Below are 81,465 nucleotides of genomic sequence, written 5' to 3' on the forward strand. Positions count from 1 at the left end.
CAGCTGAAGTACAGCAGCGGCGGGACGGACCTGACGCGTCTGGCCAATGAGCTGGGCGCATCGACTTCGAGCCAGCCGCCGAATGGCGAGCCGTTCGAAGACGACGACGAGGAAGACGACCCGTACGCCCAGTACGCGGATCTCTACAACACGGACGACGAGGACGAGGACGACGAGTCCGGTCCTGCTGCGTCGCCGCGTCGCGCTTGACCTTCTGAACCACCGAAACCCGGTCCGGGGAATCCCCGGCCGGGTTTCCGTGCTGTCCGCACCCGGACGGCAGGACCGTGGACACGCGAACGGGGCGCCCCCTCAGGAGCGCCCCGTTCGTGTTGTCCTCCGCCGCCGTCAGCCGGCGTAGTCGCCGACCAGCTCGGCGCCGGTCGTGTGCGCCCCGCGCTCGGTGATCTCGCCCGCGACCCAGGCCTCGACCCCGCGGTCCGCCAGCGTCGTCAGGGCGGCGTCCACCGACTCGGCCGGCACGACGGCCATCATGCCGACGCCCATGTTCAGCGTCTTCTCCAGCTCCAGGCGCTCCACCTGACCGGCCTTGCCGACCAGGTCGAAGATCGCGCCCGGGGTCCACGTGGAGCGGTCCACGGTGGCGTGCAGGCCGTCCGGGATCACCCGGGCCAGGTTGGCGGCGAGGCCACCGCCCGTGATGTGGCTGTACGCGTGGACGTCCGTGGTCCGGGTGAGGGCCAGGCAGTCGAGCGAGTAGATCTTCGTGGGCTCCAGGAGCTCCTCGCCGAGCGTCCGGCCGAGCTCCTCGACGTGCTGGTCGAGGGTCATGCCGGCGCGGTCGAAGACCACGTGCCGGACGAGCGAGTACCCGTTGGAGTGAAGACCCGACGATGCCATCGCGATGACCGCGTCACCCGTACGGATCCGGTCCGCGCCGAGCAGCCGGTCGTACTCGACGACACCGGTGCCGGCACCGGCCACGTCGAAGTCGTCCGGGCCCAGGAGGCCCGGGTGCTCCGCCGTCTCGCCGCCGACGAGGGCGCAGCCGGCCAGGACGCAGCCCTCGGCGATGCCCTTGACGATGGCGGCGACCCGCTCGGGGTGGACCTTGCCGACGCAGATGTAGTCGGTCATGAAGAGCGGCTCGGCGCCGCAGACGACGATGTCGTCCATGACCATGGCGACCAGGTCGTGGCCGATGGTGTCGTACACGCCCATCTGGCGGGCGATGTCGACCTTCGTGCCGACGCCGTCGGTCGCCGAGGCGAGCAGCGGACGCTCGTACCGCTTGAGGGCGGAGGCGTCGAAGAGGCCGGCGAAACCGCCGAGGCCGCCGAGGACCTCGGGGCGCTGCGTCTTCTTCACCCACTCCTTCATGAGCTCGACGGCGCGGTCGCCCGCTTCGATGTCGACGCCCGCGGACGCGTAGCTGGCACCGGTGGTCTGAGACATGGGTTCAGAGCTTTCGTGTCGTTACTGCGGGTGTGCAGCGAGGTCTTACGGGCGACGCAGCGCGTCGGCGGCCGCGGTGGCGGCGGGGCCGGCGGCCAGCTCGGTCTCCAGGAGCTGCTTGCCGAGGAGCTCCGGGTCCGGCAGCTCCATCGGGTACTCGCCGTCGAAGCAGGCACGGCAGAGGTTCGGCTTCTGGATGGTGGTCGCCTCGATCATCCCCTCCAGGGAGATGTACGAGAGCGAGTCCGCCCCGAGCGACGTGCCGATCTCCTCGATCGACATGCCGTTGGCGATCAGCTCCGCGCGGGTCGCGAAGTCGATGCCGAAGAAGCAGGGCCACTTGACCGGCGGCGAGGAGATCCGGATGTGGATCTCGGCCGCGCCGGCCTCGCGGAGCATCCGGACCAGCGCGCGCTGGGTGTTGCCGCGGACGATCGAGTCGTCCACGACCACCAGGCGCTTGCCCTTGATGACTTCCTTGAGGGGGTTCAGCTTCAGCCGGATGCCGAGCTGGCGGATGGTCTGGGAGGGCTGGATGAAGGTGCGCCCGACGTAGGCGTTCTTCACCAGGCCGGCGCCGAAGGGGATGCCCGAGGCCTCGGCGTAGCCGATGGCGGCCGGGGTGCCGGACTCCGGCGTCGCTATCACCAGGTCGGCCTCGACGGGCGCCTCCTTGGCGAGGCGGCGGCCCATCTCCACGCGGGAGAGGTACACGTTCCGGCCGGCGATGTCCGTGTCGGGACGGGCCAGGTACACGTACTCGAAGACACAGCCCTTGGGCTTCGCTTCCGCGAATCGCGAGGTGCGGATGCCGTTCTCGTCGATCGCGATCATCTCGCCCGGCTCGACCTCGCGGACGTAGCTGGCGCCGCAGATGTCGAGGGCGGCGGACTCCGAGGCGACGACCCAGCCGCGCTCGAGGCGGCCGAGGACCAGCGGGCGGATGCCCTGCGGGTCACGGGCGGCGTAGAGCGTGTGCTCGTCCATGAAGACGAGGGAGAAGGCGCCCCGGACGTCGGGGAGGACCTTCGCGGCGGCCTGCTCGATGGTGAGCGGCTCGCCGTCCTCGTCGACCTGGGCCGCGAGGAGCGCGGTGAGCAGGTCGGTGTCGTTGGTCGCGGCCACCCGGGTGGAGCGGCCTTCCTTCTTGGGAAGGTCGGCGACCATCTCGGCGAGCTGGGCCGTGTTCACCAGGTTGCCGTTGTGGCCGAGCGCGATGGAGCCGTGGGCGGTTGCCCGGAACGTCGGCTGCGCGTTCTCCCACACGGAAGCCCCGGTGGTCGAGTAGCGGGCGTGACCGACCGCGATATGACCCTGGAGGGAACCGAGAGAAGTCTCGTCGAAGACCTGGGAGACAAGTCCCATGTCCTTGAAGACGAGGATCTGGGAGCCGTTGCTAACCGCGATTCCCGCGGATTCCTGACCCCGATGCTGGAGGGCGTAGAGCCCGAAGTACGTGAGCTTTGCGACCTCTTCACCCGGAGCCCAGACACCGAAGACGCCACAAGCGTCCTGGGGGCCTTTCTCACCGGGGAGCAAGTCGTGATTGAGTCGACCGTCTCCGCGTGGCACGTTTCCGAGTGTAGACGGGCTCGACCACTGGTCCGAATTGAGGAAAACCGGGACCACCGTCACTCGTGCGATCACACCAAATGATCGTTTCCGCCTTGGAGGGGCCTACGAGTCAGGCGCGCGAAGGGATTCCGGCCCCGTGACCCCCACGAGCGGACGCTCGTACCAGGCCCGGGGCCCCCTCGCGATGTGACGGAGTTCGCAGTCGGCGTCCGCTCAGCGGGTGGCCGCCGTCGCCGTGAGGCCCTCGCCCGAGCCATCGGTGAGCGTCAGCGTTCGGTGGTTCAGCCGAAACGTCAGCGGACCGTCGAGGAGCTCGTACAGCTTCGTCTCCAGCGCCATCTGCGGGCTCGTGCAGATCATCCGGGTGGTCGCCGCCGGGCCCTCGACCGTGAGCGTCCTGGCCTTCTCGTCGACGCGGGCGGTCGCCGAGAAGTTGTTGCAGCCGAGATTTCCGCTGACCCGGCCGTCCGCTCCGACGACGAAGCGCGCCTTGGCCCCGCTGCCGTCGGGCAGCGAGGACGCCGTGTCCCCGGTGATCAGACCGTCGACCTTCCAGGTGGTGCCGCGCAGCGCGGCGGCCGGCTCGGCGGTCAGCTCCAGGCCGTCGCCGCCGTCGCTTCCGCCGGACCGGGCGAGGCTGAGCCCGTCCCCCTCGATCCGCCCCTTCAGTGGCCCCGAGAACACCTTGAGCAGCGCGTCCTCGAAGCGCTGCCGGTCGGCGGGACAGCCGATCGCCGTGGTCTCCCGCTGGGTGACCGTCACCGTGTCGCCCCGCACCACGACGTCGGCACCGAAGGTGTTGCAGCCGGTGTTCCCCAGCACCCGGCCGCCCTTCTCCTCGAAGTCGACCCGCGCCCCGTCGGGCGCGGCCGACCTGCGGCCGTCGACGGTGACGGCGTCGACCGTCCAGTGCGTGCCGGCGACCGGCAGGTCAGGCGAGACGGTGGCCGCACCACCGGAACCGGCGCCTCCCTCCGTACCGCAGGCCGTGAGCAGAAGGAGGGGGACCAGGACGACGAGTGCGCGTGGCTTCGGCATGCCGTTGGGACGGAACGGCGGCCCGTACGGTTCCGGGGCTAACCCATCAGCGGCAGCAGGTCCTCCAGATCCGCACGCTCGCCGCTCGCGCTGACCCGGGCCCCGTCCAGCTCCGCCGCCCACTCCGCACGGCCCGTCGCCAGCCTGATCCAGGTCAGCGGGTCCGTCTCCACCACATTGGGCGGGGTGCCCCGGGTGTGCCGGGGGCCCTCCACGCACTGCACCACCGCGTACGGCGGGATCCGGACCTCCACCGAACCCCCGGGGGCCTTCACCGCGAGGGCGTCCGCGAGGAGCCGGGTGCAGGCCGCCAGGGCCTGCCGGTCGTACGGCACGCCGGCGCCGGTCGCCGCGTTCAGATCGTCGGTGTGCACGACCAGTTCGACGGTCCGGGTCACCAGGAAGTCGCCCAGGGACATCGCCCCGAACCGCGTCGTCACGAGCCGCTCGTCGGAGGCCTCCGCGAGCCGCTCCTCGAAGACCGCGAGCGTCCGGTCGAACAGCGCCGGCAGGTCGTCCGTGGCGATCGCCCGGGTGTCCTCGTCGATGTCGGCCGCGCCTTTCGCGGTCGCGAGCGGCCAGTCGGCGAGAGCGAGTTCACGCCGTACGGGCTCCGCCTCCGTCAGCCGCTGCGAGAGCGAGCCGAGCACCATCGTCAGATGCGCGAGCAGCTCCCGCACGGTCCAGTCGCCGAGCCGCGTCGGCCGGTCGAGCGCCTCGGACGGCAGCGCGACGACCGCGTCCCGTACCTGCCCGAACTGGGCGAGCACGGCGGCCCTGGTCTTGGCGGAGTCGTAACGGCGAGGGCGCTTCTTGGCGGGTGGCATGGCCCGAGGCTAGCGCCGAGACTGGAAAGAGGAGGTCCCCTTTTCGCGAGAGGCTGTGACGGGACCATGACCCACCACGAGCACCCCGACGCCGCCTTGGTGCGGCAGGGCTACGAAGCCTTCAAGACGGGCGACATGGAGACCCTGGCCTCCATGATGACCAGCGACTGTACGCACCACGCGCCGGGCCGCACCCGCTTCGGCGGCCACTTCAAGGGCCGGGACAACATCCTCGCGATGTACCGGGACCTGGGCGAGTACACCGGCGGCACCATGCGCGTCGAGATGGGCAAGATCTGCGTCGACGGACGCGGTCACGCCATCGCGAACCACACGTGGTTCGCCGAACACGGCGACCGGGGCATCGAGATGCCCGGCGCCCTCTTCTTCACCCTCGTCGGCGGCAAGGTCTCCGACATCGACGAATGCGTCGAGGACATCGCCGAGCTCGACGCCTTCTACTCCCTGGGCGACGCCGCCGCATGACGGAAGAGCCCCCGCCCGGGAAGGGCGGGGGCTCACACCGTACGCGTACCGACGATCAGGCCAGCAGGGCCGGGATCGTGGCCTCGTGGGCCTCGCGCAGCTCCGCGAGGGAGAGCGCGAACTCGCCCTGCACGTCCACGGAATCGCCGTCGACGACACCGATCCGGGTCGCCGGCAGACCCCGCGCACCGCACATGTCGGTGAAGCGGAGCTCCTCGCTGCGCGGGACGGCGACGACCGCACGGCCCGCCGACTCGCTGAAGAGGAACGTGAAGGCGTCCAGGCCCTCGGGGACGACCAGCCGCGCGCCGTTCCCGCCGCGCAGGCAGGACTCGACGACCGCCTGCACGAGACCGCCGTCGGACAGGTCGTGCGCCGCGTCGATCATGCCGTCGCGGGAGGCCGAGATCAGGATCTCGCCGAGCAGCTTCTCCCGGTCGAGGTCCACCGCCGGCGGCATGCCGCCGAGGTGCTGGTGGATGACCTCGGACCACGCCGAGCCGCCGAACTCCTCACGCGTGTCGCCGAGCAGGTAGAGGAGCTGGCCCTCTTCCGCGAAGGCGATCGGCGTACGGCGGTTCACGTCGTCGATCACACCGAGCACGGCCACGACCGGCGTCGGGTGGATCGCCGTCTCGCCCGTCTGGTTGTACAGCGAGACGTTGCCGCCGGTGACCGGGGTGCCCAGCTGGAAGCAGCCGTCCGCGAGACCACGGGTGGCCTCGGCGAACTGCCACATCACGGCCGGGTCCTCGGGCGAGCCGAAGTTCAGGCAGTCCGAGATGGCGAGCGGCTTGGCACCGGAGGCGGCGACGTTGCGGTACGCCTCCGCCAGCGCGAGCTGCGCGCCCGTGTACGGGTCGAGCTTCGCGTACCGGCCGTTGCCGTCGGTCGCCATGGCCACGCCGAGGTTGGTCTCCTCGTCGATGCGGACCATGCCGGCGTCCTCGGGCTGCGCCAGGACCGTGTTGCCCTGCACGAACCGGTCGTACTGGTCCGTGATCCAGGACTTCGAGGCCTGGTTCGGCGAGGAGACGAGCTTGAGGACCTGGTCCTTGAGCTCGGCGCCGTCCTGCGGGCGGGGCAGCTTGCCCGCGTCGTCCGCCTGGAGGGCGTCCTGCCACTCCGGGCGCGCGAACGGCCGGTGGTAGGTCGGGCCCTCGTGGGCGACGGAGCGCGGCGGCACGTCGACGATCTGCTCGCCGTGCCAGAAGATCTCCAGCCGCTCGCCCTCGGTGACCTCACCGATGACGACCGCGATGACGTCCCACTTCTCGCAGATCTCCAGGAAGCGGTCGACGTGCTGCGGCTCGACGATCGCGCACATGCGCTCCTGCGACTCGCTCATGAGGATTTCCTCGGGCGAGAGCGTGGCGTCGCGCAGGTGGACCTTCTCCAGGTCGACCCGCATGCCGCCGGAGCCCGCGGAGGCCAGCTCGGACGTGGCGCAGGAGAGCCCGGCGCCGCCGAGGTCCTGGATGCCCGCGACGAGCTTCTCCTTGAAGATCTCCAGGGTGCACTCGATGAGGAGCTTCTCCTGGAACGGGTCGCCGACCTGGACGGCGGGGCGCTTGGTGGGCTTCGAGTCGTCGAAGGTCTCGGACGCGAGGACCGAGACGCCGCCGATGCCGTCGCCGCCCGTGCGGGCGCCGTACAGGATGACCTTGTTGCCGGGGCCTGAGGCCTTGGCGAGGTGGATGTCCTCGTGCTTCATCACGCCGATGCAGCCGGCGTTGACGAGCGGGTTGCCCTGGTAGCAGGAGTCGAAGACGACCTCGCCACCGATGTTGGGCAGGCCGAGGCAGTTGCCGTAGCCGCCGATGCCGGCGACGACACCGGGCAGCACGCGCTTGGTGTCGGGGTGGTCGGCCGCGCCGAAGCGCAGCGGGTCGACGACCGCGACCGGACGGGCACCCATGGCGAGGATGTCGCGGACGATGCCGCCGACGCCGGTGGCCGCGCCCTGGTAGGGCTCGATGTACGAGGGGTGGTTGTGCGACTCGACCTTGAAGGTGACCGCGTACCCCTGGCCGACGTCGACGACGCCCGCGTTCTCACCGATGCCGACGAGCATGGCGTCGTTGGCGGGGGTCTTCTCGCCGAACTGCTTCAGGTGGACCTTGCTGCTCTTGTAGGAGCAGTGCTCGGACCACATGACGGAGTACATGGCGAGCTCGGCGCCGGTGGGACGGCGGCCGAGGATCTCGCGGATGCGCGCGTACTCGTCCTCCTTGAGGCCGAGCTCCTTCCAGGGCTGCTCGCTGTCCGGCGTCTCGCTCGCGTGCTTGACGGTGTCGAGGCTCATCAGGCGTTGACCAGCTTCTTGAGGATCGAGGTGAAGAAACCGAGACCGTCCGTCTTGCCGGTGCCGATCAGCGGCTCGACGGCGTGCTCGGGGTGCGGCATGAGGCCGACCACGTTGCCCGCGGCGTTGGTGATGCCCGCGATGTCGCGCAGCGAGCCGTTGGGGTTGACGTCCAGGTAGCGGAAGGCAACCCGCCCCTCGGCCTCCAGCTCGTCGAGCGTGCGCTCGTCGGCGACGTACCGGCCGTCCATGTTCTTGAGCGGGACCTCGATCTCCTGGCCCGCGGAGTAGTCCGAGGTCCAGGCGGTCTCCGCGTTCTCCACCCGCAGCTTCTGGTCGCGGCAGATGAAGTGGAGGTGGTTGTTGCGCAGCATCGCGCCCGGCAGCAGATGGGCCTCGGTGAGGATCTGGAAGCCGTTGCAGATGCCGAGGACGGGCATGCCCGCCTTGGCCTGCTCGATGATCGTCTCCATCACCGGCGAGAAGCGGGAGATGGCTCCGGCCCGCAGGTAGTCGCCGTAGGAGAAGCCACCGGCCAGGACCACGGCGTCGACCTGCTTGAGGTCCTTGTCGCGGTGCCACAGCGAGACGGGCTCGGCCCCCGCGAGGCGGGCGGCGCGCAGCGCGTCCTGGTCGTCGAGCGTTCCGGGGAACGTGACGACGCCGATGCGTGCGGTCACGACTCCACCTTCACGATGAAGTCTTCGATCACGGTGTTGGCAAGGAAGGTTTCGGCCATCTCATGGATGCGGGCGAGGGCGGCCTCGTCGACCGGTCCCTCCACCTCCAGCTCGAAGCGCTTCCCCTGGCGGACGTCGGCGATTCCGTCGTATCCCAGGCGGGGCAGTGCACGCTGCACCGCCTGCCCCTGAGGGTCGAGGATCTCCGGCTTGAGCATGACGTCGACTACGACGCGTGCCACTGGCACTCCCGGTGGTGTGTTGCGTGGGCGGTTCCCTCAGCGTACCTGCCTCCAAATTCTACGCGGGTAGAGATCTGAAGGATCCTACAAAAGCACGGTTCGGAGCGGCGTGGGTCACACGAAGGGCCGTCCACACACCGCGCGGAAGCTCCCCCGAAAATTCCGGTGAAATATTGCGGGCCGCAATGCGCCGGGACACGCTGAAACAATTGCCAGGGCTTCACAATGCGATGCCCGCCGCTGTACAAAGGAATCCAGAAGAAAGCAGCATTGTCCCGGCACAGCCGTACGGTCGGCATCGCAGCACGTCAGAGGCGCCACAAGCGCACTCTCGACCTCGGCGGCCGCAGGAAAGGACCGATATCCGTGGCTCAGCGTGTGGTGGTCACTCTCTCCGACGACATCGACGGCGGAGAAGCGGCTGAAACGGTCGCGTTCGGCCTCGACGGGAAGATGTACGAGATCGACCTGAATGCTGCCAATGCAAAGAAACTCCGCAAGACCCTCGCCCCCTACCTCGCCGCCGGCCGCAAGCTTCCGGCCCGGGTAGCGGCAGGCCGGAGCCCCTCGGCGGAGACGTACACCCACACCGCCCTCGCGCCCGATCCGGCGGCGGTCCGCGCCTGGGCCCAGTCCAACAAGATGGACGTCCCCGCCCGCGGCCGCATCCCGAAGCGCGTCTACGAGGCCTTCCGCGCGGCGAGTTGAGCGGCTTCCCGAGCGGGACCCGGACCCGGGGCCTCCACCCCGCCCCGGACCCGGCCCGACCTCGGGCGGAACCGATTTGCATGGCACCCCCCATGATCCGGTAGAGTCTGGATCACGCCGAGGGGCAAGGCCGCAAAGCCAAACCTCACGCAGCGTGCGGGTGTAGTTCAGTAGCAGAACATCCCCCTTCCAGGGGGAAGGCGCAGTGTGCAATTCCTGTCACCCGCTCTGCACCGCTTGTCCGGACCACGGTTGTGGATCAGGTAGAGTGGTGCTCGCACCGCCCGGTGAAAGCCGAGCGGCAGCAATGCGGACGTGGCTCAGTTGGTAGAGCATCACCTTGCCAAGGTGAGGGTCGCGAGTTCGAATCTCGTCGTCCGCTCAGGAAGAACGAAGGCCCCGGTTCTCAGGAACCGGGGCCTTCGTCGTATGCCTTCCCCCTTCACACCGCCCGCCGACCGGTGTGAACGGGCCCACACCGGAAGGTGGCACGAGCGCCCCCGGGGATGGGTATATAGTTAGCAGCGCGCTACGGCGCATGCGGACGTGGCTCAGTTGGTAGAGCATCACCTTGCCAAGGTGAGGGTCGCGAGTTCGAATCTCGTCGTCCGCTCCATGAAGAAGCCCCCCGGTCGATCCGACCGGGGGGCTTTCTCGTTGCTACGACCAGCTGTTCCCGGTCAGCAGCTCGAACGCCTCGACGTACTTGGCGCGCGTCGCGTCCACGATCTCCTGCGGGAGCGGCGGCGGAGGCTGCTCGCTCTTGCGGTCCCAGCCCGAGGCCGGCGAGGTCAGCCAGTTCCGCACGAACTGCTTGTCGTACGAGGGCTGGGCGCGGCCCGGCTGCCACTGGTCGGCCGGCCAGAAGCGGGACGAGTCCGGGGTGAGGACCTCGTCGGCCAGGACGAGCGTGTCGCCCTCGAAGCCGAACTCGAACTTGGTGTCCGCGAGGATGATGCCCCGCTCGCGGGCGATGTCACGGGCCCGGCCGTACACGGCGAGGGTCTGCTGACGCAGCAGCGCGGCCGTCTCGGCGCCGACCTGGCGGGCGACCTCCTCGTACGACACGTTCTCGTCGTGGTCGCCGACCGCGGCCTTCGTCGCCGGGGTGAAGATCGGCGCGGGCAGCTCCGAACCGTCGCTCAGGCCCTCGGGCAGCGCGAGACCGCAGACCGTGCGGGACTCGTCGTACTCCACGAGGCCCGAGCCGGTCAGATAGCCGCGGGCGACGCACTCGACCGGGACCATGTTCAGCGACTTGCAGATCAGGGTGCGGCCCGCCCAGTCGGCGGGGGCGCCGGCCGGCAGCTCGGTGGAGAGCACGTGGTTGGGGACCAGGTCGGTGAGCCGGTCGAACCACCACAGGGACAGCTGGGTGAGGACCCGGCCCTTGTCGGGGATCTCGGTGGGCAGCACCCAGTCATAGGCCGACATGCGGTCGCTCGCCACCATGACGAGGTCGCCCGCCTCGTTCCGGTACAGGTCGCGGACCTTGCCCGTGTGGAGATGGGTGAGGCCCGGGACCTGGACGGGCTCGGGCTTTTCTACGAATCCGGACACGGTTCCTCCGCGTAGGTTGATCCAGGAGCGAGTCCGATTCTCTCGCACACGCGGACGGACGCGACCGTCGGGCCCGGCGACCCCCTGATCAGTCCCTCTTACAGATCCGGTCGAGGAGGTTCGCGGTGGCGCGCTGGACCCGCGAGTCGACATGGCCCGGCCGGTCCAGCGCCGGCGACCAGGCGAAGGTGCCGGACGCGAAGACCCAGGCGCCCGAAGGAGCCCGGTAGAGACTCGTCTCCTGGTGACGCAGGGCGCCCTCACCGTCCCGGTAGGGCGAGTGCGCCAGCAGGATGCGGCCCTGGTGCTCGGGGAGCGGGGTGCGCGGGAAGTACCGGTCGGCCTCCCCCGCGACCAGACCCGGGAGTTCGTCGCCGTCGCCGGCGCCGGTGGCCTCCCAGAGCCAGTGATCGGCGTTCCGTACGACCAGCGGGTGCGGTTCGGGCACCCGCCCCGCGTACTGGATGCCGAGGAGCTGCTGCTCCGGCCGGTCGACCTCCCGCCAGAGCGCGGGACGGCCGGGGCCGCGCCGCTTCCGGCAGGTCAGCAGCCGGTCCGGCACCCCGGACGGCGAAGGGCCGAGCTCCACCTGCCAGTACATGGTGTTGGCGGACAGGAACACCAGCGACGTGCCCTGGTCCCGGGCGAGTTCGGCGGTCCTGCGCATCGGCGCCGACCAGTACTCGTCGTGGCCGGGGAAGACCAGGCCCCGGTAGCGGCTCGGGTCCACCCGGCCCGCGTGCAGATCGCGCGTCTCCGCGTACGCCAGGTCGTAGCCGTACCGCTCGGCCCAGCGGATGAAGTCGTACGCGTGCCCCACGTGCAGCGGCAGGCCCGCCCCCGCGTACGGCCGGTCGAAGGAGACCGTGACGGCCGCCTCCTCCTCGCCGAGCAGCCGCCCGTCCTCGTCCCACGCGTGGTAGAGGCTCGCGCCCGTGTGACCGTCCTCCGGATAGAGGTTGTACGCCTGCCAGGTCACGTCCGGGAGGACGAGCAGCAGATCGGCCGGATGGTTGTCCCGGACCGTGAAGGGGATGTGCGAGCGGTAGCCGTCGGCGGTGGTCAGCACGGCCACGTACGCGCCGATCGACCAGTACGTCGGGACCTGCAACCGCCAGGACTGCCACCAGTGGTGACACGAGACCGTGCGGTCCGCGGTCAGCGGGGCCGGCTGGACGATCCCGGACAGCCGCGGACTCGTGGTGATCTTCGCCGCGCCGTCGCCGCCGTAGTGCCCGATCCGGTACACGTCCACCGAGAACTGCTGCGGCGGGTCCACCGTGACATGGAAGTCGATCGACTCCCCCGGCGCCACGGCCCCGTCCGACGCGAAGCCCTTGATCTGCCGGCGCACGTCGTCGGCCGTACGGGGGCCGCCGCTGCCGCCCCTGGCCAGGATCTCGTCCGCGTACCAGGGGACCATCTGACCGGTGTCGTCGAAGTAGTTGTCCGAGCCGCGCAGCCACGGCAGCGGGCCCTGGCCGAAGGGATCGCTCACGGCATGCGCGAGCGCACCCGACTCCCACCGTCTGATCTGCTCCGCCCCCATGCTGCGCCCCTCCCTCGACTCCCCCGGTCGGCTGGCCTGCTCATCGGCTTGTCGGCTGGTCAGTGCCGCTGGTTCTTGCCTTTGTCAGTGACGGTCTCCAGCACATCACATAACGCACGCACTCCGTCACCGTTCGTCGTGAATTGACGAGAGTGGAAGGCCGCCCTCCGGCCGTCGCCCGGTCGTCGTCGGGCCGTGGTCCGGTCGTCGTCGGGCCGTGGTCCGGCCGTCGTCCGGCTGCCGCGTGCGGCGGCCGCCCGGTCGTCGTCCGGCTGCCGCGTGTGGCGCGGACGGCCTCAGACCAGGCGTACGGGCTTCTCCGGGCGCACGCCGGTGCGGGCCAGCCAGACGGTCAGCGGCTCCGGGTCGCCGTCCTCGACGAGCGCGAGGACGCGGGGCCCGAGGTCCGCCGCACGCTCGCCGCCGACGAGCAGCGCGGGCCCGTCGAGCCAGTCGAGGCCGGGCGCCGCCTCCGCGGTGTCCACCGCCGCACAGCAGACCATCGCCGTGACGTGGTCCGCGAGCAGGTCACGGCCGGTACGCGGCGGCTGGAGCGGGAACAGCGGCAGAGGCCCGTCCGGACCGCTCACCGCCACCGCCTTACCGCCCTTCTCCGCGCGGCGCGCACTCTCGGCCGCCGCGGCCACCCGCGCCTCCCGCGCCGCCTCCTCCCGCACCAACAGCGCGCTGAGCGCCCCGGCGAGCGCCTCGGCGGCCGGGTTCACGGGCTCGTCGTCGTCATCGAAGTCGTCGACTTCGGCCGCCTGCGGCGTCGCGGGCTCGTGGTCGTGGTCGTGCACGGGCTCGTGGCGTACGGCCTCGGGGGTCGGGCGTACGGCTTCGGGGGTCGACGCCGAGGGGCTTGTGGGGCTTGTGGGGCTTGTGGGGCGGGTGGTGGTCAGGTGGGTGATGACGCGGGTGAGGGTGGGCGCGGTGGTGTGGGTGGCGGGGTCGGTGGTGGGGTCGGCGACACCGAGGCCGTCGAGGACTTGGTGGAGGCGGGCGGCGTCGGTGCGCCACTTCCGGTCGACGACCTCCTCCGGGTACTGGCTCCACTCCACCGGGGACCAGTCGGGGCCGGCCTCGGCCGGGCCGCCGTGGAAGAGGCGGGCGGCGAGCAGGGAGGTGGCCTCGTCGACCGCGCCCGGCTCCTCCAGGAGGTCGCAGGCGGGCCGCTCGCCGAGCCGGGAGGAGAAGCCCTCCGCGAGCCGGTCGCGACGGGAGAGTTCGGTCAGCGCGGAGACCACGCCCGCGTCGAGCTTCGCGGGCCAGCGGCCCATCCGCCAGGCGGGCAGCGCGACCCGGGTCAGGAGACGGTCCCAGCCCGCGTACGCCAGGCCGACCTGCTCCTGGGCCACGATCCGTACGCCGTAGTCGACGGCCTGGGCACGCTCCGAACCGGCCGCGGCGACCCCGCGCTCCATCTCGGCGGCGTGCCCGCGGCAGGCCCGCAGCAGGACGCGGGCGATCCGCCCGACGCCATGGGCGCCGAGCCGGCGCAGCGGGTCGAGGCCCGGCTCATCCGGTACGGCGACGGCGGCGTCGAGCCCTCGGACGAAGCGGCGCGCGGCGGCTATGTCGGGGTGCGCGGCCGGGCCCGTACCGGCGACGACCGGGGCGAGGACCGCGCGCAGTTCGGCGACGCGCATCCACCACAGGAACGGCGAACCTATGACGAGGACAGGGGCGCCGTCGCCGCCCGGGGCCGTCCGCAGCGCGCGATGGGCCCGGTGGGTGCGGTCCTCCAGCCAGCTGTCGCAGTCCGGCGTCAGGGCTATCCCGGCGGGAGCCGGGACGTCGAGCCGGTCGGCCAGGTCCCGGACGAGCCGGTACAGATCGGGGGCGGCGGTCTCGGCGAGCTCCACCGTCGGCGTCGCGGCCGGGCGGGCCCGGGCGACGACGAGGGCGACGGCCGTGGCGACGAGGAGGACGAGGACCGCGAGGACGGTCACGACCCAGCGGGCCGTGTCCCAGGCCGGGCCGGTGAAGTGGCCGGTGACCCCGCCCGCGTACAGCACGACGGCCACCGCGGCGGGGAGCACCGCGAGGCCCAGGGCCCTGCCTCGGACACGGAGAACGGCGAGGGCCCGGGAGTGCGCGGCGCGCGCACCCCACTCCTCGCCGACAACGGAACCGGTACCGGACACGCCGGACATCACCCCCTCCTGCCCTCGTCGGGACTGCCTGTGGCGGTGTTGCTCACTCCCCCACTGTGGCACCCGCCACTGACATCGCAATGCCGGTGGGCCAAGTGCCGGAACGCCTGCGCCGCACCCTAGTTGGGGCCTTGGCGACCGTCATCCGTATGGCCCATTCGTCACTCGATGGAATGGCTTTGGGTAAAGGTGATGGCGCTCAAGTGGCCGTGTGGTTCACAGGTTCTCCACCACACGGCCACAAGAGGAATCGGACAGGACCGGCCAGGCTCGGCCAGGATCCGCCGGAATCAGGCCTCGGCGGCCTTCCGCGCGATGTCCGTACGGTGCTGCGAACCGTCAAGGCGGATACGGCCGACCGCCGCGTACGCCCGCTCGCGCGCCTGCGCCAGGTCCGCGCCGGTCGCCGTGACCGAGAGGACACGGCCGCCCGCGCTGACGACCTTCCCACCGTCCGCCTTCGTCCCCGCGTGGAGCACGTACGCGTGCGGGGCGTCCAGCTCCGCCACCTCGGCGAGACCCTCGATCGGGTCGCCGGTGCGCGGGGTGTCCGGGTAGTTGTGGGAGGCGATGACCACGGTGACGGCCGCGTCGTCGGACCAGCTCAGCGGGGCCTGGTCGGCCAGCGTGCCGTTGGCCGAGTTCAGCAGGACACCGGCGAGCGGGGTCTTCAGACGGGCCAGGACCACCTGGGTCTCGGGGTCGCCGAAGCGGGCGTTGAACTCGATGACCCGGACACCGCGGCTGGTGATCGCCAGACCCGCGTACAGCAGACCCGAGAACGGCGTGCCACGGCGGCGCAGCTCGTCGACCGTCGGCTGGAGGACGGTCGCGAGGACCTCGTCGACCAGCTTCGGGTCGGCCCAGGGCAGCGGCGAGTAGGCGCCCATGCCACCGGTGTTCGGACCCTCGTCGCCGTCGAGCGCGCGCTTGAAGTCCTGCGCCGGCTGCAGCGGGAGGACGGTCGTGCCGTCGGTGATCGCGAAGAGGGAGACCTCGGGGCCGTCCAGGTACTCCTCGATGACCACCCGGTCGCAGGCGAGCGCGTGGGCCCGCGCCTGCTCGACGTCCTCGGTGACGACGACGCCCTTGCCGGCGGCCAGACCGTCGTCCTTCACCACGTACGGAGCGCCGAAGGCGTCGAGCGCCTCGTCGATCTCCTCCGGGGTCGTACAGACGTAGCTGCGGGCGGTGGGCACGCCCGCGCCGGCCATGACGTCCTTCGCGAAGGCCTTGGAGCCTTCGAGGAGCGCCGCCTCCTGGGAGGGGCCGAAGACGGGGATGCCGGCCGCGCGGACGGCGTCGGCGACACCCGCGACCAGCGGGGCCTCCGGGCCGACCACGACGAGTTCGGCGCCGAGCTCGGTGGCGAGGCGCGCGACGGCGTCGCCGTCCAGTTGGTCGACGGGGTGCAGCTCGGCGACCTCCGCGATTCCGGCGTTGCCGGGCGCGCAGTGCAGAGCGGTGACGTCGGGATCGAGGGAGAGAGAGCGGCACAGGGCGTGTTCGCGGGCGCCGCCGCCGATGACGAGGACCTTCACGCCAGCCAGGGTAGCCCGCTGGCCGGGATGCCCCTTGTGCGGGCCACCGAGCGAGACGCCCCTACTCGTTCGTGTATTCCTCCACAACAGTGGCTCCCAGCTCCCGCACGATCAGGTCGTGCCCCGACAGCGCCGAGTCCACCAGGTCCGGATCGTCCTCCTCCGGCACGTCGTCCTCGGGCGCCACCGGCTGCGGCGCCGGCGGGCTGTACGCGGGCGCGGGTGCCTGCGCCGGCGCCGCTGCCGCCGCCTGCGGGAACGCGGCCGGTGCCTGCTGCGCCTGCACCGGAGCGGCCGGCGGCGCCTGCTGGAACGCCGGCGCGGGCGCGGCGGGACGACCGCCGCCGAAGCCCCCGTTCGCTCCCCCGCCGCCGAAGCCACCGGTGCCGCCCGAGCCGCCGAAGCCGGTCGCGGCCGGCGGGGGCGTCGCCCCGCCCGACGGATCGATGATCGCCTCGATCTTCCAGTTCACATGGAACTGCTCGGCGAGCGCCTGCTTCAGGACGTCCTCACTGCCACTGCTCGCGAAGTTGTCGCGCGCCCCGGCGTTCAGGAATCCGAGCTGCAACGTCGTCCCGTCGAAGCCCGCCACCTGCGCGTTCTGACTCAGCAGAATCCAGGTGAACCGCCGCCGGTTCTTCACCGCGTCCAGAATCTGCGGCCACAGATTCCGCACCTGCGCCGCGTCCCCACCGCCTCCCCCGGCCGCCGGAGCCATCGGAGCCGCCGGCGCGGGCTGCGCCTGTACGGGAGCGGGCGCGGGTGCGGGCGCCTGCGCGGCCTGCCCGCCCGGCCATGCACCGGCCTGCGGCGCAGCCGCCGGGGCGCCCTGCGCCGCCGCGCCGGGCCACGCGCCGGGCGCACCACTGCCGGGCGCCGCCGCCCCCGGCCACGCACCCGGACGGGGCGCGGCCGGACCGGCCTGATCCGGAGCTGGCTGCGCCTGTACGGGCGCAGCGGCTTGTACAGGCGCAGGTGCTTGTACGGGCGCGGGTGCGTGTACAGGTGCAGGTGCTTGTACGGGTGCCGGCGGGGGCGGCGGCGGGGCCATCGGCGTATGGGCGTCGGGCCCGGGCACGTACCCCATGGCCGCCTGCGGCGGTCCGGGCGTGAAGACGGGCGCGGGCGCCGCGGCGGCCCCACGCTCCAGCCGGTCGAGCCTGGCGAGCAGCGAACGCTCGTCGTCGAAGGCGGCGGGCAGCAGCACGCGCGCGCAGATCAGTTCGAGCTGCAGCCGGGGCGAGGTCGCCCCCCGCATCTCCGTGAGACCCGAGTTCACCAGGTCGGCCGCCCGGCTCAGCTCGGCGGCACCGAACACCGACGCCTGGGCCTGCATCCGCTCGATCACATCGGCCGGAGCGTCGATGAGCCCCTTCTCCGCCGCGTCCGGCACCGCCGCCAGGATCACCAGGTCCCGCAGCCGCTCCAACAGGTCGGCCACGAACCTCCGCGGATCGTTGCCGCCCTCGATGACCCGGTCCACCACCTCGAAGGCCGCGGCCCCGTCCCCCGAAGCGAACGAGTCCACCACCGAGTCCAGCAGCGACCCGTCCGTATATCCCAGCAGCGACGTCGCCATGGCATACGTCACACCGTCGTCCGCCGCTCCCGCGAGCAGCTGGTCCATCACCGACATCGAGTCACGCACGGACCCCGCGCCCGCCCGCACCACCAGCGGCAGCACCCCGTCCGCGACCGGAATGCCCTCCCGCCCGCACACCTCTCCCAGGTACTCCCGCAGCGTCCCCGGCGGCACCAGCCGGAACGGATAGTGGTGCGTCCTCGACCTGATCGTCCCGATGACCTTCTCGGGCTCCGTCGTCGCGAAGATGAACTTCAAGTGCTCCGGCGGCTCCTCCACCACCTTCAGCAGCGCGTTGAACCCCGCCGACGTGACCATGTGCGCCTCGTCGATGATGTAGATCTTGTACCTGCTCGACGCCGGCCCGAAGAACGCCTTCTCCCGCAGGTCACGCGCGTCGTCCACACCACCGTGCGACGCCGCGTCGATCTCGATCACATCGATCGACCCCGGCCCGTTCCTCGCCAGATCCCTGCACGACTGACACTCCCCACACGGCGTCGGCGTCGGCCCCTGCTCACAGTTCAGACACCGCGCCAAGATCCGCGCACTCGTCGTCTTCCCACACCCACGCGGCCCACTGAACAGGTACGCGTGATTGACCCTGTTGTTCCGCAGCGCCTGCTGCAACGGGTCAGTGACATGCTCCTGCCCGATGACCTCAGCAAAGGACTCCGGGCGATAGCGGCGGTACAACGCGAGAGACGACACATCTACGAGGTTATAGGCGCCCACCGACAACCCGGGAAAACCCCACCACTGAGCGGGGGCGGCCGGGCCTCGGGATGGCCGGTCCGGGCCGGGCCCTGACCTCGGACCCCCCGGCCCCATCGGCTCTCACGGCTCCGGAAACGTAAGCGCCCCCCACGCACCTGCCAGAGCCGACCTACCCTTGCTGCCTTCCGGCCCTGGGGGAGTTCAGTCAGATAGCACCGCGTGAGGGGCTCCGCCCAGCCTACCCGATCCGGGGAGCGCTCCGTGCCCCTGCGGTCGGGGGGGTCTGGGGCGGGTGCCGGGCGGAGCCTCTGCGGGATTTCGGGCGGGGCCTCGGCGGGATTTCGGGCCGGTCGCCGGCGAACCCTCGGCGGGTTCCCGGGCTGGACCTCGACGGGTCCTCGGCGGGACCTCGGGCGGGTCTTCGGCTGGACCTCGGTGGATTCCCGGGCAGGTCTTCGGCTGGGCCTCGGCGGGTTCCCGGGCGGGTCTTCGGTGGGACCTCGGGTGGACTTCAGGCGCGTCCCTCCGGGGATCTTGTCCGCCGTCCCGCCGCTCGGTCCCGCTCCTCCGTACGGGCTCGGAGTCCGCTCCAGGGGTGCTCGAACGGATCACGTTCGCGAGCACCCCTCAACGTCTTGTATTGTTTGCGGCGGAGGATTCGCCTAGAGGCCTAGGGCGCACGCTTGGAAAGCGTGTTGGGGGCAACCCCTCACGAGTTCGAATCTCGTATCCTCCGCCAGTGCCTCACCGGGCACGTTGTCGAAGGGCCCCACCGTTCGCGGTGGGGCCCTTCGACGTTGTGCAGGGCGGGGTGTTCCGGGGAGGCGGGCGACACGCCCGGGGTTTATGCCCGAGATGCGCGCTTTGCGCGTATCGCATCTACTGGGGCCATCCGATCCCAAGCGCCACAGGGCGCGCTTCTGGAGGCTGGCCATGGCCACGTTGACCGTGTGGAAGTTCGATGCGCCCGAGGGTGCCGCAGCCGTCGAGGACACCTTGCTGCAGCTGCAGAAGCAAGAGCTCATCAAGGTGCTCGACGCCGCCACGGTCAGCTGGCCCGCCGACGCGAGCAAGCCCAAGACGAAGCAGCTCAACAACCTCACCGGCGCCGGCGCCCTCTCCGGCACCTTCTGGGGCATGCTCTTCGGGCTCCTCTTCTTCATGCCCCTCCTCGGCGCGGCGGTCGGTGCGGCAGCCGGCGCGCTGGGCGGCAAGATGGCCGACGTCGGCATCGACGACGACTTCATCGACTCGGTGAAGTCCAAGGTCACGCCCGGCAGTTCCGCGCTCTTCCTCCTCTCCACCGACGCCGTCGTCGACCGCGTCCGCGCCGCGTTCCCCACGGGTCACGCCGAGCTCATCCAGTCCAACCTGGACACCGACAAGGAAGCCAAGCTCCGCGAGGTCTTCTCCTCCTGACCCCCGCCCCACCCCATTCCCCCACTCCCCTGCTCCCGGACCGCGACGCGCCTGCCCCGTCGCGGTCCGGGCTTTTCCATGCCCAGGCCGCCCCACCCGCCCTGTCACGCGACAAACCCCCGTTCACCGGTTCGGGGGGTCATCAGAGGGAGGGACGTTACTGCGGGCATCCGTATGTAGTCATGCCGATACTTTCTGTGATGACCAGTCGGCGCTCGACCAAACAGGGGTTATCGATGCGGAAGTTGGCTTCAGTGGTGGTGGCTGCGGGGTTGTTCTTTGGGGGGATGGGGGTGGCGGCGGCCGACTCATGGCACTCCTGGACGATGCAGACGACCGGCGCCAAGTTCGTCGGCAGGTACAAGTGGCAGCCCAAGGACCAGCCCCCGAGCGGGCTCCACGTACAGGGGCGGTTGGCCGATGAGTCCGCCGGCGACGGCCATAACGTCTACCTCGAGGTGCAGATCGCCGCATACCCGGAGCGCCGCATCAAGGGCGTTCAGAGGGGGACCGTCAAGATCGACGAGGTTCTCAAGGACCCAGCGCTCTTGGTGACCCGCGACGTGGACGTGCAGCTGTGCCGAGACCGAGGGGCTCTGCGTCCGGACAACTGCGCGAAGCTGCAGAAGTTCTCACGCAACTAGTCGCCGGCCTGGGGAGCCGTCCCTGCGGCTCCCCCTTCCAGAGAGCCCCAACACGATGGACACCATCCTCCGCGCCGAGGGCGTGGATCTCTTCTACGGCGAGTCTCAGGCCGTACGCGGCGTTGACTTCACACTCCAGCGGGGAGAAGTTGCCGCCATCATGGGCAGCAGTGGCTCGGGGAAGTCATCTCTGCTGTACTGCCTCGCCGGAATCTTGCCTCCCACCGATGGCCGGGTGGTCTTCGATGGTATCGATCTGGGATCCCTCCCTGATGGAGAGCTGAGCGCGTTGCGCCGCAGCCGACTTGGCTTCGTCTTCCAATATGGAGAACTCCTTCCGGAACTGACTGTCGAGGAAAATGCTGCGCTTCCGCTACGTCTGGCCGGAATCAGCAAGGAACACGCGCATGCGGTCGCCGGACAAGTACTGGGCCGACTTGGACTGGGCGACCTGCTACGCCGTCGGACCTCAAAGCTGTCAGGTGGTCAAAGCCAACGGGTAGCTGTCGCTCGAGCACTGGTACACCAGCCGGATGTGGTGTTCGCAGACGAACCGACCGGGGCACTCGACAGCGCTAACGCGGAGACCGTGTTGAGCGAGTTCCTCGACCTCGCTCGCCGTCAAGAGACCGCAGTAGTCATCGTCACGCACGCCAACGACGTGGCAGCGAAGGCAGACAAGCAGTACACGATGACGGACGGCGTCCTGACCCACCGGGTGACGGTGTGAACGCCTTACTCCTCGGCATGCGCCTGCTCTTGGGAAGCGAGCGCAGAGGACGCATCCGTTTTCTCCTAATGGCCCTCGGCTCAGCACTCGGCGTGGCCTGCCTGATCGCCGTTCTCTCCATTCCCTCAATCCTCGCGGCCCACGATGCCCGAACCGCGGCCCGCGAGCCCCGCCCCGGGGACTCCACCAGCACGTTCCAGCACGTGGAACGCAACGACCCGTACGGAGCGCAACCACTCCGTCGGCTCTTCGTCGCACGCACGAAGCCAGGTCACGGACCCGTCCCACCAGGCATCTCACGACTTCCGGAAGCCGGCGAGGCAGTCATCTCACCGAAACTGCGGGAAGTCTTGGCAGCACATCCAGCTGCATCCGGACTGGTACCTGGACGTGTGACAGGCATCATCGGGGCGGATGGGCTGGGGGGCCAGGACGACTTGTACGCCTACATCGGCACCACCGCTGATGCCCTACCCGACGCAGTACCACTCGACAGCTTCGGGAGTAAGTACTCCAAGCAGGAGATCATCGAGCCATCGACGATCGACATTCTCCGCTTCACCCTCGGGTGCATCGTTCTCCTCCCTCTCGTCATCTTCCTCTCCGTCTGTGCACGTCTCTCCAGCGAATCCCGTGCGCGTCGGCTTGCCGCTCTGCGGCTTGTCGGGCTCAGCGCGAAGGACACCCTGCGGGTCAATGCCGCCGAAAGTGTGACAGCCGCATTCGCTGGGGCCTTGCTCGGAATCGTCGGGTACCTCGGGGTCAATGAAGTGGTGGCGCGGGTCGGGCTGCCCGGGATTCGCTGGTACCCGGCAGATGGTTGGCCCGAATGGTCCACGCTTGCAACATGCCTGGTCGGGTGTCCAACTCTTGCGTGGGTGGTGGGGCAATTCAGTGCCCGCCGGGCGGCATTCTCACCGATCAACGTGAGACGGACCGGTGAACGGAAGCGTCCGCGAAGGTTCGGAGCGCTGCTTCTTCTGCCTGGACTCGGTGTTATCGGCGGATACTGCGCGCTAAGCCTCGCGGGGCGTGACCCGTCGGGTGGCTCTACTAGCACCGTGCTGATTCCCAGCGCCGTTCTGCTGACTGGTGCCGGACTCGTCCTCGGGTTGGCACCGATCACTGCATCGTTGGCGACACGACTGGCAAGAGCTGCACGGTCACTCCCGCTGACACTCGCCATGCGCCGGACGGAGGTGGATCCGGGGGCGTCGCTCCATGTGATCACTGGGCTGGTCTTGCTGGTGTTCGGGGCCTCCCTCGCTCAAGGGGTTCTCATCGAACTGGACCAGGTCAGCCGGAGAACGTCGCCCCTTCAGGAGTACTCAATCAAGCTGAACGACCTGCGGCCTGGTCAACGGATGGATCTGGCTCAGGTCCCCGGGGTGACGCAACAGGTCCTCTCGTACACCTCATGGGATCCGTTGGACGGGAGCGACGTCCCGCACGCAGATTTGGTGGTTGCAACCTGCACACAGCTCGCCGCAGCCACCCAGCGGGCTACGGGCTGCGTGGACGGCAAAGTCATGCAGCTGCGCGATGACCGTCGGCCGCTCCGATACGACCCGAGGCCCGGAGAGCGCTATCCCTTCGCGTTGCAGAACGGACGGAAGGTCATGCTCACCGTGCCGCAAGGCCGGATTGATGTCCGTGCCTGGGACCTGTCGGTCTTCGATTCGGGCACGTTGCTCGTGCCTCCTTCGCTTCTGCCTAGTGGGATGGCGGATGAGGAGGGGACGTTGACGTTGGTGAGTGGGTCGGATGAGGGGACGGTGCGGAGGGTGTTGGACGGGGTTGGGGGGGTGGCGCCTACGGCGGGGGTGGAGGCGGTGGGGGTGGTGGTGGATGCGGTGGCGCAGTTGAGGGTGATTCGGAGTTTGTTGGTGGTGGGGATGGGGTTGGGGCTGGTTATTGGGGTGGCGGCGTTTGTGGTGTCGGTGGCGGACAGGGGGATGGAGAGGCGGGGGGAGGTGGCGGCGTTGGTGTTGTTGGGGGCGAGGGCGGGGACGTTGAGGTTGGTGCAGGTGGTGCAGGTGGTGGTGCCGTTGGGGGTGGGGCTGGGGGCGGCGGTGGTGGCCGGGTGGTTGGCGGAGTCGAGTTATCTGATCACCGGGGGTGGGGCGGTGCATTGGGACTGGGAGGGGTTGCCGGTGTTGGTGGCGGGGGCGTTGGGGGTGATGGTCGCGGCCGGGGTGGCGTCGGTGCCGATGGTGCGACGGCATGTGGACCCTGAGCAGATTCGGCGGGATTGAGGGATGGGGAGCGATTAGTTTTTGGGGTGGTGGGGGTCTTAGTGGTCGGGTGACCTACTGAGGAGTGAGGAGATCGTCGTGGCCGAGAACGTCGTCAAGGGGCCTGCCAGCTACTTTCCGTCCATCGAGAAGAAGTACGGGCGGCCTGTTGGGGAGTGGCAGGAGTTGATTCGGGCGTCGCCGCTGGGGAAGCACATGGAGCTGGTGGCGTGGCTGAAGTCGGAGTACGGGTTGGGGCATGGGCATGCGAACGCGCTCGTGGCCTACACGTTGGCCGAGGGGAAGTAGGGGCGGCTTCCTTGCCGGTCATGCCGCGAGGGTGTGGGTGGTGCGGCGGGTGACCTGGGAGTTGAGGGCGAGGGTGGCGGCCGCGGTGGTGGTGCCGGCGATGAGGGCTGTCCACCAGAGGGTGGCGGGGCTGAGGGTCGTGTAGGTGGCGACGCCGAGGGTGAGGGCAGCGAAGCGGGCGGCGCCCCAGGTCCAGCTGAAGGCGCCCTGGTAGCGGCCGCGGGCGTGGGAGGGGGCCAGGTTGGCGATGACGGCGGCCGCGATGCCCGCGACGATCACTTCGCCGAGGGACCAGACGACGACCGAGAGCGTGTAGCCGGCGATGCCGTCGGCGAGGCCGGTGAGGGCGACGCCCAGGGCGATGAGGCCGCTGCCCGCGCTCTGGACGGCGAGTTGCGGGAGGCGGGCGAGCCAGGACGTCGCGAACGGCTGGAGTGCGACGACCAGGACGGCGTTGACCGCCGCCATCGCTCCGTAGACCGCCGGGGAGAGGCCGCTGTCGTGGATCGCGAGGGGGAGGGCGACCTCGGTGAGGGAGTAGACGAACAGCTGGATGCCGAAGAGGGGGAGGAGGAGGCGGGCGAGGGGGTCTCGGAGGACTACTCCGTAGCCGATGCCGTCCCCGCCTCTGCCGGTCTCCGAAGGTTCGGTCTCGGACGTGGCCTGTTTGGGCGTGCGGGGCGGTTCCGGGAGGCGGAGGGTGACGACGAGGGCGTACAGGAGCATGGAGCCGGCGTCGATGGCGAAGAGGAGCCAGTAGCCGTGGGCGGCGAGGTAGCCGCCGAGGAGGCCGGCGATGGCGGTGCCGATGTTGACGCCCCAGCCGAAGAGGGCGTAGGCGCGGCGGCGGTGGTCGCCGGTGACGGCGTCGGCGAGGAGGGCGTAGGCGGCGGGGGGCACGGTGCTGCCGGCGGCGCTGATCAGGAGGGCGGCGGCGGCCATGGTCCAGACGCCGGGGGCGATGAAGAGCGCGCCTTGTGCGACGGAGGCGCCGATGAGGCCGATGAGCATGGTGGGGCGGCGGCCGATGCGGTCGGCGAGGATGCCGCCGATGGCGGGGCCGAGGAGGTTGCCCGCGCCGAGGGCGCCGAGGACGTACGAGGTGTCGGCGCCGGTCACTCCGCGCGAGGCGAGGAAGAAGACGAGGAACGGGGTGACGAGGTAGCCGAGGCGGTTGATGACCGTGCCGGCGAAGATCGTCCAGACGAGGGGCGGGAGGCCGCGGAAGGAGGAGGGTGAGGAGGGCATGGGGGGAGGTTGCTCCTCGGGCTCTGGGGGTCTCCAATGATTAAGCTGTCGCCGAATCCAATCGGGGTGGATGAGGGATGAGGGGATGCGAGCTGTGGAATCCGGGCTGAGTTTTTCCGCCGCCGATCTTGCTCAGACGCGGTTCGCCGTCTCGCCCATGTGGGAGGTGGTGACGAGTTACCGGGTGCTCATGCGCCAGCCGGATGGCGGGCCGCACCGGCGGTGGGTCGAGCAGGTGCGGCCGAGGGTCGTGCGGGCCGGGCTCGATCGCGGGTGGCTCGCGGCGCTGGTGCCCGCGCACGGGTATCTGGCCGACTTTCTGAATCCGACGCCCGCGGGGCCGTTTCCCACGCTGGAGGAGGAGCTCGACGCGCTGCGGAGGACGCCCGGTGAGCGGGTGCGGGGCGATCTGGAGATGCTCGGGGCGAAGGGGGACGGGCCGGGTGGGGGGCCGAATCCGCGGTGGGAGGTGCTGCGGGAGGCGCCGGAGGTGGGGTTGCGGAAGGTCGTCGAGGAGGTGGAGGCGTACTGGGAGGTGGCGCTCGCGCCTTACTGGGCGCGGATCCAGAAGGTGCTTGAGGCGGATGTCTTTCATCGGGCGCGGCAGGTGGCCGAGCATGGTTCGGCGCGGGTGCTGAGCGAGCTGCACGAGACGGTGCGGTGGGACGACGGGACGTTGCGGCTGGTGCGCCGTCACTGCGGGCTCACGCGGGACCAGGCGGGCTCCGGGCTGTTGCTCGTGCCGTCGGTGTTCGCCTGGCCGCGGGTGCTCACGCGGTCGGCGCATCCCGACCCGCCCCAGCTGGCGTATCCGGCAAGGGGGTTCGGGGCCGTGTGGGAAGCCCGTACCACCACGGCCACGGACGCCGTCGCCGCGGTGCTCGGGCGGTCGCGGACCCTGCTGCTGACCGAGCTCGACACGCCGGCGTCCACGACCCAGCTCGCCGCGCAGTGCGGGCTGTCCGCCGCCGGGGTCTCGCAGCACCTCATCGCGCTGCGGAACGCGGGTCTCGTCACCGCTCACCGCAGTGGGCGGTCGGTGCTGTACGCCCGTACCGCGGTCGCGGATCAGTTGCTCAACCCGTAGGCGAGGATGAGGGGATGAGGGGATGAGGGGATGAAGTCGATGAGCTGGGCTGAGCGGGTTGTCGTGCGGGACGGGGTGCGGCTGGTCTGTCGCGACTGGGGAGGGGACGGGGTCGACGTACTCCTGCTTCACGGGCTGGCCGGGCAGAGCGGGGAGTGGGACGCGACCGCGCGGCTGCTGAGGGACGCCGGTTTCCGGGTCGTCGCGCTCGACCAGCGGGGGCACGGTGCCAGCGAGCGGCGGCCGGAGGACGCGTCGCGGAGCGCGTACGTCTCCGATGTCGTCGCCATCGTCGAGGAACTCGGCCTTGAAAAGCCCGTGTTGATCGGTCAGTCGCTCGGTGGGCACACGGCGTTTCTCGCCGGGGCGGCGCACCCCGCGCTGCCGCGGGCGCTCGTGCTCGTCGAGGCGGGGCCCGGAGGCTCGGATCCGGGCACGCAGGAAATGATCGGGGGCTGGCTGCGGGGATGGCCGGTGCCGTTTCCCTCGCGGCGGGAGGCCGTCGCGTACCTGGGGGGCGGGAAGGACGCCGTCGGCGAGGGCTGGGCGGACGGGCTGGAGGAGCGGGACGGCGGACTGTGGCCGCGCTTCGACCCCGAGTTCATGGTGCGCTCCCTCGACGACAACGCCGCCCGCGCCTTCTGGGGCGAGTGGGAGACCGTCGCCTGCCCCACGCTCGCCGTGCTCGGCGAGGGCGCGCAGGGCGGGATCATCGGCGGCGATGAGTACGCGGAGATGGTGCGGCTGCGGCCGGGGCTTTACGGGGCGAGCGTGCCCGGCACCGGACATGACGTGCATCTGGAGCGGCCGGAGGTGCTGCACCGGCTGATCGTCGACTTCCTTGGGGCCGGGGCGGCGTAGGTCGCGGGTCCGGGGGTTGGGGGCCGGGGGGTTGGGGGTCCGGAGGTCGGGGGTCCGGAGGTCGCGGGTCCGGAGGTTGGGGGCTGTGGGCCCTTGCCTTGGAGTGCACTCCAGTTCCTAGAGTGCGCGCATGCGCTATCGGGTACTCGGTGGGACCGGGATCGAAGTCAGTACGTATTGCCTCGGCACGATGATGTTCGGGGCGGTGGGGAATCCGGACCATCAGGAGTCCGTACGGATCATTCACGCGGCTCTGGATCAGGGCATCAACTTCGTGGACACGGCGGACATGTACTCGGCCGGGGAGTCCGAGGAGATCGTCGGGAAGGCGCTGCTTGACCGCAAGCGGCGGGAGGAGACGGTCCTCGCGACGAAGGTGTACTTCCCGATGGGCGGGGAGGGGCCGAACAAGGGTGGGTCGTCACGGCGTTGGATCACGCTCGCCGTGGAGAACAGCCTGAAGCGGCTGGGGACGGACTGGATCGACCTCTACCAGGTCCATCGGCCCGACCACCGTACGGACATCGAGGAGACCCTCGACGTCCTCGGTGACCTCGTGACGCAGGGGAAGATCCGGGCGTTCGGCTGCTCGACGTTCCCGGCCGAGGAGATCGTCGAGGCGCACGCCGTCGCCGAGCGGCGCGGGCTGCGCAGGTTCCGCTCCGAGCAGCCGCCGTACTCGCTGCTCGCGCGAGGCGTGGAGACGTCCGTGCTGCCGGTGGCACAGCGGTACGGGATGGGGGTGCTGACCTGGAGTCCGCTCGCGTCCGGCTTCCTGACCGGGAAGTACCGGAAGGGTGCGCCGATCGACCTGAGCAGCGGGCGGCCGGCGCTGACCCCGCACCGGTTCGACCCCTCGCTGCCCGTCAACGCCGCGAAGCTCGACGCCGTCGAGGAGTTCGTGGCGCTCGCGGACGAGATCGGGTGCAGCCTGCCCGAGCTCGCCATCGCCTTCGCGGCCGCGCACCCGGCGGTGACCTCCGTGATCATCGGGCCGCGGACGATGGAGCAGCTGGAGGGGCTGCTGAAGGGCGCGCCGGTCGTCCTCACCGACGAGGTGCTCGACCGGATCGACGCGATCGTGCCGCCCGGGACGAACCTCTACCAGCCCGACGGGGCCTGGCGCTCCCCCGTACTGACCGAACCCGCTCTGCGGCGACGGCCGTTGGGCGAGCGCGCGGCCGGTTGATTTGCGGATACGGGGGGTGCGGCGGTGCGGCCGCGCGGCGGCGGTAGCCGTTCGGCGGGCGCGCCGCCTGCTGATCCGCGGATGCGGTGGTGCGGTAGCGGCCGGACGGCGAGCGCGCGCCGCCGGTCGATCCGCGGATACGGCGGCGCGGCGACGGCCGTTCGGCGGGCGCGCCGCCGTCGGTTCGTCCGTAGTTCAGGGTGCGGCGAACTGTTCCGTGCCCACCACGCGGAGGAGGGCCAGGCGGTCGCCGGAGTCCGTGCCGGGGGGTGGGGTGTGGAGGACGAGGCGCTGGTCGCCGTCGGGGGCGAGGAGGACTTGGCAGTCGAGGTCGACGGGGCCGATGACGGGGTGGACGACGCGCATGCGGCTGTGGCGGCGGACGGCGACCTCGTGGCGGGCCCAGAGTTCGGTGAACTCCGGGCTCGCGTCGCGGAGCCGCTCGACGAGGCGGGTGGAGGCGGGGTCGCCGGAGCGGCGGCCGACGGCGGCGCGCAGGTCGGCGACGTGGAGGCGGCTGTAGTACGCGTGCTCGTCGGCGGGATAGGCGGCGCGGGCGCGGTCGTCGGCGAACCAGTTCCAGACGACGTTCCGGCCGTGTTCCGACACGGTGCACACGCCGCCGAGCAGGGCGCGGGCCATCGCGTTCTGCGCGAGGACGTCGCCGAGGTCGCTCAGGACCTGCGCGGGGGTCGAATCCAGCTGGTCGAGCAGGTGCAGCAGGCCCGGTGAGACGTGGTCGCCGGCGGTGGGGCCGGCGGGCGGGCGGTGGCCGGCGAGCAGGTGGAGGTGGTCGCGCTCGTCGGTGTCGAGGCGGAGGGCGCGGGCGAGCGCGGCGAGCATCTGCGGCGACGGCTGCGGGCCCCGTGCCTGCTCAAGGCGTATGTAGTAGTCCGCCGACATCCCGGCGAGCTGCGCGACCTCTTCGCGGCGGAGCCCGGGGGTGCGGCGCCGGGGGCCGGTCGGCAGGCCCGCGTCCTGCGGGCGTACCCGGTCGCGGGAGCGGCGCAGGAAGTCGGCCAGTTCGCGGCGGTCGATCGTCGTCATGTGGATCATCCTGCCGGAGGGGTGGGGGCGGTTCCAGGGATCGCGGGTCCCCCTGAGATCGCTCCGGCGCTCAACCTGGGATCGGCGATCCCAGGGTCGGGAGGGCTCTCCCGGGGGCGGCCGGTGGTCGGCAGAGTCATCGGTGTCAGGCGGCAGGCACTCGCCGCCTCGACAGAGACAGAGACAGAGACACAGACCGACTCCGCTCCACTCCACTCCACTCCACTCCACTCCACTCCACTCCACAGGGGGAAACCATCATGGCCACCGTCACCGTCGGCACCGCGCAGGTCCACTACGACGTCGAAGGCTCGGGGGACGGCCCCGCGCTGCTGCTCGTGCACGGGACCGGGTCCGGTGGTGCGGCGATCAACTGGGGGCAGACCGCGCCGCGGTTCACGCCGGACCGCCGGGTGGTGACGGTGGATCTGTCGGGGGCGGACCGGACGGTGGATGACGGGGGCGCGCTGACGGTGGAGGTGCTGGCCGGGCAGGTGATCGCGGTGATCGAGGAGGCGGGGCTCGGGGCGGTGGATCTGCTGGGGTTCTCGATGGGGGCGCCGGTGTCGGCGGCGGTGGCGGCGCTGCGGCCGGATCTGGTCGGGCGGCTGGTGCTGGTGGCGGGGTGGGCGTACACCGGGGGCGACGAGTACATGCGGAACCTGTTCACGCTGTGGCAGCGGCTCGGGGAGTTCGATCCGGCGGGGTTCGGGCGGAGCGTGACGATGACGGGGTTCAGCCGGGGTTTCCTGAACGCGATCGGCCGTGAGGGCGTCGAGGCGCTGATCCCGAACATGCCGCCGACGGCGGGCACGCTGCGGCACGTGGCGCTGGACCTGGAGGTCGACATCCGGGCCCTGCTGCCTCGGATCACGGCGGAGACGCTGGTGGTGGGCGCGACGCAGGACGCCACGATCCCGGTGGAGAACAGCCGGGAGCTGCACGCGGCGATCGCGGACAGCTCGTACGCGGAGATCGACGCGGGTCACGTCATGTTCTTCGAGAAGGAGGACGAGTTCGTGAAGACGGTGACGGAGTTCCTGGGTTCTGCCGCCGCCTGAACCCATGCTGGGGCGCATGAGCGAGACGAGAGTGATCGGGGCGGCGGAGCGCAGGGCGCGGCTCGGGGTGCGGCACCGGCTGGCGGCGGGTGCGCGGGCGGGGTCGGCGGCGGAGGTGGGGGACGCGCTGGTGGCGCTGCACGGGACGGATCCGGCGAGCGTGTTCCTCGCGGTGGGGGCGCGGCTGGCCGACGGGGTCGGGCCGGTCGCCGAGGTGGAGCGGGCGCTGTACGAGGATCGGACGCTGGTACGGATGCACGGGATGCGGCACACGGTCTTCGCCTTCCCCGCCTCGCTCGTGGCCGACGTGCAGGCCTCGACGACCCGGCCGGCCGCCGTCCGCGAACGCGCCATGCTGCTCGCTCACTTGGCCGCGGGAAGCGACTTCGACGGGGCCTGGCTGGCGGAGACCGAGCGTCTGGTGCTGGCGGAGCTGGCGGTACGGGGTGAGGCGACGGGCGCCGAACTCGGGGACGCCGTACCGAGGTTGAGGTCGACGTACGTGTACGGGCCCGGGACCCGGCAGGAGGGGCCGCAGTCCGTGGCGAGCCGGGTGCTGCGGGTCCTCGGCATGGAGGGTCGGATCGTACGGGGCCGGCCGCAGGGCACCTGGACGTCGAGCCGCTTCCGCTGGGAGCCGGCCGATCCGCATCCGGAGCGCGAACCAGCCGAGGCGCGGGCCGAGTTGCTCGGCCGGTGGCTGGCGGCCTGTGGGCCCGCGACCGAGGCGGACCTGAAATGGTGGACGGGCTGGAAGGTGACGGACGTCCGCGGGGCGCTCGCCGCGCTCGGGGCACTGTCGGTGGCCCTGGAGGAGGGCGGTACGGGTTTCGTCCTGCCGGACGACCTGGACCCCGTACCGGAGCCGGAACCCTGGGCGGCGCTGCTGCCCGCGCTCGACCCGACAGCGATGGGCTGGCAGGCGCGCGACTGGTACGTCGACCCCGGTCACCGGCCCGCCCTCTACGACCGCAGCGGCAACATCGGCCCCACCGTCTGGTGGAACGGCCGCGTCGTCGGCGGCTGGGCCCAGCTCCCCGACGGCCGGATCGTCCACCGCCTGCTGTCCGATCCGGGCGCGGAGGGGCGGCGCGCGATCGACGCGGAGGCGGCGCGGCTGGCCGCCTGGGTCGGGGACGTACGCGTGACCCCCCGGTTCCGCACGCCCCTCGAACGGGAACTCAGCGCGCCGTGACGCGCCTGTCGGGTGTCAGTGGCGGTCGAGGAGGCCCGTGACGCCGAGGTCGTAGAGACCGTCGAGGACGAGGTCGACGCCGACGGCGGCGAGGAGCAGGCCCAGGAGGCGGCCGAGGAGCTCGATCGTGGCGTGGTGGGTGCGGCGCAACAGGTGGGTGAGGAGCAGCACGCAGACGACGTCGAGGGCGATGACGGCCACGTACGCGCCGACGACCGTCGACCGCCAGCTGAACGAGTCCCGGGCCGCCGCCTCGATCAGTACGGCGGTCATGGCCAGCGGGCTCACCACGTACGGCATCAGCAGCTCGCGCACGCCGCTGACCACGTCCGGGGCGTCCTGGTGGGGGCCGTCGGAGCCGAGGTGGAGACCGAGGACGAGCCCGACGGCGTACACGAAGAAGATGACGCCGCCGGCGAGCTGGAGCGCGGGCGTGCTGATGTGGAAGACGTCGAGCAGCCACGGCGCCGTGATCCCGGTGACGAGGCCCACCAGGACGGCCGCGCCCGAGGAGATCAGGGCGATGTTCCGCAGCTGGCGGACCGGGTGGACCTGGGCGAGGCCCGCGAAGGCGAGGAGGACCTTGGGCGGGCCGACCACCGAGAAGAAGGCGATGAAGGCCGCGGAGAAGGTGAATGCGTTCACACCGGAATCATGGGGCGGCCGGGTGATTTCTCCGGTTTTTCCGGAAGATGCCCGCGCGGTGTCGAGAACCGGCCTCCGGCTCCGACTCTCCTGCGAGAGCACGTACACCGCAGCGAGGAACGAGGAGGACGTCATGAAGTACCTGGTCATGGTCCAGGGGTCGCAGGCCGACTACGAGGGCATGGTGGGCCGCGGCTCCCCCGGCAGCCCCGCCTGGAACAAGGAACAGCTCCAGGCCATGTTCGACCACATGAACAAGATCAACGAAGAGCTCGCCGCCACCGGCGAGATGCTCGACGCCCAGGGCCTCGCCGCCCCCTCCACCACCCGCTTCGTCACCGTCGACGCCGACGGCGACCCCGTCATCACCGACGGCCCCTACGCCGAGACCAAGGAAGTCCTCGCCGGCTACTGGGTCCTCGACTGCCCCACCCTCGACCGCGTCACCGAAATCGCCGCCCAAGTAGCCCGCTGCCCCGTTCCCCCCGGCTCCCCCGACCACCCCGTCGTCATCCGCCCCATCGACGACGGCGGCCCTAGCCAGGACTGATGCCGTACGGCACCACTCGTATGGCACCACTGGTACGGCACCACTCGTACGGCATCCCGCGTACGGCGCCCCGTCTACGGCATCCCGCTTACGGCATCCCGCGGAGGCCGGTTCAGTGCGGCCCGTGAGCCCCGCCTGTCAGGTGGGGTTTGCCGTGGGGGATGAGGAGGGGGGCGGTGAGGGTGGTGGTGGCGGCGGTGAGGGTGAGGAGGGTGAAGGCGGCGGGGGTGCCGGTGGGGGTGGGGGTGGTGGGGCCGAGGGCGAGGGTGGAGACGAGGGCCACGCCGAGGGTGCCGCCGAGTTCGTGGGAGGTGTTGACGAGGCCGGAGGCGAGGCCGGCCTCGTGGGGGGAGATCAGGCCGAGGGCCGTGGTGGTGGCGGCGACGAAGACGGCGCCAAGGCCGAAGGAGGCTGTCGCGAGGGCCGGCATGAGGGTGGTCCAGGGGTTCGGGGCGGGCGGCGTTCCGTAGGTCAGGAAGGCCAGGGGGAGGCAGCCGAGGGCGGCCAGGGCCATGCCCGCGGTGGCGCAGGCGCGTGGGCCGGCCGTGGGGATGAGGCGGGAGGCGAGGTGGGCGCCGAGCGCCGTCGTCAGGGCCACGGGGAGGAAGAGCAGACCCGTGCGGAAGGCGTCCAGGCCGTGGACGTGCTGGAGCTGGAGCGAGCCCAGGAAGAAGAACGAGATCAGGAGCGCCGTCGCGACCAGCATGAGCAGCGAGCCGGCCACGACCGGGCGGCGGGTCAGCATTCGGACGTCCATCAGCGGGGTGCGGGTCCTGCGCTCCACCGCGGCGAAGGCCCCGTAGAGCGCCGGCGCGGCGAGGAGCGGCAGCAGGGCGTGGGCGGAGGTCCAGCCCGAGTCGCCGGCCTGGACGAGGCCGTAGACGAGGGTGCCGGTGGCGGCGGTGACGAGGAGGGCGCCCGGGATGTCGAGGGGGCGGGGGGAAGGGGCAGGGGTCGGGTGGGGGGAAGGGGTGGGGCCGGGGGCAGGGGTGGGGTGGTTGGGGGGTGGGGGGAGGAGTTTGGGGAGGGTGGTGAGGAGGGCGAGGCCCAGGGGGGTGTTGAGGTAGAAGATCCAGGGCCAGCCGGGGCCGGAGGTGAGGGCGCCGCCGAGGAGGACGCCGGTGGCGGAGCCGGTGGCGCCGATGGCGGCCCAGATGCCGAGGGCGCGGGCGCGTTCGGGGCCGTGGAAGGTGGTGGTGACGAGGGCGAGGGCGGCCGGGGAGAGGAGGGCGGCGCCGATGCCCTGGACGACGCGGCCGGTGAGGAGGACGGCGGCGCTGGGGGCGAGGCCGCAGGCCAGGGAGGCGGCGGTGAAGAGGGCGAGGCCGGTGAGGAGGACCCGGCGGGCGCCGAAGGCGTCGGCCAGGCGGCCGCCGAGGAGCATGAGGCCGCCGAAGGTGAGCGTGTACGCGGTGACGACCCAGGTCAGGGCGGTGCGCCCGAGGTGGAGGTCGGTGGCGAGCGCGGGCAGGGCGACGTTCACGACGGTGACGTCGAGGACCAGCATGAACTGGGCCGCGCAGATCAGCGCGAGGGCCGTCCAGCGGCGGGGGTGCGTCAGGGCAGGGGAGGGTGCGGCGGTGTGGTGGGCTGGCATAACTGAACTGTACGGCACAGTACAGTTGAACTCAACAGTACAGTTACGTTGGTAGGGTGGGGCCATGGACGCCCAGCCCCCCAAGCCCGCCCCCACCGGCGCCCGCGCCGCCCGCAAGCGGCAGGCCGTCGTACGGGCCGCCCGCGACCTCTTCCTCCGCGAGGGCTTCGGCGTCGGCATGGACGCCATCGCCGCCGAGGCGGGCGTCTCCAAGGTGACCGTCTACAACCACTTCGGCAGCAAGGAAGCCCTCTTCACCGCCGTCGTCGCCGGCGCCCTCGACGAGCCGCTGCACGGCGACGCCGAAGGCCCCGACCTCTCGCTGCTCGCCGACGCGGACGACCTGCGAGCCGCCCTCACCGACGCCGGCCGCGCCTGGGCCAGGGCCGTACGCGCCGACGGCGAGGGCCGCGCCCTGCGCACCCTCGTCGCCACCGAGCTGCACCGCTTCCCCGAGCTCGGCCGCGCCTGGCGCGCACACGGTCCGGCCGGCCACCACCCGGCCGTCGCCGACGCGCTGCGGGCCCTCGCGGACCGCGGCCGCCTGGAGATCCCGGACCTGGAGGTCGCCGTCCTCCAGCTCTACTCGCTGCTCGTCTTTCCGCAGATGGTCTTCGAGCAGTACGGCACCGAGCTCGACGAGGAACTCGGCGACCGGCTGGTCGTCGACGGCGTCGAGATGTTCCTGAAGCGGTACGCCCCCTGAGGCCGGCCGCGCTTTTCGCGGCAGGTGTCATCCTTGGTTTTCGACGGGACCCCGTGCTGGGGAGTAAATTACCCCCTGGGGTATCTGTGGAGGAGACGCTGTGGAACTCGATCTCGCGGGCGCCGAGCTGAAGGCCGTGCTGAACCGGCTGCGCCGGGCTCAGGGGCAGATCGCCGGCGTGATCCGGATGATCGAGGAGGGCCGGGACTGCGAGGAGGTCGTGACCCAGCTCGCGGCGGCCTCGCGCGCCCTCGACCGGGCCGGGTTCGCGATCATCGCGACCGGCCTGCAGCAGTGCCTGACCGACATCGAGGACGGCCGGAAGGACGGCGAGGACCCGCACGCGATGCGGGCGCGGCTGGAGAAGCTGTTCCTGTCGCTGGCCTGAGCCGGACGGAAGCCGAGCCGAGCGAGACGGCGTGGAAGCGCCCCCGGGGGATCCCCGGGGGCGCTTTCGTGTCACGTGGTGGCGTCAGTCGTCCGCTACCAGCCGTCAGTCGTCGGCCAGGCCCTTGAGGCGCTTGGCGATGCGGGTGAGGCGGGTCCCCTGGTAGCGGGCGGCCTGGAGGACCTCTTCGCCGGGGGCGCCGTTGGCGCCGGGGTGGGCGGTGCCGTAGGGGTTGCCGCCGGCCGCGTAGACGGCGGGGTCGGTGTAGCCGGGGGAGACGATGACCGAGCCCCAGTGGTGGAAGGTGTTGTAGAGGGCGAGCAGGGTCGACTCGTTGCCGCCGTGGACGTTGTGCGCGCTGGTGAAGGCGGTCGCGGGCTTGTCGGCCATGACGCCGCGCTGCCAGAGGCCGCCCGAGGTGTCGACGTACTGCTTCAGCTGTGCGGCGACGTTGCCGAAGCGGGTCGGGGAGCCGAAGGCGTACGCGTCCGCCCACTCCAGGTCGTCGAGGGTGGCGACCTCCACGTCACCGGTGGCGTCGACGTGGGCGCGCCAGGCCGGGTTGGAGTCGATGGCGGCGTCCGGGGCGAGCTCGGGGACGCGGCGCAGGCGCACCTCGGCGCCGGCCTTCTCGGCGCCCTCGGCGACGGCCTGGGCGAGCTGGTGGACGCTACCCGTGGCCGAGTAGTAGATGACGGCGACCTTGACGGATATGGCGGACTCTCCTCGATCGACCTAAGTGGATTACTTTCCGCTTCGATGTTCCGAGATTAAACGGATCGCTATCCGCTTCGCAAGGGGAACCGGTATGCTCGACAACGAGAGACGACCTAGGGGGAACACGGGCGAGCGGGAAGAAAGATCGGGAGTCGGCAGATGAGCACGGAGAATCCGCGGGCCGGAGCGGGGACAGGGGCCCCCGGTAGCGCTGCGGCCGGAATCACCCGCCCCGGACTCCTGCCCAGCCTGCCCACCCTCGACTCCCCCGCCCCCGAGCGCGCCGACGCCGCGCGCAACCGGCGCAAGATCCTGGACGCGGCGGCCCGGATCATCGCCGAGCAGGGCCCGGACGCCGTCACGATGAACCAGGTCGCGCACGCCAGCGGGATCGGCGTCGGGACGGTGTACCGACGGTTCGGGGACGTCTCACAGCTGCTGTGGGCGCTGCTCGACGACCGGGAGCGCCGGTTCCAGGAGGCGTACATGAGCGGGCCGCCGCCGCTGGGGCCCGGCGCTCCGGCGGGAGAGCGGCTCGACGCGTTCCTCGACGCGCTCGTGGACCGGGTGGCCGAGCAGCGGGGCCTGCTCCTGGCGGCGCACTCGGCCGCGCCCCGGGCCCGGTACCACAGCGGCGCCTACCGGGTGATGCACACGCATGTGGCGCTGCTCATCGGGCAGGCGAAGCCCGGTTCCGACAGCACGCTCCTCGCGCACCTGCTGCTGGCCTCGTTCTCGCCGGACGTCATGCACCACCTGACGGTCGAGCAGGAACTGTCGGCCGACCGCCTGAAGGCGGGAGTGCGGGCGCTGCTCGCCCTGCGGGACTGATCCCCGCGCGGGCGCCGCTCGCCCCGCGGGACCGATCCCGGAGGCGGCCGCTTCCGCGGGACTGATCCGGAGGAGGCCGCTCAGGACTCCCCCAGGGCCGCCAGTCCGTCCAGGACGCGGGCCAGCGCGAAGGCGTAGGCGTGGTCGGCGTCGTACAGGCCGTCGTAGGCGAGGGCGGAGGCCTCGCCGACGCGGGCGGCGAGGGGGTAGCGCTCCTCGTCGAAGACGCGGCTGAGGAGGGGCTCGTGGGCGGCCCACCATTCGCCGTCGGACATGGCGCTCTCGCGCTCGACGGCCCGGGCGTCCAGTTCCGCGCGGGCGCCGGACTGGACGGCGCCGAGGACGAAGGTGAGGGCGGAGTCGCGGGAGACGTCGTCGAGGCCGAGGCCTTCGAAGGCGCCGAGCTCGTACTCGTACTTGGCCATCACGCCGGGGCCCAGCGGGGCGCGGACGATCCGGAGGTCGACGAGCCAGGGGTGGCGCAGGTGGAGGGCCCGGTTCGCGTCGGCGACGGAGGTGACGCGGGCGCGCCAGGGGTCGGCGGGGGCGAAGGGCGGGCGGTCCATGCGCAGGAAGACGGTGTCCAGCATGAGGTCGAGCAGCTCGGCCTTGCCGGGGACGTAGGTGTAGAGGGTCATGGGGGTGACGCCGAGGCGCTGGGCGACGGCGCGCATGGTGAGGGCGTTCAGGCCGCCGCCGTCGGCGAGGCCGAGGGCGGCGTCGACGACGGCGTCGACGGTGAGGCCCTGGCGGGGGCCGCGCCGGGCCGTGGGGGCCGGGGCGGGGGCGGTGTCGCGCCAGAGCAGCTCCAGGGTGCGGGCCGGGTCGCCGGCTCCGCTGCTGTTCTTCCCGTCGGTGGTCGCCATGGCAGTCATTCTCGCAGGTCAGGAGCGATATTCCGTAACTTTGTACGCCGTATAGAGTACCCTGTCCGTTCGAGCTGGGGACGACCACCGGAGGGCGCACACATGAACCACCCCGTCGGAACGAACGAAGCAGCGGCGGCGGACGGCCACCACGTCATCCAGGTGCGCGGAGCACGCGAGAACAACCTCAAGAACGTCGACGTCGACCTGCCCAAGCGCCGCCTCACCGTCTTCACCGGCGTCTCCGGCTCCGGGAAGTCCTCGCTCGTCTTCGGCACCATCGCCGCCGAGTCGCAGCGCCTGATCAACGAGACGTACAGCGCCTTCCTCCAGTCCTTCATGCCGTCCCTGGCCCGGCCGGACGTGGACGGGCTGCACAACCTCAGCGCGGCGATCGTCGTCGACCAGGAGCGGATGGGCGCCAACTCCCGCTCCACCGTGGGCACGGCCACCGACGCGTACACGATGCTGCGGATCGTCTTCAGCCGGCTCGGCACCCCGCACGTCGGCACCTCCGGCGCGTTCAGCTTCAACCTGCCCGAGGGCATGTGCCCGCGCTGCGAGGGCGCCGGCGAGGTCTCGGACATCGACGTCGACGAGCTCGTGGACCGCGCGAAGAGCCTCGCCGAGGGCGCGATCACCGTCCCGAACTTCGCCGTGGACTCCTGGTACTGGCGGATCATGGCCGAATCCGGCTTCTACCCCGCCGACAAGAAACTCGCGGACTTCACCGAGGAGGAGTGGGAGGCCTTCCTCCACAAGCCGGTGTGCAAGGTGAAGGTCGGCAGCAACACCTTCACCTACGAGGGTCTGGTGCCGAAGGTCCAGCGGCTGTTCCTCGCCAAGGACCGCGACGCGCTCCAGGCCCACATCCGGGCCTTCGTCGACCGGGCGGTCGTCTTCCGCACCTGCCCCGAGTGCGAGGGCGCCCGGCTCACCCGGGCCGCGCTGTCCTCCCGTATCGACGGGGTGAACATCGCCGAGTGCTCGGCCATGCAGATCAGCGACCTCGCCGGGTTCGTCCGCCGCATCGAGGACCCCTCCGTCGCGCCGCTCCTGGCCGGCCTGCGCGAGCTGCTCGACTCGCTCGTGGAGATCGGCCTCGGCTATCTGAGCCTCGACCGGGCCTCCGGCACGCTCTCCGGCGGCGAGGCCCAGCGCGTGAAGATGGTCCGCCACCTCGGCTCGCCGCTGACCGACATCACGTACGTCTTCGACGAGCCGACGACCGGACTGCACCCACACGACATCCGGCGCATGAACGACCTCCTGCTCCGGCTGCGCGACAAGGGCAACACCGTCCTCGTCGTCGAGCACAAGCCCGAGGTCATCGAGATCGCCGACCACGTCGTGGACCTCGGGCCGCGGGCCGGCAGCGCGGGCGGCGAGATCTGCTACAGCGGGAACGTGCCGGGTCTGCGCACCTCGGGCACCCTCACCGGCGACCACCTCTCGCACCGGGCCAAGCTCCGCGAGGAGGTACGGCCCCGGACCGGCGCCCTCGCGATCACCGGCGCCACCCAGCACAACCTGCGGGACGTCAGCGTCGAGATCCCGACCGGGGTCCTGACCGTCGTCACCGGCGTGGCCGGCTCCGGCAAGTCCTCCCTCATCCACGGCAACCTGCCGGGCCGCGAGGGCGTCGTCGTCGCCGACCAGTCCCCGATCCGCGGCTCGCGCCGCTCGAACCCGGCGACGTACACCGGTCTCCTCGGCCCGATCCGTACGGCCTTCGCCAAGGCCAACGGCGTCAAGGCGGCGCTCTTCAGCGCCAACTCGGAGGGCGCCTGCGAGAACTGCAACGGCCTCGGGCTCATCTACACCGACCTGGCCATCGCCGCCGGGGTGGCCTCGGTCTGCGAGAAGTGCGAGGGCAAGCGGTTCACGCCCGAGGTCCTCACCTACGAGCTCGACGGGAAGAACATCCACGAGGTGCTCTCGCTGTCGATCGAGGAGGCGTACGACTTCTTCACGGCGAAGGGCCAGGCCCGCACCATCCTCGGCCGCCTCAAGGACGTCGGCCTCGGCTACCTGCGGCTCGGCCAGCCCCTCAACACCCTCTCCGGCGGCGAGCGCCAGCGGCTCAAGCTCGCCATCCACATGGCGGAGAAGGGCGCCGTCTACGTCCTCGACGAGCCCACCACCGGCCTCCACCTCGCCGATGTCGACCAGCTCCTCGCCCTCCTCGACCGGCTCGTCGACGCCGGCAACACCGTCGTCGTCATCGAGCACCACCAGGCCGTCATGGCCCACGCCGACTGGCTCGTCGACCTCGGGCCCGGCGCCGGACACGACGGCGGCCGGATCGTCTTCGAGGGCACCCCGGCCCAGCTGGTCGAGAAGGGCGACACCCTGACCGCACGCCATCTGCGCGAGTACGTCGGCGGCTGATCGCTCCGTGGACGCCGGTGGACCGGAGCCGGACGGCGGCCGCAAGATCACGCCATGACCACGTACCTGATCCTGCACGGCTACCAGAACCACCGTCCGCCCGGCCACTGGCAGCACTGGCTCGCCGGGCAGCTCCGGGAGCGCGGCCACGAGGTCCGCTACCCGCAGCTGCCCGACGCCGACGCGCCCGACCTCGCCGCCTGGCTCGACGCCCTCGACGAGCACGGCGAACGCCCGGCCGACGGCGAGTTCGTCGTCCTCGCGCACAGCCTCGCGGTCCTGCTCTGGCTCCGGGCGGGCGAGCGGCGGCCCGCCGCCGACCGGGTGCTCCTGGTCGCCCCGCCGTCCCCGGGGGTCACGGCCTCGATACCGGCCATCGCCGCCTTCGCCGACGGCCTCGACCTGACCGAGCAGGGCCTCACGGCCCGTCTCGTGTACGGCGACGGCGACCCGTACTGCCCCGAGGGCGCGGACGTCCCCTACGGCACGCCCCTCGGCCTCGACATGGACCACGTCCCGGCCGGCGGCCACCTCAACCCCGACACCGGATACGGGGACTGGGCCTCGGTCCTGGAGTGGTGCGAGGACCCGGCGGTCCGGGTGAAGGGGCGCTAGCCGGGGTCGGCGGGTGGCCAGCCGGGTTCGCGGGTGGCGGGTCGTCCGTCGGGTGGCGGGGCGTCCGCGGGTGGCGGGGCGTCCGTCGGTCGCGGGTGGCGGGGCGTTCGCGAAGGGGTGAACAAACCGGGCGGGCGGCGCGCGCCGGCGTGATGATCGGGGCATGAGTCCCGAGCCGAAGACGCCCGACATCCACCTCGCCCAGCAGCCGGACGCCGACGCGCTGCTCAGCCGGTCCCCGCTCGCCGCGCTCGTCGGCATGCTGCTCGACCAGCAGGTGCCGATGGAGTGGGCGTTCTCGGGGCCGTACACGATCGCCACCCGGCTCGGCGCGGACGATCTGGACGCGCACGACATCGCGGAGCGGGACCCGGAGGAGTTCGCGGCGCTGCTCTCGGAGAAGCCGGCCGTGCACCGCTACCCGGGGTCGATGGCGGGCCGGGTGCAGCAGCTGTGCCGCTTCCTGGTGGAGGAGTACGACGGCGACGCGGCGGCCGTCTGGGAGGGCGTGGCGACCGGGAAGGAGCTGCTCGCCCGGCTCCAGGCGCTGCCCGGGTTCGGGAAGCAGAAGGCGCAGATCTTCCTGGCGCTGCTCGGCAAGCAGTACGGGGTGCGGCCGAAGGGCTGGCGGGAGGCGGCGGGGGCGTACGGCGAGCAGGGCTGTCACCGCTCGGCGGCGGACATCACGGGGCCGGAGTCGCTGGCGAAGGTGCGGGCGCACAAGCAGGAGATGAAGGCGGCGGCGAAGGCTGCGAAAGCCGCCAAGTAGCCCAAACCGGCTGGGAATTGCTAATTCCAGATGTCAATCCTGTTCAAGGTGACAGGAATTACGCAGGACCTGTTCACAGAATGCCCCCGATATCGCTAACTTCCCCTCAACCTCGTCCGTAACGGGAAGGACTTCTGTGAACGCATCCCAGCGCCGTGCCGCGGCCATCCTGGCCGCCGCCGCACTCGCCACTCCGCTGGTCCTCGCCTCCCCGGCCACCGCGGGACAGGACCCGACGGCCGCACCCGCCCGCGATGCCGCCAAGCTGGCGAAGAAGCTGGTCCGCGAAACCACCGGGCAGGACGCCTACAAGCACCTGCAGAAGTTCCAGGCGATAGCCGACTCGGCCGGCGGTCACCGCGCCGCCGGCTCGCTCGGCCACGACGCCTCGGCCGCGTACGTCTACACGCAGCTGAAGAAGGCCGGATACGACGTCCGGTACCAGAAGTTCGAGTTCGAGTACACGGAGACGCTCGCCGAGAAGGCCTCCGTCGTCTCGCCCGCGCCCCGGACGCTCGACATCAAGGCGATGACGTACACCAAGTCCACCCCGGTCGGCGGCCTCACCGCGCAGCTCGCCGCCGTGCCCGTCGACGCGACCACCGGCTGCGAGCCGGAGGACTTCGCGGGCAGCACCTTCACCGGAAAGATCGCGCTGATCAAGCGCGGCGGCTGCACCTTCGCGATCAAGCAGCAGAACGCCGCCGCGGCCGGAGCCGTCGCCGCCGTCATCTACAACAACACCGACGGAGCCCTCTCCGGCACCCTCGGCGACGCGGCCGCCGGCAAGATCCCCACCGGCGGGATCCCGCAGGCCCAGGGCAACGCGCTCGCCGCCGACCTGGCCAACGGCCCGGTCTCGCTCTCGGTGGAGATCCGCCAGCTCCAGGAGAAGCGTTCCACCAACAACGTCCTCGCGGAGACCCGCGGCGGCAACGCCGCCAACACCGTGATGCTCGGCTCCCACCTGGACTCCGTCACCGCCGGCCCCGGCATCAACGACAACGGCTCCGGCTCCGCCGGTCTCCTCCAGACCGCCCTGGAACTCGCCAAGTCGAAGGACAAGGTCCGCAACAAGGTCCGCTTCGCCTGGTGGTCCGCGGAGGAGAACGGCCTCCTCGGCTCCGAGCACTACGTCAACAACCTCACCGCGCTCGACAAGAGCGAGATCAAGCTCTACCTCAACTTCGACATGATCGCCTCGCCCAACTACGGCCTGTTCGTCTACGACGGCGACGACTCCGACGGCGTCGGCGCGGGCGCGGGCCCCGAGGGCTCCGCCCAGCTGGAGCGGGACATCACCGACTTCATGGACAAGCGCGGGCTCCCGCACGAGGGCACCGACTTCACCGGCCGCTCCGACTACGGCCCGTTCATCGAGGTCGGCATCCCCTCCGGCGGCACCTTCACCGGCGCCGAGGGCCTCAAGACCGCCGCCCAGGCCGCCAAGTTCGGCGGCGAGGCCGGTGTCGCCTACGACGTGAACTACCACGCCAAGGGCGACAACCTGAGCAACATCAACATGACCGCCTTCGACGCCAACATCAAGGTCATCGCCAACGCCGTGGGCACCTACGCCCACGACATCTCCTCGCTGCGCAAGCCGGTCGAGTCCGTCCCGACCACCGGCGGCGCGGGCAGCGGCGGCGGCCTGCACGACGACCACCACGAGGTCACCGAGTAGGTCACCGGGTAACCGCCGCGGTCACCGCTTGCGGCGGGCCGTCCCGAAGATCGACCGGCTGATCTCCCGGCCCAGCTGGGTGCCGATCGACCGGGCGAGGGACTTGAAGATCCCACTGCCCACCACCTGTTCGGCCAGCGAGGGCTCCTCCTTCTCACGGGGAGCCCTCGCCCCGTCCCTGGCGGCCTCCTTCGCGGCCTTCTCCGCCTCCTTCGCGGCCGCCGCGTCGAGCGCCGCCGCCTCCGCCGCCTGCTGCTCGGCCGTCAGCCGCTCGTACGCCGACTCGCGGTCCACCGCCTCCGCGTACCGCCCGTAGAGCAGCGAGGCCTTCACCGCCGCGTCGAGGACCGCCGCGTCGACCGGACCCATCAGCGACTCCGGCGCCCGCAGCCGCGTCGCCGCCACCGGCGTCGGCGCCCCCTTCTCGCTCAGTACGGTGACCACCGCCTCGCCCGTACCGAGGCCGGTGAGCACCTCCTCCAGGTCGTACGGCGAGTTCGGGAAGGTCCGCACGGTCGCCTTCAGCGCCTTGGCGTCGTCCGGGGTGAAGGCCCGCAGCGCGTGCTGCACCCGGTTGCCGAGCTGCGCGAGCACGTCGGCGGGTACGTCCTTCGGGGTCTGCGTCACGAAGAAGACGCCGACGCCCTTCGAGCGGATCAGCCGCACGGTCTGCGTGATCGACTCGAGGAACGCCTTCGAGGCCCCCTTGAACAGCAGATGCGCCTCGTCGAAGAAGAACACCAGCTTCGGCTTCTCCAGGTCGCCGACCTCCGGCAGGTCGTTGAAGAGGTCCGCGAGCATCCACATCAGGAACGTCGAGAACAGCTGCGGCTTGTCCTGTACGGCCGGCAGCTCCAGGACCGACACGACCCCGCGCCCGTCCGGCGCCGCCCGCAGGAACTCGCTCGTGTCGAACTCCGGCTCCCCGAAGAAACCCCCCGCCCCCTGCTGCTCGAAGGCCGTGATCGCGCGCAGGATCACCCCGGCCGTCACCGTGGAGAGCCCGCCGATCCCCTTCAGCTCGGCCTTCCCCGTGTCCGAGACCAGGAAGGCGACCACCGCCCGCAGGTCCTTGAGGTCGACCAGCTCCAGACCCTTGGAGTCGGCGTAGTGGAAGATCAGGCCGAGCGACTGCTCCTGCGTCTGGTTGAGCTGGAGCACCTTCGAGAGCAGGACCGGGCCGAAGCTGGTGACCGTGGCCCGCACCGGGATGCCGGGGCCGAGGCCGCCGAGGCCGTAGAACTCGCAGGGGAAGCCGGTGGCCCGCCACTCCTGGCCGACCTCGGCCGCCCGCCGCTCGACCTTCTCGCCCGGTTCGCCGGGGGCGGAGATGCCGGAGACGTCGCCCTTGATGTCGGCGAGGAACACCGGCACCCCGTGCGCGGACAGCTGCTCGGCGATCAGCTGGAGCGTCTTCGTCTTGCCGGTGCCGGTGGCCCCGGCGACCAGACCGTGCCGGTTGAGCACCGGAAGGGGGATGCGGATCGGCGCATCCGGGTGACACGCGCCGTCCCAGAGCAGCGCCCCCAGATCGAGTGCCGCCCCCTCGAAGGCGTACCCGGCGGCGATCTCGGCGGCGGGCCCGGCCACGGCGGCCGGGGCCTGTGTCGTCGGGGCGGGCTCGGCCGTCTCGGTCGACGGCGGCTGCTCGCTCACGCTCATGACGGCACCCCAATTTCGGTTTTGTCACGGTTTGCACCAGCATCCCACTGGTGGCGCGTGGCTGCGCCGGAAGCCGCTCGCCCGGTAGGCTTTCCGTGTGATCTTCAAGCGCATCGGTAACGGAAAGCCGTATCCCGACCACGGCCGGGAAAGCACCCGGCAGTGGGCGGACGTCGCCCCGCGCCCGGTCCGCCTCGACCAGCTGGTCACCACCAAGGGCCAGCTGGACCTGGAGACGCTGCTCGCCGAGGACTCCACGTTCTACGGCGACCTCTTCGCGCACGTCGTGAAGTGGCGCGGCGACCTCTATCTGGAAGACGGGCTGCACCGCGCCGTCCGCGCGGCGCTCCAGCAGCGTCAGGTGCTGCACGCCCGCGTCCTCGAGATGGACTGAGACGGAGCCGTCAGGCCCCTCGGCGCTGACCCTTTCGGGGTCAGTTCGCCCCCATCCGGACGCGATCACATGATCATCAAGTAGGCATCGCCGACGGGCGGCACTACGCTGCGTTCATGAGCATGCTCACTCCCCCAGGAATGGGCGGAAAGTACCGCATCACGGGGGACGTCTACCCGCGCATGCGCCGCCCTCACCGCCGGCGCAGGATCGTCCTCGCGTCCGCCGCCGCAGTGGTCGTGCTCGGCGCGGCCGGCTGGGGCACGCTCCAGCTCGTCGACGTCTTCTCCGGCGACGAGGGCAAGAAGACGACCGCCGGCAAGCAGGCCGACTGCAAGCCCGTCGTCAAGGCGACCACCCCGCCCGCCGCCGCCCTCCCCAAGCCCGGGCAGATCACGGTCAACGTCTACAACGCGACCCCGCGCAGCGGCCTCGCCAAGACGACCGCCGACGAGCTCAAGAAGCGCGGCTTCAAGATCGGCAAGGTGGGGAACGCGCCCACCGCCTACGACAAGAAGGTCCCCGGCGCCGGCCTGCTCCTCGGCGCCCCCGCGGCCACCAAGGGCGCCTTCCCGGTCCTCGGCACCCAGCTCAAGGGCGCCACGACCAAGACGGACACCCGCGGCACCGCCGATGTGGACCTCATCATCGGCACCGCCTTCAAGACGCTCTCCCCGAAAACGACGGCGGACGCGGCCCTGGTCGCCCTGACCAAGCCCGCGCCCGCAGCCGCAGGGAAGTGCTGAGAAACCGGTACTACTCCGCGGAGCCGGCTGAGCCTTATTCGGCGGAGCCGGCTGAGCCTTATTCCGCGGAGCCGGCTGAGCCTTATTCGGCGGAGCCGTACATGCGGTCGCCCGCGTCGCCCAGGCCCGGGACGATGTAGCCGTTCTCGTTGAGGCGCTCGTCGACCGAGGCCGTCACGACGGTGACCGGCGTGCCGGCGAGCTCGCGCTCCATGACCTCGACGCCCTCCGGGGCGGCGAGGAGGACGACCGCGGTGACGTCGTCGGCGCCGCGCTTGATGAGCTCCTGGATCGCCGCGACGAGCGTGCCGCCGGTGGCGAGCATCGGGTCGAGGACGTACACCTGGCGGCCCGAGAGGTCCTCCGGCATCCGCGTGGCGTAGGTCGACGCCTCCAGCGTCTCCTCGTTGCGGATCATGCCCAGGAAGCCGACCTCGGCGGTCGGGAGGAGCCGGACCATGCCGTCGAGCATGCCGAGCCCGGCGCGCAGGATCGGGACGACCAGCGGACGCGGGTACGACAGCTTCACGCCGGTCGTGGCGGTGACCGGGGTCTCGATGTCGACCTGCTCGGTCCGGACGTCCCTGGTGGCCTCGTAGGCGAGCAGGGTGACCAGCTCGTCGGCGAGACGGCGGAAGGTCGCGGAGTCCGTGCGCTTGTCGCGCAGGGTGGTGAGCTTGTGGGCGACCAGGGGGTGGTCGACGACGTGGAGACGCATGGCTCAACAGTAGCCCGCCGCGCACTGGCGTCGACCCACGCCACTGGGGGAAGGTGGGGGGCACAGGGACCCAGCGATGGGGTGGTGTGGCCGATGCCCGACCTGGAAGAACCGGCCGAGGAAGCCGCCGAGGGGGCGGCCCGCACGCCGGCACCGGAGACCGACGCGGAGCGCCGCAGGCGCCGCGCCCAGTTCCTCCGCGAGCTGAACGAGGCCAAGGCGCTGCGCGAGCGCGTGCAGCCGCGGCGCGCCCGGGCCGCCCGGATGCGCCAGGCCATGCGCATGCGGACCTTCCGCTGGTGAGCGACACGGGGACCGCCCGCCGTGCGCCCCCTTTGTGCGCCGGGGTCGCACGCCCACCCGATGGCGGTGTCGTTCAGACTGATGCACGACGCAAGGACCGAAGACCTCTCCTGCGCGCCCTGTTTCTGTCACGATGCCGATTGGGCGGGGCACCAGGAGCGCGCCGCCGGAACGTCACACCTCTGATCAGTGGGAGAGAGTCAGGTGTACTTCGCCGCACTGCTCGCGCGCACCGAAGACGGGTGGGAAGCGAGCGACACGGAGCTCGACGACGTGGAGACCCTGTCGGATCTGGCCGATCTGGCCCGCGAGGCCTCGGACGACGACACGGTGATCGTCTACATCGAGCAGGAGGACGCGTGGTTCGGGATCGTACGGATCGAGGGTGAGGAAGACCCTCGGATCTACGTCTCGGACGGCGCCGCCGCCGCCCGTTCCTCGTACGGGGAGATCCTCACCCGGGAACTCCTCGGCGACGACCTCGACGCCGAGCTCGACGAGCTGGAGTCCCTGGACCTGGACGGCACGGAGGACGGGGAGCCGCTCACCGACGAGGCCGACGGGGACGACGAGGGGGGCGACGCGGCCGGAGCCGTACCGTCCGCTCCCGTCGGGGACTCGCTGGTCCTCGCGGACCTCGGGCTCTCGGAGCGCGAACTCCGCGCCCTCGACAGCGACGCCCTCTCGGTGATCGCCGACGCGCTCGGCGCCTCCGAGGTGCTGGAGGCCGTGCGCTAGTGGCCCGGGCAGTACCAGCTCCGAACCCCGGCACCGGTCCCGTACGGGACGTCCCCGGTGCCGCTCACACAGGGGAGACCCCCGGGCCCGACCGCGCCCCGGGGGCCGTTCCCGATCCCGTACGGGATCCCTGGCAGGGTGCCATGCGGCTCGCGCTCGCCGAGGCCGCGGCGGCCGAGCCGGCCGGTGACGTGCCGGTCGGCGCGGTCGTGCTCGGCCCGGACGGCGAGGTCCTCGCGCGGGCGCACAACGAGCGGGAGGCGGCCGGTGACCCCACCGCGCACGCCGAGGTGCTCGCGCTGCGCCGGGCGGCCGCCGCGACCGGCGAGTGGCGGCTGACGGGGTGCACGCTCGTCGTGACCCTGGAGCCGTGCGTGATGTGCGCGGGCGCGCTCGTCCAGTCGCGGGTCGAGCGGGTGGTGTTCGGCGCGGCCGACGAGAAGGCGGGCGCGGCGGGATCGCTCTGGGACCTCGTGCGGGACCGCCGGCTCAACCACCGTCCCGAGGTGATCGAGGGCGTCCTCGGCGACGTCTGCGCCCAGCAGTTGACGGCCTTCTTCCGGGGCCGCTGACCCCCGCTCCGACCTGGGCCTCGATACGGATTTCATGCCGGGGCGAGTTTCGGCTAAGCTCTCTCTCGGTAGCGTGTCCGAGCGGCCGAAGGAGCTCGCCTCGAAAGCGAGTGTGGGGAAACTCACCGAGGGTTCAAATCCCTCCGCTACCGCTTCGATCGAAGGGCCTGGTGCATCAGCACCGGGCCCTTCGGCGTATCCCCGTCCGGCTCGGGCGTGGAGCCCGTACGGGAAAGGCCCCGGTCCGCGCTCGGGGCGCGGCCGGGGCCTTCTCCGTATGGACGGTGAGGACGGGGGGAACGGCATCGGGGGGACAAGCCGTTCCCCCCGATGAGAACCGGACCTGCAAGTCCTGCGCCGCAGTCAGGGGGGAAGCTCGCGGCGCGGACCCCGCAGTGCGGGCCGGTTCCAGGAGCCCTTCGGATTCCTGCCAGATCCTCCGGGCTCGACATCCATACTGCTCGCCCGTCACCCTTCCGGGGGGCGGCGAAAGGCCCCGATCGCCGGGCCCTTGGTCCATAAAGGCTCGGTTAGAGTGGCGCGGTCGTGCGGCGGGGATCAGGGGAGGGCTGGGCAATGGTGCAAGCGAAGAAGGTCGCGCTGTACGCGGTCGTGGTCTTTGTGCTGTACACGATCGTCACGTCCCCGGCTCGGGCCGCCGATCTCGTACAGGTAGGGTTCGAGGGCATTTCCAGCGCCGCCCAGGGTGTCGGCGAGTTCATGACCGAACTCATCAACTAGGAGCCCTTCGTGATCCGCCATCTGGTCCTCTTCAAGCTCAACGAGGGTGTCTCGCGCGACGAGCCGCGCGTCGTCGCCGGTGTCGAGGCGTTCCGCGCGCTCGGCGGGCAGATCGACGAGCTCACCTTCTGGGAGTGCGACTGGAACATCACCGACCGCCCGATCGCGTACGACTTCGCGATCAACTCGGCCGTCGAGGACACCGACGCGCTCCAGCGCTACCTGGACCACCCCGCGCACCAGGCGGGCGTCGCGCAGTGGCGCGAGTTCGCCACCTGGGTGATCGCGGACTACGCCTTCTAGTCGCGCTCCGACGGTCCTCCGTCGCCGAGGCCCCCCGCCCTCGTGGTGGGGGGCCTCGCGGGTTTCTGGCCTCCCCTTTTTCCACCATCATGCCCTCAACACGTGGCTATGCGGTGCTTGCACACAGTGGACATGTCTTGTGATGCTATGACCGCTTTTGACGGATGAGTTGACCGTAGTTGACCCAGTCGACCAGCAAGACCAGCCAAAGGGGTGGCGTGAACGTGCCGGCCAGTACAGCGCCTCAGGTCCCGCCCCAGCACGAGGCAGGCGGCGCGGACACCCCGCGCCCCCGACCCCAGAGCACCCGTGGCGCCGACACCCGCGCGCTCACCCAGGTGCTCTTCGGGCAGCTCAAGAACCTGGAACCGGGCACCGCCGAGCACCACCGGGTGCGCGGCGCCCTGATCGAGGCCAACCTCCCGCTCGTGCGGTACGCGGCGGCCCGCTTCCGCTCCCGCAACGAGCCGATGGAGGACGTCGTCCAGGTCGGCACCATCGGCCTCATCAACGCCATCGACCGCTTCGACCCCGACCGGGGCGTGCAGTTCCCGACGTTCGCCATGCCGACCGTCGTCGGCGAGATCAAGCGGTACTTCCGCGACAACGTCCGGACCGTGCACGTGCCCCGCCGGCTCCACGAGCTGTGGGTCCAGGTGAACGGCGCCACCGAGGACCTGACGACCGCTCACGGCCGCTCCCCCACGACCGCCGAGATCGCCGAACGGCTGCGCATCGGCGAGGACGAGGTGCTCGCCTGCATCGAGGCCGGGCGCTCGTACCACGCCACCTCCCTGGAGGCCGCGCAGGAGGGCGACGGGCTGCCCGGGCTGCTCGACCGGCTCGGCTACGAGGACCCCGCCCTGGCCGGCGTCGAGCACCGGGACCTCGTCCGGCACCTGCTCGTCCAGCTGCCCGAAAGGGAGCAGCGGATCCTGATGCTGCGCTACTACAGCAACTTGACCCAGTCTCAGATCAGCCAGGAACTCGGCGTCTCCCAGATGCACGTGTCAAGGCTCCTCGCCCGGAGCTTCGCCCGGCTGAGATCCGCAAACAGAATCGAGGCGTAACCGAAACGGGTAGACCGGTTCGGAGCAGTTCTGCGCTGCCCCAAATGCCTTACACCCCTTGTTTCCTGCGGATATACACCCTCGCCTTGTCGACAAGTCACTACAGCGTGTTGCCGACATGTGACATTCTGCTGGAACCGAGTTTGCCGCAGCCCCGCCGCCGGTATTCAGGTGGAAGCTGCGTTCCTCAGATGGTCGCGGCCACCGCGACCGTCCGCGACCTCAAGGGGGTGGCATGTCCACAGAACTGGGCAGCTCGAAGGTGCTCACGCTCACGCCCGTTCCCGTGCCCACGCAGACGACGGCGCCGACCGCGGCCGAAAGCACGGAGATCACTCCGCCGCCGCCCGTGGTCGTCCCGTCGGGAGCCCTCGACACCCGCACCCTCTCCCGCTCCCTGTTCCTGAGGCTGCGCGCGCTCGACACCGAGGGCGCCGCCGCCGACAGCCCGGAGCGGACCTACGTCCGCGACACCCTCATCGAGCTCAACCTCCCCCTCGTCCGGTACGCGGCCGCCCGCTTCCGCTCCCGCAACGAGCCGATGGAGGACATCGTCCAGGTCGGCACCATCGGCCTCATCAAGGCGATCGACCGCTTCGACTGCGAACGGGGCGTGGAGTTCCCGACGTTCGCCATGCCGACCGTCGTCGGCGAGATCAAGCGCTTCTTCCGCGACACCTCCTGGTCGGTACGGGTCCCCCGCCGCCTCCAGGAGCTCCGCCTCGCCCTCACCAAGGCCAGCGACGAGCTCGCCCAGAAGCTCGACCGCTCCCCCACCGTCCCCGAACTCGCCGCCGTCCTCGGGGTGTCGGAGGAGGACGTCGTCGACGGCCTCGCGGTGGGCAACGCGTACACCGCCTCCTCGCTCGACTCCCCCTCCCCCGAGGACGACGGCGGCGAAGGCTCCCTCGCCGACCGCCTCGGCTACGAGGACACCGCCCTCGAAGGCGTCGAGTACCGCGAGTCGCTCAAGCCGCTCCTCGCCAAACTCCCGCCCCGCGAGCGGCAGATCATCATGCTGCGCTTCTTCGCCAACATGACCCAGTCGCAGATCGGCGAGGAAGTCGGCATCTCCCAGATGCACGTCTCCCGGCTGCTCACCCGCACCCTCGCCCAGCTCCGCGAAGGCCTCATCGCCGACTGACCGCCATCCGACTTCCCAGACCCCTGGCGTATATGACGATCCGTCAGGAACACTGGGTGCCATGAGGACTGGCACGTCTGGCACGTCTGGCACGTCGGGACCCGCACTCCTCGCGGTGGCGCTCTGCCTCGGCGGAGCGCTGACCGCCTGCGCCGGCACGGACGGCGAGGGGTACGCCGCCGTCGGCGCCGGCCCCTCCCCGAAGGGCGCCGTCGCCCCCTCCGGCGCGGTCACCCTCGTCCCCCTCGACGGCCCCAGGCCGCCCGGACTCACCTCCAGCACGTCGTCGCCGTCGCCCGCGGCCCCGGGGGCGCCTGGGGTGCCCCGGGTACCCGGGGCACCCGGGTCGCCCTCAGTGGGCGGGAGCGGGGCCTCTCAGAGTGCTCCAGGGGCTCCGGGGACTCCCGGGTCGTCCGGGTCCCCCGGGCCTTCTCGTACGGATACGGATACGGATACGGGTACGGGTACGGGTACGGCTCCGACGACCGCACCCGGGCCCGGCGCCCCGACCCGTACGCCCTCGGAGACGCCCGGACCCGCCACGCCCGGCGGCGGCGCGTCCACGCCGGGACCCGCGCCCGGCCCCGCGCTGCTCAGCGTCTCGGCGCCCAGCCTCGCGGACGGGGACCGGCGCTGGTGCGAGCGGGTCACCGTGACGTTCCGGAACACCGGTGGTTCCGCGGCCACTTCGGGGACGGTCACCTTCGCCACCCATGTCATCGGGGCGCTCGGCGTCGACTGGGCGACCCTCACGTCGAGCCGGCCGCTGCCCGCGCCGATCGCGGCCGGGACGGCGAGGACCGAGACGTACACGGTGTGCGTGGACTCCTGGCGCGTCCCGCTCGGCATGCACATCGACACCCGGGACGTCACCGCCGTGTGGCGCTGAGGCCTGGCGGATCAGGGGGTAGGCGGGTCAGGGGAAGCGGACGTCCGTCAGCTTCTCCGAGAGCTCCCAGAGCCGGCGGCCGGTGGCCGGGTCGGCGGCCACGGCGGAGAGCGGGACGCGGGTGGGGGTGCCGCGCAGTTCGGCGGGGCCGTCGGGGCCGATGAAGTCGCCGGCCTCCGCGGCGGGGGCGGTGGCCGCGTAGAGCTGGGGAAGAGCGCCGCGCTCCGGGCGCTGGGCCAGCAGGGGGTTGCCGATGCGACCGAAGACCAGGCGGGCGAGACCGCCGGTGTCCTTGGTCTGGAGGTTCGTGGCCGTGTAGCCGGGGTGGGCGAGGACGGAGCGGACCGGGCTCGCGGTGGCGGTCAGGCGGCGGTGGAGCTCCCGGCCGAAGACGGCGTTGGCGAACTTGGAGCGGTTGTAGAAGGCCATGGGGCCGTAGCCGCGCTCGCCGGTCAGGTCGTCCCGCTCGTCGAAGCGGGGACTGGCCTGGCGGTGGTTGATCGAGCTGACCGTGACCACGCGGGGGTCGGTCCCGGCGGCGAGCAGGTCGAGCAGCAGGCCGGTGAGCGCGAAGTGGCCGAGGTGGTTGACGGCGAACTGGAGCTCGTGGCCCTGGGGGCTGAGCGTGCGGGGCGGGGCCATCACGCCCGCGTTGTTGACGAGCACGTCGAGGCGGGCGTGCTCGTCGCGCGTCCGGTCGGCGAAGGCCCGTACCGAGTCGAGGTCGGCGAGGTCGAGCCGCCGCACGTCGAGCAGGCCGGGATCGACGCGGGCCTCCCCCGCACCACCCGCCGTGAGGGCGGCCACGGCCTCGTGGCCCTTCCGCTCGTCCCGTACGGCGAGGACGACGCGGGCGCCCCGGCGGGCGAGGGCGTGGGTGGTGGCGAGGCCGAGGCCGCTGTTGGCTCCGGTGACGACGAAGACCCGCCCGGTCTGGTCCGGGATCAGGTCGGCGGTCCAGCGCTGCTTCTTGGTCATGCGTCACACGCTGCCGCTTGTGTCACCGAGTGTCAAGCACGACCATGGGTGTCATGAAGGGCACCGCGTTACCATCGGGCCGTGACCACCCGCCCCGATCTCAGCCTCGCCCAGCGCAAGCGACAGCTCGTCGCGACCGAGCTCACCGAGGCCGCGCTCCAGCTGTTCGCCCTCAAGGGCTTCGACGCGGCGACCGTCGACGAGATCGCGACCACGGCCGGGGTCTCCAAGCGGACCTTCTTCCGCTACTTCGCGTCCAAGGAGGACGTCGTCGTCCAGTTCCTGGCCGGCATGGGCGCCGACATGCGCGCGGGGCTCGCCGCCCGTCCCGCCGGGGAGCTCCCGTCCGAGGCGCTGCTTCACGCCGTCTCCGTGCCCCTGGCCGCCTGCGGCGACCACGCCGAGCGGGTCCTGCCGGTCGTCCGGCTGATCCTCCGGACCCCCTCGCTGCTCGCCCGCTTCCTGGAGCACCAGGCGCAGTGGCGCGAGGAACTGGCGGAGGAGCTCGGCGCCCGCCTCGGCCGCGACCCCGAGGCCGACCTCTATCCCCGGCTCGCCGCGGGGATGGCCCTCACCGCCTTCGACGCCGTACTGCGCCGCTGGAGCGCCGGGGAGAGCCCCGAGCCCACCGCCGACCCCGACGCCTTGACCGCGCAGGCCTTCGCGCTGCTGGCACCGGCGCTGGACGGACCCGCAGCCTCGGAGGCGTAACGACCCTCGGAGGCGTAACCCGCGCAGAAGAAAAGGTGGGCCGGTCCGCTTCCGCGGGGTCCGGCCCACCTGGTGGTGTGCGGTGGGTGCGAGGGTCAGCCCAGGGCCAGCCAGGCGACGGCGGCCAGGATGACGACGGCCGCGACGATGCCCACGATGAGGCCGACCTTCGGGCCGCCCGAGGCGGCGACGGCCTGCGGCTGGCGCTGCTGCGGGGTGCCCTCGTCGACGAAGGCGCGGAACATCTGCGTGCTGCCGGCGGGGTCGTAGCCCTCGGAGCCCTGCTGGGGCTGGCCCTGGCCGTACGGTGCTTGGGGGTTGTGTGCCATGGGCCAGGACCCTAGCGAAAGGGGGCCGGTGGCCCCAACCCTCCGGCTCGCCCTCCGCCTTTGCCGATTCTTTAGCGCCGTTTGACCGATTTAGTTTGCCTGAAGCAACCATCCATCTCTATGGTTGCCCTAAGCAACAACATGGACGGGGGTGCGCGATGCCGACACGGAACAGGTACGAGGAACTCGCCCGCTCGGTGAGCGCGATCGGTGCCGTGAAGCGCGGCCTCGCCCGCGCCCTCCCCGTCGAATGCCAGGGAGGCTCGGCCGCCGTACTGGCCCTGGTCAAGCACCACGGGGACATGCGGACGAGCCGGCTCGCCGAACTGATGGCCGTCGACATGTCCGTCTGCAGCCGCCATGTGGCACACACCGTGGAACACGGCTGGATCGAGCGACTGCCCGACCCGGACGACAAACGGTCCCGCATCCTGCGGCTCACGGAGCCGGGCCACGCGATGCTCGGCGAACTCGACCGCCGGGTCACCGACGCCTTCTCCCGTCACCTCGCGGAGTGGTCCGACGACGACGTCGAACTCCTCACCCACCTGCTCGCCCGACTCCGCGACTCCTTCGGGGACTGCCGGGCCCACCACGCTTGAGAAAAAGGAAGTTCATGGCTACGACCACGCCTGACACCGGTGTGCGGGACGGCCTCACCGGCAGCGGTGGCGGCGAGACCGCCCCGATGACCCACCGGCAGATCATGGAGGCGCTGTCCGGGCTGATGCTCGGCATGTTCGTCGCCATCCTGTCCTCGACGATCGTCTCCAACGCCCTCCCCCAGATCATCACCGACCTGGAGGGCGGCCAGTCCGCGTACACCTGGGTGGTCACGGCCGCGCTCCTCTCCATGACGGCGACCACGCCGCTCTGGGGCAAGCTGGCCGACCTCTTCTCCAAGAAGCTGCTCGTCCAGATAGCCCTGGTCGTCTACGTCACCGGCTCCGTCGTCGCCGGCCTCTCCCAGAGCACCGGCATGCTCATCGCCTGCCGGGTCGTCCAGGGCATCGGCGTCGGCGGTCTGACCGCCCTCTCCCAGATCATCCTGGCCGCGATGATCGCCCCGCGTGAGCGCGGCCGGTACAGCGGCTACCTCGGCGCGACCTTCGCCGTCGCCACCGTCGGCGGCCCGCTGCTCGGCGGCGTCATCACCGACACCGACTGGCTCGGCTGGCGCTGGTGCTTCTACGTCGGCGTGCCCTTCGCGATCATCGCGCTGATCGTCCTGCAGAAGACCCTCCACCTCCCCACCGTGAAGCGTCAGGTCAAGGTCGACTGGGCCGGCGCCTTCTTCATCAGCGCCGCCGTCTCGCTGCTCCTGATCTGGGTCACCTTCGCCGGTGACAAGTACGACTGGATGTCGTGGCAGACGGCCGTCATGGTCCTCGGCGCGCTCGCCCTCGGCGGGATCTTCCTCCTCGTCGAGTCCAAGGCGAGCGAGCCGATCATCCCGCTCCGCCTGTTCCGCAACCGCACGATCACCCTCGCCTCGCTCGCCTCGCTCTTCGTGGGTGTCGCGATGTTCGCCGGCACGGTCTTCTTCAGCCAGTACTTCCAGCTGGCCCGGAACGAGTCGCCGACGATGTCCGGCGTCCTCACCATCCCGATGATCGCGGGCCTGTTCGTCTCCTCCACCGTCTCCGGCCTCATCATCACCAAGACCGGCCGCTGGAAGGCCTGGCTGGTCAGCGGCGGCGCGCTGGCGGCCGGCGGGCTCGGCCTGCTCGGCACCCTCCGGTACGACACCGAGTACTGGCACATCGCACTCTTCATGGCGGTCCTGGGTCTCGGCCTCGGCATGATGATGCAGAACCTGGTGCTCTGCACCCAGAACCAGGTGGCCCCCGCCGACCTCGGCGCCGCCTCCTCCGTCGTCACCTTCTTCCGCTCCCTCGGCGGCGCGATCGGCGTCTCGGCGCTGGGCGCGGTCATGGCCCACCGGGTCACCGACTACGTCAGGGAAGGCCTGGCCGAACTCGGCCCGAAGGCCGCGGGCGCCATGGGCCAGGGCGGTACGGGCGGCGGCATCCCGGACATGGACGCGCTCCCCGCCCCGATCCGCACGGTCATGGAGAGCGCGTACGGCCACGGCGTCGGCGACGTCTTCCTCTACTCGGCGCCGTTCGCGCTGCTCGCCTTCGTGGTGACGCTGTTCATCAAGGAAGTCGCGCTGAAGAGCAGCACGGTGACGGCCGAGGACAAGTAAGGGCCGAGGACAAGTAGAAGAGCTCCCGGACGCGCTTCGAGCGGAGGCGCGACCGGGTCGAGTACGGAGCGGCGGGCAGGGGACGGCCCGCCGCTCCGTCATTTCTCCGTCTGCCGGGTGACCATGACCTCGATGCCGGCGATCAGCACGTCCAGGGCGTAGTCGAAGTCGCGGTCCCACACGACGCTGAGGCTGTCGTGCGAGGTCCGCTCGTCGAGGATCTCCTTCAGGCCCTCGACCCTCTCCGTGTACACCGGGTCGTCCCGGAAGGCGCTCACCGAGTCCGCGTAGAACTCGTCCTGCGACATGCCCGCCTCCGCCGCGCGCCGGCCGAACTGGGACTCGATCGTCCCGTAGCCGTACACGAACTGGAAGACCGCCGACATCGCGCTCGGCCTGCGGTCGAGGGCGAGGCCGGTCTCCGCGACCGTTTCGTGGATCTTCTGGCCGACGGCGATCGAGTTCGGCCCGATGTTGAGGTACTGGCCCGCGCTCGGCGACATCCACGCGTGGCGGACCAGCATCCGCCGGTAGTCCAGGGCGAGCAGGCGCATCCGGTCCCGCCAGTCCCCCGCCGCGTCGACCGCGGCGAGGTCGATCTCGCCGTAGACGCTGTCCATGGCGTACTCGAGGATGTCGTCCTTGGTGTCCACGTACCAGTAGAGCGACATGGCCGTGACGCCCAGCTCGGTCGCCAGCTTGCGCATGGACAGCTTGGCCAGGCCCTCTTCGTCGAGCATCCGGATGGCGGCGGCGACGATCCGGTCGCGGTCGAGGCCGGCGGGGCCGCCGCCGCTGCGGGCGGCCCTCTCCTCCAGCCACACGCTGGAACGCGCCGGGTTCTTGGCCCGATCGGCTGCCTTGACCATCGCGTTCCTCCGTCTGTCAGCGGTCCGTCACCATGCTAGGCAGCGCCCGGCCCTTCGGCGCCCGCGGCCTTCTCCGCGCGCTCGGCCCGCTGGAGGAGCGCCGCGGCGACCAGGCCGCCGGCGAAGACGGCGGCCGCGCCCACCAGCTGGCTGGTCTGGAGGCCGGAGGCGAACGCGTCGGAGATCGCCTGGCGTTCGGCCTCGCCGCCCGCCGCGGCGAGCGCGGCCGGGAGCGAGGTCGCGGTGACGGCGACCAGCGCGGCGAACCGTGCGTTGAGTACGGCTCCGAGGACGGCGACGCCCAGGCCGTTGCCGAACTCGGCGAGGGTGCCGTTGATCCCGGCGCCCACACCGGCCTTCTCCGGCGGGATCGAACTCATGATCGCGTTGGCCATCGCCGGGGACGACACGGCGATGCCGCCGCCCATCAGGACCAGGCCGAGGAGCATCCCCGCGTAACTGCCGTCCGTGCCGCCGCCGAGCAGCGAGATCGACGTGAGGCCCGCGGCCACCAGGGTCATGCCGAGGACGACGGTGGGCGGGGTGCCGAGCTTCGTCACGATCCGCGGGCCGACGCCCGTCAGGTTGAGGCCGACGATCGTCAGCGCCAGCGGCGCCATCCGCAGCCCCGCCTCCAGGGGTTCGTACCCGAGCACGAACTGCAGGTGCTGGGTGAGCAGGAAGAGCGAGCCGCCCATGCCGAAGACGACCAGGATCGAGCCGCCGATCGCCCCGACGAACTTCTGGTTCCGGAAGAAGTGCATGTCGAGCATCGGATACGGGGTGTGCAGCTCCCAGCGGGCGAAGGCGGCGAGACCGGCGACGCCGATGGCGGCCGGCACCAGGACTTCGGCGGAGAGCCAGCCGTGCTCTGGGCCGCTGATGATCGCGTACACCACGGCCGTCATGCCGATCGTCGACAGCAGCGCGCCGAGCAGGTCCGGGCGCTCCCCCTGCGGGTTCTTGGACTCGGGGACCAGCTTGAGGACCGCGACCAGGGCCACGACCGCGACCGGGATGTTGATCAGGAAGATCATTCCCCACCAGAAGTGGTTCAGGATCACCCCGCCGATCAGCGGCCCGCCGGCGAAGCCGAGCGAGGCGACCGTGGACCAGAGCGCGATGGCCTTGACCCGCTCGGAGTCGTCGAAGATCTGCATCACCACGGCGAGCGTGGTCGTCATCAGGAGCGCGCCGCCGACGCCCATGCCCGCGCGTGCGGCGATCAGCTGCGCGGTGGAGCCGGCGAGTCCGGCGGCCAGCGAGCCGAGGCCGAAGAGCGCGAGGCCGATGGCGAGCATCTTCTTGCGGCCGTAGCGGTCGGCCGCGTTGCCCGCGCTGAGCAGCAGGCCCGACTGGACGAGCGAGTACGCGTTGATCATCCACTGGATGTCGGTGGTCGTCGCGTGGAGTTCGGAGGTCAGCGACGGGATGGCGACGCTGAGCACGGTGTTGTCGAGCAGCACGGTGAGCTGGGCGAGGCAGATGACGCCGAGGATCAGCCAGCGCTGGGGGTGGGCGGTGGTGGGTGCCGGGGCGGTCGTCGCCGTCACGGGGCAGCTCCTTGTACGGTGTACGGGAACGGGTCTCGTACACCGTACAAGGGCTCTCTTGCGCTGTATAGCGATTACTTATGTGCAGTCAGGTCATAGAAGGCTGCGCTGCCGATCGTGGTTTTCGGGAAGTTCTCCGAGACCCAGGTGGAGATCTCCGAGTTGCCGCCGCCCATGCGGGCGCCGCCGCCCTCGCCGCTGCCGATGAAGTAGTGGATCTTGCCCTCGGCGACGTACCGCTTGAACTGCGCGAGCGTCGGGGACGGGTCGCTGCCGTTGAAGCCGCCGATCGCCATGACCGGCTTCTCCGTGGCGAGCTGATAGCTGGCCGCGTTCTGCGCGCCGACGGTGGCGGCGACCCAGGTGTAGGAGCCGGCGTCCTTGAGGAGGGCCTCCTTGGCCTCCGTACCGACGGTGGCGCCGTTGAGGAGACCGCCCATGCCGCCGCCCATGCCGCCTCGCTCGCCGTTGCCGGGCAGCTGGCCGCCGTTGGGCAGCTGGCCGCCTTGGCCTCCCTGGCCTCCGGGGAACTGGCCGCCCGGCAGCTGGCCGTTCGGGGTCTGGCCGCCCGGCGGGGTCTGGCCGCCCGGTGGGGTCTGACCGCCCGGCGGGGTCTGACCGTTCGGTGGGGTCTGGCCGCCGACGGCGAACATCCGGCCGCCGGCGCCGCCCGGGCCGCGGCCGCCCATGGCGCCGCCGGAGGGGCCGGCGGTGACGATCGAGCCCTGGTGGCCGGTGTCGAGGGTGGCGAGGGTGTACGCGAAGGGGCCCGCGAGGCCGGCGGCGAGGCCGAGGGCCGCAAGGGCGAGGCCGAGGCGGCGGTCGACGCGGCCCGCGAAGAGCAGGCCGACGGCCGCGAGCGCGCCCGCGACCAGGACCGTCCAGCGCAGCCACGGCAGCCAGTCGGGCGTACGGCCGAGCAGGGTCCATGCCCACCAGGAGGTCACCGCGACGGTCACGGCGAGGGTCGCGGAGGCGGGCGGGCGGGTGCGTTCCTCCCAGAGGACGGCCGCGCCCATGCCGATCAGCGCCGCGAGGTACGGGGCCAGGGCCACCGTGTAGTACTCGTGGAAGATGCCGGCCATGAAGCTGAAGACGGTGAGGGTGATCAGGAGCGAGCCGCCCCACACCAGGAACGCCGAGCGTGCGGTGTCCGTCCGGGGCGCCCGCGAGGTGACGACGAGACCCGCGACGAGCAGGATCAGCGCGGCCGGCAGCAGCCAGGAGATCTGACCGCCCACCGCGTCGTTGAACATCCGCCCGATGCCGGTCTCGCCCCAGCCACCGCCACCGCCGCCACCGCCGCCGGGGCGGCCGGGCAGCTCCACGCCGGCCGGCAGGTTCTCGGCCGTGCCGCCGAAGCCGCCCCGGGCCCCGCCGCCTACGCTGCCGACCTCGTCGCCGTTGAGGCGGCCCAGGCCGTTGTAGCCGAAGGTCAGTTCAAGGAAGCTGTTGTTCTGGGAGCCTCCGACGTACGGACGCGAGGACGCCGGCCACAGCTCGACCAGGGCCACCCACCAGCCCGCCGAGACGAGCATCGCGAGCCCGCCCAGGGCCAGCCGGCCGAAGCGCCGCCCGAGGCCGCCGGGCGCGCACACCACGTACACGAGCGCGAGCGCCGGCAGGATCAGGAAGGCCTGGAGGGTCTTCGCGAGGAACGCGAAGCCGAGCGCGACGCCCGCCCACACCAGCCACTTCGCCGCGCCCTCGTCGAGCTCCAGGGTGCGCAGCACGCAGTACACGGCGACCGTCATGAGGAGCGCGAGCAGCGCGTCCGGGTTGTTGAAGCGGAACATCAGCGCGGCGACCGGGGTCAGCGCGAGGACCGCGCCCGCGATCAGGCCCGCGCCCGCGCCGAACCTGCGCCGTACGGCCGCGTAGAGCACGGCGACCGTGCCGACGCCCATCAGGACCTCGGGCACCAGGATCTGCCAGGAGCCGAGGCCGAAGAGCCGGACGGAGAGCGCCATCGGCCAGAGCGCGGCCGGAGGCTTGTCGACCGTGATGGCGTTGGACGCGTCGAGGGAGCCGAAGAAGAAGGCCTTCCAGCTCTCGCCGCCCGCCTGGACGGCGGCCGAGTAGAAGGAGTTGGCGTATCCGGAGGCGCTCAGGTTCCAGAGGTAGAGCGCGGCGGTCACGACGAGCAGTCCGAGGAAGGCGGGCCGGACCCAGCGGGCGTCCTCGGCCCGCCCGCGCCAGAACCGGGCGAGCCGGCCGGCGCGCGGGGCCGCGTGGACGGCGGGGGACAGGGTGGTCATCGTTCGTTCCTTGAGGTGGTCCGCTCCGGGAAGACCCAGAGGCGGAAGAGGAGGAAGCGCAGGACGGTCGCGGCGAGGTTGGCGACGATCAGGACGGCGAGCTCGGTGGAGTGCGCCGGATCGCCGGTCGCCGCGCCGAGCGCCGCGAGCGACCCGCTGGTCAGGGCGAGGCCGATGGCGAAGACCACGAGCCCCTGCGCCTGGTGGCGTACCGCCCGGTCCCGGCCCCGTACGCCGAAGGTGAGGCGCCGGTTGGCCGCCGTGTTGGCGACGGCCGAGACGAGGAGGGCGGCGGCGTTGGCGAGCTGCGGGCCGAGGCCGAGCCGGAAGGCCGAGTACAGCGCCAGATAGAAGAGCGTGGACAGCACGCCGACCACGCAGAAGCCGACCAGCTGGCGGGCGAGTCCGCCCGGCACACCGCTGAGGTCCCGGTCCCTGGGGTCGTCGCCGAACGGCCTGGCAAGGCGGTCGAGCGGCAGCGAACCGGTCGCGAGCGCCCGCCCGACCCGCAGGACGCCCTTCAGGTCGTCGGTCGCCGTCCGCACGATGTGCACGGTGGAGTCGGGGTCGTCGACCCAGTCGACCGGCACCTCGTGGATGCGCAGCCCGGCCCGCTCGGCGAGGACCAGCATCTCGGTGTCGAAGAACCAGCCGGTGTCCTCCACCATCGGCAGGAGCCGCTCGGCGACCTCCCTCCGTATCGCCTTGAAGCCGCACTGCGCGTCGGAGAACCGGGCGGCGAGCGAGCCGCGCAGGATCAGGTTGTACGCCCGCGAGATGAACTCGCGCTTCGGCCCGCGCACCACCCGCGAGGAGCGGGCGAGCCGGGAGCCGATCGCCAGGTCCGAGTGGCCGGAGATGAGCGGCGCGACCAGCGGGAGCAGCGCGTTCAGGTCGGTGGACAGGTCGACGTCCATGTACGCGAGGACGGGCGCGTCCGAGTCCGACCACACCGTCCGCAGCGCCCGCCCGCGCCCCTTCTGCTCCAGGCGCACGGACCGCACCTCGGGCACCTCGGCGGCGAGGGCGGCGGCGACCTCGGGCGTCGAGTCCGTGGAGGCGTTGTCGGCGACCGTGATGCGGAAGCCGTACGGGAAGGTCCTGAGAAGGTGCGCGTGGAGCCGGCGGACGCACGGCTCCAGGTCCTTCTCCTCGTTGTAGACGGGGATCACCACGTCCAGGACGGGCCTTCCGGCGACGCTCACCGGCAGGTGTTCCCGGGCGGGAAGGGCGCCGGGAGTCCCGGACGCGGGGTCCGCGATCGTTGGGGTTCGCATGCCACGACACTCGCCGCGGCCGCTGTCACGGCTGTGTGATGAGCCTGTGCCCCACCTGTGGGTCCTCGGCGACCGGCAGCCCGACCGTGAACACGGTCCGCCCCGGGACGCTCCGGACGCCCGCCTCGCCGCCGTGCGCGAGGACGACCGCGCGCACGATCGCGAGCCCGAGGCCGGTCGATCCGGCGTGCCGGGAACGGGAGGCGTCACCCCGCGCGAAGCGCTCGAAGACCACCGGCAGGAGCTCCGGCGGGATGCCGGGGCCGTCGTCCTCGACGTCGACGAGCACCTGCGCGCCCTCCGTCCGCACGCGTGCGGTCACCTTCGTGCCGGGCGGGGTGTGGGTGCGGGCGTTGGCGAGGAGATTGACCAGGACCTGCTGGAGCCGGGCGCCGTCGGCCCGTACGGCCGCGAGCTCCGCGGGCAGCTCCAGGCGCCAGTGGTGCTCGGGACCGGCCGCGCGGGCATCGCTCACCGCGTCCACGACCAGCGGGACCAGATCCGTCGTCTCGTACGAGAGGGGGCGGCCGGCGTCGAGCCGGGCGAGCAGCAGCAGGTCCTCCACCAGGCCCGTCATCCGGGTCGCCTCGGACTCGATCCTGCCGAGCGCGTGGCGGGTGTCGGGCCCGCACTCCTCCCGGCCTCGCCGGGTCAGCTCCGCGTACCCCCGGATCGAGGCGAGCGGGGTGCGCAGTTCGTGGCTGGCGTCGGCGACGAACTGCCGGACGCGGGTCTCGCTCTGCTGCCGGGCGTCGAGCGCCGAATGGACGTGGTCGAGCATCCGGTTGAGGGCCGCGCCGACCTGGCCGACCTCGGTCCGCGGATCGGCCTCCGCCTCCGGGACCCGGTGGTCGAGCGCCACCTCGCCGCTGTGCAGCGGCAGCCGGGCGACCTGCCGGGCGGTGATGGCCACCCTCCGCAGCGGGCGCAGGGCCACCCGCACGAGCACGGTCCCGGCCAGCGAGGCCGCGACGAGCCCGGCGCCGGTGACGCTCAGCTCGACCAGCACGAGGGTGGACAGGGCGTCCTCGACCTCGGTGAGCGGGATGCCGGTGAGGAACGCGCCGTGGGACCCCGCCGCGTACTCGACCCGGTAGGAACCGAGGCCGGGCAGGTCGACGGTGTGCGGCTCGCCGTCCCGGGGGACGGTCGCGAGCACGGCCCGCTGGGCGGCGTCGAGCTCCTTCGTCGGGAACCTCGGCCCGTCCGTTCCGCTGCTTCCCGGGATCTCCGTCGAGTACCCGGCCGTCGAGACGCCGTCGTCGGTGAGGACGGCGCCGAGCGTCCCTATCGGGGCCCCGGGGCCGGCCAGGAAGGCGAGCGGCGCCCGGTCCCGTACCGGATCGGGCGCGGACATGACGACCGGCGGTCCGGCCGCCCGGCCCGCCAGACCCCGCACCTGCTCGTCGGCCTGGTCGTACAGGTACGAGCGGAACGCGATCGTCGTCACCGTCCCGATCACCGCCGCGACGACCGCGATCAGCGCGACCGCCGACACGACGAGCCGGGTCCGCAGCGACCACGGCCGCCCGCGTCGTACGCGCACGGGGTTACTCCCCCGGCTTGATGAGGTACCCCGCCCCGCGCCGGGTGTGGATCATCGGGGCCCGGCCCGCGTCGAGCTTCCGGCGGAGGTAGGAGATGTAGAGCTCCACGACATTGGCCTGGCCGCCGAAGTCGTACGACCACACCCGGTCCAGGATCTGCGCCTTGCTGAGGACCCGGCGCGGATTGCGCATGAGGTAGCGCAGCAGCTCGAACTCGGTGGCGGTGAGATGGATCGAATCCCCGCCCCGGGTCACCTCGTGACTGTCCTCGTCGAGCGTCAGGTCCCCGACGGTCAGCAGCGACTCGCTGCGCGCCTGCGCCGCTCCCGACCTGCGGATCAGTCCGCGCAGCCGGGCCACGACCTCCTCCAGGCTGAACGGCTTGGTGACGTAGTCGTCGCCGCCCGCCGTGAGCCCCGCGATCCGGTCCTCCACGGCGTCCTTCGCCGTCAGGAACAGCACCGGTACGTCGGGCAGCTCGCGCCTGATCCGGCCGAGCAGGCTCAGCCCGTCGACGTCCGGCAGCATGATGTCGAGGATCACCGCGTCGGGCCGGAACTCGCGCACGGCCCGCAGGGCGACGGCCCCGTCCCCCGCGCTGCGGACCTGCCAGCCCTCGTAACGCAGGGCCATCGAGAGCAGCTCGGCGAGCGAGGCCTCGTCGTCGACGACGAGGACGCGCACGGCCGAGCCGTCCGCACGGAGCATGTCGGCGCGGGTGCCAGGGCGGGCGCTGGTGCTTCGCATGGTCACGGTCATGGCCACCACGCTCTCCGGCGCCGCTGAGATCCCTCTTTCCCTTTCCTGTGAATTCCCTGAGAAAGAGGTGGGGACCGTCAGGTGGCGCCGAGCGGGTGTTTCACGTGAAACATCGCGGCCCCGTTCTCGTACAGCACCCTCCGGAGCCAGTCGTCACCGAGCCCGAGCCGTTCGAGGGCATGGAGCTGGTGGACGTACGGATACGGGATGTTCGGGAAGTCCGAGCCGAGCAGGATCCGGTCGCCGAGGTCCAGGAGCCGCTTGCGCTCGCCCTCGGGAAAGGGCGCGAGCCGCTCGCTGAAGTCCGTGAAGGCCATCGTGGTGTCGAGGTGGACGCCCTCGTACCGCTCCGCCAGATCGAGGAAGTCTCCGTACTCCGGCATCCCCATGTGCGCGACGATCACCCGCAGCCTCGGGTGCCGCGCGAGCAGCCGTCCCATCGGGCCCGGCCCCGTGAAGGCCCCCGGGGTCGGTCCCGAGCCGCAGTGCACGACGACGGGGGTGCCGCTGGAGGCCAGCGCGTCCCACGAACTGTCCAGCTCGACGACCGTGGGATCGAAGCCGCCCACCTGGAGGTGCACCTTGAAGACCCGGGCGCCCGCGTCGAGCGCCCGGTGCACGTACCCGCCGACGCCCGGCTCGGGAAACAGCGTCGCCGTGTGCAGACAGTCGGGCGTCCTGGCCGCGAAGTCGGCGGCCCAGGCGTTCAGCCAGGCCGCCATGCCCGGCTTGTGCGGGTAGAGCATCGACGTGAACGCCACCGCCCCGAACCCGCGCAGGATCGCCAGCCGGCGCTCCTCCTCCTCGCGATAGGTGATGGGCCACTCCACACCGGTCAGCGGCCCCACGGCGTCGAAGTACGCCCACACCTTGTCCAGCACGTTCTGCGGCATGAAGTGCGTGTGCACATCGACGAGACCGGGGATGCCGAGCCGCTCGACGAGCGCGCGGATCTCGTGGCGCTCGTCGTCGGCCGGGGTCTCGGGCTGCTCGCCGTCAGCCGGGGCCTCGGGCTGCTCGCCATCAGCCGGGGCGTCGGGCCGCCGGCCGGTTTCGTCACTCGCGCTCAAAGCCGTAGCTCCGCTCGACCTTGCCGATGTGGACGCTGTAGCTGTCGTACCAGTGCTCACGGCCGTGCGCCTTGGCCGCCTGGTGTCCGCTGTCGAGCCGCCAGGCGTCCAGCGCCTCCAGGTCACGGAAGTAGGCCACGGTGATGCCGATGCCACCGGGGGTCCTGGCGGACTCGTACCCGAGGAAACCCGGGATCGCCTCGACGCGCTCCCGCATACGGACGGCCGTCTCCGCGTACCCCTCCGGGGAGTCAGGACGGATCGAGGTGAACACAGCGGTGTAGTAAGGCGGTTCCAGGCCCGCCACCAGCTTCGGAGTCATGTGATCACCCTCGCCGGGGGCGACCGGGGATGTCCACGGGCCCAGGCCAAAGGGATCCAAGACTTTACGAACAGCCCCCGGGCTCCCGCGCCCCTCAGAACAACTCGCCTCCCGCACCCCTCAGAACAGCTCCCCCTGCGCACTCGGATCCGCCACCGCCGCCACGGGCGCCACCGGCACCGAGAAGGCCGCCCCCTCCCCGGCCCCCTGCAGCACCCAGCCCCCCATCACCCGGGTGTCGAGCGCGAGGCAGCGCCCGGCGGGGTCCAGAAGGTGCAGGTCGGGCCCGGCGGCGGCGAGCAGCCGGCCGGTGACGACCCCGCCGTCGACGAGTTCGGTGACCGTGCCGTCCAGCGGCGGCAGCCCGTCGAGGTGGAACGCGCCGGCGTGGTCCCGCGGCTCGAACCCCAGCGGCTCGAGCGTCTCCGTCCAGCCGCCGACCGCCCCGGCGAGCCGGTGCAGTTCCCCGACCTCGCGGGCGCGTTCACCCGCCGGCGGGAGGGCGTGCCGCACACCGCGCTTCCGCTCGTACGCGATCCGGTCCGGCACACCCAGCGCCTGCCTCAGCACCTCCTCGGTGCGCCGCGCGGCCATCAGCGGGCCGCGCCCGAGCCAGCTGAACGTGACGGCCCCCTGTTCCAGGAGCCGGGCCTCACCCCTGGCCTCCGCCGTGATGCCGACCTTCGTCATCCCGGGCCCGAACCAGGCCAGGTAGACGCGGTACGGCTGCGGGTCGTCGGCGATCGTGTCCGCGGCCACCGAATGGGCCCGGTCCAGCCGCGCGCACTCCGGGCACCGCCCCCCGGTGGCCCTCCCGGGCACCGTGGCCTCCAGCGGGCAGGGGTTGCCCCGGGCGCCCGCACACCGCCGGACGCCGACGGCCCGGAACGCGAGCTCCTGCCCGTACCCCAGCGCGCTGACCTTCCCGCCCCGCCACCGCAACCCGGGTGCCCCACCGGCCCAGCCGAGCCCCCGACACCGCCACTCCACGCCCGCGCCTCCTCGCACTCCCCCGCCGTCCGGCCTCCAGTCTCCGCCACGCCCCCCCTGCCACCGGAACACTCCTGAGCACTCTGAGCACTCCTGAGCACTCCTGTGCACCGGCTCAGGGCAGGACGTAGATCCGGGCCCCGTCCGGGTCGGGCCCCCCGACCTCCCGCAGGCGGCCCCGCTCGATCAGGAACCGCACACACTCCCGCACCCGCTCCCCGGACAGCCCGGTGCTCCGCGTCACGTCCTGGGCCCTGCACCGGACCCCGCCCCGCACGAGCGCCGGCGCCAGCCAGCTCGCGACGGTCCACACGTCCCCCGTGACTGCCCACGACTCGACGAGCTCCTGCGCGGTGAGCCCGCCACCGGACCCCACGGCCTCCACCCCCCGCCCACCACCGGAACCCACGGCCTCCACCCCCCGCTCGCCGGCCGCGTCCGCGCCGCGCTGGCGCGGTACCGCGAGCCGCTGCAGGGACTCGGCGACCCTGGTGAGGCCGCACCGGGCCTCCCGCAGCAACTCCGCGTACTCGGCGTACTCGACACAGGCGGCCGACCGCTCGTCGAACCTGCCCTCCAGCCGTACGAGGACGTCGACGAGGTCCGGCGGGAGCAGGAACCCGGCGTCCACCGGGGCGGGTTCGAGCCGGTAGCCCCCGTCGCGCTGCACCGCGGCGACCACCTCGGCCGTCCAGGCCCGGAACGGCCCGGCCTCGGGTCTGCGGCAGCCGCCGACGAGCTGGACGAGCCCCTGGAGGCTCACCATCCGCGCGGAGGCGCGGATGCCGGACCGGGCGAGTATCCCGGGGTCGGCGGCCAGTTCACGCGCGGAAGCCAGGCACCCCGCCGGCAGCGCCGCCCCCCGCAGCGCCTCCCGCGACCCGCCGTACCCCAGCCGCTTCGCCACGTCCGCGACGGGGAACCAGTACGAGCCGTCCGGCGCGGTCAGCCGCCGCAGCCGGGTCCCGGCGGCCACCCGCACGAAGTCATCGATGTCGATCGCGTCCACCGATCATCACCTCCGCCTCGCAAGCTAGGCCGAAGGCATATTCAACTGACATGCAAATCAGACAGGTTCACCCAAAAGGGTTTCCCTTGCCGGACGGGACCCGCCGACTAAAATCCGGAGCATGCCTCTGACCACGAACGACGTCGACCGGTTCGAGGCCTTCAGGCCCCGCCTCGAAGCCATCGCCTACCGCCTCCTCGGCTCCTCCGGCGAAGCCGAGGACGCCGTACAGGACACCTACCTCCGCTGGCAGGCCGCCGACACCGACCGCGTCGAGGTCCCCGAGGCCTGGCTGACGAAGGTCCTCACCAACCTGTGCCTCAACCAGCTCACCTCGGCCCGCGCCCGCCGCGAGACCTACGTCGGCGAATGGCTGCCCGAGCCGCTGCTCCCCGGCGACCCGATGCTCGGCCCCGCCGACACCGCCGAACAGCGCGAATCGGTGTCGTACGCCGTGCTCACCCTGATGGAGCGCCTCTCCCCCAACGAGCGCGCGGTGTACGTGCTGCGCGAGGCCTTCGACTACCCGCACCGGGAGATCGCCGAGATCCTCGATATCACCGAGACCTCCTGCCAACAGATCTTCCACCGCGCCAAGAAGCACGTCGCCGCCGGCAAGGCCCGCACCGAGATCAGCGACGCCGACGCCCGCCGGATCGTCGAGGAGTTCCTCGCCGCCGCCACCACCGGCCACACCGAACCCCTCGTACGGCTCCTCACCGCCGACGCCATCGCGATCGGCGACGGCGGCGGCAAGGTCCCCGCCCGCACGAAGGCGTTCGAGGGCGCGATCGCCGTCGCCACCTTCATGCGGGGCTTCTTCAAGCCCGGCATCGCCAAGCGCAACGTCATCGGCGGCTCCCCCGACGTCTACGCGACGGTCGCCAACGGCGCCCCCGCCCTCGTCGCCGTCCTCGACGGCCGGGTCGTCGGCATCATGTGCCTTGAGGTCACCGCCGACGGCATCACCGCCTTCCGCAACCAGGTCAACCCCGACAAGCTCGACCGCGCGACGCGGCTCTGGGCGGCCTCCGAGCACGGCGCTCCCCTCCTGGAAGCCGCCTTCTGACGCCCCTCGCGCACCTCTGACGTCGATGTGACCTGCTTCACACTCCTCACCTGTCAGGAATCGACGGGCTGCCCGGTTCAAGTACCGAAACCGCGAGCGAGACAGGAGCAGGCACATGCAGCAGCACCGCATCATCGTCCTCGGAGCCGGATACACCGGAGCCGTCGCAGCCGGACGCCTCGCCAAGCAGCTGCACCGCGAGGACGTCGCCATCACCCTGGTCAACCCGGAGGCCGACTTCGTCGAGCGCGTCCGGCTGCACCAGCTGGCCGTCGGCCAGGAGCTCCCCCACCGGCCGTTCAGCGAGATGTTCGCGGACACCGGCGTCGAACTGAAGCTCGCGACCGTCACCTCCGTCGACGTCGAGCGCAAGACGGTCGCCGTCACCGCCGCGGCCGGCGCCGAGGAGCTGGAGTACGACACCCTCGTCTACGCCCTCGGCAGCGGCTGGAACACCCAGGGCGTCCCCGGCACCACCGAGCACGCCCACGAGGTCTCCAGCCGCCCCGGCGCGCTCCGGCTGCGCGAGCGCCTGGCCGCCCTGCGGGCCGGACAGTCCGTGGTCGTCGTCGGCGGCGGGCTCACCGGCCTCGAGGCCGCGACCGAGATCGCCGAGGCCCGCCCCGACCTCGACGTCGCCCTCGCCGCCCGCGGCGAACTCGGCGACTGGCTCTCGCCGAAGGGCCGCGCGCACGTCCGCAAGGTCTTCGCCGACCTCGGCATCACCGCCCACGAGCACAGCTCCGTCACCGGCGTCGAGGCCGACCGGGTCACCACCACCGACGGCCACGTCCCCGCCGCGGTCACCATCTGGACCACCGGCTTCGCCGTCCACCCGATCGCCGCCGCCACCACCCTCGACGTCACCGAGACCGGCCAGATCATCGTCGACTCGGCCATGCGCTCGGTCTCCCACCCCGACGTGTACGCCGTCGGCGACGCCGCCCAGGCCATCGGCCCCGGCGACAAGCCGCTCCGCATGTCCTGCGCCTCGGGCGTCCCCATGGCCTGGCAGGCCGCCGACACCATCGCCGCCCTCCTCACCGGCGGCAAGCTCCCCAAGACCGCGCCCAAGTACTTCAACCAGTGCATCTCCCTGGGCCGCAGCCAGGGCCTCATCCAGTACGTCACCCCCGACGACCGCGCCCGCGACGCCGCCCTCACCGGCCGCCTCGCCGCCCGCTACAAGGAACTCATCTGCAAGATGGCCGCCTGGGGCGTAGCCAACCCCACCATGGGCCTCCCCACCCGCCGCCGCCACACCCTCCCCACCCCCCTCCCCACCCCCACCACCGCCTGACCCCCACCCCGGCCCGGGCGCTCCCCCCCCAGGAGCGCCCCCGCCGAACCCCCTCCCCAAGCCCCCGACAACGCAAGAGGCCCCGGACTCTCGTCCGGGGCCTCTCACCTATGTGCACTCGGCAGGATTCGAACCTGCAACCTTCTGATCCGTAGGATCGGGCAACGCACAAGGGGAGGCCCCAAGAGCCTCCAGCCTTGGCTGCTCGCGGTAGTGGTCACCCGCGGCCGTGTGCCGTCGTTGCCGTCACCGCTGCCGTCACGCCGCACACCCCCAAATACATGACTCGCCGTTGCGAAGCGCAGGTTGGCGCTAGAGTGCTAACTGCCGGGCGGCAGCCCGGTGGCAGTGGGCACCCGCGAGGGTGTTGGAGGTGGGGCCCCAGTTGGGCCCACTCTGAGTTGTCCGGTGACGGCTCAGGAGTTTGCCGCGCCTCTTCTGTGGGAGAGCACCCACGGGCCTGTGAACCCACATGTAAGGGAAGACCCCGGTTCTGCATCCGGGTGCACCACCCTGAGTCGCTGCGCCGGCGTGATCTCAGTTCGTCACCTGTTGGTGGCCGGACTGAGCACGCCCGTTCCGTCCGGCCTTTGTTAGAAGGACGAGACGTTGAACGAGCTAACTCTCGGAACCCTGGCGGTGTTTGGCCTGCTCAGCTTGACCCTCGGCTTCGGCACAAAGCTCGGCCGCGAGGTAGACGAACTCTTCGACGCGTGGCGAAGGCCGGCCGCCCGCATCCGCCGATGGTGGCGTAACCGCCGAGATCGCCAGCGCCGCCCCTAGTCGCCATCCGAGAAGATCTTTGAGACGGGAAGGAAACAATGCCCCGTCTCACTCGCATGCCGCTTCTTCCGGCGAATCAGGTCATCCAGACGGATGCGCTGCTCTAGCACTGCCATGAAGTCGCTCCCGTCCATCGTGATGAACGGGGTGCCGAAGCTGTACACAGCCAGCGCGTCCGCAGTGAATCCGCTCATGCTGACGTACATACCGAGCGTGTTCTTGCCCTTGCGCTCGATGTTGGCCTTGAATACGTCCAACTCTCTGCGCCCAATGGCCTCTTTCCACCACTTTGCCTCAAGCACGTAGTGGTCGGTGTCGAAGAGGAACGCGCCGTCGATCTGCTCGTACGCCAGGGTGTACGACGCCCGCGGCTCAAAATCGTACAGCCCGAACAGATCGTTTATGAAGCCCTCAAATTCTGTCCCTCTCCTGTGCGGATCGGAGGCTCCGTGCATCGCAAAGAAGCGGTACTTAAGAGCTTCATGGTCCTCGTTGAAAAGCCTCGCCTGCTGCGACTTCTTTACGTCCTCCGCGATGGCAGCCTCATGCTCCTCTCGCTCCCGGATCGCCTCTCGCTGCCTCTCCGTCCACTCGCGCAGAACAGACACGGCGGCTTCGGCTCTCGGCACCATCTCGTCCCGGTCCACCTGCTGCTCCAGGTTGGGAAACCGCTTCATCTCGGCGATGTCCAACATGATGTGGACGGCCAGGTCGCGGTACCGGGCTTCGTTGGCACGCAGCAGATCAACCAAGAGGCCGGAGGTCTCACGCTTGGTCGCACCGAAGTCCAATCGAGCCAGCAACTCACTGTGATCCCGCAGCATGCCGCGCAGGTAGCGCTCGTAAGGCGGCTTGTTCCAGAAGATGACCGTCAGAGCGTCAGCAAGTGCGTTGTACGCGCTCGGGTTGATGGCCCTGTTGCGGGCGCTCGGTTGCGACACTATTTCTCCTCCGTACCCAGCGTCACCGGCCTCTCACAGTACAGCCCAACGGGCCTTCAATGCAGGCTGGTTCAGGCAACATCTGGCCTTGGCAAGCACGTTTAGGTCCACCGTGCGTAGCTTCGCGTGGAAAGGTCACGCACGGAGCGGAATCGCTCAACGCTGGCTGCGCCCACGGCCTCGTTGCTCACTTCACTCATAGGCTTGAAGACTTTTCGCAAGTGAGAACCGAAATTCCTTCTTCACGCCCCCAACGATCAAGAGAAGAAAAGAGATTCGATTGGCGTGCATCGCCACAACTAAACGCCGCCCTGATTGTAGCTCCGGCCACCTTCGCACTCACTTGGCTTCCGAGTCGATGGCGCACCAACGCAGCGAGAGCTGCCATAAGATCATGGCCAGAGCAGTACCTATACCGATCAGAGATGCGGAGGATCTCTTCACCGAGCCGCACCTTCAACTCTTCGGAAGATACTTTCGCTTTCTTTGACCGACCCAGCACTTCGCGTATCAGGGCATCTGAATCAACCCCGGTGAATTCACCATCCAGCACCTCATGCACCGGGAAGTCGCGCAGATGCAGGCCCCAAGAATTCTCCTCAGAAAGGAACCTAAGGACGCCGACAGGAAATGCTATCCGAGTCACGACATCCCAGATCGACACACCGGAGAGACTGGCCGCGAGCTGCGAAACCAACTCCTTGCGCGCGAAATTCGAAATGAAGCCATCCACATTCCGAGTTCGCGAGAAAGCCAGGGAATCGATGTCATAGAAGTCCGTATAGAAGACGCGCCCAGTGGAGGTCTCCGGTTGCAGGATCCCCACCCAGTCACGATCCAAAACCGCCGCCACGCCACTCAACCCTTGAGATTCCGCGATCCCAATAGCCTCAGCAACCGCAACCTTTCCTCCACTGGGAACCGTATCGCAGTTGGGTCTATCGAGATGGGAATCGATCAGGCCGCAATCGTCTCCACCTTCAACGAAAATATAGGCTTTACCCGTTCCCGACCGAAGCATGGCCATGTGATTGAATACATCTGACCCAGTCAGCAGATTCTTCACTCAGCACCCCCCATCCCCGGTGCAAGAGATTGGGCCCTAGACCACCACTTATGGATGATCTGAGGCGAGTGGGTAGCGACCATGAACCTGAGACTGGCAGCGCCCGCAATCCTGGCGATGTCGTTCATAAATTCCTGCTGCCAAGCAACATGCAGAGAAATCTCGGGTTCATCGATCAAAACCAAAGAACCGGACTTCACGTTGAACAGTAGGTCGTATGCCAGAACAAGCTCATGCTGCTCACCGGACGAGAGGCTGGTCACGGGAAGGGAATTCCCTAGATCTCCCGTCAGCTGAAACCCGTCCCTCCCTAGGTGAAGCTGCTTGAATTGGAAGCGCGACTTTACGATGTCTCGAAACAGTTCGACTCTGGTAAGAAGGTCCTGAAATCCCTTCAGCTTCACATCAGAGTCATCTAGGTACGTCCAAAGAACCAGCCTCTCCCAGTCCGTCAGTTCTCGACGAGGAAGGGGGAGGTCAGTAGACGTCTGGTCCAAAATTGAAATATCGGCAAGCCGTGCCCGCAGTCGATTCTGCTCTGCGTACCTCGCCCTAATAGAACTCTCTGTCGCCTGTTTGGGGGCAGTCCCGGCATCAAGCAGCTTGCGCGGGAACATTCGGTCCCTCTCTTGCGAGATCCGAGAGTTCTGCGCCAAGGTCTCTGCAAGCAGCTCTGCATAATGTTCAGAGAACACCTCTACAGTATTTCGAGTCTGCCTAGCAGGTCTACCCGACCTACCTCTGACTGCCCCCTCGCGAAGGAGTCGCTGCGTTTCAATCAGATGAACACCTACACCCCCAAGGAAGTCAGTGATCTTCTCAGGAAGCCTGAACGGGTGCTCAGGGAATAGGCTTGCATACCTCTCGATCACCTCATTCCCACTCAGGATGTCATCCTGCTCAAGGTCGTGCCATTCATCAACAGAAATACGGGAAACGGGAGCACGCATCTCAACGGTCCGGAGCATCCTCCCCACGGAACCCGTAGGACGTTCACCGTCACTCTTCTTCCAATGAGTCTTACCTCCATCGGCGGTTTCCAAGGAGACCTGAAGGTCCAAGGATTCACCATCATCGAGAAGAGACTGCTGGCCCAGTCGCGCCAAAGTCAGCCTCGCCCCGTCGGAGAAAGTAAACTCTGCCGACCTAAAGGGGATGGAATCCACCTCAATGAACTTCGCCTTAAAGGTGGAGAAAATCAACTCAAGCAGCTTTGTTTTACCGATCCCATTAGGCCCATAAAGGATCACAAATTCTTGATCGGCAGGAAACTCGACCCGGTGATCGAATCGTCCAAGCATTCCTCGGACGTCGACTTCCACTAGCTTGACCATCTCCCCCTCCTCTATTGGGTATGCTCTTCGCAGAAAAGAATCTCGCCGGACAGAGCTGCTTTGAGTTTCTCAAGCCTCGTCGAGCAGCACGTGCCGCGCACTCAATGATGGCGCAACGAGTCCCCCTCTGTGTTGCAGTCTGAGATGCTGGCCGCACCACGCGAGAGAGGTACGACGCTATGGAGTGGAAGACACATGGCGAGCGGCAGATCTACACGAACCCCTGGGTGAACTTGTGCCTGGTTGATGTGCAGCAACCGGACGGGCACCGATGGGAGCATCACGTCGTCAGGTTGCGGCATCTGGCCGTGGCCGCCGTGGTCAACGAGCGGCGCGAGGTGCTGATGATGTGGCGGCATCGCTTCATCACGGACGCGTGGGCGTGGGAGCTGCCCATGGGTCTGGTCGAGGAGGGTGAGACGCCGGCCGATGCGGCGGCCCGTGAGGTATTGGAGGAGACCGGCTGGCGGCCCGGTCCCATCAAGCCGCTTATCTACGCAGAGCCAGCCAACGGCATCACCGACTCCCAGCACCATGTCTTCCGGGCCGACGGGGCGACGTACGAGGGTCCGCCGACTGAGAAGAACGAGTCGGACCGGATCGAGTGGATCCCGCTGGCCGACGTGCGGGGCATGATCGACCGGCGCGAGATCGTCAGCAGTGGCTCTCTGGTCGGGCTGCTCTATGTGCTCATGAACGAGGCAATCCGCTGACCTGACGGGGCAGCACTTCCCGGAGCCGGGACTCGAACGCCACCGCGGCCGGTTCCCGACGGAAGGGCTCCAGCTGCTCGTAGAACTCCCGAAGGTGGCCGGCGACTCGTTGTGAGCTGACGGCCGCCGCCGGGGCCAGGGCGTCCATGGCGGTGTGGCACGCCTCGTCGAGTTTGCCGCGCTGGAGCTGGGTGCGGGCGAGCCAGAAGGCGTGGAAGGCGCGGCCTCGGTGGTTCGCCTGGTGTTCTCGGCGGAGGGCGTCCGCGATGAGGGGTTCGGCGAGGGCGGCTTCGCCCAGGCGGCCGTGCGCGATACCGGTGTCCACGATCAGCTTCGGCTCGTCGAAGTAGGCGACCCAGGCCGGGTCCGGATCACCGGTGCTGATCCGTCCGAAGTGGGTGTGGGCTTCCGAGATCGCGGTGTGGGTCGCGCCGTGGTTGCCGAGGGTGGCGTGGGCGAAGGCTTCGCGCATCGCGAGCATGGCCAGCACGCGCGGTGTCGTACCCGCGGCCATTCTGGCCTGGTCCTGGGCAGCCGTGACGAGTGCGAGGGCGTCGCCGGGCTTGTCCTGGTAGGTGGCCTGGAGGCTCATGCAGGCGAGGACGTTGGCCATGAACTGGCGGTCATCGATGGCCTTGGCCAGTCCGAGGGATTCGGTGAAGTAGGCGCGTGCCTGGTTGTACTGGCGGGCGTCGAAGTAGGTCCATCCGGTGAGCCGGGCCAGCTCGGCCGCGATGCTGTGCAGGCCGTCCCGTAAAGGAGCCGGACGCTGCTCCTTGAGGAGGTCGACGACGTAGCGGAGCTGGCCGACGACCGCCGGCCGCAAGGTCTCGCCGCCGTGCTCGTCGTCCCGGCGCCAGTAGTCCGCGATCGACGAGTGCAGCGCGTCCAGCGTCGAGGCGCTGAGATCCCGCTCGGCCGCCAGGGCGAGGATGCTGTCGACGTCCGCCCCCGGTAGTCCGGCGGCCAGTGGCTCGACGGCTTTGGGGGCCGGCACCTCGGCTGGTTCGCGGGGTGTGACCGTCAGGCTGGGCGGCGTCTCCCAGGAACGACGGGCAAGGCCGAGCATGTGCCCGGGGATGCGTAGTCCATCCGAGATCCGTTCGATCACGTCCATGTGCAGCAACTGCCACCGTCCGGCGATCACCTCGCCCACGCGGCTCGGGGTCAAGTCGCAGCGGCGCGCGATCATCGATGGATAGATGCCTGCTCGTGCCTTGACCAGCTGAAAGATGCGGCCGAAGTCTCTGGCCTGGCATGCCTCGATCATGACTGGGTCCGTAAGCAGGCTGACCGGGAGTTCCTTCGAGCGAGGTGGCTCGGGCATCGGGCACGCTCCGGCATGAGGACTACGGATCGCTGCACTTGGTCAACCGAGGGTGATGTTACCCAAGTTGGGTAATCCGCTTGGCCTTTCTGGCCGGTCCCGCGGATCGCGATGCTCCTGGCCATGGCGAACGGACAGGACGACGTACGGATGACATTGCGAATCTCCCGCGACTCCGGCCAGACGTGGGGGCCTCGCACGGAGGTACGCGTGGGCGAGGACCCGGTGGTCCCGGAGAACCCGGGCCGCTACCCGCCGTGCGTCTGCCCCCGGTGCTCGCAGCAGGCCCGGAACGCCGTCGCATCCTTCCGGATGGTGTCGTGATGCGGTGTGTGCACTGGCGCGGGGTGCCCCTCGACCTGGCGCGGGAAGCGCGGAAGAAGTCGGCAGCCCCGTACATCGACAGGGCGGTGCAGTGTCAGCTGTCCGCGCACGACGGGGGTGAGCACTTCGGTCTCCTCACCGACGCCGCCGCGTACGGGACCGCGCTGTGGCTCCGCTGGCACGGGCCGGACGAGACGGAACTCGTCGTGCTGCCGGACTGCCCGGTGACCGCCCCGGGGCCCGACGGTGAGGGCTGCTGTCTGTTCGCCGACCACGCCAAGCAGCACACCTGGGAAGACGTCCTGGAAGAGGTCTCGTGCACCAGCTGATCGCGAGCCCGCACAAGCCCCGACGCCCTCGCTCGCCTCGCAATGAACAGTGCGGGGACTGCGGTGGCAGCGGTGCCAACTCGTCCGGCAAGACCTGCGGCACCTGTAACGGGCTGGGCGAAATCCACTGCCGCGCCGGCTGCCAGGAGTCCCGTGTGCTGTCCCGCTCCGTGATCCGGAAGGAGGGCCACCGATGGCCCACGCTCTGATCGCCTCACCGTTCCTCGACGGACACCTTCTTCTCAAGCCGGGAGCAAGGGCCGGCGCCCGAATCTCCGCCGACCACTTCGAGGGCCTGCGCCAGGCCGCTGCCGACAGTGAGTCGCTTCCCGCCTGGGCGGTGCAGACCGCCGCCGACGTGTGGGGCCTGGATCTGGGCGGCCAGTCCGCGCAGGGCACGGTGCTGGTGCGCGAGCCGTCCCCGTATGGCTACTGCCGGGCCTCGTGGGAGATCAACCTCGGCTGCAACTTCGGCTGCAAGCACTGCTACCTCGGCGAGCGCCCCTTCTCCGGCCTCGGCTGGGAGGACAAGGTGCGGCTGCTGGACATCATGCGCGAGGCCGGCGTCCTCTGGCTCCAGATCACTGGTGGCGAGCCCACCATGGACCCTCACTTCCAGGGCGCCTACCGGTACGCCTGGCAGGCCGGGATGATGCTCACCATCTCCACGAACGGCTCGCTGCTCTGGCGGCCTGACCTCCTCAAGCTCTTCCGGGACTGCCCGCCCTACCGCCTGGTGGTCAGCATGTACGGGGCGAGCGAGGGGTCCTTCGACACGCTCACCCAGCGCCGCGGGGCGTGGAAGGCGTTCCGGCGCGGCATGGACGCCGCCCGTGAGGCGGGTCTTCCTCTGCGGATCAACGTCGTGGTGACCGAGGACAACGCCTCCGAGGCCGACGAGATGGCCGCCCTCGCCGAGGAGTGGAACGTGGAGAACCACGCGTACACGAACATGACGCCCACGATCTATGGCGGCGGAGAGCCGCTGCTCGCCCAGTCCGCTGCCCACCTGCGGCAGCGCAAGCCGTTCGCCGGCTGCAACGCGGGACACACCTTCTTCCACGCCGACCCCCACGCAAAGGTGTCGATCTGCAAGGTCGGCCGCGACGACCAGATCGACCTGATGGCCGAAGGCATCGACGGCCTCACCCGGCTCGGCACCATCGCCGACCGCCTCATGCTTCGCACCGGTGGGTGCGAAGGCTGCGCCCTGTCCGGCACCTGCCGGGTCTGTCGCCCCCTGGCCAAGCACTACCAGGAGGCCAAGGCGCCGCTGCACAGCTACTGCCAGCACGGAGACAAGGAGAACGCCTCATGACACCGCCCGTACCGGTGACCATCCTCCCCGGCCCGCCAGCCTCGGCCCGCCGCGCCGCCCCGCCTGTCGCGACCGCGTCGATCACCGCCGTCCAGGACCTCGACGTGATCGTGGAGAGCGCGGAGTGCTCCTGCGATGCCGGTGACGACAACCCCCACTGACCGACACGATCCGGTCAACTCCGTTCAGGCCCCGGCGTACTCGCGTCGGGGCCTGAGCCCTGCCCGTCCCACCGCTAGGGTGCCGCTCATGTTCTTCCGCTGGGACTGGCTCCGGCCGGTACTGACTGCGCCGATCGTGCCGACTCTCGGTCCCATCCACCCCGACGCCCTGACCGTCAGGATGTTCGAGGACGTCTTGCGAGCGGCCGGCACCGGGGACTTCCTGCCCTATGACAAGGACCGGCGCTGGGGTGGTGAGAAGGACGAGAGAGTCCTCCGCGAGGACGTGGTTCACCAGCCCGAGCACACTCTCATCCCCACGCTGACCCGGCGCGGACGCGGCACCGTGAAGGTCTTCGCCTACGGGCTCCGCGACAGTGTCGTGGAGGAGGCCGCCGAACTGGCCGCGAAGCTCGCCTCCACGCACGATCTGGTCAACGCCCGGGTCATACGCCCCCTCGGTCCCGAGACCGCACACCCGCGCGGCACCCGCATCCAGCTGAAGGACTTCACCGCCGGCCCCTGCCCCGCCCCGGACGGCCCGGTCCGCCCCGTCACCACCTGGTCGGCCGCCGTGCAAGAGACCTTCGCCCCGTTCGCCGAGGCCATGGCGGGCGATGGCCTGGCCTTCCTCCACACCCAGATGCAGGCCGGCCGGTGCGGCCCGGTCCTCACCACCGCTGTCGAGGACCGCATCGTGGGGGCGATCGGCCCCATGGACGTGCGCGCGGATGCGATCGGACGTCCCCAGCTCATGCCCCAGTACTTCGCCGTCCTGCCCGAGGCCCGAGGTCAGGGCCTCGGCCGCGTCCTGTGGCGGGCCGCGATGCACTGGGGCCAGTCCCACGGCGCCGCCTATCAACTCCTCCAGACCGAGGTCGACGGCCCCTCCGACCGGCTGTGCCAGGTCGAAGGACTGACCTCCCTCGGCTTCACCCACACCGCAGCGGCGTAACCGCCGGACCTAGGACGCCGCGAGGTCACAACCTGTCCGGTGCCTCTCGGGTGGTCCCCCACATCACCGCGCCTTGTCACCATTGATGCGTGCGTTGCAGGCGTGCGTGATGTACGTCGTCGCGGCCTGAGGGATGATCTCCGGCATGACGAACGGGGCGGCGGGGGCAGGGTCGAGCGACGACGAGGCCGATGCCTGGCGCGCACGATTGGGCTGGGCGTTCAGCCTCATAGCCGACGATCCCGCTGAGCGAGAGGCAGCCCTCGCGCATCTGGATGGGGCCCGGAGGAATGCCTGGGCCGCTCTCGACCGGTGGAACGAGTTGTGGCACCTCACGAGGCCACTGGGGCCGGAGGAGCAGTATCAGGAGCCGGCCTTCAAGCGGGCGCGCGAGGTGTACGCAGACATGTGCAGCCATACCCTGCCCGAAGGACTGTGGGTGGGCGAGGGCGCCCGCGGGCCGCGTTTGCCCTATGCGCTTCTCTTCCTGGAGTGGGAGGCGCGGTTCCCCCGCGAGTGGACCGAGCATGCAAAGGCGTGGGGCACGAAACAGTCGCTCATCCGCCGCATGGGCGTCGCCGACCACGATCAGCCGACCAGGGCGAAGCTCATCGACCTCGTCGAGATCGTCGTCCAGCGGGCCTACCGCTGCAAGGACCGCGAGTATGTTCGCGTCGCACGAGCAGTCGACGGTGAGGATCTCCGCCACAGGCTTGATACGGCCGCCGCCTCGGACAACCCATGGGCACGCCTTCACGCCGGCTACGTCCTCTGGCTTCTCGATCGCCCCGAGGTGCCGAACACGCGCCACGTTTGGCGAACGTGGGTCGCGGAAGCGTCCGGAAGGCAGCGCGCCTTCTCCGGTCCCTGCGGATAGTTCCGGGCTCCCGCACGCACCCGTCCCCGTGCCCCGGCGCCCGCCCTGAGTGTCGGAGTCTTCACACGCCAACCACCGCCCACGCTCTAGCTGTTCGCTCATGCAGGCACGGGTTTCCACGCGGTCGGCCGGAGCGGCTTTGGCCGGTGTCCTGTTCGGGTTGGGGTCGGGCATGTTCAGGGGGCCGTACGCTGGCCCGGCAACTCGGGCAGGCTTTGCCCCTGCCCGGAATTTGAACGAGTGGCCCCCTGGACTTGCCCGACGCGGGCCCCGGCCCGAACAGGTGGGTAAAGCCGTGGAGGCCGGCCGCCCCAGCCGCAGCTGGTTGAACGGCAATCCGCAGTGACCGGTGCGGACTTGGCCTGCGCCCTACTTCTGTCGGCCGTGCTCGCCGTGGGGCGGGCGTCAGGGTTCTTCACGGTTCCGACTGCCCGCTCCTCGGGCTTTGCGGCGCGAGCGGGCGGGGGCCGTCGCGGGCGGTGGCGGAGACATGGAGCCAGCGGCGGCCTGGGGCCGCCGCGCCGCGGGGGGGGGGGGGGGGGGGGGGGGGGGTTGCGGGGGGGGGGGGGGGGGGGGGGGCGACACCCCTGTTTCCCCCCTCTCCCCCTTACCCACCACATCTCGCCACCCCCCCTCTCCTCT

General features: G+C 70.7%; 77 protein-coding genes, 5 tRNA genes, 1 other RNA gene and 1 pseudogene (1 of these 84 cut by a window edge). 47 read left to right on the plus strand and 37 right to left on the minus strand.

Annotated features, from left to right (window positions below):
• Nucleotides 1-210, plus strand: partial view of a DUF3073 domain-containing protein gene (locus ACZ7G1_RS17725; RefSeq protein WP_019887615.1) — the 3' portion only. The gene continues 45 nt to the left of window position 1, outside the view; only the last 210 of its 255 coding nucleotides appear in the window; the start codon falls outside the window, past its left edge; its stop codon occupies nt 208-210.
• Between the two features lie 138 nt (nt 211-348).
• Here the strand turns inward: ACZ7G1_RS17725 and purM are convergent, their stop codons facing one another.
• The 4 genes from purM to ACZ7G1_RS17745 form a co-directional block, all read right to left on the minus strand.
• The gene (purM, locus tag ACZ7G1_RS17730) at nt 349-1,416 is read right to left on the minus strand and encodes a phosphoribosylformylglycinamidine cyclo-ligase (protein WP_470878095.1); all 1,068 of its coding nucleotides are present in this window, start codon (nt 1,414-1,416) and stop codon (nt 349-351) included.
• A gap of 45 nt (nt 1,417-1,461) precedes the next feature.
• Nucleotides 1,462-2,988, minus strand: coding sequence for an amidophosphoribosyltransferase (purF, locus tag ACZ7G1_RS17735; RefSeq protein ID WP_360797875.1), 1,527 nt, complete (start codon nt 2,986-2,988; stop codon nt 1,462-1,464).
• Nucleotides 2,989-3,204: 216 nt separating this feature from the next.
• Entirely contained in the window at nt 3,205-4,029 is an 825-nt protein-coding gene (locus ACZ7G1_RS17740; RefSeq protein ID WP_470878096.1) for an META domain-containing protein, read from the minus strand.
• A gap of 38 nt (nt 4,030-4,067) precedes the next feature.
• Nucleotides 4,068-4,856, minus strand: coding sequence for a maleylpyruvate isomerase family mycothiol-dependent enzyme (locus tag ACZ7G1_RS17745; RefSeq protein WP_470878097.1), 789 nt, complete (start codon nt 4,854-4,856; stop codon nt 4,068-4,070).
• A gap of 66 nt (nt 4,857-4,922) precedes the next feature.
• Between ACZ7G1_RS17745 and ACZ7G1_RS17750 the strand changes: the two genes are divergently transcribed.
• Nucleotides 4,923-5,342 carry a nuclear transport factor 2 family protein gene (locus ACZ7G1_RS17750; RefSeq protein ID WP_470878098.1) on the plus strand — a complete coding sequence of 140 codons (420 nt, stop codon included), beginning with the start codon at nt 4,923-4,925 and terminating at the stop codon, nt 5,340-5,342.
• 55 nt (nt 5,343-5,397) lie between these two features.
• Here the strand turns inward: ACZ7G1_RS17750 and purL are convergent, their stop codons facing one another.
• The 3 genes from purL to purS are packed head-to-tail and all read right to left on the minus strand — an operon-like array spanning nt 5,398 to nt 8,569.
• Nucleotides 5,398-7,647: a phosphoribosylformylglycinamidine synthase subunit PurL gene (gene purL / locus ACZ7G1_RS17755; protein ID WP_470878099.1), complete on the minus strand. Its 2,250-nt coding sequence runs from the start codon at nt 7,645-7,647 to the stop codon at nt 5,398-5,400.
• On the minus strand, nt 7,647-8,327 hold the full coding sequence (gene purQ / locus ACZ7G1_RS17760) for a phosphoribosylformylglycinamidine synthase subunit PurQ (RefSeq protein ID WP_043224763.1): 681 nt from the start codon (nt 8,325-8,327) through the stop codon (nt 7,647-7,649). The genes purL and purQ overlap by 1 nt, the downstream gene beginning before the upstream one ends.
• Nucleotides 8,324-8,569, minus strand: a complete 246-nt coding sequence (gene purS / locus ACZ7G1_RS17765; RefSeq protein WP_470878100.1) for a phosphoribosylformylglycinamidine synthase subunit PurS — start codon at nt 8,567-8,569, stop codon at nt 8,324-8,326. Before purS ends, purQ begins: the two co-directional genes overlap by 4 nt.
• Nucleotides 8,570-8,935: 366 nt before the next feature.
• On the opposite strand from purS, the gene ACZ7G1_RS17770 reads away from it, so the two are divergent.
• The 4 genes from ACZ7G1_RS17770 (at nt 8,936) to ACZ7G1_RS17785 (ending at nt 9,893) form a co-directional block, all read left to right on the plus strand.
• Nucleotides 8,936-9,277 carry a histone-like nucleoid-structuring protein Lsr2 gene (locus tag ACZ7G1_RS17770; protein WP_470878101.1) on the plus strand — a complete coding sequence of 114 codons (342 nt, stop codon included), beginning with the start codon at nt 8,936-8,938 and terminating at the stop codon, nt 9,275-9,277.
• Between the two features lie 156 nt (nt 9,278-9,433).
• Nucleotides 9,434-9,505: transfer RNA gene (locus ACZ7G1_RS17775), tRNA-Gly, on the plus strand.
• Between the two features lie 81 nt (nt 9,506-9,586).
• Nucleotides 9,587-9,659 (plus strand) — tRNA-Gly (locus ACZ7G1_RS17780).
• Between the two features lie 158 nt (nt 9,660-9,817).
• Nucleotides 9,818-9,893, plus strand: a tRNA-Gly gene (locus ACZ7G1_RS17785).
• A gap of 44 nt (nt 9,894-9,937) precedes the next feature.
• On the opposite strand, the gene ACZ7G1_RS17790 is transcribed toward ACZ7G1_RS17785, so the two are convergent.
• The 6 genes from ACZ7G1_RS17790 to ffs form a co-directional block, all read right to left on the minus strand.
• On the minus strand, nt 9,938-10,837 hold the full coding sequence (locus ACZ7G1_RS17790; protein ID WP_470878102.1) for a phosphoribosylaminoimidazolesuccinocarboxamide synthase: 900 nt from the start codon (nt 10,835-10,837) through the stop codon (nt 9,938-9,940).
• 88 nt (nt 10,838-10,925) lie between these two features.
• Nucleotides 10,926-12,386, minus strand: coding sequence for a N,N-dimethylformamidase beta subunit family domain-containing protein (locus tag ACZ7G1_RS17795; protein WP_470878103.1), 1,461 nt, complete (start codon nt 12,384-12,386; stop codon nt 10,926-10,928).
• A 296-nt stretch (nt 12,387-12,682) separates the two neighbouring features.
• Complete coding sequence (locus ACZ7G1_RS17800; RefSeq protein WP_470878104.1) at nt 12,683-14,542, minus strand: M48 family metalloprotease; 1,860 nt, start codon at nt 14,540-14,542, stop codon at nt 12,683-12,685.
• Between the two features lie 290 nt (nt 14,543-14,832).
• Complete coding sequence (purD, locus tag ACZ7G1_RS17805) at nt 14,833-16,083, minus strand: phosphoribosylamine--glycine ligase (protein ID WP_470878105.1); 1,251 nt, start codon at nt 16,081-16,083, stop codon at nt 14,833-14,835.
• Between the two features lie 61 nt (nt 16,084-16,144).
• Nucleotides 16,145-18,376, minus strand: coding sequence for a DNA polymerase III subunit gamma and tau (locus ACZ7G1_RS17810; RefSeq protein WP_470878106.1), 2,232 nt, complete (start codon nt 18,374-18,376; stop codon nt 16,145-16,147).
• 139 nt (nt 18,377-18,515) lie between these two features.
• Nucleotides 18,516-18,614: signal recognition particle sRNA small type (gene ffs, locus ACZ7G1_RS17815), an RNA gene on the minus strand.
• Between the two features lie 419 nt (nt 18,615-19,033).
• Between ffs and ACZ7G1_RS17820 the strand changes: the two genes are divergently transcribed.
• The 6 genes from ACZ7G1_RS17820 (at nt 19,034) to ACZ7G1_RS17845 (ending at nt 23,718) form a co-directional block, all read left to right on the plus strand.
• Nucleotides 19,034-19,121, plus strand: a tRNA-Ser gene (locus ACZ7G1_RS17820).
• A gap of 194 nt (nt 19,122-19,315) precedes the next feature.
• On the plus strand, nt 19,316-19,801 hold the full coding sequence (locus ACZ7G1_RS17825; RefSeq protein WP_470878107.1) for a DUF1269 domain-containing protein: 486 nt from the start codon (nt 19,316-19,318) through the stop codon (nt 19,799-19,801).
• Between the two features lie 200 nt (nt 19,802-20,001).
• Complete coding sequence (locus tag ACZ7G1_RS17830) at nt 20,002-20,445, plus strand: hypothetical protein (RefSeq protein ID WP_470878108.1); 444 nt, start codon at nt 20,002-20,004, stop codon at nt 20,443-20,445.
• A 55-nt stretch (nt 20,446-20,500) separates the two neighbouring features.
• Nucleotides 20,501-21,175, plus strand: coding sequence for an ABC transporter ATP-binding protein (locus tag ACZ7G1_RS17835; protein WP_470878109.1), 675 nt, complete (start codon nt 20,501-20,503; stop codon nt 21,173-21,175).
• 17 nt (nt 21,176-21,192) lie between these two features.
• Entirely contained in the window at nt 21,193-23,430 is a 2,238-nt protein-coding gene (locus tag ACZ7G1_RS17840; protein WP_470878110.1) for an FtsX-like permease family protein, read from the plus strand.
• 78 nt (nt 23,431-23,508) lie between these two features.
• On the plus strand, nt 23,509-23,718 hold the full coding sequence (locus ACZ7G1_RS17845; RefSeq protein ID WP_470878111.1) for a DUF4287 domain-containing protein: 210 nt from the start codon (nt 23,509-23,511) through the stop codon (nt 23,716-23,718).
• Between the two features lie 18 nt (nt 23,719-23,736).
• Here the strand turns inward: ACZ7G1_RS17845 and ACZ7G1_RS17850 are convergent, their stop codons facing one another.
• Nucleotides 23,737-24,966, minus strand: a complete 1,230-nt coding sequence (locus ACZ7G1_RS17850; RefSeq protein ID WP_470878112.1) for an MFS transporter — start codon at nt 24,964-24,966, stop codon at nt 23,737-23,739.
• 85 nt (nt 24,967-25,051) lie between these two features.
• Here ACZ7G1_RS17850 and ACZ7G1_RS17855 point away from each other — a divergent pair, with 85 nt between their 5' ends.
• From ACZ7G1_RS17855 to ACZ7G1_RS17865, 3 genes are all read left to right on the plus strand, one after another.
• Nucleotides 25,052-26,053, plus strand: coding sequence for an ArsR/SmtB family transcription factor (locus ACZ7G1_RS17855; RefSeq protein WP_470878113.1), 1,002 nt, complete (start codon nt 25,052-25,054; stop codon nt 26,051-26,053).
• A 39-nt stretch (nt 26,054-26,092) separates the two neighbouring features.
• Nucleotides 26,093-26,914, plus strand: a complete 822-nt coding sequence (locus ACZ7G1_RS17860; RefSeq protein ID WP_470878114.1) for an alpha/beta fold hydrolase — start codon at nt 26,093-26,095, stop codon at nt 26,912-26,914.
• A gap of 130 nt (nt 26,915-27,044) precedes the next feature.
• Nucleotides 27,045-28,103 carry an aldo/keto reductase gene (locus ACZ7G1_RS17865; RefSeq protein WP_470878115.1) on the plus strand — a complete coding sequence of 353 codons (1,059 nt, stop codon included), beginning with the start codon at nt 27,045-27,047 and terminating at the stop codon, nt 28,101-28,103.
• Nucleotides 28,104-28,298: 195 nt separating this feature from the next.
• Here the strand turns inward: ACZ7G1_RS17865 and ACZ7G1_RS17870 are convergent, their stop codons facing one another.
• Nucleotides 28,299-29,150 carry a helix-turn-helix transcriptional regulator gene (locus ACZ7G1_RS17870; RefSeq protein WP_470878116.1) on the minus strand — a complete coding sequence of 284 codons (852 nt, stop codon included), beginning with the start codon at nt 29,148-29,150 and terminating at the stop codon, nt 28,299-28,301.
• 260 nt (nt 29,151-29,410) lie between these two features.
• On the opposite strand from ACZ7G1_RS17870, the gene ACZ7G1_RS17875 reads away from it, so the two are divergent.
• Nucleotides 29,411-30,211 (plus strand): alpha/beta fold hydrolase, encoded by an 801-nt coding sequence (locus ACZ7G1_RS17875; RefSeq protein ID WP_470878117.1) that lies wholly within the window; start codon nt 29,411-29,413, stop codon nt 30,209-30,211.
• 4 nt (nt 30,212-30,215) lie between these two features.
• Nucleotides 30,216-31,406: a winged helix DNA-binding domain-containing protein gene (locus ACZ7G1_RS17880; protein ID WP_470878118.1), complete on the plus strand. Its 1,191-nt coding sequence runs from the start codon at nt 30,216-30,218 to the stop codon at nt 31,404-31,406.
• Between the two features lie 15 nt (nt 31,407-31,421).
• Here ACZ7G1_RS17880 and ACZ7G1_RS17885 read toward each other — a convergent pair whose 3' ends face one another.
• Nucleotides 31,422-32,051 carry a MarC family protein gene (locus tag ACZ7G1_RS17885; RefSeq protein WP_470878119.1) on the minus strand — a complete coding sequence of 210 codons (630 nt, stop codon included), beginning with the start codon at nt 32,049-32,051 and terminating at the stop codon, nt 31,422-31,424.
• 133 nt (nt 32,052-32,184) lie between these two features.
• Here ACZ7G1_RS17885 and ACZ7G1_RS17890 point away from each other — a divergent pair, with 133 nt between their 5' ends.
• Entirely contained in the window at nt 32,185-32,601 is a 417-nt protein-coding gene (locus ACZ7G1_RS17890; RefSeq protein ID WP_470878120.1) for a YciI family protein, read from the plus strand.
• Between the two features lie 112 nt (nt 32,602-32,713).
• Here the strand turns inward: ACZ7G1_RS17890 and ACZ7G1_RS17895 are convergent, their stop codons facing one another.
• The gene (locus tag ACZ7G1_RS17895) at nt 32,714-34,198 is read right to left on the minus strand and encodes an MFS transporter (RefSeq protein WP_470878121.1); all 1,485 of its coding nucleotides are present in this window, start codon (nt 34,196-34,198) and stop codon (nt 32,714-32,716) included.
• Nucleotides 34,199-34,262: 64 nt separating this feature from the next.
• Here ACZ7G1_RS17895 and ACZ7G1_RS17900 point away from each other — a divergent pair, with 64 nt between their 5' ends.
• Together ACZ7G1_RS17900 and ACZ7G1_RS17905 are read left to right on the plus strand one after the other, a co-directional pair.
• Nucleotides 34,263-34,904 carry a TetR/AcrR family transcriptional regulator gene (locus ACZ7G1_RS17900; protein ID WP_470878122.1) on the plus strand — a complete coding sequence of 214 codons (642 nt, stop codon included), beginning with the start codon at nt 34,263-34,265 and terminating at the stop codon, nt 34,902-34,904.
• Between the two features lie 100 nt (nt 34,905-35,004).
• A complete protein-coding gene (locus ACZ7G1_RS17905; RefSeq protein ID WP_470878123.1) occupies nt 35,005-35,292 on the plus strand; it encodes a metal-sensitive transcriptional regulator in 288 nt (95 codons plus the stop codon).
• A 105-nt stretch (nt 35,293-35,397) separates the two neighbouring features.
• Here the strand turns inward: ACZ7G1_RS17905 and wrbA are convergent, their stop codons facing one another.
• The gene (gene wrbA / locus ACZ7G1_RS17910) at nt 35,398-36,006 is read right to left on the minus strand and encodes an NAD(P)H:quinone oxidoreductase (protein WP_470878191.1); all 609 of its coding nucleotides are present in this window, start codon (nt 36,004-36,006) and stop codon (nt 35,398-35,400) included.
• Nucleotides 36,007-36,168: 162 nt separating this feature from the next.
• Here wrbA and ACZ7G1_RS17915 point away from each other — a divergent pair, with 162 nt between their 5' ends.
• Nucleotides 36,169-36,840, plus strand: a complete 672-nt coding sequence (locus ACZ7G1_RS17915) for a TetR/AcrR family transcriptional regulator (protein ID WP_470878124.1) — start codon at nt 36,169-36,171, stop codon at nt 36,838-36,840.
• Nucleotides 36,841-36,920: 80 nt separating this feature from the next.
• Here the strand turns inward: ACZ7G1_RS17915 and ACZ7G1_RS17920 are convergent, their stop codons facing one another.
• Complete coding sequence (locus tag ACZ7G1_RS17920) at nt 36,921-37,706, minus strand: TetR/AcrR family transcriptional regulator (protein WP_470878125.1); 786 nt, start codon at nt 37,704-37,706, stop codon at nt 36,921-36,923.
• Between the two features lie 102 nt (nt 37,707-37,808).
• Here ACZ7G1_RS17920 and ACZ7G1_RS17925 point away from each other — a divergent pair, with 102 nt between their 5' ends.
• The 4 genes from ACZ7G1_RS17925 (at nt 37,809) to ACZ7G1_RS17940 (ending at nt 43,165) form a co-directional block, all read left to right on the plus strand.
• On the plus strand, nt 37,809-40,097 hold the full coding sequence (locus ACZ7G1_RS17925) for an ATP-binding cassette domain-containing protein (RefSeq protein WP_470878126.1): 2,289 nt from the start codon (nt 37,809-37,811) through the stop codon (nt 40,095-40,097).
• A 54-nt stretch (nt 40,098-40,151) separates the two neighbouring features.
• Nucleotides 40,152-40,712: an RBBP9/YdeN family alpha/beta hydrolase gene (locus ACZ7G1_RS17930; RefSeq protein ID WP_470878127.1), complete on the plus strand. Its 561-nt coding sequence runs from the start codon at nt 40,152-40,154 to the stop codon at nt 40,710-40,712.
• 163 nt (nt 40,713-40,875) lie between these two features.
• Nucleotides 40,876-41,481, plus strand: coding sequence for an HhH-GPD-type base excision DNA repair protein (locus tag ACZ7G1_RS17935; protein ID WP_470878128.1), 606 nt, complete (start codon nt 40,876-40,878; stop codon nt 41,479-41,481).
• 136 nt (nt 41,482-41,617) lie between these two features.
• A complete protein-coding gene (locus ACZ7G1_RS17940) occupies nt 41,618-43,165 on the plus strand; it encodes a M28 family metallopeptidase (protein WP_470878129.1) in 1,548 nt (515 codons plus the stop codon).
• Between the two features lie 21 nt (nt 43,166-43,186).
• On the opposite strand, the gene ACZ7G1_RS17945 is transcribed toward ACZ7G1_RS17940, so the two are convergent.
• Nucleotides 43,187-44,827, minus strand: a complete 1,641-nt coding sequence (locus ACZ7G1_RS17945; protein WP_470878130.1) for a helicase HerA-like domain-containing protein — start codon at nt 44,825-44,827, stop codon at nt 43,187-43,189.
• Nucleotides 44,828-44,924: 97 nt separating this feature from the next.
• On the opposite strand from ACZ7G1_RS17945, the gene ACZ7G1_RS17950 reads away from it, so the two are divergent.
• Both ACZ7G1_RS17950 and ACZ7G1_RS17955 read left to right on the plus strand, forming a co-directional pair.
• On the plus strand, nt 44,925-45,221 hold the full coding sequence (locus ACZ7G1_RS17950; protein WP_017240525.1) for a type II toxin-antitoxin system VapB family antitoxin: 297 nt from the start codon (nt 44,925-44,927) through the stop codon (nt 45,219-45,221).
• Nucleotides 45,222-45,337: 116 nt separating this feature from the next.
• Nucleotides 45,338-45,967, plus strand: coding sequence for a LytR C-terminal domain-containing protein (locus ACZ7G1_RS17955; protein WP_470878131.1), 630 nt, complete (start codon nt 45,338-45,340; stop codon nt 45,965-45,967).
• Between the two features lie 82 nt (nt 45,968-46,049).
• On the opposite strand, the gene upp is transcribed toward ACZ7G1_RS17955, so the two are convergent.
• Nucleotides 46,050-46,685 (minus strand): uracil phosphoribosyltransferase, encoded by a 636-nt coding sequence (gene upp, locus ACZ7G1_RS17960; RefSeq protein WP_469755274.1) that lies wholly within the window; start codon nt 46,683-46,685, stop codon nt 46,050-46,052.
• A 93-nt stretch (nt 46,686-46,778) separates the two neighbouring features.
• Between upp and ACZ7G1_RS17965 the strand changes: the two genes are divergently transcribed.
• The 9 genes from ACZ7G1_RS17965 to ACZ7G1_RS18005 all read left to right on the plus strand — a co-directional run bounded on the left by ACZ7G1_RS17965 (nt 46,779) and on the right by ACZ7G1_RS18005 (nt 52,445).
• Nucleotides 46,779-46,988, plus strand: a complete 210-nt coding sequence (locus tag ACZ7G1_RS17965; RefSeq protein WP_051787381.1) for a hypothetical protein — start codon at nt 46,779-46,781, stop codon at nt 46,986-46,988.
• 204 nt (nt 46,989-47,192) lie between these two features.
• Nucleotides 47,193-47,726 (plus strand): tRNA adenosine deaminase-associated protein, encoded by a 534-nt coding sequence (locus ACZ7G1_RS17970; RefSeq protein WP_470878132.1) that lies wholly within the window; start codon nt 47,193-47,195, stop codon nt 47,724-47,726.
• 143 nt (nt 47,727-47,869) lie between these two features.
• Entirely contained in the window at nt 47,870-48,298 is a 429-nt protein-coding gene (gene tadA, locus ACZ7G1_RS17975; RefSeq protein WP_470878133.1) for a tRNA adenosine(34) deaminase TadA, read from the plus strand.
• Nucleotides 48,299-48,365: 67 nt separating this feature from the next.
• A tRNA-Ser gene (locus ACZ7G1_RS17980) sits at nt 48,366-48,450 on the plus strand.
• A 424-nt stretch (nt 48,451-48,874) separates the two neighbouring features.
• Nucleotides 48,875-49,039 (plus strand): hypothetical protein, encoded by a 165-nt coding sequence (locus ACZ7G1_RS17985; protein WP_015034987.1) that lies wholly within the window; start codon nt 48,875-48,877, stop codon nt 49,037-49,039.
• Nucleotides 49,040-49,048: 9 nt separating this feature from the next.
• Nucleotides 49,049-49,342, plus strand: coding sequence for a Dabb family protein (locus ACZ7G1_RS17990; protein WP_470878134.1), 294 nt, complete (start codon nt 49,049-49,051; stop codon nt 49,340-49,342).
• A 224-nt stretch (nt 49,343-49,566) separates the two neighbouring features.
• Nucleotides 49,567-50,412, plus strand: a complete 846-nt coding sequence (locus tag ACZ7G1_RS17995; protein WP_470878135.1) for an RNA polymerase sigma factor SigF — start codon at nt 49,567-49,569, stop codon at nt 50,410-50,412.
• Nucleotides 50,413-50,647: 235 nt separating this feature from the next.
• Nucleotides 50,648-51,556 carry an RNA polymerase sigma factor SigF gene (locus ACZ7G1_RS18000; RefSeq protein ID WP_470878136.1) on the plus strand — a complete coding sequence of 303 codons (909 nt, stop codon included), beginning with the start codon at nt 50,648-50,650 and terminating at the stop codon, nt 51,554-51,556.
• A 652-nt stretch (nt 51,557-52,208) separates the two neighbouring features.
• On the plus strand, nt 52,209-52,445 hold the full coding sequence (locus ACZ7G1_RS18005; RefSeq protein WP_470878137.1) for a hypothetical protein: 237 nt from the start codon (nt 52,209-52,211) through the stop codon (nt 52,443-52,445).
• Nucleotides 52,446-52,472: 27 nt separating this feature from the next.
• Here ACZ7G1_RS18005 and ACZ7G1_RS18010 read toward each other — a convergent pair whose 3' ends face one another.
• Complete coding sequence (locus ACZ7G1_RS18010; RefSeq protein ID WP_470878138.1) at nt 52,473-53,423, minus strand: oxidoreductase; 951 nt, start codon at nt 53,421-53,423, stop codon at nt 52,473-52,475.
• An 81-nt stretch (nt 53,424-53,504) separates the two neighbouring features.
• Between ACZ7G1_RS18010 and ACZ7G1_RS18015 the strand changes: the two genes are divergently transcribed.
• Entirely contained in the window at nt 53,505-54,134 is a 630-nt protein-coding gene (locus tag ACZ7G1_RS18015) for a TetR family transcriptional regulator (RefSeq protein ID WP_470878139.1), read from the plus strand.
• A 95-nt stretch (nt 54,135-54,229) separates the two neighbouring features.
• On the opposite strand, the gene ACZ7G1_RS18020 is transcribed toward ACZ7G1_RS18015, so the two are convergent.
• On the minus strand, nt 54,230-54,463 hold the full coding sequence (locus tag ACZ7G1_RS18020) for a hypothetical protein (protein WP_470878140.1): 234 nt from the start codon (nt 54,461-54,463) through the stop codon (nt 54,230-54,232).
• Between the two features lie 158 nt (nt 54,464-54,621).
• Between ACZ7G1_RS18020 and ACZ7G1_RS18025 the strand changes: the two genes are divergently transcribed.
• Nucleotides 54,622-55,065, plus strand: a complete 444-nt coding sequence (locus ACZ7G1_RS18025) for a MarR family winged helix-turn-helix transcriptional regulator (RefSeq protein WP_470878141.1) — start codon at nt 54,622-54,624, stop codon at nt 55,063-55,065.
• Between the two features lie 86 nt (nt 55,066-55,151).
• Nucleotides 55,152-56,651, plus strand: a pseudogene (locus tag ACZ7G1_RS18030) (MDR family MFS transporter); the annotation flags it as partial.
• 119 nt (nt 56,652-56,770) lie between these two features.
• On the opposite strand, the gene ACZ7G1_RS18035 reads toward ACZ7G1_RS18030, so the two are convergent.
• The 10 genes from ACZ7G1_RS18035 to ACZ7G1_RS18080 form a co-directional block, all read right to left on the minus strand.
• Nucleotides 56,771-57,541 (minus strand): TetR/AcrR family transcriptional regulator C-terminal domain-containing protein, encoded by a 771-nt coding sequence (locus tag ACZ7G1_RS18035; protein WP_470878142.1) that lies wholly within the window; start codon nt 57,539-57,541, stop codon nt 56,771-56,773.
• A 35-nt stretch (nt 57,542-57,576) separates the two neighbouring features.
• Nucleotides 57,577-59,094 carry an MFS transporter gene (locus tag ACZ7G1_RS18040; protein WP_470878143.1) on the minus strand — a complete coding sequence of 506 codons (1,518 nt, stop codon included), beginning with the start codon at nt 59,092-59,094 and terminating at the stop codon, nt 57,577-57,579.
• Nucleotides 59,095-59,168: 74 nt separating this feature from the next.
• Nucleotides 59,169-61,352: an ArnT family glycosyltransferase gene (locus ACZ7G1_RS18045; protein WP_470878144.1), complete on the minus strand. Its 2,184-nt coding sequence runs from the start codon at nt 61,350-61,352 to the stop codon at nt 59,169-59,171.
• Entirely contained in the window at nt 61,349-62,629 is a 1,281-nt protein-coding gene (locus tag ACZ7G1_RS18050) for a bifunctional glycosyltransferase family 2/GtrA family protein (RefSeq protein WP_470878145.1), read from the minus strand. The genes ACZ7G1_RS18045 and ACZ7G1_RS18050 overlap by 4 nt, the downstream gene beginning before the upstream one ends.
• A gap of 25 nt (nt 62,630-62,654) precedes the next feature.
• Entirely contained in the window at nt 62,655-64,175 is a 1,521-nt protein-coding gene (locus ACZ7G1_RS18055; RefSeq protein ID WP_470878146.1) for a sensor histidine kinase, read from the minus strand.
• A 4-nt stretch (nt 64,176-64,179) separates the two neighbouring features.
• Complete coding sequence (locus ACZ7G1_RS18060) at nt 64,180-64,923, minus strand: response regulator transcription factor (protein ID WP_470878192.1); 744 nt, start codon at nt 64,921-64,923, stop codon at nt 64,180-64,182.
• 89 nt (nt 64,924-65,012) lie between these two features.
• Nucleotides 65,013-65,888 carry an amidohydrolase family protein gene (locus ACZ7G1_RS18065; RefSeq protein ID WP_470878193.1) on the minus strand — a complete coding sequence of 292 codons (876 nt, stop codon included), beginning with the start codon at nt 65,886-65,888 and terminating at the stop codon, nt 65,013-65,015.
• Nucleotides 65,889-65,991: 103 nt separating this feature from the next.
• Nucleotides 65,992-66,327, minus strand: a complete 336-nt coding sequence (locus ACZ7G1_RS18070) for an antibiotic biosynthesis monooxygenase family protein (RefSeq protein WP_470878147.1) — start codon at nt 66,325-66,327, stop codon at nt 65,992-65,994.
• Nucleotides 66,328-66,447: 120 nt separating this feature from the next.
• Nucleotides 66,448-67,317 carry a DUF2797 domain-containing protein gene (locus ACZ7G1_RS18075; RefSeq protein WP_470878148.1) on the minus strand — a complete coding sequence of 290 codons (870 nt, stop codon included), beginning with the start codon at nt 67,315-67,317 and terminating at the stop codon, nt 66,448-66,450.
• A 115-nt stretch (nt 67,318-67,432) separates the two neighbouring features.
• Entirely contained in the window at nt 67,433-68,326 is an 894-nt protein-coding gene (locus ACZ7G1_RS18080) for a BRO family protein (protein ID WP_470878149.1), read from the minus strand.
• A gap of 121 nt (nt 68,327-68,447) precedes the next feature.
• On the opposite strand from ACZ7G1_RS18080, the gene sigJ reads away from it, so the two are divergent.
• Both sigJ and ACZ7G1_RS18090 read left to right on the plus strand, forming a co-directional pair.
• Complete coding sequence (sigJ, locus tag ACZ7G1_RS18085; protein WP_470878150.1) at nt 68,448-69,395, plus strand: RNA polymerase sigma factor SigJ; 948 nt, start codon at nt 68,448-68,450, stop codon at nt 69,393-69,395.
• 115 nt (nt 69,396-69,510) lie between these two features.
• Nucleotides 69,511-70,695, plus strand: a complete 1,185-nt coding sequence (locus tag ACZ7G1_RS18090; RefSeq protein WP_470878151.1) for an NAD(P)/FAD-dependent oxidoreductase — start codon at nt 69,511-69,513, stop codon at nt 70,693-70,695.
• A gap of 779 nt (nt 70,696-71,474) precedes the next feature.
• Here ACZ7G1_RS18090 and ACZ7G1_RS18095 read toward each other — a convergent pair.
• The 3 genes from ACZ7G1_RS18095 to ACZ7G1_RS18105 form a co-directional block, all read right to left on the minus strand.
• The gene (locus ACZ7G1_RS18095; protein ID WP_470878152.1) at nt 71,475-72,419 is read right to left on the minus strand and encodes a restriction endonuclease; all 945 of its coding nucleotides are present in this window, start codon (nt 72,417-72,419) and stop codon (nt 71,475-71,477) included.
• Nucleotides 72,420-72,615: 196 nt separating this feature from the next.
• On the minus strand, nt 72,616-73,485 hold the full coding sequence (locus ACZ7G1_RS18100; RefSeq protein ID WP_470878153.1) for a hypothetical protein: 870 nt from the start codon (nt 73,483-73,485) through the stop codon (nt 72,616-72,618).
• Nucleotides 73,482-74,819, minus strand: coding sequence for an AAA family ATPase (locus ACZ7G1_RS18105; RefSeq protein WP_470878154.1), 1,338 nt, complete (start codon nt 74,817-74,819; stop codon nt 73,482-73,484). Before ACZ7G1_RS18105 ends, ACZ7G1_RS18100 begins: the two co-directional genes overlap by 4 nt.
• A 179-nt stretch (nt 74,820-74,998) precedes the next feature.
• Between ACZ7G1_RS18105 and ACZ7G1_RS18110 the strand changes: the two genes are divergently transcribed.
• Entirely contained in the window at nt 74,999-75,532 is a 534-nt protein-coding gene (locus ACZ7G1_RS18110) for an NUDIX hydrolase (RefSeq protein WP_470878155.1), read from the plus strand.
• On the opposite strand, the gene ACZ7G1_RS18115 is transcribed toward ACZ7G1_RS18110, so the two are convergent.
• Complete coding sequence (locus ACZ7G1_RS18115; protein ID WP_470878156.1) at nt 75,510-76,859, minus strand: hypothetical protein; 1,350 nt, start codon at nt 76,857-76,859, stop codon at nt 75,510-75,512. The two genes, ACZ7G1_RS18110 and ACZ7G1_RS18115, sit on opposite strands and share 23 nt — an antisense overlap.
• Nucleotides 76,860-77,182: 323 nt before the next feature.
• On the opposite strand from ACZ7G1_RS18115, the gene ACZ7G1_RS18120 reads away from it, so the two are divergent.
• From ACZ7G1_RS18120 to ACZ7G1_RS18140, 5 genes are all read left to right on the plus strand, one after another.
• Complete coding sequence (locus tag ACZ7G1_RS18120) at nt 77,183-77,512, plus strand: hypothetical protein (protein ID WP_470878157.1); 330 nt, start codon at nt 77,183-77,185, stop codon at nt 77,510-77,512.
• 193 nt (nt 77,513-77,705) lie between these two features.
• Nucleotides 77,706-78,830 (plus strand): radical SAM protein, encoded by a 1,125-nt coding sequence (locus ACZ7G1_RS18125; protein ID WP_470878158.1) that lies wholly within the window; start codon nt 77,706-77,708, stop codon nt 78,828-78,830.
• Nucleotides 78,827-78,991 (plus strand): hypothetical protein, encoded by a 165-nt coding sequence (locus ACZ7G1_RS18130; protein ID WP_162952559.1) that lies wholly within the window; start codon nt 78,827-78,829, stop codon nt 78,989-78,991. The genes ACZ7G1_RS18125 and ACZ7G1_RS18130 overlap by 4 nt, the downstream gene beginning before the upstream one ends.
• A gap of 88 nt (nt 78,992-79,079) precedes the next feature.
• Complete coding sequence (locus ACZ7G1_RS18135; protein WP_470878159.1) at nt 79,080-79,946, plus strand: GNAT family N-acetyltransferase; 867 nt, start codon at nt 79,080-79,082, stop codon at nt 79,944-79,946.
• A gap of 145 nt (nt 79,947-80,091) precedes the next feature.
• Complete coding sequence (locus ACZ7G1_RS18140) at nt 80,092-80,823, plus strand: hypothetical protein (RefSeq protein ID WP_470878160.1); 732 nt, start codon at nt 80,092-80,094, stop codon at nt 80,821-80,823.
• Nucleotides 80,824-81,465: the final 642 nt, after the last annotated feature.

The sequence above is a fragment of the Streptomyces sp. NPDC037273 genome (assembly GCF_055603625.1).

Coding starts and splice junctions, on each gene's coding strand:
- purM (WP_470878095.1), bottom strand. CDS start 1,416: ATGTCTCAGACCACCGGTGCCAGCTACGCGTCCGCGGGCGTCGACATC.
- ACZ7G1_RS17740 (WP_470878096.1), bottom strand. CDS start 4,029: ATGCCGAAGCCACGCGCACTCGTCGTCCTGGTCCCCCTCCTTCTGCTC.
- ACZ7G1_RS17745 (WP_470878097.1), bottom strand. CDS start 4,856: ATGCCACCCGCCAAGAAGCGCCCTCGCCGTTACGACTCCGCCAAGACC.
- ACZ7G1_RS17750 (WP_470878098.1), top strand. CDS start 4,923: ATGACCCACCACGAGCACCCCGACGCCGCCTTGGTGCGGCAGGGCTAC.
- purL (WP_470878099.1), bottom strand. CDS start 7,647: ATGAGCCTCGACACCGTCAAGCACGCGAGCGAGACGCCGGACAGCGAG.
- ACZ7G1_RS17795 (WP_470878103.1), bottom strand. CDS start 12,386: ATGGGGGCGGAGCAGATCAGACGGTGGGAGTCGGGTGCGCTCGCGCAT.
- ACZ7G1_RS17800 (WP_470878104.1), bottom strand. CDS start 14,542: ATGTCCGGCGTGTCCGGTACCGGTTCCGTTGTCGGCGAGGAGTGGGGT.
- ACZ7G1_RS17825 (WP_470878107.1), top strand. CDS start 19,316: ATGGCCACGTTGACCGTGTGGAAGTTCGATGCGCCCGAGGGTGCCGCA.
- ACZ7G1_RS17830 (WP_470878108.1), top strand. CDS start 20,002: ATGACCAGTCGGCGCTCGACCAAACAGGGGTTATCGATGCGGAAGTTG.
- ACZ7G1_RS17835 (WP_470878109.1), top strand. CDS start 20,501: ATGGACACCATCCTCCGCGCCGAGGGCGTGGATCTCTTCTACGGCGAG.
- ACZ7G1_RS17840 (WP_470878110.1), top strand. CDS start 21,193: ATGCGCCTGCTCTTGGGAAGCGAGCGCAGAGGACGCATCCGTTTTCTC.
- ACZ7G1_RS17850 (WP_470878112.1), bottom strand. CDS start 24,966: ATGCCCTCCTCACCCTCCTCCTTCCGCGGCCTCCCGCCCCTCGTCTGG.
- ACZ7G1_RS17855 (WP_470878113.1), top strand. CDS start 25,052: ATGCGAGCTGTGGAATCCGGGCTGAGTTTTTCCGCCGCCGATCTTGCT.
- ACZ7G1_RS17860 (WP_470878114.1), top strand. CDS start 26,093: ATGAGCTGGGCTGAGCGGGTTGTCGTGCGGGACGGGGTGCGGCTGGTC.
- ACZ7G1_RS17865 (WP_470878115.1), top strand. CDS start 27,045: ATGCGCTATCGGGTACTCGGTGGGACCGGGATCGAAGTCAGTACGTAT.
- ACZ7G1_RS17870 (WP_470878116.1), bottom strand. CDS start 29,150: ATGACGACGATCGACCGCCGCGAACTGGCCGACTTCCTGCGCCGCTCC.
- ACZ7G1_RS17875 (WP_470878117.1), top strand. CDS start 29,411: ATGGCCACCGTCACCGTCGGCACCGCGCAGGTCCACTACGACGTCGAA.
- ACZ7G1_RS17880 (WP_470878118.1), top strand. CDS start 30,216: ATGCTGGGGCGCATGAGCGAGACGAGAGTGATCGGGGCGGCGGAGCGC.
- ACZ7G1_RS17890 (WP_470878120.1), top strand. CDS start 32,185: ATGAAGTACCTGGTCATGGTCCAGGGGTCGCAGGCCGACTACGAGGGC.
- ACZ7G1_RS17895 (WP_470878121.1), bottom strand. CDS start 34,198: ATGCCAGCCCACCACACCGCCGCACCCTCCCCTGCCCTGACGCACCCC.
- ACZ7G1_RS17900 (WP_470878122.1), top strand. CDS start 34,263: ATGGACGCCCAGCCCCCCAAGCCCGCCCCCACCGGCGCCCGCGCCGCC.
- ACZ7G1_RS17915 (WP_470878124.1), top strand. CDS start 36,169: ATGAGCACGGAGAATCCGCGGGCCGGAGCGGGGACAGGGGCCCCCGGT.
- ACZ7G1_RS17920 (WP_470878125.1), bottom strand. CDS start 37,706: ATGGCGACCACCGACGGGAAGAACAGCAGCGGAGCCGGCGACCCGGCC.
- ACZ7G1_RS17925 (WP_470878126.1), top strand. CDS start 37,809: ATGAACCACCCCGTCGGAACGAACGAAGCAGCGGCGGCGGACGGCCAC.
- ACZ7G1_RS17930 (WP_470878127.1), top strand. CDS start 40,152: ATGACCACGTACCTGATCCTGCACGGCTACCAGAACCACCGTCCGCCC.
- ACZ7G1_RS17935 (WP_470878128.1), top strand. CDS start 40,876: ATGAGTCCCGAGCCGAAGACGCCCGACATCCACCTCGCCCAGCAGCCG.
- ACZ7G1_RS17945 (WP_470878130.1), bottom strand. CDS start 44,827: ATGAGCGTGAGCGAGCAGCCGCCGTCGACCGAGACGGCCGAGCCCGCC.
- ACZ7G1_RS17955 (WP_470878131.1), top strand. CDS start 45,338: ATGAGCATGCTCACTCCCCCAGGAATGGGCGGAAAGTACCGCATCACG.
- upp (WP_469755274.1), bottom strand. CDS start 46,685: ATGCGTCTCCACGTCGTCGACCACCCCCTGGTCGCCCACAAGCTCACC.
- ACZ7G1_RS17965 (WP_051787381.1), top strand. CDS start 46,779: ATGCCCGACCTGGAAGAACCGGCCGAGGAAGCCGCCGAGGGGGCGGCC.
- tadA (WP_470878133.1), top strand. CDS start 47,870: ATGCGGCTCGCGCTCGCCGAGGCCGCGGCGGCCGAGCCGGCCGGTGAC.
- ACZ7G1_RS17985 (WP_015034987.1), top strand. CDS start 48,875: ATGGTGCAAGCGAAGAAGGTCGCGCTGTACGCGGTCGTGGTCTTTGTG.
- ACZ7G1_RS18000 (WP_470878136.1), top strand. CDS start 50,648: ATGTCCACAGAACTGGGCAGCTCGAAGGTGCTCACGCTCACGCCCGTT.
- ACZ7G1_RS18010 (WP_470878138.1), bottom strand. CDS start 53,423: ATGACCAAGAAGCAGCGCTGGACCGCCGACCTGATCCCGGACCAGACC.
- ACZ7G1_RS18020 (WP_470878140.1), bottom strand. CDS start 54,463: ATGGCACACAACCCCCAAGCACCGTACGGCCAGGGCCAGCCCCAGCAG.
- ACZ7G1_RS18025 (WP_470878141.1), top strand. CDS start 54,622: ATGCCGACACGGAACAGGTACGAGGAACTCGCCCGCTCGGTGAGCGCG.
- ACZ7G1_RS18035 (WP_470878142.1), bottom strand. CDS start 57,541: ATGGTCAAGGCAGCCGATCGGGCCAAGAACCCGGCGCGTTCCAGCGTG.
- ACZ7G1_RS18045 (WP_470878144.1), bottom strand. CDS start 61,352: ATGACCACCCTGTCCCCCGCCGTCCACGCGGCCCCGCGCGCCGGCCGG.
- ACZ7G1_RS18050 (WP_470878145.1), bottom strand. CDS start 62,629: ATGCGAACCCCAACGATCGCGGACCCCGCGTCCGGGACTCCCGGCGCC.
- ACZ7G1_RS18060 (WP_470878192.1), bottom strand. CDS start 64,923: ATGCGAAGCACCAGCGCCCGCCCTGGCACCCGCGCCGACATGCTCCGT.
- ACZ7G1_RS18070 (WP_470878147.1), bottom strand. CDS start 66,327: ATGACTCCGAAGCTGGTGGCGGGCCTGGAACCGCCTTACTACACCGCT.
- sigJ (WP_470878150.1), top strand. CDS start 68,448: ATGCCTCTGACCACGAACGACGTCGACCGGTTCGAGGCCTTCAGGCCC.
- ACZ7G1_RS18090 (WP_470878151.1), top strand. CDS start 69,511: ATGCAGCAGCACCGCATCATCGTCCTCGGAGCCGGATACACCGGAGCC.
- ACZ7G1_RS18105 (WP_470878154.1), bottom strand. CDS start 74,819: ATGGTCAAGCTAGTGGAAGTCGACGTCCGAGGAATGCTTGGACGATTC.
- ACZ7G1_RS18110 (WP_470878155.1), top strand. CDS start 74,999: ATGGAGTGGAAGACACATGGCGAGCGGCAGATCTACACGAACCCCTGG.
- ACZ7G1_RS18115 (WP_470878156.1), bottom strand. CDS start 76,859: ATGCCCGAGCCACCTCGCTCGAAGGAACTCCCGGTCAGCCTGCTTACG.
- ACZ7G1_RS18120 (WP_470878157.1), top strand. CDS start 77,183: ATGCGGTGTGTGCACTGGCGCGGGGTGCCCCTCGACCTGGCGCGGGAA.
- ACZ7G1_RS18125 (WP_470878158.1), top strand. CDS start 77,706: ATGGCCCACGCTCTGATCGCCTCACCGTTCCTCGACGGACACCTTCTT.
- ACZ7G1_RS18130 (WP_162952559.1), top strand. CDS start 78,827: ATGACACCGCCCGTACCGGTGACCATCCTCCCCGGCCCGCCAGCCTCG.
- ACZ7G1_RS18135 (WP_470878159.1), top strand. CDS start 79,080: ATGTTCTTCCGCTGGGACTGGCTCCGGCCGGTACTGACTGCGCCGATC.
- ACZ7G1_RS18140 (WP_470878160.1), top strand. CDS start 80,092: ATGACGAACGGGGCGGCGGGGGCAGGGTCGAGCGACGACGAGGCCGAT.